106 protein-coding genes, 1 pseudogene and 2 riboswitches (1 of these 109 only partly in view) are annotated in these 115343 nt (G+C 52.1%); of the genes and pseudogenes, 42 read left to right on the top strand and 65 right to left on the bottom strand.

The features are described from left to right. Positions 1–1099 carry the 5' portion of a Gfo/Idh/MocA family protein gene (locus tag FHT67_RS12830; protein ID WP_167198674.1) on the bottom strand. The gene continues 8 nt to the left of window position 1, outside the view, so the window shows 1099 of its 1107 coding nt (coding positions 1–1099); the start codon lies at positions 1097–1099; its stop codon lies off the left edge, out of view. Between the two features lie 90 nt (positions 1100–1189). Between FHT67_RS12830 and FHT67_RS12825 the strand changes: the two genes are divergently transcribed. Then, positions 1190–2056, top strand: a complete 867-nt coding sequence (locus tag FHT67_RS12825) for a helix-turn-helix domain-containing protein (protein ID WP_132311425.1) — start codon at positions 1190–1192, stop codon at positions 2054–2056. Between the two features lie 63 nt (positions 2057–2119). On the opposite strand, the gene FHT67_RS12820 is transcribed toward FHT67_RS12825, so the two are convergent. Beyond that, entirely contained in the window at positions 2120–2884 is a 765-nt protein-coding gene (locus FHT67_RS12820) for a protein-glutamine gamma-glutamyltransferase (RefSeq protein ID WP_167198671.1), read from the bottom strand. Between the two features lie 83 nt (positions 2885–2967). After that, positions 2968–4266: an NCS2 family permease gene (locus tag FHT67_RS12815; protein WP_132311429.1), complete on the bottom strand. Its 1299-nt coding sequence runs from the start codon at positions 4264–4266 to the stop codon at positions 2968–2970. A gap of 122 nt (positions 4267–4388) precedes the next feature. Further along, positions 4389–4487, bottom strand: a riboswitch (purine riboswitch). A 294-nt stretch (positions 4488–4781) separates the two neighbouring features. Here FHT67_RS12815 and FHT67_RS12810 point away from each other — a divergent pair. Then, complete coding sequence (locus FHT67_RS12810; protein WP_167198668.1) at positions 4782–5756, top strand: MerR family transcriptional regulator; 975 nt, start codon at positions 4782–4784, stop codon at positions 5754–5756. A gap of 92 nt (positions 5757–5848) precedes the next feature. Here the strand turns inward: FHT67_RS12810 and FHT67_RS12805 are convergent, their stop codons facing one another. The 13 genes from FHT67_RS12805 to FHT67_RS12745 all read right to left on the bottom strand — a co-directional run bounded on the left by FHT67_RS12805 (position 5849) and on the right by FHT67_RS12745 (position 17251). After that, complete coding sequence (locus FHT67_RS12805) at positions 5849–6271, bottom strand: hypothetical protein (RefSeq protein ID WP_167198666.1); 423 nt, start codon at positions 6269–6271, stop codon at positions 5849–5851. A 78-nt stretch (positions 6272–6349) separates the two neighbouring features. After that, entirely contained in the window at positions 6350–7279 is a 930-nt protein-coding gene (locus tag FHT67_RS12800; protein WP_167198663.1) for an aldo/keto reductase, read from the bottom strand. 109 nt (positions 7280–7388) lie between these two features. Beyond that, positions 7389–8237 (bottom strand): SDR family oxidoreductase, encoded by an 849-nt coding sequence (locus FHT67_RS12795; RefSeq protein ID WP_132311437.1) that lies wholly within the window; start codon positions 8235–8237, stop codon positions 7389–7391. 2 nt (positions 8238–8239) lie between these two features. Beyond that, the gene (gene uxuA, locus FHT67_RS12790) at positions 8240–9313 is read right to left on the bottom strand and encodes a mannonate dehydratase (RefSeq protein WP_132311439.1); all 1074 of its coding nucleotides are present in this window, start codon (positions 9311–9313) and stop codon (positions 8240–8242) included. A 31-nt stretch (positions 9314–9344) separates the two neighbouring features. Continuing rightward, positions 9345–10046, bottom strand: coding sequence for a GntR family transcriptional regulator (locus FHT67_RS12785; RefSeq protein ID WP_167198660.1), 702 nt, complete (start codon positions 10044–10046; stop codon positions 9345–9347). Between the two features lie 423 nt (positions 10047–10469). Next, positions 10470–10730, bottom strand: coding sequence for a hypothetical protein (locus FHT67_RS12780; protein ID WP_132311442.1), 261 nt, complete (start codon positions 10728–10730; stop codon positions 10470–10472). Positions 10731–10947: 217 nt separating this feature from the next. Then, entirely contained in the window at positions 10948–11439 is a 492-nt protein-coding gene (locus FHT67_RS12775; RefSeq protein ID WP_132311444.1) for a hypothetical protein, read from the bottom strand. A gap of 228 nt (positions 11440–11667) precedes the next feature. Continuing rightward, positions 11668–12396: a polysaccharide deacetylase family protein gene (locus FHT67_RS12770; protein ID WP_132311446.1), complete on the bottom strand. Its 729-nt coding sequence runs from the start codon at positions 12394–12396 to the stop codon at positions 11668–11670. A 66-nt stretch (positions 12397–12462) separates the two neighbouring features. Next, the gene (gene rbsK / locus FHT67_RS12765) at positions 12463–13410 is read right to left on the bottom strand and encodes a ribokinase (protein WP_167198657.1); all 948 of its coding nucleotides are present in this window, start codon (positions 13408–13410) and stop codon (positions 12463–12465) included. Positions 13411–13437: 27 nt separating this feature from the next. Then, complete coding sequence (locus tag FHT67_RS12760) at positions 13438–14169, bottom strand: HAD family hydrolase (RefSeq protein ID WP_132311450.1); 732 nt, start codon at positions 14167–14169, stop codon at positions 13438–13440. A gap of 91 nt (positions 14170–14260) precedes the next feature. Next, on the bottom strand, positions 14261–16039 hold the full coding sequence (locus FHT67_RS12755; protein WP_167198654.1) for an AAA family ATPase: 1779 nt from the start codon (positions 16037–16039) through the stop codon (positions 14261–14263). Between the two features lie 112 nt (positions 16040–16151). Continuing rightward, positions 16152–16634 (bottom strand): DUF6530 family protein, encoded by a 483-nt coding sequence (locus FHT67_RS12750; RefSeq protein ID WP_132311454.1) that lies wholly within the window; start codon positions 16632–16634, stop codon positions 16152–16154. A gap of 230 nt (positions 16635–16864) precedes the next feature. Then, entirely contained in the window at positions 16865–17251 is a 387-nt protein-coding gene (locus tag FHT67_RS12745; protein ID WP_132311456.1) for a winged helix-turn-helix transcriptional regulator, read from the bottom strand. A gap of 157 nt (positions 17252–17408) precedes the next feature. On the opposite strand from FHT67_RS12745, the gene FHT67_RS12740 reads away from it, so the two are divergent. From FHT67_RS12740 to FHT67_RS12725, 4 genes are all read left to right on the top strand, one after another. Beyond that, the gene (locus tag FHT67_RS12740; RefSeq protein ID WP_132311458.1) at positions 17409–18617 is read left to right on the top strand and encodes an MFS transporter; all 1209 of its coding nucleotides are present in this window, start codon (positions 17409–17411) and stop codon (positions 18615–18617) included. A gap of 99 nt (positions 18618–18716) precedes the next feature. Then, positions 18717–19565, top strand: coding sequence for an aldo/keto reductase (locus FHT67_RS12735; protein ID WP_132311460.1), 849 nt, complete (start codon positions 18717–18719; stop codon positions 19563–19565). Between the two features lie 177 nt (positions 19566–19742). Further along, complete coding sequence (locus tag FHT67_RS12730) at positions 19743–20369, top strand: TetR/AcrR family transcriptional regulator (RefSeq protein WP_167198651.1); 627 nt, start codon at positions 19743–19745, stop codon at positions 20367–20369. 32 nt (positions 20370–20401) lie between these two features. Continuing rightward, a complete protein-coding gene (locus FHT67_RS12725) occupies positions 20402–22606 on the top strand; it encodes an MMPL family transporter (protein ID WP_167198649.1) in 2205 nt (734 codons plus the stop codon). 178 nt (positions 22607–22784) lie between these two features. Here the strand turns inward: FHT67_RS12725 and FHT67_RS12720 are convergent, their stop codons facing one another. After that, on the bottom strand, positions 22785–24611 hold the full coding sequence (locus tag FHT67_RS12720) for an amino acid permease (protein WP_167198646.1): 1827 nt from the start codon (positions 24609–24611) through the stop codon (positions 22785–22787). A 153-nt stretch (positions 24612–24764) separates the two neighbouring features. Beyond that, positions 24765–24952, bottom strand: a riboswitch (cyclic di-AMP (ydaO/yuaA leader). Positions 24953–25240: 288 nt separating this feature from the next. Between FHT67_RS12720 and FHT67_RS30670 the strand changes: the two genes are divergently transcribed. Further along, positions 25241–25546, top strand: coding sequence for a hypothetical protein (locus tag FHT67_RS30670; protein WP_481856703.1), 306 nt, complete (start codon positions 25241–25243; stop codon positions 25544–25546). 576 nt (positions 25547–26122) lie between these two features. Further along, complete coding sequence (locus tag FHT67_RS12710) at positions 26123–27238, top strand: PdaC/SigV domain-containing protein (RefSeq protein WP_167198643.1); 1116 nt, start codon at positions 26123–26125, stop codon at positions 27236–27238. Between the two features lie 93 nt (positions 27239–27331). Here the strand turns inward: FHT67_RS12710 and FHT67_RS12705 are convergent, their stop codons facing one another. From FHT67_RS12705 to FHT67_RS12690, 4 genes and pseudogenes are all read right to left on the bottom strand, one after another. Next, positions 27332–27610, bottom strand: coding sequence for a hypothetical protein (locus FHT67_RS12705; RefSeq protein WP_167198640.1), 279 nt, complete (start codon positions 27608–27610; stop codon positions 27332–27334). Positions 27611–27732: 122 nt separating this feature from the next. After that, positions 27733–28476 (bottom strand): SDR family NAD(P)-dependent oxidoreductase, encoded by a 744-nt coding sequence (locus tag FHT67_RS12700; protein ID WP_167199674.1) that lies wholly within the window; start codon positions 28474–28476, stop codon positions 27733–27735. 15 nt (positions 28477–28491) lie between these two features. Next, a pseudogene (locus tag FHT67_RS12695) lies at positions 28492–28659 on the bottom strand (SDR family oxidoreductase); the annotation flags it as partial. A 257-nt stretch (positions 28660–28916) separates the two neighbouring features. Then, a complete protein-coding gene (locus tag FHT67_RS12690) occupies positions 28917–29738 on the bottom strand; it encodes a (2Fe-2S)-binding protein (RefSeq protein ID WP_167198634.1) in 822 nt (273 codons plus the stop codon). A 149-nt stretch (positions 29739–29887) separates the two neighbouring features. Here FHT67_RS12690 and FHT67_RS12685 point away from each other — a divergent pair, with 149 nt between their 5' ends. Further along, a complete protein-coding gene (locus FHT67_RS12685; RefSeq protein WP_167198631.1) occupies positions 29888–30184 on the top strand; it encodes a hypothetical protein in 297 nt (98 codons plus the stop codon). Positions 30185–30223: 39 nt separating this feature from the next. On the opposite strand, the gene FHT67_RS12680 is transcribed toward FHT67_RS12685, so the two are convergent. From FHT67_RS12680 to FHT67_RS12670, 3 genes are all read right to left on the bottom strand, one after another. After that, a complete protein-coding gene (locus tag FHT67_RS12680) occupies positions 30224–30430 on the bottom strand; it encodes a cold-shock protein (RefSeq protein ID WP_132312856.1) in 207 nt (68 codons plus the stop codon). Between the two features lie 78 nt (positions 30431–30508). Continuing rightward, positions 30509–30709 carry a cold-shock protein gene (locus FHT67_RS12675; protein WP_012772304.1) on the bottom strand — a complete coding sequence of 67 codons (201 nt, stop codon included), beginning with the start codon at positions 30707–30709 and terminating at the stop codon, positions 30509–30511. Positions 30710–30878: 169 nt separating this feature from the next. Beyond that, positions 30879–31775 carry an ADP-ribosylglycohydrolase family protein gene (locus FHT67_RS12670; protein ID WP_132312855.1) on the bottom strand — a complete coding sequence of 299 codons (897 nt, stop codon included), beginning with the start codon at positions 31773–31775 and terminating at the stop codon, positions 30879–30881. A gap of 141 nt (positions 31776–31916) precedes the next feature. Between FHT67_RS12670 and FHT67_RS12665 the strand changes: the two genes are divergently transcribed. Continuing rightward, entirely contained in the window at positions 31917–32204 is a 288-nt protein-coding gene (locus tag FHT67_RS12665) for a hypothetical protein (protein ID WP_167198628.1), read from the top strand. 111 nt (positions 32205–32315) lie between these two features. Here FHT67_RS12665 and FHT67_RS12660 read toward each other — a convergent pair whose 3' ends face one another. The 8 genes from FHT67_RS12660 to FHT67_RS12625 all read right to left on the bottom strand — a co-directional run bounded on the left by FHT67_RS12660 (position 32316) and on the right by FHT67_RS12625 (position 43761). Continuing rightward, positions 32316–33101, bottom strand: a complete 786-nt coding sequence (locus FHT67_RS12660; RefSeq protein WP_167198625.1) for a TatD family hydrolase — start codon at positions 33099–33101, stop codon at positions 32316–32318. A 2-nt stretch (positions 33102–33103) separates the two neighbouring features. Then, a complete protein-coding gene (locus tag FHT67_RS12655) occupies positions 33104–33673 on the bottom strand; it encodes an RNA 2'-phosphotransferase (RefSeq protein WP_167199671.1) in 570 nt (189 codons plus the stop codon). Between the two features lie 142 nt (positions 33674–33815). After that, a complete protein-coding gene (locus FHT67_RS12650; RefSeq protein ID WP_167198623.1) occupies positions 33816–36521 on the bottom strand; it encodes an alpha-L-rhamnosidase in 2706 nt (901 codons plus the stop codon). A gap of 189 nt (positions 36522–36710) precedes the next feature. Next, the gene (locus FHT67_RS12645) at positions 36711–37472 is read right to left on the bottom strand and encodes an NPCBM/NEW2 domain-containing protein (protein WP_167198620.1); all 762 of its coding nucleotides are present in this window, start codon (positions 37470–37472) and stop codon (positions 36711–36713) included. Positions 37473–37681: 209 nt separating this feature from the next. Further along, positions 37682–38548 carry a phosphorothioated DNA-binding restriction endonuclease gene (locus FHT67_RS12640; RefSeq protein WP_167198617.1) on the bottom strand — a complete coding sequence of 289 codons (867 nt, stop codon included), beginning with the start codon at positions 38546–38548 and terminating at the stop codon, positions 37682–37684. Continuing rightward, a complete protein-coding gene (mutT, locus tag FHT67_RS12635; RefSeq protein ID WP_167198614.1) occupies positions 38538–38936 on the bottom strand; it encodes an 8-oxo-dGTP diphosphatase MutT in 399 nt (132 codons plus the stop codon). The genes FHT67_RS12640 and mutT overlap by 11 nt, the downstream gene beginning before the upstream one ends. A gap of 12 nt (positions 38937–38948) precedes the next feature. Beyond that, a complete protein-coding gene (locus FHT67_RS12630; protein WP_167198610.1) occupies positions 38949–42110 on the bottom strand; it encodes a DEAD/DEAH box helicase in 3162 nt (1053 codons plus the stop codon). A 235-nt stretch (positions 42111–42345) separates the two neighbouring features. Further along, on the bottom strand, positions 42346–43761 hold the full coding sequence (locus FHT67_RS12625; protein WP_167198607.1) for a TRM11 family methyltransferase: 1416 nt from the start codon (positions 43759–43761) through the stop codon (positions 42346–42348). On the opposite strand from FHT67_RS12625, the gene FHT67_RS12620 reads away from it, so the two are divergent. From FHT67_RS12620 to FHT67_RS12610, 3 genes are read left to right on the top strand one after another with little or no spacing between them, the layout of a single operon-like run. Next, positions 43760–45721, top strand: coding sequence for an AAA family ATPase (locus FHT67_RS12620; protein WP_167198604.1), 1962 nt, complete (start codon positions 43760–43762; stop codon positions 45719–45721). The genes FHT67_RS12625 and FHT67_RS12620 overlap by 2 nt on opposite strands. Beyond that, positions 45675–46352: a hypothetical protein gene (locus FHT67_RS12615; protein ID WP_167198601.1), complete on the top strand. Its 678-nt coding sequence runs from the start codon at positions 45675–45677 to the stop codon at positions 46350–46352. Before FHT67_RS12620 ends, FHT67_RS12615 begins: the two co-directional genes overlap by 47 nt. 2 nt (positions 46353–46354) lie before the next feature. Then, positions 46355–47374 (top strand): hypothetical protein, encoded by a 1020-nt coding sequence (locus FHT67_RS12610; protein WP_167198598.1) that lies wholly within the window; start codon positions 46355–46357, stop codon positions 47372–47374. A gap of 23 nt (positions 47375–47397) precedes the next feature. Here the strand turns inward: FHT67_RS12610 and FHT67_RS12605 are convergent, their stop codons facing one another. From FHT67_RS12605 to FHT67_RS12585, 5 genes are read right to left on the bottom strand one after another with little or no spacing between them, the layout of a single operon-like run. Then, positions 47398–48228 (bottom strand): MurR/RpiR family transcriptional regulator, encoded by an 831-nt coding sequence (locus FHT67_RS12605; RefSeq protein ID WP_208403274.1) that lies wholly within the window; start codon positions 48226–48228, stop codon positions 47398–47400. Positions 48229–48254: 26 nt separating this feature from the next. After that, on the bottom strand, positions 48255–49016 hold the full coding sequence (locus FHT67_RS12600) for a PHP-associated domain-containing protein (protein WP_167198596.1): 762 nt from the start codon (positions 49014–49016) through the stop codon (positions 48255–48257). Continuing rightward, complete coding sequence (locus tag FHT67_RS12595) at positions 48988–50196, bottom strand: ABC transporter ATP-binding protein (protein WP_167198593.1); 1209 nt, start codon at positions 50194–50196, stop codon at positions 48988–48990. Before FHT67_RS12595 ends, FHT67_RS12600 begins: the two co-directional genes overlap by 29 nt. Before the next feature lie 2 nt (positions 50197–50198). Further along, positions 50199–52025: an ABC transporter permease gene (locus FHT67_RS12590; RefSeq protein WP_167198590.1), complete on the bottom strand. Its 1827-nt coding sequence runs from the start codon at positions 52023–52025 to the stop codon at positions 50199–50201. 21 nt (positions 52026–52046) lie between these two features. After that, the gene (locus FHT67_RS12585) at positions 52047–53270 is read right to left on the bottom strand and encodes an extracellular solute-binding protein (RefSeq protein WP_167198587.1); all 1224 of its coding nucleotides are present in this window, start codon (positions 53268–53270) and stop codon (positions 52047–52049) included. An 825-nt stretch (positions 53271–54095) separates the two neighbouring features. Between FHT67_RS12585 and FHT67_RS12580 the strand changes: the two genes are divergently transcribed. From FHT67_RS12580 to FHT67_RS12570, 3 genes are all read left to right on the top strand, one after another. Beyond that, positions 54096–54560, top strand: coding sequence for a GNAT family N-acetyltransferase (locus FHT67_RS12580; protein WP_167198584.1), 465 nt, complete (start codon positions 54096–54098; stop codon positions 54558–54560). Positions 54561–54602: 42 nt separating this feature from the next. After that, entirely contained in the window at positions 54603–55550 is a 948-nt protein-coding gene (locus FHT67_RS12575) for a helix-turn-helix transcriptional regulator (RefSeq protein WP_167198581.1), read from the top strand. A 66-nt stretch (positions 55551–55616) separates the two neighbouring features. Continuing rightward, positions 55617–56156 (top strand): DinB family protein, encoded by a 540-nt coding sequence (locus tag FHT67_RS12570; protein WP_167198578.1) that lies wholly within the window; start codon positions 55617–55619, stop codon positions 56154–56156. A gap of 60 nt (positions 56157–56216) precedes the next feature. Here FHT67_RS12570 and FHT67_RS12565 read toward each other — a convergent pair whose 3' ends face one another. After that, complete coding sequence (locus FHT67_RS12565) at positions 56217–56720, bottom strand: Rrf2 family transcriptional regulator (RefSeq protein ID WP_132312873.1); 504 nt, start codon at positions 56718–56720, stop codon at positions 56217–56219. A 185-nt stretch (positions 56721–56905) separates the two neighbouring features. Between FHT67_RS12565 and FHT67_RS12560 the strand changes: the two genes are divergently transcribed. The 7 genes from FHT67_RS12560 to FHT67_RS12530 all read left to right on the top strand — a co-directional run bounded on the left by FHT67_RS12560 (position 56906) and on the right by FHT67_RS12530 (position 64103). Further along, positions 56906–57553: an FMN-dependent NADH-azoreductase gene (locus FHT67_RS12560; protein ID WP_167198575.1), complete on the top strand. Its 648-nt coding sequence runs from the start codon at positions 56906–56908 to the stop codon at positions 57551–57553. 73 nt (positions 57554–57626) lie between these two features. Further along, positions 57627–58265 carry an HD domain-containing protein gene (locus FHT67_RS12555; protein ID WP_132312812.1) on the top strand — a complete coding sequence of 213 codons (639 nt, stop codon included), beginning with the start codon at positions 57627–57629 and terminating at the stop codon, positions 58263–58265. Positions 58266–58875: 610 nt separating this feature from the next. Continuing rightward, positions 58876–60906: an amidase family protein gene (locus FHT67_RS12550; RefSeq protein WP_167199664.1), complete on the top strand. Its 2031-nt coding sequence runs from the start codon at positions 58876–58878 to the stop codon at positions 60904–60906. 57 nt (positions 60907–60963) lie between these two features. Then, the gene (locus tag FHT67_RS12545; protein ID WP_167198572.1) at positions 60964–62592 is read left to right on the top strand and encodes an S-layer homology domain-containing protein; all 1629 of its coding nucleotides are present in this window, start codon (positions 60964–60966) and stop codon (positions 62590–62592) included. 296 nt (positions 62593–62888) lie between these two features. Next, positions 62889–63311, top strand: a complete 423-nt coding sequence (locus FHT67_RS12540; RefSeq protein WP_167198569.1) for a DoxX family protein — start codon at positions 62889–62891, stop codon at positions 63309–63311. 40 nt (positions 63312–63351) lie between these two features. Continuing rightward, entirely contained in the window at positions 63352–63687 is a 336-nt protein-coding gene (locus FHT67_RS12535) for an ArsR/SmtB family transcription factor (protein ID WP_132312806.1), read from the top strand. Further along, the gene (locus tag FHT67_RS12530) at positions 63684–64103 is read left to right on the top strand and encodes an SRPBCC family protein (protein WP_167198567.1); all 420 of its coding nucleotides are present in this window, start codon (positions 63684–63686) and stop codon (positions 64101–64103) included. The genes FHT67_RS12535 and FHT67_RS12530 overlap by 4 nt, the downstream gene beginning before the upstream one ends. A gap of 219 nt (positions 64104–64322) precedes the next feature. Here the strand turns inward: FHT67_RS12530 and FHT67_RS12525 are convergent, their stop codons facing one another. From FHT67_RS12525 to FHT67_RS12515, 3 genes are read right to left on the bottom strand one after another with little or no spacing between them, the layout of a single operon-like run. Beyond that, complete coding sequence (locus tag FHT67_RS12525; protein WP_167198565.1) at positions 64323–66011, bottom strand: extracellular solute-binding protein; 1689 nt, start codon at positions 66009–66011, stop codon at positions 64323–64325. Positions 66012–66042: 31 nt separating this feature from the next. Further along, a complete protein-coding gene (locus FHT67_RS12520; protein WP_132312800.1) occupies positions 66043–66915 on the bottom strand; it encodes a carbohydrate ABC transporter permease in 873 nt (290 codons plus the stop codon). A 12-nt stretch (positions 66916–66927) separates the two neighbouring features. Continuing rightward, complete coding sequence (locus FHT67_RS12515; protein ID WP_167198562.1) at positions 66928–67836, bottom strand: ABC transporter permease; 909 nt, start codon at positions 67834–67836, stop codon at positions 66928–66930. Between the two features lie 133 nt (positions 67837–67969). Here FHT67_RS12515 and FHT67_RS12510 point away from each other — a divergent pair, with 133 nt between their 5' ends. Beyond that, entirely contained in the window at positions 67970–69742 is a 1773-nt protein-coding gene (locus tag FHT67_RS12510; RefSeq protein WP_167198559.1) for a sensor histidine kinase, read from the top strand. After that, positions 69739–71244: a response regulator gene (locus FHT67_RS12505; protein WP_132312794.1), complete on the top strand. Its 1506-nt coding sequence runs from the start codon at positions 69739–69741 to the stop codon at positions 71242–71244. Before FHT67_RS12510 ends, FHT67_RS12505 begins: the two co-directional genes overlap by 4 nt. 226 nt (positions 71245–71470) lie before the next feature. On the opposite strand, the gene FHT67_RS12500 is transcribed toward FHT67_RS12505, so the two are convergent. From FHT67_RS12500 to FHT67_RS12470, 7 genes are all read right to left on the bottom strand, one after another. After that, positions 71471–72436, bottom strand: coding sequence for an ABC transporter ATP-binding protein (locus tag FHT67_RS12500; protein WP_167198555.1), 966 nt, complete (start codon positions 72434–72436; stop codon positions 71471–71473). Next, positions 72429–73412 carry an ABC transporter ATP-binding protein gene (locus FHT67_RS12495; protein WP_132312790.1) on the bottom strand — a complete coding sequence of 328 codons (984 nt, stop codon included), beginning with the start codon at positions 73410–73412 and terminating at the stop codon, positions 72429–72431. Before FHT67_RS12495 ends, FHT67_RS12500 begins: the two co-directional genes overlap by 8 nt. A gap of 13 nt (positions 73413–73425) precedes the next feature. Continuing rightward, complete coding sequence (opp4C, locus tag FHT67_RS12490) at positions 73426–74358, bottom strand: oligopeptide ABC transporter permease (protein WP_167198552.1); 933 nt, start codon at positions 74356–74358, stop codon at positions 73426–73428. A gap of 17 nt (positions 74359–74375) precedes the next feature. Continuing rightward, a complete protein-coding gene (locus tag FHT67_RS12485; protein WP_132312786.1) occupies positions 74376–75329 on the bottom strand; it encodes an ABC transporter permease in 954 nt (317 codons plus the stop codon). 60 nt (positions 75330–75389) lie between these two features. Beyond that, positions 75390–77111: an ABC transporter substrate-binding protein gene (locus FHT67_RS12480; RefSeq protein ID WP_132312784.1), complete on the bottom strand. Its 1722-nt coding sequence runs from the start codon at positions 77109–77111 to the stop codon at positions 75390–75392. 203 nt (positions 77112–77314) lie between these two features. After that, entirely contained in the window at positions 77315–78223 is a 909-nt protein-coding gene (locus FHT67_RS12475; protein ID WP_132312782.1) for an ArsR/SmtB family transcription factor, read from the bottom strand. A 137-nt stretch (positions 78224–78360) separates the two neighbouring features. Continuing rightward, positions 78361–79248 (bottom strand): hypothetical protein, encoded by an 888-nt coding sequence (locus FHT67_RS12470; protein ID WP_167198550.1) that lies wholly within the window; start codon positions 79246–79248, stop codon positions 78361–78363. A gap of 416 nt (positions 79249–79664) precedes the next feature. Here FHT67_RS12470 and FHT67_RS12465 point away from each other — a divergent pair, with 416 nt between their 5' ends. From FHT67_RS12465 to FHT67_RS12435, 7 genes are all read left to right on the top strand, one after another. Beyond that, positions 79665–81281: an ABC transporter substrate-binding protein gene (locus FHT67_RS12465; protein WP_132312778.1), complete on the top strand. Its 1617-nt coding sequence runs from the start codon at positions 79665–79667 to the stop codon at positions 81279–81281. A 227-nt stretch (positions 81282–81508) separates the two neighbouring features. Next, the gene (locus FHT67_RS12460) at positions 81509–82459 is read left to right on the top strand and encodes an ABC transporter permease (RefSeq protein WP_132312776.1); all 951 of its coding nucleotides are present in this window, start codon (positions 81509–81511) and stop codon (positions 82457–82459) included. A 4-nt stretch (positions 82460–82463) separates the two neighbouring features. Beyond that, positions 82464–83309 (top strand): ABC transporter permease, encoded by an 846-nt coding sequence (locus tag FHT67_RS12455; RefSeq protein ID WP_132312774.1) that lies wholly within the window; start codon positions 82464–82466, stop codon positions 83307–83309. Between the two features lie 37 nt (positions 83310–83346). Then, positions 83347–84378, top strand: coding sequence for an ABC transporter ATP-binding protein (locus tag FHT67_RS12450; RefSeq protein WP_167198547.1), 1032 nt, complete (start codon positions 83347–83349; stop codon positions 84376–84378). Continuing rightward, positions 84365–85270, top strand: coding sequence for an ABC transporter ATP-binding protein (locus FHT67_RS12445; protein ID WP_132312770.1), 906 nt, complete (start codon positions 84365–84367; stop codon positions 85268–85270). Before FHT67_RS12450 ends, FHT67_RS12445 begins: the two co-directional genes overlap by 14 nt. A gap of 39 nt (positions 85271–85309) precedes the next feature. After that, positions 85310–85744 (top strand): hypothetical protein, encoded by a 435-nt coding sequence (locus FHT67_RS12440; protein ID WP_132312768.1) that lies wholly within the window; start codon positions 85310–85312, stop codon positions 85742–85744. A gap of 186 nt (positions 85745–85930) precedes the next feature. Then, the gene (locus tag FHT67_RS12435; protein ID WP_481856702.1) at positions 85931–86170 is read left to right on the top strand and encodes a DUF6953 family protein; all 240 of its coding nucleotides are present in this window, start codon (positions 85931–85933) and stop codon (positions 86168–86170) included. A 58-nt stretch (positions 86171–86228) separates the two neighbouring features. Here the strand turns inward: FHT67_RS12435 and FHT67_RS12430 are convergent, their stop codons facing one another. Both FHT67_RS12430 and FHT67_RS12425 read right to left on the bottom strand, forming a co-directional pair. Beyond that, positions 86229–87626 carry an MATE family efflux transporter gene (locus FHT67_RS12430; protein ID WP_167198544.1) on the bottom strand — a complete coding sequence of 466 codons (1398 nt, stop codon included), beginning with the start codon at positions 87624–87626 and terminating at the stop codon, positions 86229–86231. A 120-nt stretch (positions 87627–87746) separates the two neighbouring features. After that, positions 87747–88202: an HPP family protein gene (locus FHT67_RS12425; RefSeq protein WP_165930829.1), complete on the bottom strand. Its 456-nt coding sequence runs from the start codon at positions 88200–88202 to the stop codon at positions 87747–87749. A 203-nt stretch (positions 88203–88405) separates the two neighbouring features. On the opposite strand from FHT67_RS12425, the gene FHT67_RS12420 reads away from it, so the two are divergent. After that, complete coding sequence (locus tag FHT67_RS12420) at positions 88406–88852, top strand: DUF4395 domain-containing protein (protein ID WP_132312762.1); 447 nt, start codon at positions 88406–88408, stop codon at positions 88850–88852. A 48-nt stretch (positions 88853–88900) separates the two neighbouring features. Here FHT67_RS12420 and FHT67_RS12415 read toward each other — a convergent pair whose 3' ends face one another. Then, positions 88901–89554 (bottom strand): FusB/FusC family EF-G-binding protein, encoded by a 654-nt coding sequence (locus tag FHT67_RS12415; protein WP_132312760.1) that lies wholly within the window; start codon positions 89552–89554, stop codon positions 88901–88903. A gap of 239 nt (positions 89555–89793) precedes the next feature. After that, on the bottom strand, positions 89794–90654 hold the full coding sequence (locus FHT67_RS12410; RefSeq protein WP_167198542.1) for a patatin-like phospholipase family protein: 861 nt from the start codon (positions 90652–90654) through the stop codon (positions 89794–89796). Between the two features lie 283 nt (positions 90655–90937). Here FHT67_RS12410 and FHT67_RS12405 point away from each other — a divergent pair, with 283 nt between their 5' ends. The 3 genes from FHT67_RS12405 to FHT67_RS12395 all read left to right on the top strand — a co-directional run bounded on the left by FHT67_RS12405 (position 90938) and on the right by FHT67_RS12395 (position 94464). After that, positions 90938–91858 (top strand): aldo/keto reductase, encoded by a 921-nt coding sequence (locus FHT67_RS12405; RefSeq protein ID WP_132312756.1) that lies wholly within the window; start codon positions 90938–90940, stop codon positions 91856–91858. 137 nt (positions 91859–91995) lie between these two features. Then, positions 91996–92901 (top strand): AraC family transcriptional regulator, encoded by a 906-nt coding sequence (locus tag FHT67_RS12400; protein WP_132312754.1) that lies wholly within the window; start codon positions 91996–91998, stop codon positions 92899–92901. Between the two features lie 279 nt (positions 92902–93180). Continuing rightward, positions 93181–94464: a WD40/YVTN/BNR-like repeat-containing protein gene (locus tag FHT67_RS12395; RefSeq protein ID WP_167198536.1), complete on the top strand. Its 1284-nt coding sequence runs from the start codon at positions 93181–93183 to the stop codon at positions 94462–94464. A 66-nt stretch (positions 94465–94530) separates the two neighbouring features. Here the strand turns inward: FHT67_RS12395 and FHT67_RS12390 are convergent, their stop codons facing one another. The 11 genes from FHT67_RS12390 to FHT67_RS12340 form a co-directional block, all read right to left on the bottom strand. Beyond that, positions 94531–95130: a glycerol-3-phosphate acyltransferase gene (locus FHT67_RS12390; protein WP_167198534.1), complete on the bottom strand. Its 600-nt coding sequence runs from the start codon at positions 95128–95130 to the stop codon at positions 94531–94533. Beyond that, on the bottom strand, positions 95127–96227 hold the full coding sequence (locus FHT67_RS12385; protein ID WP_167198531.1) for a glycosyltransferase: 1101 nt from the start codon (positions 96225–96227) through the stop codon (positions 95127–95129). Before FHT67_RS12385 ends, FHT67_RS12390 begins: the two co-directional genes overlap by 4 nt. A gap of 187 nt (positions 96228–96414) precedes the next feature. Next, positions 96415–96624, bottom strand: coding sequence for a hypothetical protein (locus FHT67_RS12380; protein WP_167198528.1), 210 nt, complete (start codon positions 96622–96624; stop codon positions 96415–96417). Between the two features lie 279 nt (positions 96625–96903). Further along, on the bottom strand, positions 96904–97812 hold the full coding sequence (locus tag FHT67_RS12375; protein ID WP_132312867.1) for an ABC transporter ATP-binding protein: 909 nt from the start codon (positions 97810–97812) through the stop codon (positions 96904–96906). A gap of 26 nt (positions 97813–97838) precedes the next feature. Further along, on the bottom strand, positions 97839–100589 hold the full coding sequence (locus FHT67_RS12370) for an ABC transporter permease (RefSeq protein WP_243867135.1): 2751 nt from the start codon (positions 100587–100589) through the stop codon (positions 97839–97841). 29 nt (positions 100590–100618) lie between these two features. After that, complete coding sequence (locus tag FHT67_RS12365; RefSeq protein ID WP_243867133.1) at positions 100619–101689, bottom strand: efflux RND transporter periplasmic adaptor subunit; 1071 nt, start codon at positions 101687–101689, stop codon at positions 100619–100621. Then, the gene (locus FHT67_RS12360) at positions 101646–102350 is read right to left on the bottom strand and encodes an ABC transporter ATP-binding protein (RefSeq protein ID WP_132312742.1); all 705 of its coding nucleotides are present in this window, start codon (positions 102348–102350) and stop codon (positions 101646–101648) included. The genes FHT67_RS12365 and FHT67_RS12360 overlap by 44 nt, the downstream gene beginning before the upstream one ends. Further along, positions 102350–103852 carry an extracellular solute-binding protein gene (locus FHT67_RS12355; RefSeq protein ID WP_132312740.1) on the bottom strand — a complete coding sequence of 501 codons (1503 nt, stop codon included), beginning with the start codon at positions 103850–103852 and terminating at the stop codon, positions 102350–102352. Before FHT67_RS12355 ends, FHT67_RS12360 begins: the two co-directional genes overlap by 1 nt. 516 nt (positions 103853–104368) lie before the next feature. Continuing rightward, complete coding sequence (locus tag FHT67_RS12350; RefSeq protein WP_167198519.1) at positions 104369–105676, bottom strand: sensor histidine kinase; 1308 nt, start codon at positions 105674–105676, stop codon at positions 104369–104371. Next, entirely contained in the window at positions 105673–106353 is a 681-nt protein-coding gene (locus FHT67_RS12345) for a response regulator transcription factor (protein ID WP_167198517.1), read from the bottom strand. Before FHT67_RS12345 ends, FHT67_RS12350 begins: the two co-directional genes overlap by 4 nt. Before the next feature lie 441 nt (positions 106354–106794). Continuing rightward, positions 106795–109332 carry a beta-mannosidase gene (locus tag FHT67_RS12340; RefSeq protein ID WP_167198514.1) on the bottom strand — a complete coding sequence of 846 codons (2538 nt, stop codon included), beginning with the start codon at positions 109330–109332 and terminating at the stop codon, positions 106795–106797. 183 nt (positions 109333–109515) lie between these two features. On the opposite strand from FHT67_RS12340, the gene FHT67_RS12335 reads away from it, so the two are divergent. Genes FHT67_RS12335 through FHT67_RS12325 form a run of 3 tightly spaced genes read left to right on the top strand, consistent with a single transcriptional unit; the run spans position 109516 to position 112211 of the window. Next, the gene (locus tag FHT67_RS12335; RefSeq protein ID WP_167198511.1) at positions 109516–111018 is read left to right on the top strand and encodes a sensor histidine kinase; all 1503 of its coding nucleotides are present in this window, start codon (positions 109516–109518) and stop codon (positions 111016–111018) included. Then, entirely contained in the window at positions 111015–111713 is a 699-nt protein-coding gene (locus tag FHT67_RS12330) for a response regulator transcription factor (RefSeq protein WP_132312730.1), read from the top strand. The genes FHT67_RS12335 and FHT67_RS12330 overlap by 4 nt, the downstream gene beginning before the upstream one ends. An 18-nt stretch (positions 111714–111731) precedes the next feature. Continuing rightward, positions 111732–112211 (top strand): hypothetical protein, encoded by a 480-nt coding sequence (locus FHT67_RS12325; RefSeq protein ID WP_167198508.1) that lies wholly within the window; start codon positions 111732–111734, stop codon positions 112209–112211. 26 nt (positions 112212–112237) lie between these two features. Here FHT67_RS12325 and FHT67_RS12320 read toward each other — a convergent pair whose 3' ends face one another. After that, on the bottom strand, positions 112238–112750 hold the full coding sequence (locus FHT67_RS12320) for a GNAT family N-acetyltransferase (protein WP_167198507.1): 513 nt from the start codon (positions 112748–112750) through the stop codon (positions 112238–112240). Positions 112751–112883: 133 nt separating this feature from the next. Between FHT67_RS12320 and FHT67_RS12315 the strand changes: the two genes are divergently transcribed. Together FHT67_RS12315 and FHT67_RS12310 are read left to right on the top strand one after the other, a co-directional pair. Next, a complete protein-coding gene (locus FHT67_RS12315; protein ID WP_167198504.1) occupies positions 112884–113738 on the top strand; it encodes a LysR family transcriptional regulator in 855 nt (284 codons plus the stop codon). A gap of 74 nt (positions 113739–113812) precedes the next feature. Beyond that, positions 113813–114325 (top strand): DUF302 domain-containing protein, encoded by a 513-nt coding sequence (locus FHT67_RS12310; RefSeq protein WP_132312722.1) that lies wholly within the window; start codon positions 113813–113815, stop codon positions 114323–114325. 108 nt (positions 114326–114433) lie between these two features. On the opposite strand, the gene FHT67_RS12305 is transcribed toward FHT67_RS12310, so the two are convergent. Then, positions 114434–114787, bottom strand: a complete 354-nt coding sequence (locus FHT67_RS12305; protein WP_132312720.1) for a DoxX family protein — start codon at positions 114785–114787, stop codon at positions 114434–114436. 135 nt (positions 114788–114922) lie between these two features. On the opposite strand from FHT67_RS12305, the gene FHT67_RS12300 reads away from it, so the two are divergent. Further along, on the top strand, positions 114923–115288 hold the full coding sequence (locus FHT67_RS12300; RefSeq protein WP_132312718.1) for a winged helix-turn-helix transcriptional regulator: 366 nt from the start codon (positions 114923–114925) through the stop codon (positions 115286–115288). The last annotated feature ends 55 nt before the right edge of the window (positions 115289–115343 follow it).

The raw sequence follows: 115343 nt of genomic DNA, 5'->3' as shown, positions 1-115343 counted from the left end.
CCTCCCGCGCCGCAGCGGCTCCGGAAGCCGCCGTATCCTTATTTAAGACCACTTCGGTGCCGCGCTCCGCCGATTCATAGACGGCTTGAAGCATCCGCATCAGCTCTACGCCGTCCTCCACCGGGCTGATCGGCTCGGCTTTGCCGAAGCAGCAATCCACAAAATGAGCGACCTCCAGATCGAAGCTGTCCTGGAACTGGAACGAGAGATGATCCAGCTGCGGTTCAAAATTTACGATTTTATTGAACTGCTCCGTTACGATGACGAGCTTCGGATCAATCTCCGCTCCGCCTTTGGTGCCGTAAATTTTGCTGCTCATTTCGTTCTGCGCGGCATGCAGCGTGTAGCTGATATCGACATACAGCGAAGCGCCGTTCTCGAAGCGGATAAGCGCATTCGCCATATCTTCCACATCGTTAAGCGAAGCGTCGTAATCCGCCGCTTTATAGAAGCTTAAGCCTTCGATATGCGACCGGTTGCCCAGCTTGCTGTACGTATTCCCGCTGACCGATACAGGCTTTGGCTTGCCCATCAGATACCAGCACAAATCGATCATATGTACGCCGACATCAATCAGCGGTCCGCCGCCCGAGCGTTCGGAATCCGCAAACCATCCGCCCGGGTTGCCCAAGCGCCGGATGGCCGATGCTTTCGCGTAATAAATGTCTCCGAGCTGGCCGCTTTCCGCATACTGCTTCACAAGCTGCGCTTGGTCGGCATATCTGCGGACGAAGCCTACAAGCAGCTGCTTGCCGGAACGCTTGACCGCTTCCTGTACGGCAAGCGCCTGCTCAACCGTCTTCGCCAGAGGCTTCTCGCATAGCACATGCTTGCCGGCATCCAGAGCAGCCACCGCAATCTCGGCATGACTGTTATTCCAGGTACAGATGCTTACCGCATCAATCTCCGGATTCGCCAGCAAATCTTTATAGTTATCGTAAACATGAGGGATGCCGTAAGCTTCGGCCTTCTCCCGCGCGCGTGCCCCGTTCAAATCCGCGATTGCCGCAAGCTCCACCTCGGGGTGAACCGAATAGCCATGCAAATGCGAGCCCGATATCGACCCCGCCCCAATAACTCCAACCTTTAATTTCGTCATTGCCAGCATCTCCTCCATGTTTCCTATAATCAGTTGCAACCTGCACTATGTTCAATTTATCATGAGTATAAAAAGAGAGGAATGAACAGCATGGCTCAAATCATGGATTATATGATCAGTTCGCAGCCCCTTCGCATGATCGATTTAACGGTGGATCCCGCCAAGCTGTCCGTTCGTTCTCTTGTTATTCGAAACGTGGGCCATTTGCCTGGCCGGACTCTATTCCGTCAAGGGGCGGTTTTTCAATATTGGGCGATCGTTTATATTGCGGGAGGTTCGGGCATTTACCGCGTTGACGATGGGGAGGCGCAGCGGGTGACGGCCGGCAGTCTGTTCTTGTTCCAGCCCGGCTTTCTTTATGATTACGGTCCTGCCCCGGATGGCTATTGGGATGAATATTACTTTACCATCGAGGGGACACGGTACCGGGAGTGGCTCGAGCATTGGCCCATCCTCCCGAACACGGTCATGCATCCGGGCGAGGACGCTTCCTCGCAGAACCGGATCGACCGCATCTTTGCGCTAATGGACAGCGGTACCCCGGCCGATGCCGACCGCGCAGCTCTGACGCTCGAATCGCTCCTCTACGACTGGGTGCAAAGCTGCCAGTCCACTCCCGCCGCTCAAGGCAAGACGGCCCGCCTTGCCCAGCTGCTCGAGGCCTTGTCCGGCACTTTGCTTGAACCTTTTGACGCGGCGGCTTTTGCCGAGCGTCATCACTGGGCGTTATCGACGCTGCGCCGAACGGTCAGCGAGTATACCGGCTTCGCCCTTCATGAATACGTCCATCGGCTAAAAATGGCCGAAGCCAAAAACCGCCTGCTCAATACCGAGCAGACGGTCAAGGAAATCGCCGCGGCGTTAGGCTACGGCGACGTGTTTTATTTTTCGCGGCTGTTTAAGAAGATTACCGGGGAAGCGCCCCAGCTGTTCCGCCGCAACATGCGTTCGAAATGAAATAAGACCCGCGAGGGTCTTGTTTCACCTGCGCGCATCTGAGATGGGCCAGCTTGAATCTTCCTACAACCTTACCGCAAAGCGGGTGCCTCGAGCGGCGATCTGCTGCAGATGCTTAAAGTTCGGATGGACGACCAGATCGTCGAGATAGGCCGACTCCATGCTGAACGGCTCGCGCATTCTGTTCAACGCCGCCACAATTTGCTGCCCCGACTCGATGCCGATGCCGTGGCCGAAGAAGAGGTTATCCGACAGCTTCACGACGTTTTCCCCTTGCCATTCCGGCGTTTCCCGGTCGAAATCCGGATTTCGGAAGTACATCACGTCTCCCGGATACGATTCGTTCTTGTTATGTGTCGTAATGAACCACAAGTCGCTGTCATGGTTCCAATCCCGCAGATAAAGCGGATTAAACAGCCTGTTAAACATCTGCTCCCCGATTGTATCCAGCACCGCTTTGTACAGCAGGATGACAATCGCCGTAGCGCATTCGAACCCGTATAACTCGCCATTCTCAAAAATATCATTTATGGCATCCGACGGTCTCACGCCGGGATTCATCTGAAAGCCGCCATTCTCCGTACGAGTCCAGTATCGCGGATTGCATCTGGATTCCCGGAATACCGCGAAGTCCGCCCGGCTGTCCTGCAGCATTCTCGCCGCATTTACCGTACGGTCCCGCAGGCGCAGCTCGAACCGGAGCGCATCCATTGAATCATATTGGTAGACAACGGGACTGTTCTGCTTGCCTTGCAGCACGTCCCGCTCGACCGGCGTTAACGCAAACGGGTTAATCTCCCCGGCGTCATTGCCCGAAATTTGAAGCATTCTCCTACCCCTCCCATGATCATGCCATGGGTTATTGTACGTGTAAGAGACAGGATTTGTGCTCTTCCGCCTGGCTTAAGCCTTTAGTGGCTGAAGAAACCGATTTGAATAAAGAACAGGACGGCGAATACGTAGAAGATCGGATGAACCTCTTTGCCCTTGCCGCGAATCAGCTTCAGAATCGGATACACGATAAAGCCGATGCCGATCCCCGTTGCAATGCTGTACGTCAGCGGCATAAGAACAACGATCAGGAACGCCGGGAACGCTTCTTCAATGTCGCTCCATTCGATTTTGCGCAGGACGTTCATCATCAGGAAGCCCACGATAATAAGCGCCGGAGCCGTAATCGCCGGGATACCCGCGAGAACCGATACCGTCGGGGAGAAAAAGAGCGTCAGCGCCAGCAGAACGCTTACCGTAATCGCCGTCAGACCCGTCCGGCCGCCTACGGCTACCCCCGAGCTCGACTCGATATAGGCGGAGGTTGGGCTTGTGCCCAGCAATGCGCCGGTTGTTGTGCCGATGGCATCTGCAAGCAGAGCGCCGCGCGAGCGCGGGAATTTATTGTCCTTCAGCAGGCCAGCCTGCTCCGCAACGCCAAGCATCGTGCCGGTGGTGTCGAACAGCGTAATTAGCAGGAAAGTGAAGATTACGGCATAAAGCCCGTTTTGGAACACGCCGCCAATATCCAGCTGGAAAGCCGTCGCGCTAAGGCCCGTAGGCAACGCAGCCCATTTTTCCGGCAGATGCATCTGACCTGAAATAACCGCGATAATAGCCGTGATGATCATGCCGATGAACAGGAAGCCCTTCACCCGGTAAGCCATCAGAATAAGCGAGATAACAAGACCCGCAATCGTAAGCAGCGTCATCGGCTGCGACAGATCCCCCATCGTGATAAGGGTCGCTGGCGAAGCAACGACGATTTTTGCGTTTTGCAGACCGATAAACGTAATAAATAAGCCGATACCCGCCGTAATGGCATGCTTCAAACTTGATGGGATGGCATCAAGCAGCATGTAGCGGAATGAAGTCAGGGACAGCAGGATGAAGATGACCCCGGCGACAAAAACCGCGCCAAGCGCCGTCTGCCACGATACGCCTTCTCCCCCTACGACAGAAAACGCGAAATAAGCGTTAAGCCCCATGCCGGGCGCCAGCGCAATCGGGTAATTCGAGAAAAGCCCCATAATAAGCGTTGCCACAATACTTGCGAGGACGGTTGCGATAAAGACGCCGTGGAAGTCCATTCCCGCTTCGCTTAGCACGCCGGGATTGACGATTACGATATAGACCATCGTAAGAAAAGTCGTGATTCCCGCGAGCAGCTCCGTCGTAACCGTTGTGCCCCGCTCCTTCAGTTTAAACAGGCGATCCATTGCTTGTTCCCTCCAGGTTGTCCGTAATGTCCGGATGCGTGTTACCTATTGTCCCCTTGAATGCGCCGGATTAGCAAATCTGGAAAACAAAAAAATCCCGCGCCGCGAATGAAGGGAAGATGGTACACGTATCCCTTATTCGTAGTTAGGATTTTTGGCTCCTTGTAGAGACCCTCACGCCATATTGATGAGGATATACGAATGATAGTGATGCAAGTTGTTCAATTAACCTTCATAAGGTTACCGGACAAGCCTAGGGACTGTCAATCCTTTTTTCGCGAAAATAGGTTCTATTTACGAACTATTTTTTGTTAGGATATATTAATGTTCGCTTTTAAAAGATGAAGCTGTTGATTTGAGGACTTTGCTGAATACTGTCGAACGGTCCATTTTTTGCGAATCGAATCGGATGAACACTTCTTTTAGCGATATACCACTACCTTTGTCAGGCGGGCAGGGAGATCGTTTTCGAGGACGAATTAGTCTCGTAAGTGACAAATGAATGAGGTGATGAAATGACGTTGCTCAAAACGAAAGAGGCGGCCCATCAGCTGGCCGTCAGTGAAACAACTGTCAGGCGTTGGGTATCGACCTTCCCGGCTTCCTTCCGGAAGGATATGTTTGGACATTATATTTTTGACACCCCGGCGATGGACAAGCTCCGGAAAATCAAAGGCCAGCTGGATGCCGGAACAGCCCTGTACGATATCCGTCTTCTGTCGCTGGCCGAAGAGGAAACATTGGCGGCGGTCGCCGCGGAGGTAATGGGAACGACCGAAGCCGCTCATCCTGTGGCGGAACCCCGGGCGGACAAGTCCGAGGAGTCCGGCAGATTGGCGGTTGATGCGGCGGGGAATGTTCATGTGTCTGACGCGGCGGTTGGTGTGGCTGCAGGCATCGGCCGGGCCGGCGGCGTAGTGGATCAAGCCGGCAACCTTCATACGGTTGGCAGCGGCTCTTCTACTGGTCATGGCAGAAACAACGTGGGGGCACTTGTGGTGGATAGCGCCGGCAACGTATACGCGGCAGGCGGTGAAGCCGGAGCCCAGGCATCGGCCGAGATCACAACCGGACTTCAGCATGCTGCGGCAGCCGTTGATACGACGGTTGGGGATCGTATAAGCCAGGCAGCCCCGTCGCCGGCGGTATCTGCTCCCCCATCGCCTGAAGCTTCGCAAGTCATCGTCCCTTCTGCCTCTATCCATTCTTCATCCTCCGCAATCGACGAACCAGATCCGATGCTCGAACGTCTAAACGCCATAGAAGCTGCCCTGTCCCAGAAGGCCGATGAAGTCGTAACCGTCCAGCTGCTCCATCATCGCAAAGAGCTTGAAGAGCTCCGCAAATCGCTGACCGAGCTTGCCGCTACCATTGAGGCTCTCCGCAGTCCGCAGCAAGAGCTGCTCGCTTTCGGCGAAAGCGCCAAAGCCGCCGCCGAGAATGAAGGCAAACGCAAAAAACGCGGCCTGCGCTCGTTCTTTTTCTTCTAAACGCCATCTCGCCCGCAGGGCCTAGCTCCCTCCACTCCCGCGTCCCCCGTACCCGAGTGAGGCCGGTTAGGTCCTATTGGCGTTGATGCGTATCACCCACCCGTCCCGCCAATGGACAACCTGTCTTTGTAGTCCATCGCGGCTTGCGCGATCTGCGGGAGGTCATGTCCCTGCGCTAAAAGCCGCTGGTCATCGAACAAATAGTATACGGGATACCCTCCGTTGCCTGTTCCGAGTTCTTCCTCGGCTTTCTTTCCTTCCTCCGAATTTACATCGTAGATGACAGGCGTGAAGCGGCCTGCCATTGCGGCCGCCATATCGTTGACGGCCCGCGTTTCTTCCTCCACCTTTTCTTTCACCAGCACAACAACCCGCAGCTCCCCGGTCTGTTCCGTAAGGAACGGCGCATAATCCGGCGGCACTGCGGCCGGATCCGGCTCTTTCACCTGATTGCAGCCGGCCGCTATGATTAGCGCCATTACAACAAAACCTGCTGCTGCCCACCTTCCAAACACATCATCCGCCCCCCTTCCCATCCTTCGCAATAGAAAAGAGCCAGCCCCCTGAATGAGACCGGCCCTTTCCGTGCATTCCTATTCCTGAGAAAGCTTCACGTCCTGCGGATGCGGCTCGCTCGCAAGCTGCGCGGCACGCGCGTTCGATGCGACCTGCTCCGGATCCTTGCAGCCGGGAATAACGGCTGTTACGGCCGGGTGCTTCAGGCACCATGCCAGCGCCCAGCCGGCCATGTCCACGCCTTGCGGTACTTCCTCGCGCTGAATGCGCTCGACTTCCTTCAGCTTCTCCAGTGTGCTCTCCGCATCATGGCGATGGCGCACATCCGTGCTGCTGAACACGGCTCCCGGCTTGTACTTGCCGCTAAGGTATCCGCTCGCCAGCGGTACGCGCGCAAGCACGCCGAGATCCTGCCGCTGGCAGGACGGGAATACCTGCTCCTCCGGCACGCGGTCCAGACGGTTGTACACGACTTGGATCGCGCGGGAGCCCACTTTTGTCGAAGCTTCCGTTTGATGAATGTTGGCGTTGCTGCCGATCGAAGTGCCAAGGAAACGGATTTTGCCCGCCTGTACCTGCTTGTCCAGCGCCGTCCACAAATCATCGTTATCAAATACTTGGTCAGGTCCGGAATGGAACTGGTACAGGTCGATGTAGTCCACTTTTAACGCCTTTAAAGATGCATCCAGCTGCTGGATCACGCCCGCCGGATCAAACGAATCCGTGCGCGTGAACCGCTCATGGAAGTGATGGCCGAATTTCGTTGCGATAATCCAGTCCTCGCGATTGCGGCGGCTGATATAGTCTCCGATAAGCGATTCCGACAGATGATCGCCGTAGCATTCCGCGGTATCAATCAGATTGATGCCAAGCTCATGTCCTTTGTCGAGAATCGCATCGGCCTCGCCTTGCGTATACTCGCGGCCCCATTCTCCTCCGAACTGCCACGTTCCGATCCCAATGACCGATACGTTAAGATCCGTGCTTCCGAGTCTCCGGTATTTCACAATCGCCACTCCTTCCGATTTTCGCGAACTAGACTGCACCTTATTTTACCACATTGCGTTTGCAAGTTTCGAGTTACGGAAGACTCAGTGGTTCTTTTCCCGCCTAGTCCTACACGCCGGAGTAAGCCATAAAGCCGCCGTCGACCGGAACGGTAATGCCCGTCACAAAGCCGGATACGCTGTCATCCGCCAGCCAGACGAGAGTCCCCAGGAGATCCTCCGGTTTGCCGAAGCGGCGCATCGGCGTGTGGGTAATGATTTTGTTCGAGCGCTCGGTCAGCGAACCGTCTTCATTCGTAAGAAGCTTGCGATTCTGCTCCGTCAGGAAAAAGCCCGGCGCAATCGCGTTTACGCGAATGCCGACATCCGCCATATGAACGGCCAGCCATTGCGTGAAGTTGTTGATCGCAGCCTTGGCCGCGCTATAGGCAGGCACCTTCGTCATCGGGCTCGGAGCGCTCATTGAAGACATATTGATTACCGTTGCCCCCGGTTTATTGATCATTTGCTGCGCGAATACTTGCGTTGGGATCAGAGTGCCGAGAAGGTTCAGATCGAACACAAAGCCAAAGCCTTCTTTTTTCAGGTCAAAAAAGCTTGTTACTTCCGGGTTCGCCAGATCGTCCGGGTGAAAAGTCTCTTTCGTCGTAATGCCGTCCGGATGGTTGCCGCCGGCGCCGTTGATCAGAATATCGCAGCTGCCAAGCTGCTCCAGCACAGCCGCGCCAGCTTCCTTCACGCTCTCCGCGTCCACCACATTGCACGCGACAGCGATCGCCACGCCGCCCGCTTCGCGGATTTCGCGCGCTACGGCCTCGCCTTTTTCCGCCGTGCGGTTCAGAATCGCTACCTTTACGCCTTGACGGCCCAGCTCTCTTGCCATCTCGGCGCATAATACGCCGCTTCCCCCCGTAATAACGGCTACTTTGCCTGCTAAATTCTCGTGATTCGGTACCATCTTTAAACCTTCCCCTTTCGAATTCGCTCAAGTCCGTCCCAAACGCCCCACAGATACATGATGCCAAGCGCGCGGTCATACAGACCGTAGCCCGGACGGCATTGCTCATCCCAAATATGGCGGCCGTGGTCAGGACGCGCATATCCCGTGAACCCGCTCTCGTGGTACGCGCGGACAACCTCCGCAATATCTACCGTGCCGTCGCTCGATTTATGGGACGTCTCGATGAAATCGCCATTCTCGTACACGCGTACGTTGCGGATATGGGCAAAAGGAATCCGGTCCGCAAACTCCCGCACCATCGCCGGAATATCGTTGTCCGGGTTCGCGCCAAGCGAGCCGCTGCACAGCGTCAGTCCATTGTACGGGCTGTCTACCAGCTTCAGCAGTCTTGCCAGGTTATCGCGGCTCGTCACGATCCGCGGCAGACCAAATACCGAGTAAGGAGGGTCGTCCGGGTGGATCGCCATTTTGATGTCATGCTTCTCGCAGACCGGGATAATCTGCTCAAGGAAATACTGCAGATTATTGAACAAATCCTCTTCCGTCACGTCTTTGTACGCTTCGAACAGCGGAGCAAGACGCTTCAGACGCTCCGGCTCCCAGCCCGGCATCGAATAGGAGGAGTTGCCCGCGATGTTGGCGACCAGCTCTTCCGCGCTCATGCTTTGGATTTTGGCTTTGTCGAAGAACAGCGCGGTTGAACCGTCCTCCATCTCTTTGAACAGATCCGTCCTCATCCAGTCGAAGATCGGCATGAAGTTGTAGCAGATGACTTTTACGCCTACCGTCGCCAGCTTCTCGATCGTCCGCTTGTAGTTCTCGATGTATCGGTCGCGCGAGGGCAGGCCCAGCTTGATGTCATCGTGCACGTTTACGCTCTCGACCACTTCCAGATGGAAGCCGTGCTCGTCGGCCAGACGCTTGTAATCCATGATCTTGTCCATCGGCCATTCTTCGCCTGCCGGAACGTCATGCAGTGCCCATACGAGTCCTTCAACTCCCGGAATTTGCTTGATCTGCTTCAGACTTACCGAATCATTGCCTTCCCCGTACCAACGAAAAGTCATTCTCATGATAGTTGTCCTCTCCCAAGGAAATTTGAATTCAATCTATGAAATAATCCGGATGCGCTTCCCTCAGCTGCGGAAGCTCCTGATCCAGCTTGCGGATATGCTGCTCCAGCCGCTCCGCGACGAGCTCCTCGTTACCGTCTTGAACCGCCTCGAATAGTTGACGATGTTCCTCGATGACACGATCCATATGGCCGAACTGGTCAATGGCGAGGTAACGGGCGCGGTTAAGATGCGCTCGCATGTAATAGATCATCTGCATCAGCGTTTCGTTGCCGGCAATCTCCAGGACCGCGCGGTGAAAAGCCTCGTCGAGCTGTAGGAACAGCGCGATGTCTTTCGCTTCGGCTGCTTCGCGCTGCTGCCTCAGAAGCGCTTCGAATGCTGCGGTTTCAGCGGAGCGGTCATGCCCGCTCCACTTGGCAGCGGCCAGACGGAACGCGCCAAGCTCAAGCTGCTCACGGATAAAGCGGGCCTCGCTCACCTTGCGCGCCGAGATAAGCGCGATTCGCGTACCCCGCTGCGGAAGCACCTCCAGCAGCTGCTCGCTGACAAGCAGCCGGATGGCTTCCCTCACCGGCGTACGGCTTACTTTCATCGTCTCGGCCAGCTCATTCTCGTAAATCATCGTACCCGGCGGCAGCTTGAACGAAACGATGCTCTCGCGGATCGACTCGTAGATCTGATCGCCTAACGTCTTGCGCTGCTGCGGCTGCAGCGAAGAAATGATGGTCATCTGCATGCCTCCTTCCACGTTTGTCTCTTATCCTTACTTTACTTGTATTCTTGTATACAAGTAAAGTCCTATTTTTTATTTCGCTATTAAAGGGGATGGATGGCGTTAACGGGGCATTTGATCCCTTTTTTTCCGCCAGCTCTAACAGCGCAGAGCTTAAGGTCCCTTAGGGACCTTAAGCTGGTGAAAGTAGCAAGTAGTTAGGCGGTTAAGGTCCCTTAGGGACCCTAAGCCAGTGAAAGTAGCAATTAGTTAGGCGGTTAAGGGCCCCTAGGGGCCTTAACGTATCAAAGTGGCAGGTTGATACGGCCCCGTGCGCTCACCCTGACGCTCGCTCTAATCGTAGCGCATCCGCTTCCCGCGTATTTAAAAAAGCCTTAACGACGACAATTGCAGAGCACCGTTAAGGCTTGTCCACTTTATCTAGCTGAACTCCGTCAAAATCAGGATCAGCGTCAGCGCCGAAATGCAAATAATGCCGCCGATAGCCGAGAACAGCATGCTGGCCGTCCTTCCCCGCTTCGCGTCTTCGAAGCTTTGAATAAACAGGACAACCCCCAGCAAAACAACCACCAGGCTCGTCGATAATCGGCTTGGGATCATTCCCGTCACGCCTAGAACAATTAGTACCAGATAGGCCACAGTGGCCGCGTATTTCATGCTTCGCCATCGTTTCAGTCTCATCCCGCACTCCTTTTCGTCCGAATTCCATCGCCAGCTTGTACTAACGATTATACAGGATATGGAAGGGTTCGGCGACAAAAAAAGGGCCAGCTGCTGGCCCGACTCGAGACATTTATAAGGAGTGCCTGCCGCCGCAAACCCTCGGCTTAGGATCTCTAGGCAGGCCGCTCCTTCCGTCGTCGCCGAAGTTCCTCTGACCCTCTGACCTTGCCATGCATTAGCCGTAATAAGTAACGTTCACGGTTGAACCAATCGGCATCAATTCCTCGGCGTAGTAGCGAATTTTGCTTTTAGCCGTCTCTGTGAAGGGGGAATGGCTGTACGCGGCCAAATGGACCGTTCCGGTACGGACATCATACCGGTTGAAGGAGACAACAACGCCGGCAAATAAATTGTTCAGCACCGCAAACACGGCCGACTGGTCCAATCTGCCCCGCAGCGCCGTCTTTGCAAGTTCTTCGTCAGGCGTCACGCATGATACCTGATCCGCAGCCGCTTCATTGTACGGCTTCACCGATACGCAAATATCCGGTGACATCCATTCCATCGCATAACGGTGCAGCTTTGCCGCATCCGCTTCGGACAACTCAAGCTGGTCGTCCCATGCGTAGATCGTCGCCTTGTGATGTCCACAGCTGCGAATGGTGACATATCGAATATTCGGAAAACGTTGTCTGACTGCCTGCTCCCACCAAAGACGAGTTCCCATCGCAATACCACCTTTTCGTGTAAATTGGCCTCCCAACACGTCTGATAGCGCTTACAATATTGTATGGCTCCCCGTTCAAACTATTCCACCGCATGCGGAATGGTTCAAGCAGAACAGAATGAAAAAACCCGCCTCTATCCGCGGCCTCACAAAGCTGATCGTCCGCATCTATAGGTAAAGGGAAAGGTTCGACATCCGCCTCCCCTTTCCCTTCTGCCTGACGCTTCCTCAATATGGATTTAATACGCTGTCGCGGTTGTTGATCAGATCGGAGACCGTTACCATCTCGTAGCCTCTCCGTTGGAGCTCCGGCAGGATGATCTTTAGCGCTTCTACCGTCTGCACCGAACGCGGCACATAATCGTGAAGCAGAATAATGTCCCCGTTACGCGCATTGTTCAGCACCTTGTTCACAATCCTTTGTACGCCCGGGCTGCGCCAGTCGTTCGTATCCTGATGCCAGGACCATAAGACGGTGGTGTAGCCGTTTTTCTTGGCGATTGCAAGCATCTGATCGTTATAAAAGCCGCCCGGCGGGCGGAACAATGAGGGCTTTTTGCCGGTCACCTTCTCTAAAGCCTGCTCTGTCTTCATGATTTCGTTCTGCACCGTTTGGTAGGTCTTTTTCTGCAGGAAATAGTGGTTAAACGTATGGTTCGCTACCTCGTGGCCTTCCGCAATTTCCCGTTTGATCGTTTCCGGGAAGCTCTCTACGCGGTTGCCCACAACGAAAAAAGTCGCCTTCGCATGATATTCCTTCAACAGGTCCAGGATCGGTTCCGTTGTGTCCGGATAAGGCCCGTCATCAAACGTTAACGCGATTCTCTTGTTCTCGCCCGGCACTTCCCAGATGATCTCGCCGCGCTTTTCATAGTAGGCTCTGTCCTTGGTTGCCACCGGCGCCGAAAAACCGCATAAAAGCGCTGTGACCGTTACGCCAAATACGAATCGTTTCATACCTATGAAGTTGCTCCTCCCTGGATGGCATCATAGGTATTATTCCGCAATTGACCCGCCATATCCCTAACCGGCGAATTCCTTCCCTTGCTCCTTCGCAAACCTTGCGACTTCCTCTTCCGTAGGCATGCCGGTCTGCGCTCCGAACTTGGTAACCGCCAGCGCGGAGGCCATCGAGGCATAATCCACCGCGTCGCGAAGGTCCCGTCCGGATGCAAGCGCCACGGCCAATGCGGCATTGTAGCAATCTCCCGCTCCGGTCGTATCGACTACCGGCATTTTATAACCGTTGATCCGAACAAGCTTGCCCTCTCCATTCAAATAAGCCGAGCCGCTCGCACCCAGCGTCGTCACCACATGAGCGGCTCCAAGCTCCATCATCCTGCGTATGGCCGGTTCCAGCGATTCGCCGTCCGCGCTCCTATTCGCATAACCGCTGAGCTCCGTCCGATTCGGCGTAAAATAATCCACAAGCCCGAACAGCTCCTCAGGTAGCTGCTGCGCAGGCGCAGGGTTCAGCACAACCAGCTTGCCCAGCGCCTTTGCTTTGCGGGCGGCATACAGCACGGTCTGAACCGGAATCTCAAGCTGCAGCAGCACGAGATCCGCTTCCTTCAGCTTGTCCTCGTTGCGGTCGATATCCGCAGGTTCAACGAGACCGTTAGCCCCCGGGACTACAACGATACTGTTGTCGCCTTCCGCAACATAGATGGATGCGATTCCCGAAGCCGTTCCCTTTACACGCTTCACGCCTGCAATATCGACGCCGTCCTTCCGAAGACTCTCCAACAGCTCTTCGCCAAATGCATCGTCGCCTACCGCGCCGATCATCACCGTATCCGCGCCAAGACGCGCTCCGGCTACCGCTTGATTGGCTCCTTTGCCGCCCGGAATAAAGCGGACGCGCTGGCCGGTTATCGTCTCTCCTACCTGCGGGTACGCATTCGTCTCCACCACGATATCCATGTTCAAGCTGCCGATCACGACAAGCTTAGGCCGGTGTTTAATCGTCATTGATTGATCCCTTCCTTCATCCGTTTTCTATAACAGCAGGCGCGCTAGTTCCTCGTAGCTGGCTGCCGTATGATTCGGCGTATGCTCGCCGGATTCCGGGCTTGCCCCCCGGTGGTTGAACCAGATGACGGACCAGCCCGCCTCCAAAGCGCCTATGACGTCGTTACGCCAGGAGTCGCCGATATAAACGCTCTTCTCCGGCCTTGTCCCGGTTGCTTCGTTCACATGCTGAAATACCCGTATATCCGGCTTGTCCCAGCCAATCTTGCCGGAGACGAACTGCCTCTCCGGCGGAATGAGATGGTCAAGCTCCATCGCCCGGATTTTCTTAAGCTGATGATTCTCGGCGCCATTCGTCAGGAGACCAACGACATAACCGGCCTTAACCAGCTGTTCTATCAGCTCCCTGGCTCCTTCGAACATCGCAATGTTGAATTGGCAGCCAATATAAGCAGCCTGCATAGCCGAGGCCTGCTCCTCGCTGAGCGCGATTCCAAACTCCGCAAGGGCCAGCTCGAACCGCCGCCGGCGCATCAGCTCCGTGCTTGAGCCGCTCTCCATCGCGCCTGCCCCGCCCATTTCCAGCGACAGCATGTCGCTATGGTAACGCATCCGGTGATAGGCCTCTTCATACGGAAAGCCTTCCCGGTCGCCAACAACGGCAATCACCGCCTGGCGGAAAGGGGATAAATGATCGTACAGGGTATCGTCCACATCAAAAAAGACGCCTTTTTTCTCCACGCTTATCTGTTGTCCCATGCTAAAGAATACCGCTCCTCTCTTGCCTTGGTTATTATTGTACCACCGGAACGGCAAAAGACCCAGCCATAACGGCCGGGCCTTCTCTCTTTTAGGATTCCGGCCCCCGGCGATCGGGATCGGGTTCCTTCTCTGCTTGCTCGCCTTGCCCCGCCGCTTCCTCGATTGGTTCCGCCGCAGGAGGAGCCGGCGCCTTGGCCGGAGCAGCCGGCGTAACGGTCAGTCTAACCTCGGACGGCTCCGGGCGCGGCCTGCCGTACAAGTCCCAATAGATCCGCTCGATTTCCTCGCCGGTCAGATCTCCGTGCAGGAGCAGCTCCTCCGCAATCCTATGCACGAAGTCGGCATGATCGCGGACAAGCTTTTTGACCTGCTGCATCTGGTCCTTCAGAAGCTCGTTAATCTGCGGACGCAGAGACTTCAGGGCATCCATCCTGGAGCCGGCCGCCAGGAAGCTGTACAGCTCGTCGCCCATCCCGACCATGCCCAGATAAGCGCCCGCGCTCTCCGTGGCCTGGCGCAGGTCGGAGGTTACGCCGTTCAGCTTCTTGCCGAGGAACTCTTCCTCGACCGCGCGGGCAGCCAGGCAGACCTGGATATGAGCCAGTATCTCGCTGTCGCTCCGGTTATACCGCTCATGCGTCGGCTTCGTAGCCGCAAGCCCCAGCGAGCCGCCCCGCCGGATAATCGTCACCTTCCATACCCGTTCATGCGGCTTGAGCAGGAATTGCGCAACCGCGTGTCCCGCTTCGTGATACGCCACGTTGCGCTTCTCGTCATCCTTCATGGAACGAAGCGGCTGCTTGAGGCCCCACTCATACGTCTCCATCGCGGCGCGGAAGTCCTCGTAACCCGCTTCCTGCGCACCCCGCTGATGCGCGATAACGACGGCTTCGTTGACGATATGCTTGATTTGAGCCGGGCTGTAACCGATCGTATCCATCGCGGCCTTCTCCGGCGTAAGCGTCGAGTCGGTTTTTATCTTGCGCAGGTAATACCCGAACACGTCAACGCGTCCGTCATAATCCGGCGAGTCCACCCATAGCTGGCGGTCGAAACGGCCCGGGCGAAGCAAAGCCTGGTCCAGCACATCCGGCAGGTTGGTTGCGGCGATGGTCAGCACGGGCGGGCGTTCCGCTTTCTTCCGAAGCAGTCCCAGCTGACGAAGGAATTTCTTAAACCTCGAGCTGTCGAGGTTCGGAGGATCCATCTGCAGGAGCAGCTCGTTCAGAAGCCCGGTGCCGCCGCCCATGCCGAACAGGCCGCCTCCGCCGCCTCCGCTCTGTCTGGACATGCCAATGGCATCCACCTCGTCGATGAAAATAATGCAGGCTCCGTACATGCGCGCCAGCTTGCGGGCTTTTTTGTAGATCCGCATCACCCTCAGATTGCCGACGCCAAAAAACATGTTCTGGAAGCTTGGCGCCGAGGCATACGCAAACGGCACCTGCGCTTCGTTGGCAATGACTTGGGCCAGATAGGACTTGCCCGTACCCGGCGGTCCGCATAGCAGCAGACCCCGTATAGCCTCGCCGCCCATCTTCTTGAAATCCTTCACGCCCTTCAGCAGGCTGACGATTCGCTTGGCGTTCTCCACGATCTCCGGGTTGCCCCGGTAATCATCCCAAGTGGCGCCCGTCTCTCCCGGCAATACCCAGTACGTCCGCCCCCTGGAGAGGAACCAGAACAAGGCGGCAAACTGAATAATCATGAATAAGACGGCGAACAGCAGCTGAAACAAATAGCTGGAAACAACAAGCGCAGCATTCCAAGCCGTTGGTCCTCCTGACCAGATAAGCGAAACGATGATGACGAGGACAACTAGCCTGAGGAGGAATCTACGCCACTTGATCCACTGATAACTCCTCATGGCTTCACTTCCTTTTAAGGTATGCCTTATTCTATGAAATGGCATACCGCCCCATGACTATCATCGCTGGGAAGAAGCATAACGCCGGCTGTCAGAAGGACGAACACGAACCTTAATAGCCCAGCTCCTTCAAAATGCGGGACAACGTGCGCAGACGTTCCCCGTTGAGCTCATCGTCGTCGCTCAGCGCTTGGCTGAACAGCTTGATGTCCTGATTGATCTTCTCGTTATCCGTGCACACCTCGACTGTCATGGCATCCCCCTGCAGGCCAATGCGGTCAATGACCGGCTTCTCCGGGTCGTAAAGATTATCGTACCGGTAGGACTCCTCGCGGAAATGCTGCATCGACCGGGTGATCAGAATCGCCAGATCCAGCACGCGGTGAAGCGGCAGCTCTTCGGATTGGCGCGACCATTTCTCGCCGGTGTAACGCCATACCTTCGCCGATATTTCAACCTTGCCTCTGTCGTTCCATTGGGCAAGCCCAAGCGACAGTCCTTTCGCGTCCGTGTGCTCTGCGTAGCGCCCGTCTACCTGCTCGTAATTTTCAGAGACGATCACCGGTTTATGCTTTAAAGTTGTAGGGATTTTCATTAACAGGTACCTCCGTTTGGTCAAAGAAATGCATAGAATTAATAACTACTAAATTACTAAATTAGTGATTCGATTATACTGCACTCGTCTTGCCAGCGTCAAACCGTTGACCCTCTGGAGGCGAACGCATTCCGGGCACCGCTTCATCCAATCCGGTTACCATGCTCATCTTCGATCACGAGGAACAGCAATAAGCCCATCGGGCCAGATTTGGCCGGACGGGCTTATTTTTAGTCATGTAAATTATTAAGGATGTTATCCTCCAGAACCGCTGCTTTGCTGCCGTACTCCTTGATAATGTGCTGCTCTCCCCAATTGCATAAGGAATCCAGGATCGGGCGCAGACTATCTCCGTATGGCGTAAGCTCGTATTCCACCTTTGGAGGCACCTGGTTGTAGACAATCCGGTTCACGATTCCGTCTTCCTCCAGCTCCCTTAATTGCTGGGTCAGCATCTTTTGCGTGATAGAGGGCATAAGCCGCTTGAAGTCGCTTGTTCTTTTCTTGCCATGCGTCAGATGGCACAAAATCACGCATTTCCACTTGCCCCCGATCACTTCAAGCGTTGCCTCCACGGAGATGTTGTATTTCTTCGGCGGTGCGATTGTTGTATCCATTGCTGCTCCTCCTGTTCATAGGTACTTTTTAGTGCCTATATTACCTTTTGGTATCTATATTACAAAATAGTGCGTACTAGTCACATTGACCGATTGCCTCCATAATAGCACTTACCGGCCGAACAATACAACATTACGAAACGGAGAGTGCAACGAAATGGTTACCAAACAGAGCCGCTCGGCGCTGGCGCTGCTCGCGCTTGCCATCAGCTCTTTTGCTATCGGAACGACGGAGTTCATCAGTGTTGGACTTCTGCCTTTAATCTCGGAAGACCTGAACATATCCGTTACGACAGCGGGTTTATCCGTTACTTTATATGCGGTAGGCGTCACCGTAGGGGCTCCGCTGCTTACCGCCCTGACCTCCAGGGTACCGCGCAAAACCCTGCTGATCGCGATTATGATCATTTTTATTCTCGGCAACAGCCTCGCGGCAAGCGCGGGAAGTATCGCGGTACTGCTCATCGCCCGCGTAATCTCCTCCTTCTCGCATGGCGTGTTTATGTCGATCGGCTCTACGATTGCCGCCGATCTTGTCCCCGAAGACCGCCGGGCCAGCGCGATTGCGATGATGTTCTCGGGCCTTACGGTCGCCACCGTTACCGGGGTGCCGCTTGGCACGTTGCTTGGACAGCATATGGGATGGCGCACGGCGTTCATCGCCATTGCCGTGATTGGCGTCATTGCGCTTATAGCCAATCTGCTGCTTATTCCGAACACGCTGCGCAAGGGGAACCGGACGAAGCTGAGCGAGCCTTTCAAAGTACTGAAGAACGGACGGCTGCTGCTCGCTTTTGCCATCACCATGCTTGGATATGGCGGTACTTTTGTCGTCTTCACCTATCTGTCGCCGCTGCTTCATGATATCACCGGGTTTAAAGAGAGTACGATTGCGGGCATTCTGGTTCTGTACGGCGTCGCGATTGCGGTAGGCAATATCATCGGCGGTAAAGCGGCTAATAAAAAGCCGCTGTCGGCCCTGCTTGTGATGTTTATCCTGCAGGCGGTTATCCTGCTGGTACTGACGTTCACGGCGCCTTACGCGGCTGCCGCCTTAGTGACGATTACCCTGATGGGCCTGCTGGCCTTCATGAACGTCCCGGGTCTTCAAATGTACGTCGTTCTGCTTGCGGAACGGTATATGCCCAAATCCATTGACGTCGTATCCGCTTTGAACATCTCGGCCTTTAACGCCGGTATCGCCATTGGCGCTTACGTCGGCGGTATTATTACCGATAAGCTTGGCTTGGTTCATACCCCTTGGATTGGGGCCATTATGGTGCTTGGCGCCGTTGCTCTGACCGCATGGAGCCGCTCGATGGAAAACAAAGATGCAAAAGGCGAAGAACTGAAAGCTTCGGCTTAAATGAAGTCCATGATTACGAAGCAGGCATCATCCCTAGCTGTCTATAGGGGACCGCTAGGGTGACCATTCATTACCATTTATTTTAGGAGGAATTTCCCCATGAGAACGGCAAAACATTTAAACGATAAAGTGATTCTGCATAACGGCTTAGCCATGCCTTGGCTTGGCCTTGGCGTATTCAAAGTGGAGGACGGCAGCGTCGTTGTTCAATCCGTGAAAGACGCGATCAAGAACGGCTACCGCAGCATCGATACGGCAGCCATCTACGATAATGAAACCGGCGTTGGCCAAGCTGTCCGCGAGTCGATGGCTGAGCACGGCATTGAAAGAGAAGATTTGTTTATTACCTCGAAGGTATGGAACGCCGATCTCGGATACGAGTCGACGCTAGCGGCTTTCGAGACAAGCCTGAACAAGCTTGGCCTGGACTACCTGGATCTGTACCTGATCCATTGGCCGGTTGAAGGCAAGTACAAAGACGCATGGCGCGCCCTCGAAACGCTCTACAAGCAAGGCCGCGTGAAGGCGATTGGCGTGAGCAACTTCCACGTGCATCATCTGCAGGATTTAATGAAGGATGCCGAGGTTGTACCGATGGTCGATCAAGTGGAATACCATCCGATGCTTGCCCAGCAGGAGCTCCGCGCCTTCACTCGCGAGCACAACATTCAGCTCGAAGCATGGTCCCCGCTTATGCAAGGCCAGCTGCTTGACCATCCGGTACTGGGCGCAATCGCAGCCAAGCACGGCAAGTCCGTAGCCCAAGTCATCCTGCGCTGGGATCTGCAGAACGGCGTCGTAACGATTCCGAAGTCCATCAAGGAATCCCGCATGATCGAGAACGCCCACGTGTTCGATTTCGAGCTGTCCTCCGAGGATATGGACGCAATCGACGCTTTGAACGAAGACCGGCGGGTTGGTCCGGATCCGGACAACTTCGACTTCTAATCAATTGTGAACGGGTTTTGAACAAGACAAGCCAGATGAGCCTTTTTAGGTTCATCCGGCTTTTTTTATCTTGCCAATTAATTTATCAAGCGATAAAATAATTTTCGAATCAGTTTATTTATCATGTGATAAAATAAAAGGAGGGAACCGTATCTCAGACAAAAGGAGTATTTAACGATGGCACGCCGAAAAAAACAACCCCTTGACGAAGCAACCCGCTCGATGATTATCCATACCGCGCATGACCTGTTCATGGAGCATGGCTACCGGTCGGTTACGACCCGCCAGATCGCGGAAGCCTGCGGCCTGACACAGCCTGCCATGTACCATTATTTCGCGGATAAAGAAGCTCTCTATACCGAGGTGCTGCGAGCCGTTACGGAAGAGACGAAAATCGCCATGAACGATCTTGTCGCAAGCGAAGGCTCGGTAAGAGAACGACTCATCAAGCTCGTCGTATACATTTTGAACAACATGCCCGATGATCTCAGCCAAATGGAACGGGACATCCGCCAGGAGCTCCGCCCGGAAAATCGGCAGCTGATCAATCAATGGTGGCAGGAATGCTATTTGATACCCATTGCCGAATTGTTCGAGGAAGGACAGCGTAACGGCCATTTGAAAGGAGCGGAGCAGTTCGGACTTGACCCGATCCCTTCCGCTTTTACGCTGCTAAGCATGGTTCAACGCAAGCCGCGCGGAGGCGCAAGCACCCCCATACCGGCGGAAGCTCGGGCAACGCGAACCGTCGATATTCTGCTGTACGGGCTTGCCTCAGATCAAGGAAGAGAAGAAAAGATATAGGATTTAGGTTATCGATAGGGAGATGAGAAAAGATGAACGGATTGAAACGCATAGCGGATGCCGTCAGCGGCAAACGGGGACGATGGATCACTCTGGTGCTGTGGATTGTTGTTGTAGGTCTTGCCAACGCCCTCCTGCCCTCCTCCAGCGATCATAAGGACGATGCCGCAGCCAATCTTGTGAGCAGCGCCCCGTCCGTGCAGGCCGATGCCTTAAACGAACATAACGGCATTCCGGCTATTATCGCTTGGCATAGAATCGCGGGTCTCACCGATGAGGACCTTAGCCGGATCCAATCTTTATCCAAGAAGCTGGCGGATGAACCGCTGCCGCGGCAGACGGAGCTGCCGCCGCTTCACGAGATGCCGCTTCCGGCATTAAAAGCGATGGTATCCGAGGACGGTACGACCTTCCTGCAGACCGTTGTATTTGACAAGAACGCTTCTTCCGACGATCTGAAGATCAGTCTGGAGCAGCTGCAGGCGGATGCGAATGGCCTTTTTCCATCCAAGCCGTTTGACGCCGCCCTAAGCGGGGAAGGCCTTGTCGGCCGGATTACCGGTCCTGCCGGTATCGGCGTGGATGCCACCTCCCTGTTCAAGGACGCGGACGTGTCCCTGTTGATCGCAACAACGCTGCTTGTGCTCGTTATTCTTTTATTCATTTACCGCTCGCCTATTCTTGCACTCATCCCGCTGGTTGCGGTTGGCTTCGCTTACGGCTTGACCGGCCCGATTCTAGGCTGGATGGCGGACGAAGGCTGGATTACGTATGATTCGCAGGGTTTATCGATCATGACCGTGCTGCTCTTTGGCGCAGGAACCGATTATTGTCTATTCCTGATTGCCCGCTTCCGCAGCGTACTGACTACCGAACCGGATAAAAAGCAAGCCTTGCTCAAATCGCTGGGCGACTCCGGCGGCGCCATTACGATGAGCGGCTTGACCGTAGTGATGTCTTTGCTCGCGCTGCTGCTGGCCGAATACGGCGCGATTCACCGCTTCGCGGTGCCGTTCAGCTTGTCGATCCTCATTATGATGATTGCAAGCCTGACGCTTGTACCGGCAATGCTTGCCATTCTCGGCCGCGCTTCCTTCTATCCGTTCGTACCGCGTACGCCGGAGATGACGGCTGCCCGCGCCGCGCGCAAGAACAAGCCGCTGCCTGCGCCAAAGACCAAAACAAGCTTTGGCATCCGGCTAGGCGAAGCCATCGTGAAACGTCCGAAAACAATTGCTATCTCGACGTTAATCGTGCTTGGCATAACGGCGGCTTTTTCGACTCAAATCAAATTTACGTACGACACGCTGTCTTCTTTCCCGAAGGATATGCCTTCCCGCGAAGGCTTCGACTTAATCGGCGACCACTTCTCCAAAGGAAGTCTGGCCAAGGTACAGGTGCTCGTGAAGACCGACGGCAAAGCCTTGCCGCTTGATCGGAAGCTAGGAGAGCTGGCGAATATCAGCAGCGTTTCCGAGCCTGCAGCGAACACGAAGGATGCAAGCATCGTATCCTACAATGTTGAGCTTGCGATGAACCCGTATTCGATTGAAGCGCTCGATATGATACCGGTGATCCGCTCTGCCGCGGAACAATCGCTATCGGATGCCGGCATTACGGATGCAGCAGACAAAGTATGGATTGCTGGCGCGACCGCCGAGCAATACGATACCCGGCACGAGACAACGGGCGATGCCTATCGAATTATTCCCGTTATTATCGGGATGATCGCCTTGCTCCTGCTGCTCTACCTGCGTTCGTTTGTGGCGATGCTTTACTTGATGGGCACCGTGCTTCTCTCCTACTTCAGCGCTTTAGGCATAGGCTGGCTTGTCGTCCATTACCTGTTTGGCGCCGAAGCGATTCAAGGTCTGATTCCGCTTTACGCCTTCGTCTTCCTGGTCGCGCTGGGCGAGGACTACAACATCTTTATGGTGTCGAGCATCTGGAAAAAGAGCAAAACGATGCCGCTTAACCGCGCGATCGTAGAGGGCGTTGCACAGACCGGCGGGGTCATTACTTCCGCGGGTATCATTCTTGCAGGTACCTTCGCCGTCCTCGCGACGCTGCCGATTCAGGTACTGGTGCAGTTCGGCACGGTGACCGCCATCGGCGTTCTGCTCGATACGTTTATCGTCCGCTCCTTCCTCGTACCGGCGCTGACGGTATGGATCGGCAAAGGGGTATTCTGGCCGTCGAAACAAAGAGCCGCTTCCGTTAAGGAAGCGGAGTTGTAACCCGCCCGGGCGGGTGCCGTCTGCTTAACGATGCGCGGTATCGTTAAGCTGGCCCAAATCTGCGCTTTGCGCGCAATTTCGGCTGTTTTTCAACGCCTTAACGATGCGCGGCATCGTTAAGCTAACCCAATCTGCACCATTAAAAAAGCCTCGGTCCCGACGGGACCGAGGCTTTTCGCTATTTTTTCAAATGGTAAGGCACGGTAGTGATGATGACATCCTTGCGGTACAGCAGCTGGGCACGGAGCATCAAGCTCGTTTGGTTATGCAAAATGTTGTGCCAGCCCTTCTTCGGAATAAACTGCGGAATAATGACGGTTACCTGGTAATTGTTCTCGCTCGCCTTGCGCTGCACGGTATCGATAAACTTGAAGAGCGGATTCGAGATCGAGCGGTAAGGCGAATGCAGGGTTACAAGCCGGACATCCGGCTGGAACTTCTCCCACTTTTCTTCGAAGATGGCTTCATCCTCTTTCTCAAAAGGAACGTACACGGCAATGATCTGTTCCGCCTTCAGCGACTTGGCATACAGAATGGAATGCTCCACCACATGCGTAATCCCCGAAACCGGCAAAATCATCACGTTGCCTTCTATCGGCATCACAGGCTCGCAGGTTGCGAGGCGAAGCTGCTCGCCCACGGCTTCGTAATGCTTCTTGATCCGGTGGAAGACGAAAATAATAAGCGGCAGGAAGATCAGAATCGACCATACCTGTTCGAACTTCGTCAGGAAGAACATGATCGTTACGATAAAGCTGATCAAGGCGCCGATCGAGTTGATTGTGAACTTGCCGACCCAGCCCTTCGGCCGTTGGCGGAACCATTTGACCAGCATCCCCGTCTGCGACAGCGTAAACGGGATGAATACGCCAACCGCATACAGCGGGATGAGGTGCTCGGTCTTGCCCTGGAACGCAACGATCAGGATGATGGACAGAATCCCCAAGCTGATAATGCCGTTCGAGTAACCGAGACGGTCACCGCGTGCCGTGAACATTCTCGGGATGAATTTATCCTTCGCCAGGTTAACCGCAAGCAGCGGGAAGGCGGAATAACCGGTGTTCGCCGCCAGGATCAAGATAAGCGCCGTTGTACCCTGGATAAAATAATACATCGTATGGCGCCCGAATATCCCTTCGGCAATCTGCGATACAACCGTCACGTCTTCCTTCGGGGAGACGCCGTAGTAGTAAGCGAGGAACACGATGCCCGAGAACAGGATCGAGAGCAGGCCGCCCATCGCCAGCAACGTCTTGGCCGCATTATTCGGCGCCGGATCCTTGAAGTTCGGAATGGCGTTCGAGATAGCCTCAACCCCGGTCAGGGCCGAGCTGCCGGATGCAAACGCACGGAGCAGCAGGAACAGGCTGATGCCCGCAACCGGCGTGCCTAACGAGGTGTGAAGCGCAGGCGATACGTCGCCGGCGGCGATTTTGTACAAGCCGACAATGACCATGACAACAATCGCCAGCACAAACAAGTAAACGGGATAAGCAAGGATAGACGCGGATTCCGTCACGCCCCGCAGGTTTAATATCGTAATAAAAAGGACAAACAGGATAGAGATCAGTACCGAATGCTCATGCAGGCTTGGAAAAGCCGACGTAATCGCGTCCGTGCCCGCCGAGACGCTTACCGCTACGGTCAAAATATAATCGACCAGCAAAGCGCCGCCGGATATGAGGCCCGGGAATACCCCGAGGTTTTCCTTCGATACGACATACGCTCCTCCGCCATGCGGGTAGGCAAATATGATTTGCCGGTAAGACAGGATAAGTGCCGTTAATAAGACCAGCACCCCGACACCAATCGGAATCGAATACCAAAACGCCGCTGCGCTAACGGTCATCAAGACGAGCAAAATCTGCTCTGGCCCGTAAGCAACGGATGATAAGGCATCCGAGGACAGGATCGCAAGCGCCTTCGTCTTAATGAGCTTCTGTTCCCCTAATTCCGTGGACTTGAGGGGACGCCCGATCAGTAATCTTTTGATAAGAGTAAACACACAGGTCACCGCCAAAGTTGAAGTTAAACATCTAATACCTGGATACTTGGCTACTCAAACACTTATCAGTGCTAATGTAACCACCTTTTCATTTTTCTACGCATAGAAAAAAGACCGCAGAGTATCCTCCCGCGGCCCGTAAATAACCGAAGTTCACCCTCTCTATCAACGCTTACAAGGTTAGCTGACGGATTCGGGCGTCTAGAGTCGCCCTACGGCCTGCTGCCGCAACATTGCGGCCGGCATGCCGATTCACCCCGGCGACAAGCATAAACGTTCCTGCCTATCGCATTTGGTTCCCCTGCTTTCCGTTTCTAACGGAAACTCAGCGAATACGAACATATGAAGTTTTGCAGATTTGATCATAGACCCGTTTCCCCTTTCCTGTAAACCATGATATACAAGCGAAAAAGGGCAGATTAGTCTGTTTTCCGCTCATGAATGCGGATACATATTTAGTTCGCTCTCGGAATGTCCGAAATAAACCGCCATGCTTTCTTTTACCTTGCAATCGGCAGATAATCCCTGATATGTCAGTGGAGATTGGCTATTATCTGATAGGCATGCTCTATTAAAGTCGCTGTAAGCAAAAAAAGCGCAAACCTGCCTGTGGCTGGCCCGCGCTTTTTTTGCTTTTATTTCGTAAGACGGAACGATTTGGCTTCCGCATCGCGGCTGTTAGGGCCCACAAAGACATGGAACTCGCCCGCATCTCTCTTCAGCTGCAAATCCGCATGGTAATAACGAAGCTGCTCCTCGGTAAGCTCAAACGTTACCGTCTGCGTCTAGCCTTGCTGGATAGCCAGCTTCCGGAAGCCCTTCAGCTCCTTCAGCGGGCGGACAACCTCGCCGACAACATCGCGTACGTACAGCTGGACAACCTCTTCGCCTGCGGCAGCCCCGGTGTTGGTTACGTCAATCGGCTATTTGCTTGAATAGCGTAGTGATTGGCGGGCATTGTCGCTGCGCAAAAGACATGCTCCTTCGATCGCTGTTGTACCCTGATTTCCTTGAATATACCGCTGTGCGGTAGAAATCCGGATAAAAAGGCGAGCGCTGCGATTCTCAGCGAGCATGTCTTTCGCTACGCTCCGGCCCTGCCGCTCTTCAACCGTTTAATCTGACAAGGCTAGATTGGATTTAAATAGGTTTTTACGGGTTCATCCATCGTTTTGCTGGTTAAAGATATACAAGAGGCCTCATCGTTCTACCCCAATCTCGGGTTTGCCTACGAAGAGATCTATTTGATGCTTTTGCTTAAACGGATTCCGCCCTTCTTGCTCTCGCACGAGTTCCTGGCTAAAACAGTCAAGATTGTTAACGGCCTTAACTACTCGGGGCATTAAAGCGAATTTACCATTAAAGACGCCCGATGGATACCGATCACCTTGGGAGGAGACGTCTCCGATCGGCCGGAATATAAATTAGTTAAGCAATGAAACTTTTCGATACACTCATCCGTCTACTTGGTGATTTCAATTTCCGAACCTATATTGAGGAGGCCATCCATCATGAAAAAACCTTTCAAAATGCTTACTATTGCCGTCGCCGGCTCTTGCCTGCTTGCCTATACTCCCGCGCTTGCCCTGGCAGCGGAATCTACTGCCGCACCTGTTGCCGTTACTTACGAACCGATCACAACCGTGCCAATCAGCGCAGTGCTTCCCGATACGCAAGCCGTTAAAGTAACAACGAAAGTAATTGAGGAAACCTCCGATCTGCTTACCGTAAAAATCTCCGTTCCTGTGATCAGCGGTATGCTCGATACCGCCTATCAAGATAAATTAAACGCCACCATCGAGGAAAAAGCGACCAAAGAAATCGACAAGCTAAAGGCTATGGCGGCCGATGACAAAAAGTCCGCCGCAGAGAACGATTATCCGTTCCGTGCTTATGAGCTTAACGTAGCCTACGAGCTGAAAGCCGACGGAAGCACGGCCGCGAAAGGCATCGTCTCGTTCACCGTGTCTACTTACGAGTACATGGGCGGCGCCCATGGCGGTACTGCCGTAGAGGGCTACAATATCGTAAACAGCCAGCAGGCTGCCGAGCTGACGCTTGAGCAGGCGCTTGGCGACGGCGGCTTTGCGGCAGCCAACAGCGCGGTGCGTTACGCCATCAGCAAAAACCCGGATAACTTCTTCCCGGACGCCATGACAACGTTCAAAATCGGTGCTGATCATACTTATTTCGTTGACGGCAAAGGTATCGTCAATCTGGTGTTCCAGCAATACGAGATTGCGCCTTATGCCGGCGGAATCATCAACATTCCGGTGGATGCCACCACATCGGTCGGCCCAACCTTAACCTTGTCCACCAAGGATCTGACGGCTGGCCCGAACGGCGCCCATTACATTCCGCTTCGTAAAGCTGCGGAGGCGCTGGGCTACAAGGTAAAATGGAGCAACAAAACGCAAAGCGCGGAAATCTCCCGCGATGCGCAATGGACTTTGGTAACCGTAAGCAAAAACAGCTACACCATTAACAAAATGGCTCCGGTTCAGCTGTTTGCCGCGCCTAAATTAATGAAAGGCTCGCTCTATGTGCCGGATGAATTCTTCAGCAAAATTCTTCACCTCGATCTGAAGAACAATACAAGCGATAATTCGGTAACGATTAAAGGATAGCCGCTGTATCGCAATAACATGGGAACATAAAAAGGCCATTTGCCCCAAACGGGCAGATGGCCTTCTTCTTCGTTACGGCGTTAGGTTAACCGATTAGTCTTCATGCTCCGCAAAGCCGTTCTCGACGAGATAATCCATCTCCATATCGAGAATTTTCTCGACGGTTACTTCGTCCAGCTTCACGTCGCGCTGCTTCAACACATAATCGACCAGCTCATCGCTGTCGATATCGATCACTTGACCTTTAGCCGAGCTTTGCGCCTTATCGATAAAAGCCTGCTCGTGCTTCAGCACCAGGCTGATCGTATCAGCCGATACCTTGGTCTTCTCCGCCAGATAGTTCACCAATTCTTGTTCATTCAGTTCGCTCATGGTTATTACAGCTCCTCGAATTTCAAATTCTTGGACTATTGTACCATTCCGGGAGCCAGATTCAAAAACCCGCATAGAAAGCCCCCTAACCAAATGGATAGGGGGGTCGCCGCCATTGATCGTTATTGCGCCGTATAACCGCCGTCTACGGTCAGTGTCGTACCCGTAATGAAAGACGCGTCCTCGCTTGCGAGGAAAAGAACCGACTTCGCAATTTCCTCCGGCTTGCCGAGACGGCCCATGGGATGCAGATTAATCAGATATTGGCGCGCCTCTTCGCTGCCGCCTTGAATAAGCGGCGTATCGATATAACCCGGGCAAACGGCGTTTACGCGGATATTTTGCTGCGCGTAAGCAATCGCCGTGCTTTGCGTCAGCAGCTTCACGCCGCCTTTCGCCGCCGAATAAGCCGGAATCGTGTTGCGGGCTACATGACTATGAATCGAGCCGCAGTTCACGACTACGCCGCCAGTGCCCTGCTTCAGCATCTGGTCAATCGCGTATTTATCGCACAGGAAAACGCCTGTCAGATTGATGTCGATCATGCGCTGCCAGTCCTTCATGGACAGCTCATGGGTAACGCCTTGCGCGCCAATGCCGGCATTCGCGAACAGGATATCCAGCCTGCCGTATTTTTTCACCGTTGCGGCAACCATCGCCTTAACGCTTGCTTCTTCGGCTACGTTTGTTTTTACGAATAGGGTATCGAAGCCCTGACCGTTCAGCTCTTCGGATACCGCTGCGCCGCGGTCCGAGAAATCCGCGATGACAACCTTCGCTCCTTCGGCCGCAAATGCACGGACGGTCGCTTCCCCAATGCCGCTTGCTCCGCCGGTAACGATTGCTGCTTTGTTTTCGAAACGCATCATGAAAGCCACCTCTTATATAAGAATAAATAATTGCTTATCTAGCCATTGCGCCTCCATCGAAAACCATCTTGGAGCCCATTCAAGCATAGCCGTATTAATGTACCCCGGATGAATCGAGTTGACCCGTACGCCGTGAATGGCAAATTCCATCGCTGCATCCTTCGTCATCGCCCGGAGCGCAGCTTTTTCAACTACTTAATTACCAGAAATACCCTAACTGATCGATATTGCTACCCGCTTCCGCAAAGCTTAGTCATTCTACTTTCATTGGTGGGTACCATTACCATCAGTAATTCCTTGGTTAAGGTCAAATTCGGGGACCTGAAGAAGCTGCTCAATAGCGAGCACTCCTACCTGCGAGCGGATAACGGATAAATGAAAAAAGAGTATCTTCACCGGGATAACCGGGAAGATACTCTTTTTTGCCGAAGAAGAGATTAGTGCACTGCGGCTTCCGCGAGAATTTCGCATTTTCTCGCTTCCCGCTCCTCGCTCGTCATACGCGGGCATGTGTAGCATTTGGTTCCGTTCTCGCGGCGGTCGTACATGCAGCAGGAAGAGGGAATGAGCCATTTCTCCTCCGGCTTATACGGGTTCTCCACGTAACGCGGATTCGCAAGATAATAAGGATTGCGTCTGCGGTTGAACAAGGCAGGATCGAGGAATTCCGCAAGCAGCTTGCCGTCCGCCAGGAATTGCTCCGTGAGCTGAGGCATTTGCATGTGCTCCGCGATAAAATCCTGCGTCATCTTGAGCTGGCCGCCGAACTGCTGCCAGATCGCATCCGGCTTCAAGTCACCGGCCTCGGCAATCGCCTCAATCGCAGGCGTAACGAAATTGGTGAAATATTCCGCCCAGTGTTGAAGCAGGAAGGCTTTGCGTTCCTCGGGCTCCGTTGGCACCGGAATGGAGCGTAGCTCTTTTATTTTATAACCAAGATGGGCATGATCGTCATGCATCTCCACTTGGTAATTGATATTGTCCGGGTACATATCGAGCAGCTGATTATACATCGAAGCGAACAGCAGCTGTACGATGCTCACCTTGCACAGGGAAGTTCCGATGAACGACGCCGGCAGCGCATTCGAGATCGCCTGTACCGTCTCCCCGCTTCGCTGAAGCGCCTCTTGCAGGGTGGCCGGGTCAAAAAAGCCCGTTGCCGGTATATCGTAAATCGGATGCTCCGCCCCCTCGGGCGAAATATGATAATACATCTTTACGAGACTAAAATCGAACAACGTCTCCGACCTCCGTTTCATGATTTCCCTAGGCCTCCGGCCCGCCAGACTGCCTCTTTCATCCTATGTAAAGAATCCTCTTATATGATAACGATTCTCATAATCGCTGTCAATTTAGAACCGCATAAGAATCGCCCTTTTGCCTAAAGCTGTAGGTAGAGGTGAACCTTATGATCTTTATCATCGGAGCAGGGCTCGCCATAGCCGCGGCCATTGTCGGATGGATCAGTTACCGGAGCCAGACGGGCAAATCCGTCCTTGGCGGTCTCGCCGCCATCGCCATCTTCCTGGCCTCCACCGTTATCGCCACATCCGCCACCCGGACCATTATGGACAATACCATCTACATGACCGAGATCCACTCGGTGCTGGGATCGCCGACTTTTATCATTAGCACGGGGTACTTGATGGTGTACGGCATCGCGCGGATGGTTGCGGGGATTGGGCGCGGGGCGGCCCGGACATGAAAAAAAGCATCTCCCGGCTAAGGAGATGCTTTCGTTCTTCTATTTCTGATAGCTGTAGCTCGTATTCGCCACCACAGCCAGCATTCGTTCTTCCTTGATCATCGGGGATTGGCATAGGAAGCACACGGGAGCTTCGGATAATGAGAAGTTATCCCTCATCCATCCCTTGCATTGCTCGCTAGAGCATGACCATACCACTGTTAATTCAGTAGGCAGTTCTTCAGCCGTCTTTTTCCGAGAATACATTCATATCCCTCTTTCCTCTGATCTGTAATAATGAAAAAAGCCCCAAACCTTGAAGTCCGGGGCATTTTTTACGTAATCCTACAGTTTTACAACGTTTTCCGCTTGAGGACCACGGTTGCCTTGTACGATGTTGAACTCAACGCGTTGACCTTCGTCAAGGGATTTGAAGCCGTCGCCTTGGATAGCGCTGAAGTGTACGAATACGTCGTTGCCGCCTTCAACTTCGATGAAGCCAAATCCTTTTTCTGCGTTAAACCATTTAACTGTACCTTGTTCCATGTTCAATTACCACCTTGTATATGATTTACATGACATTCTTATTTTGTTCAAAAAATAAAAAATTCACATATCGTGCAGGATTATTTCCTTTGATAAAAATAACCCTCTACGAGATGTGAATTCAGGTCACGTTTAATAAATTCATTATAGCACATCCAAATGGAAATAGCTAATACCAATGGAATCCATTAGGAAAATAATTTCGAATACGGTACAAACGTTCTGAAATCTCATCTAATCGGTCCTTAACGAGCAGAACACTCGAGTAATTAGAGGGGATTTCTGGATAGCCGCAAGCGATACCTGCAAGACCGCCGGCAATAGCGCCGATGGTGTCCGAGTCTCCTCCTAAATTGGCTGCTTCCTGCACGACCCCGCTAAAGCTCGAGGAATGAAGAAGAAGATGAAGAACCCACCGGAAGGTATGAACCACATAACCGCTCGGCTCGCAGTTGGGTGCATTCGTCAGCATATCCTCGTATTTGGTGCCGGTAATTTCTTTTTGTATGGCATGCTTCAGCTCCTCGCCCTGCAGCAGCCGGTAAGCTATTCGATTATAGATGATGCAAGCCTCATTGCATGTTTCATCGTAATGAGTCATTTTCGACTGCTGTCTGGACACCCGCTCGATATCCGTTAGCTTCCGGTAAGCCAGAGCCACAGGCAGACATCTCATTAACGAACCGTTGCCGCCGCTTTGTCCGAGATCCAGATCCGTCAGGAAAGCCGCCTCGAACCAATTTCCCTCGTAATTGTGAAAAGCATGAAGAATCGTGTTCCCGATATCTTTGGGCTTGGATTGATGCCAGTTCAGAAAATGCCGTCCAATCGACTCCACAGGAGCTGCCGGATTATCCAGAATCCCCTCGGCCACGCATAATGTCATCATCGTATCATCCGTCACTTCGCCCGGTGCAAGCTGCCATACCCCACCGCCGATGATTTCGGTTAGGTAACCGTATTGATGCTTGATCTCGCGGGCGGTCATAAATTCCGTCGTTCCCCCAAGCGCATCTCCAACAGCAACGCCATATAACCCGCCTTTGATTTTATTGAACAGATCCATAACGAGATGTTCCTCCTTTATCTAAGAAACATTTTCCTATCCGGTGCGTTATTATAGGCAATCCGTAACAAGCTTTGAATTGAGGTGACCCATGAAGACTTTAGACGGCCTCTAGCTTCCCCCTAAGGAGGTTAGAGCGTTATGAGCAGAAGTTTCAAGAAATCGCCTGCATGGACGGAACAGCGTACACCAAATGCCGTATGGGCTAAAAGACAAGCCGCAAAGGCCGTACGCCGCTTCGTCGTCGACATTTCAAACGGAAAATGGTACCGGAAGCTGTACTGTCCATGGAATATTTGCGATTACCGCTTCTATAAAACGAAGCAACAAGCTATTCAAGAATGGGAGACATCCCGATGGCCAAGAGACCTGGCAATGACTAGAGAAGAGGTTATTGACGAGTGGGCCAAGTGGTATAAAAGAAAATGAGAAAACCTTTGACTTAGGGATCAGGCGTAAGGGGTAGGTTTCAAGTTTCAAAGACGGTAATAAGCGCGAAGCGTCGGCCATGGGAAGCCCTGCGCTTCGTTTTCCCTATGCTTAGATGCGGAAAAAGGCCTTCGCCGTCTGCGTAGTTGCCCGTGCCACTTCATCCGCCGGTTTCCCGATACACTCCGCAACCGCCTGCAATATATGCGGGAGAATAGTCGGTTCATTCCTTCCGTCCTTCGGCTTCTCCTTCAAATCCCTCGGCGTCAGGAACGGCGCATCCGTTTCGATCATGAGCCGGTCCAGCGGAATAATCCGCACCAGATCCCGGAGATGCTTGCCTCTCCGCTCATCGCAAATCCATCCCGTAATCCCGATATGGCAGCCCATCTCCAGATACGTCTTCAGCTCCTGCAGCGTACCGGTAAAGCAATGCACGACTGCATTTTGCACGCCATGCTCCTTCAACATCCCAACAAAGTCCGTCGAAGCCTCCCGTTCATGAAGGAACAACGGCATATCCAGCTCAAGCGCCAGACGAATCTGCTCCCCGAACCATTTCCGCTGCACATCCCTCGGCGAGAAATCCCGATTGTAATCCAGCCCGCACTCCCCAATCGCAACGACCTGCGGCATCGCCGCCAACTCGCGCAGCTTCGCAATCGTCCCTTCATCACAATTCTTCGCATCATGCGGATGCACACCGGCCGTGGAGTACAGCTTCCCGGCATACCTCCCGGCATATCGAGCCGCGTCCACACTATTCCTTAGACTGGTGCCGGTGATGATAAGAGGCGTCACTTGGTTCTCCGCCGCTCTGGCCACAATCTGGTCACGATCCTCATGAAATGATCGGTGCATCAGGTTTACGCCGATATCTATAATGGAATTTGTCATGGTTATCCACTCCCTTTTTCCGGTTCAAAAACCGAGCAGCAAGCTGCCGGAACATGGTCCGCCAGCCATACCTCGTTGCCTGCAAAGAAGAAGACGACACCCGCTTCTTTTGCCCGCGTAGTATCAATCTGCAGAATCACAAGCTCTCCCCTGCGGCTCCCCGCCAGCGTTGCAAAATGAGTTCCCTCCGACAAATGCACATACTGGCGGCTCATCGAATGGAGTCCCTCTCCTAATATGGAAGGCAAGGCCTTCCTGTTCGTCCCGTGATAAAGAACAGCCGGCGGTTCGCCCGCCGTATATTGCACTCGATCATGACTATGCCCGTATCTTGCCCGTATACGTCCATTCTCGATGGCAAAACGCTGCTTTTCCGAGTTGCGGACAACTTGCTCAATATCTTCAATCGTAATCCCGGTCCATTTCGGCTGAGCTTGTATCGCCTCTATTAGAACAGTTATCCCGCAGGAACCATCCTCCGGATCAAGGCTGACCCCAAACGGCTCCGGCGTATGCCGAAGAATCTTCGTCATTAATTTACTTAAGCTTTGCTCCATGGCTTGATTCAGCATGGCTTTCACTCCGCTTTCTCCATTTAACTCCCAATAATTTCATTATACCCTCTCCATGCAAGACGCGGGATGGGTGAATTGGATTTAGCCAAACGTTCCTATAAAAAGCCTGAACCCATTAGAAAATGGCTCAGGCGATATTTTACATGGGATTCACGGTCATATTAAACTCGTATCGACCTGAACCTAGGGTGACAACGATATCGTTCGGTTCCGCCCTCCATTGGATCATATCCGGTGATTGAGCTGTATCAGATGACGGCCATACGGTCCGGTTGTAACCTTTTTCGAAAATGGCTGTTATAAGGGCATTGCGGCTTTGGATAGGAAAATAAACCTCTGCCGAGCCGTTAGGCGGGATCTGAATCTCGCAAGCCCAGCTGCTGCCTTCTCTAGACCAGCGGACGGCATACTGGCCGCGCATGGTATGAACGGATGCAGAGGCGTAGGTTAAATTCGCGGCTTGGAACGGTTTCAAGACAACCTGCCCGAATGCTACGGAATCCGGATGCGGCGCTAATCCAGCAACATGCTTGTAGAACCAGGAGCTGACGCTTCCGAACATCGGATGATTATGAGAGTCATGCCCGTCCCAGGATTCCCACAGGGTGGTGGCGCCGTTTTCGATCATGTAGCCGTAGCCGGGGTAATCTTTTGCCGTGACCATCTTGAACGCCAGATCCGTCTCCCCCCGCTCACTCAGCAGATCAAATAAGAAGAACGTCCCGAATATGCCCGTATCCAAATGCCCGCTTAGATCATCCCGGTAATGCTTCAGCACCCGCTCCCATACTTGATCCTCGTAACCCTCGGGAACGCAGCCGAGTACGAGAGGGAACAGGTCTGCGCCTTGTCGACCAACGGAGTAAGTGGCGGTTTCGGGATCGAAAAACGACTCGTTAAACGCTGTGCAGATGAGATCAAACAGCTTCGCGTATTGTAGGGCGTCCTCTTCATGACCAAGCACCGCGGCAGCCTTGGACATCATTTTTACCGTGTAGGCATAGTAGAACGTGCTCACTAGCGTTGGAGGAAGCTCATTTGTTCCCGGGATACACCAATCCCCCAGGAACCAGCTGTCCGGTTCTTCGAATTCAACCAGATACCCTCCGCGGTTTCGCGTACCTAGATAACTGATCCAGCTTCTCATCCCTTCATAATGCTCAGCGAGTAGACGCCGATCCCCATACATACGGTACATCGTCCACGGCATAATAATGTAGGCGGACCCCCATGCGACTCCACCTCCGCCGCCGTTGAACGGAGCCGTATGAGGGACAAAGCCGGTCCGTTTGTTCTGCGAATCGCCGATGTCTCCAATCCACTTGGCGTAAAATGCAGCCATATCAAAGTTGTAACTCGCCGCCTCCGCCGTCAGGTGTCCGTCCCCCGTGTATCCAAGCCGCTCGCGATGCGGGCAATCGCTTGGCACGCCGCCATGCATATTCGTAAGCTGTGACCAACGATAAGCGCTCTGCACTTGATTGAGTAAAGGATCAGAGCAAGCGAATTCGCCAATGGGCTCGACCGAAGCATGAACAACAATGCCTTCAAGATCCGTTAAATCCGGTTCTCCGGGGTATCCAGTGACCTCCACATAACGAAAACCATGCCAGACGAATCGAGGTTCATATTGCTCTATACCTTCGCCTTTCATGATGTAGGTATCGGATTGAAGCTGATCGTCTCCACCACAGCTCAATGTATCCAGCCCACCATCTGGGCCGAGATTTTCCGCGAACTTCAGCGTAATCTGCTGCCCGGCATCTCCCTGCATGCGAATTCGTACCCAGCCCGAGAAATTTTGGCCGAAATCGAAGATGTAGGAATGAGGTTGGGGCTCGGCACGGGAGATTGGTTTGAGCGTGCTGATCTTTTTATCCGGAGGCGAAGTCTGAGCCGTCAGTTGGCCCTTCGGAGAACGAACTAAGCGGGCCTGTTCCCAAGACGAATCGTCGAATCCTCGGTCATTCCAACCTGACTGCTCCAGCCTCGCATCATAGATCTCCCCATAAAAAACATTATTGAACACAATGGGCCCGGAGCTGCATTTCCAACTGTCATCGCTGCGGATGTAGTCCACCGTACCGTCTTCGTAGGTTAGGGCCATCTGCAAAATTAATCGGAGAGCGCCGTAGCTCATTTTCCCTTCAATCGTTCTCTCCGTCTGATTATAGAAGCCGTTCCCGAGCATTACTCCAATCGCATTCTCACCTTGCCGGATATTGTCCTTCACAGCGTACTGAAGATAATTAACCCTCTTGGACGTCTGATCATCGAAAGGATACAGCAGCCCTTCGATCTGGCGCTCATCATAATCTGTCCAGTTCGGAACAAGAACATGGTCGCCGACTCGTTCGCCGTTCATATACAACTCGAAGTAGCCTAGTCCTGACACCGAAATGGAAGCCTGTTTAACTGCTTTATGTATGTAGAAGGATGTTCGGAATAACTGTGATGCAGTCTTCTCATCTGCACCTATCCATTGTGCGGTCCACTCATCCGGGCTGAGGATACCCATCTCGAAAAAAACAGCCTCTTCAGCCTCGTATAGCTCGTCGTCCTGATCCCAGCATCTGACCGTCCAGTAACAGCGTTGTCCGCTAGTGAGCGGGCTGCCAGCATATTCAACATGGAAGGTTTCTGCAGATTCGACTTTGCCCGAATCCCACAGCTCCCCGATCCCGGAGAGTGCCTTCTCCGAACTCTCGGATACGATAATCTGATACGTAACCTGCTTTCGGTTGCGCTTGGAAGATTCCAGCTCCCAGCTGAAGTGAGGCCGGGTTGTTTGTAGGCCAATGGGGTTATGGTTGTACTCACAGCGTAATCGAATGATTTTTTGCATGATCGTAGTCCCCTTCTATTGGATGAGTGACTATGTATTCGCTTTCAGTATTAAGTGAAGTTAGTATACAAATATATTGGATATTACAGCCATAATAACATACTAACTTGAGTGAATGAACCACAAAACTCATACAAACTAAAAAATCGCACCATTCATTAGTTGAACTGAATGGCGCGACGCATCTAGCTATTGAATTATTTTTGCCTCAACGAAATCTACTGCCGCAGAATCGTTATCATCATTCATATCAATACTAAATTCAATTTTAAGTTTCGCAACTCCTTTTAAATCAACATCTACAAGTTCCGCGTAGTCTCCCCCTACTAAGCCTTTGCTCTTATACAACTCTGTATCGTCTCCATAAATGGTCAAATAGCCTGTGCTTGCTGAGTTTTTAGAGACATCGTCAATTCCGGCAAATCCCGTTAATTTAGAGTATTTGCCGTCTAAATTATAATAGAGGGTTGCAGTTTCATCTGAGTAAACACGACCTAGGTCAGCTGCAAAACCGTGAAGATACTCTTTGCCAGCTATTCTCAAAGGTCCTTTCTTATTATTCCAAGTTTCATTCCACTGGTTAATAAAGAATTGTTGATAAAATCCAGATGTATCCATCTTGGTTGCAATACCTTCTGCACGCGCATAATCCATTTCAGATAAATATTTAAAACTTCCTACTTTTTTTCCAATCGAGATTGTTTTATTCTTGCTGTCATATTGAATATCTTTCCCGGTAGCTTCTGCTGCAAATCGCAATGGCACATATGTTGTTCCCTGGTAAAAGAACGGTTGTCCTGATGAAGACTTCTTTTGTACCCCATCTACCATAAATTTCAAATTATCGAAAGTAACTTGAATGCTCTTGGTATTAGCAGCATAAATAGTTCCCCCCGTAATCATTGTTCCGACTAACAAACCTGCGAATAGACCTTTGAATTTGTCTTTCATATTAATTCCCCCATAAATGTGTATTCAAAAATACCTATCGGCTAATTACTGGTAATTTTTTATAGGAAATTACTTTATTGATCAATAAAATGTAATTGAGAGAATTAATGTTGAGTAGCATTCACAAAAACAACAAAAGCCTGCTGATATCTATCTCAGCAGGCTTTTCAAACCCGTCGTAATACTGTTTGAGCATGTAGGTAAACTTTTTACACCTTATACCTCGCCGGGCCTCTAAACACTTCACGAAAATGCCAATGAACAAAGTTATCCTTCGGCATATAGTCCGGATTAATCGGCTCTCGTACCTTGTGACCGTGGTATCTCATGAGCCACTCATTAAAGCCATTGGTGCCATGCGCTTGTTCCGCAACAAGCAGCTCCCGCTCCTCGGTTATCGTAAATACACCGCGGTCGAACAGCTTATGGTGCAAGGAGCATAAGGCGATTCCGTTATCCTCCTTGTCAGGCCCACCGGCCTGATGCCATTGGATATGGGCAGCATCTATGGCGACCAGATTGTTACCGAGCCGTACATTAAAACCACACACCGCACAGCTGTATTCGTAAGCCTTCAGAATGCGATCTCTAAAGTTTGGATCACGCGGCCTTTTCCGCTTCATGGAGAAATCGAGTCCAATCTCGTCCAAAATATCCTGATGAATACTATCCGGAAAATGTTCCGTTAGCAGGATCTCCGCCAACTCCTGAATAAGAGAGCTATTGCTGTGAAGCAGCTCGAGCACCTCGTTGTTAAAACCACCGGATATATGCTCCGTCAGCAGCAGCTTATCTGAAAAGTTCTTTTTATCCACGAATTGACTAAGCTCCCATATTCCATCCGTAGAAAGCCTGACAAAAGGCTCCTCCGGATGATACGACTTTCTCGCCGGACCAAATTCAACAAGCAGCTTCTTCAGCTTCTCTCTCACCGTCTCATAAGGCAAAACTGTATGCTGCTGTTGGAACTGAGCTAAGCTTAACAGGATTAACAATGGCTTATGTGGAGCACGTTGCCCGTTCTTCTTCCAGATCGACAGGTTCGCGATTCTTTGTTTAAGCTCATTAGCTTCCATGCTGCTTCCCTACTTCCAACATCTCAACAAAAGGTATATCCGCCGGAGCAAACGTAAACTCCCCTAGTTCGGCAGCGTTGACCCAACGGTACTCATCATGATCCACCAGCATGATCTCACCGCTGACGAATGTCGCTTTATAAGCAATCAGCCTGATGTGGGTTGACCCATAGTGATGATCATTAACGCCAAAATAAGCATAGGGGTTAATCTCGATATGCATTTCCTCGAGCAGCTCTCTTTTCAGACATGCCTCAGCCGTTTCGCCCGCTTCAATCTTGCCGCCTGGAAACTCCCACATCCCCGCTTGAGACTTCCCTTGCTTCCTTCTCGCAATCAAAATCTGGCCTTGTCCATTCTCAATAATAGCTGCTGCAACCTCGATCATGTCATTCACGTCCTAAACAATCGCTTTATTCGCCGCTGGCACGAGGGCTGGCGGCATTTCGGTCTTGAGCCTCCACACGAAGCTCATCGGCTTATTACCTTCATGTCTGACGTACTCCGCTTCGCCCAGGAAAATAAACGGAGAGGTGTAGTTATTCTCTTCCTTGTATTCCCGAACAAACAAGGCAATACGAGTCCCGAGCTTGCGATGATGAATATATCTTTGCGCGGTTTTTGACTCTTCCGACGTACGGCTCTGCGTTTGCCAATGGAACAACCGCTCGTTAATCGCATAGTCCTCATATAGCGTAGACGGCGAAAAATCTTTATCCGACTTATTTAACGTAATGAAGAAAATATCCGTTTCTTTATCGTCGAAATATTTTACTCCCTCGCGAAAAGCCGGCGACTTCGTCTCATTCCAATACCCAAACGCGGCCAGCACCTGATCCGTCGAATAGCTGCAATGCACATCTAGCGGACAAGCATAAGGGAAGGCATTCGACTGATCGACGAAGCTAATATGAGACTCGTTATATTGCAGAATTTCCAGCAGCTCTTCACGGAACTGCGGACAAGCTACAATGGATCGAATGCCATGCTCAATGCTATCGAAACCATTCTTCTTAGGCTCAGACCGGTAAAACGTAAAATAGAAAAGATTCAGCATTAGCTGCTCTTCTTCGGTATTCGCTTGTTTTTCGCCCGAGAGATAAGCGATGAGGAATCTCAGCAATCTCCGGGAATTAAGGCTTAGCAGCGCTGGAATTCGCTTCGTTAAATAATCTCCATTTTGGAACTCGAATGGTTCAAGGAGCTCCGCCTCCACCATTAGTCCCCGGAAGGTACGATTACCCGTTCGACCTCCATAAAACTCATAAATACTCATGCCGTGATAACGCAAGAAATTCGCTATAGTAAGCTTTTCCCCCGAATCGCCTTCAAAATACTTCATCTTGTGAATGAGACTGCGACGATTATTGGTCGCTTGCTTCAGGTTCCGCAGGATGTAGTCGCGAGCGACCTTCTCCAGCTGAATAAAGCTGCCTCTAGGCAGACTCGAAAAGCCATGCTCCACATAGTGCTGGACGGAATGCTTGGTTTTGCCGAGCAACGCTCGCAGCTTGTCGTGGAAGTTATAATCCTTGTGAGCTTGTCCGATAAAATCGAGGACGGTCAGGCACTCTTTTCCCTCGGCTAAACGAAGTCCACGGCCCAATTGCTGCAGGAACACGGTCAAGCTCTCCGTTGGGCGGAGGAACAGCACCGTATTCACCTCTGGAATATCCACGCCTTCGTTGTATAGATCAACGACAAAGACCATTTTGATATCGCCGCGAGCTAGCCTACCCTTCACTTGGTCCCGATCCTCGTCGCTGGAGCCGCCATGCAGGGCAATCGAAGGAATGCCGGCTTCATTAAACACCTTAGCCATATAGAGCGCGTGCTCAACGCCAACGCAGAATCCGAGCCCTTTTACCTCATCCAGGTCGGTCACATACTTCCTCAAGCTATTGAGAATTTGCGTCGCCCGGATTTTGTTGTTCGTAAACAGATTTTCCAGCTCGGACTGGTCATATCCCCGTCTGGTCCACTTCACCTGCGAGAGATCCACATGATCACTCACGCCAAAATACTGAAAAGGACATAACAGCTTCCGATCGATCGCATCGGTCAGCCGAATCTCGGCTGCAATCGTATCATCGAAGAAGCGCAGCACATCCTTACCGTCCATCCGCTCAGGCGTAGCCGTTAAGCCTAGCAGGATCTGAGGCTGGTAATGAGCGAGCAGCTTCTGATAAGAAGGTGCCGCCGCATGGTGGAATTCGTCCACGATAATAAAATCGTAGTAATCCGGAGTTGTAACCTCCGTCAGCTTCATTGAGTTCAGACTCTGAATGCTTATAAAAAGATGCTCAAGCGACTTCGCCTGATTACCGCCGACATGCAGCTCACCAAAGTTCAGATCCTTCAGGATAAAACGTAACGTGTCCAAGCTCTGCTTCAGGATCTCTTCGCGATGAGCCACGAACAAAAGCCGCGCACGTTGTGGGTTCCGCTGAGCAAATCGTCGATAGTCAAAAGCTGAAATGACCGTTTTCCCAACGCCAGTCGCAGCCACAAGCAAGTTCTTATGCCTGCCGTATAACGTCCTCTCCGCCTCCAACTTCTCAAGAATCTCCTTCTGATAATCATAAGGCTGGATACTAAATTTGAAAAACATAGCATCTTGGGCTTGGTCTTTGGAGTGATTTTTGCCTAGAGCCTGTTTCAGTTGTTCCTCATGGGCTGGGTTGTCCACTGAGAATTCGGAAAACTCTCGATCATTCCAATAGCTCTCAAAGGTTGCTTCGATCTTCTTGAGGACGTCGTAGGAATCCTTTTCTGTTACTTTTAAATTCCACTCGAGGCCGCTCGTTAAGGCCGGATTGGAAAGATTCGAAGAACCCACATAGGCCGTCGTAAAACCGGTATCCCGCTTAAAAACATAGGCTTTTGCATGAAGCCTCGTTCGAGTGGAATCGTAGGAGATTTTGATCTCCGTATTGGGCAGCTTGCTAAGCTCCATGATTGCCTTGTGGTCTGTCGCTTCCATATATGTAGTTGTGATAACCCGCAGCTTCCCACCTCTAGCCGTAAACTGCTCGAGTTGCTCGATCATACAGCGAAGGCCACTCCACTTAATGAAGGACACCAGGAATTCGATGCGATCCGAAGTAAGAATCTCGTGCTTCAGTTCGCTTAACATGTTTGGCTCTGCATGGGAGCCTGTGAAGAGCGAACTCTGCGACAATGGAGTCGTCGGACGAAGCACCTTCTCATCCTTAACAGCACGAATAGAGTTGAGCTTCGCATATACATAGGTCAACACTTCCCCTTGTTCAGCGAGCTGCAACTCTTCAAAGTCTTGCTGGTCTAATGTGTTTTTGAGGGTGGAGATAATATCGTTGCACGCGCGGACCTGAGCTAGTACGGCTTCTTCGTCGGTGTCGGAATTTTCTCGTACAGCCTTCAAGGCCCGGCGAGTAACGGTGGCGATATAGTTTGAAAGCAGCTTGCGTGCTTCTTCTGGATCGAGGGCCTCTTTACCGATGTCAAAGGTGGAGGTGTCCAGTGAAGCTAGCTGCTGTAAGGTTACGTTGTTAATGAGTTGTTCGTAGAGACCTTGTTTCATGAAGGCACCCCGTTAAATAATATTGTTAAATAACTCTTTACTTGATCATGTCCTTTATCTAGAAAAAAAAGCACCTTAAGGGTGCTAAAAACAGCTTTTCAAATCAAATTAATCCCTACACTATGCAGATAGTCCCGTGAAGCTTTGATGCTCAAACAAAATTCATTAAAGGTATTTTTGTTAGTAATATGCCTATGGTATGATGGTAAAAGATGGAGGAAGTAGTTCGTAAGCTCTATTCATTTAATATAGATATCCTATCAAAGGTGTCCCTTTTTTTTCTTAAGTATATTATACTTTCTCGACCGTAGGGGAACTTTAATCCCCTCCTACTTAATTCTCTTGCAACAACAATTTCAACTACTTCAAAGTTTAAGTCCTTAGCAATCTCGGTAATTATTAAATCTGTAGCAACAGTTGTAAGATTATTTTTATTTGTAGAACCAAATAGTGAATTAGCTACTATGCACGCAATAGTACTGTCACTCGTTGTTAGAGAGCTAATTCTAATTAACGTTTTATACATATCGTCGATATAATCTCTTATCGTTTTATAAAAAGCTTCTTGTTTATTTGCGGCATCGAGTGAACCAATAATATCTTTAATAATTTTGGAGTTAAATACTGAATATAAATTAGTTTTGTCGAACTTGACACTAGGATGTGATCTAAATGTATTGTACCTTAATTGTCTGAATTGAGAGTAGTTAGTCACAAAATCTAACATCCATAGCTCTATTTTATATACCTCCGTATAGTCAAAATGATTTAAATATGGAGGTGAGAAAACAACAAGGTTGTACTTTTCTTTATTACTACCATTGTAGTCTCTGATGTCATGATTTTGAATTTTTATGTCAACCATTTTTAAATTTCTTTGTTCCGTAATTACATCATTTATCATATTAATTATTTTTTCTAGGAATATTGTCTTAACATCATAATCTTCAATTTCTTTTACTATTTTTAGAGCCCTACCTGATTTCCTCATACAACTTACAGTTTCAAGGATTGACGAATAAGCAAGAAGACAAAAGTTATACTCATAATCTGTTTCATGAAAATAATCCTTAATAAGGTTTTTCAAATTTTCTAATTGATTAAAGGTACTAATCGAAAATGCTTTTTCAATTGTTGTAAGATCAGGAAATTCTATCTCGTTATTAATGATTAAATCTTTACTAGAAATATAGTTTATAAATCGACTTATTTTATCCATATTAAGCTTAAAAAATTGCACTTTTGTATTTGCAACAAAATGAATGAAGGGGTTCACTTCAACTCCTAGCCCCGAGGAAATGTTTATGCCGGGAGTGTTAACCAGTGCTGATAACAAAGTAGTGCCCGATCCACAAAAGGGATCAAAAATACTTAATTTATCACTATTTATTTTTGAGTTATTTATCACATAGTTTAATAAATTAGGAGAGAATCCTTCTTTGAAATGATACCAATTATGTATCGGCGCAAGCAGCGATGAGGAAGGATGAACCAAATTTGAAACATTATTGTCATTTTTTATTTTAATAGATTGTTGTATTTCCTGATAGTATTGAAGTAATTGCACTTTTACATACCCTTTCCTGATCATAATCTTTAGCCATTGAGATTTAGAATTATCATAGCATTTTTCAAAAAGGAGAGCATCCATGATTAAGCTTCCCAAACTCACAAGAGTTCAAATTTTTTCACATCCAATCTATCAAACAAATATAGACTGGAGTATCAATACAGGATTTAATTTTGTTATTGGAGCTAACGGTTTAGGAAAAACAACCTTCCTAAATTGTATTCACTACGGGATTTCAGGCAACTCCGGCATCTATGAACAATTTAAAAAGTTGCTTAGACAAAGAAATATTAAAAATGAAATTCGAATTGTTGTTACTTTTTTAGTGGAAGATGCAGAAATACAAATCGAAAGAAAAATACCTGACTCTAGTACAAATTTACTAATTACGCAGAATAATTCCATTATACAATATAGTGACCCAATAATAGTAGACGAGCAAATATCACAGCTAGTTGGAATCGATAATATAAGTGATTTAGATTTTCTACTAGGTAACTTCTTAATTAGACAAGAGGAAGCAAAAAATGTTCTTTGGAGCTCGAGTGTACAATCAAGAGTCTTACGTATTCTTTTTCAATCCTCTGAGTTTAGAAAAGAGTACAACTCACTTAGAGACATTTACGGTCAATGCCATACTGATCACAACCAAAAAAGATATCATGCATCTAAATTAAAAAATGATATTGACAATATAACAAAAGAGGCTGAGCAACTCCAGAAGTTATTAGAAGAGAAAGGTGTTAGCTCAGAAGAACATACATTAATAGATGACCTTAATAAAGAACAAGCAAGATATGATAAAATAACAGGTTTTATTGAAGAAATACAGGATGAGGTTCTTCATTTGAACGATCAGTATGAAATCATACTGAACGAAATGGAGGAAGTTGAGAAACACAGATTAGAATTAGAAAATAAAATTGGAAATTCAGAAAACAAAATATACTCCGAGGTTTATCAACTCTCACCAGTTAATACAATGGCTTATGACGAACTAACAAGACTTGGTCATTGTGTTTACTGTGATACAACAGTGGATCAAAAAACTATAGAGGCTATCCTAAAAAAATCACAGCATAATTGTTTCTTCTGTGGAAGTGACCTACCGGACCAGGTGATTGAGAGTGAACTTTCTCTACATGAAGAAGAACTTGATAAATATAAAATTATTGAGAGCAAACGCAGACACCTCGAACTTCAAGATAAAAGAATAAGAGATGAAAAGAATAAATTAATTGAAGAACTCAGAGGTTTTAAAAGAGAATTATCTGACTCAGAGAATAAACTAGAGAAGTATAAGTTTCAGCTTGAGTTTCTTCCTCAAGAACTCAAAGAAATAAATCGGAACCTCGCAGCAGCGGAACTAAGAAAAGAAGTCCTGGAAAAACAATGGCATCTTGCTAAAGATGAGCAGCTAGAGCTGGAAAGAAAAAGAGATGAAGCTGAACAAGAATTAATTAAACTTGAAGAGGAAAACAAACTTGCCTTAGAAAAAATTGTAGATGACCTAGGCTCAGAGATTCAAAAGATATCAAAGTTTATGGGTTTAAATGTTTCTCTAACTACAGAAAAAGTACCTCATGAAACTGAAAAAAGGATTGATGTTCATATTTTTGTACCCATGGTACATGATATCTTGAGAAACTCTCCTGAGCAACTATCTAAATCACAGTCCATTTTACTAGATTATGCTTTCCGCATGGCTTTAATAAACTATTATCTCAAAGATAAACCTGAAATAAATAATGCAATGTTTTTACTTGAGACATCTGAAGGCTCTTTTGATGCAGCGTATGTTAAGTGGCTTGCTGAGGCATTAAAAGAATTTTCCACAAACAATGTATCCTTTATAGTTGTAGTCAACTTAAGTAATAAAGAATTCTTAAAATCTTTGTTTAAAAAAGTCGAGCATTTTGAAAGAAGCTCCCGAACTTTAAACGTCTTTATGCATGGTATATTACAAGAGGCACATATAAAAGGTAGGGCAGATTATGCAGAAATATGGAAAGAACTATTCGGGACAGAGTCAGTATTCTGATAGCGACCAATATAGTGTCAATGATTCTATTATGTGCTGGCTTTGGCATTCTGATAGATTGAACTGGGGCTATCAAACTAAAATTCAAATGCAAAAAGGAGTATATTTAATACAGATACTCTCTCCACTATATAATTTAGCTGAAGAGTATGTAAAATACTTTAGCTATAATTATGGTCCATTTTCAGCACAATTACAGGGCACTATCCATCATCTTTGTAGCCTTGGGTTAGTAGATCTGATTTATTATGAACCCGGAATTAACGGGAAAGCAAGGTACACTATATCGGAAAAGGGGAAATTTGCTTTTAGTAAATTAAGCTCATTACCTAAATTCAATAAAATGGTAGATTTATCAAGAATTATTTCCAACATGATTGATATTTATGGTTTGGATCATCTTGTAGATATTGTATATGAGGAACCAACCTTTAAAAAAATGAAAATTGAAGGGCAGTTTAGCAAAATTATCAAGGTACAAGGTGAACAAAACTTATCAACTAAAATAATAGAACAGTTTAACTCTATCTCTCAACAAATGTTTAAAAGGGAACAAATTACAATCGAATCGTTAATAATAGCATACTTTGATTACTTAAGAGCAAGTTATGCAAATAGCAAGGAGGTATAAACTTGATTTCATCAACAGTTCATGTTCTTCCTTTATTAAGAAGCTTTGAACACACCGTAACCGAACTGTGCGGTGATTCAGACTTTCCTGCCTCTGATTTAAGACGCTTATTTTCAAAACTGAAAAAAGTAGCAAAAGAAACTAGTACAAGTGATATTCCTATATGCATAATATGGGATTGGAAATCAAAAGAGACAGCCTCTCAATATGTTTGGGATATTGATCATCTACATAGTACAGTGCATGGATATAGTAAAGACGATCTATTTAGTATTGTTATCAATAGAAACGGTAATATTATAGAGAAAAGACGATATGAAATGGATGGGGCAAATATAAGAGATTCAGTCTTTGCCTCTCATGTCTCTATGGGCACTCAAGATTCAGTAGTCTTTTATTTTTATGGAAGTCAATTTTTTATTTACTTTAAAGGGTGTTTGGTAGAACATCTTCCTAATGTATTTAAGGAATCTGATATTCGTGGAGCAGCAAATAAATATAGCTATGAGGCTAAAGATTACTCAACCCTCATAAAAGAACACTTTGCTGATTATATAGAAAATGAACAGGTCACAAAACATTGGCAAAATCGTAAAGAACGGATACTCCGTCCAGCCCCTGAAGCAATTTTTAGAGATTCTTTATGGAAATTCCTTGAGGAGAATGTAATTGACGCAATTCTTGTTCAAAAAGAACAGGTCATAAAAGGAACTACTAGCAAAGTCGATATATCTATTCAAACTGTTAATTCAAGTTATCTTATTGAAATAAAGTGGCTAGGAAGGGCTAGTAAAAAGGATTCTTCTGGTACTAGTAATGGAGTAAAAAGAGCCCTAGCCGGCGCTAGACAAGTTATAAGGTATATTGAAATGAGTAAGGGAGATATTGTTAAAGGCATTCTCGTAATGTACGATGCTAGGGAAAGTGATGAGGAAATTCCCTGGGGAGATAAAGAGACGCACCATCTTCTTGATAGAAAGTTTAGAATGTGGCTCAGATCAGACAGTGCATCCCAAGCATAAAATGTATTATTGCAGTTATGGCCTCAAACTAACTTCGGCAACAACTTCGAATACTTCCTCCGCAACCGATGCAGTTCCTCGCTCCCCGCAAGCGCAGCTTGCTCCCGCTCTTTCCCTACCGCCACGATCAGCGCCTCGATAACGGCAATCGGAGCCACCATCGAGTGGAACTCCCAGAGCTGGCCGCGGGCGGTGAAGAGGGAGATGTCGGCTTTGGCGAGCATGGGGCTGACGGCGAGGTCGGTGATGAGCAGGGTGCGGCAGCCGCGTTCGCGGGCGAAATCGAGCAGCACGGCCATCTCCGGGGATTCGGAGACGAAGCCGAAGATGACGATCACGTCCTCCGGACGGATCGGCACCATGCTCTCGAACAGCTCGTGACCGCCGCGGTCCAACCGGCGGACGTCGGCGCCGAAGCGCGACAACCTAAAATCCATTAACGCAGTTAAGCATTCAGCAGAGCCGGGACCGTAGATGTGGACGGTACCCGCTCCCGCGAGCATCGCAACTGCCGCATCAAACGCCGTCTGATCCAGACGTTCAGCAGATTGCTCAATATACTCCGCTACACCCAGCACATTAGCGGCGGCACCGCTTTCCCCGCCAACCTTGTCGAAGGCAGACTGCAGCTTCCGAGCAGGAGAAAGCAGCGCCTCGTCCTTGACGCGCTGCTTGAATTCCTTCAGATTCTTCGAGCCGACCTCGGCCCAGAAGCGAGAGACGGTGGAGACGCTCACGCCGCATGCCGCTGCGATATCTTCCTCTATCATAAACGGTACATCGTCCATATTCTTGCTGATATAATCGGCGATCTTCTGATGACCGCGCGTCAGCTTGGCTGTCTCAAAAACCATTATGATTCTCCCCCGTCCGCACCCTGTTAGACTACAACTTCAACTTTCTTCTTGAGCAGCTTCTTCACGTAATTCGCCGCACGTACCTGCAGATCGAGGCTTGGCGAGATGACCCGCTTGTACGTTCCGGAACGTATGGCTTCCTTCAGCTCGGCTACGGTTTCGAAATCCCCCTCAAACTGGTTGTATACGCAGCCCACCTGGAACATCTGATGCGCGTCACTTCCCGCGATAACCGGTACGCCAAGCTCGGCGCCAAGCGTCAGGACCTTCGCGATATTTTCCTGGATGCCGATCTCATGCAGGTCTTTGCCGTTCAGGTCGAACGCATCGAAGCGCCTCAGCAGCTCCTTGTCGATATGGTAGAGATGATTGGATTCGCGGAAGGGATGTCCACCAATGACCATCAGGCCGCGCGGGTGGCACAGCTCGAACAGACGCTCCAATCCTATAAAACGGTCCGCTGTCAGGTGATCCTCCAGTAACGCGCGTACTTCGAGCAGCTTATCTTTTGGTCCACTGACCAGGATATGGCCACCTTCAGCTACGTCGACCTCCATGCCGGTGAACAGCTTGAAGCCGTCTACATTGTAATAATGGTTATTGCAAGGGTACATTTGATCGAGCGTGCCGTATACGTCCTCAAAACGGTGCGTGTTGAAATGCTCGGTCAGCGTAATCGCGTCAAGGCCTTGGGCCTTTGCTTCATTGATCATTCTATTAAAATGCTCAATCTCGAAGTTGGTTTTCTTCGAAAGCTTAACGTGAATATGAAAGTCGATTTTCATGAGTGGATTCCCCCGGTTCGTTGTTGTGATTCGCATATGGTAATTCCATTCGGATACCTGTTTTCTTATCGTAAGCGTTCATCTGATCCTGGCGCAGCACCGCGTACAGGGTGGTGCCCGGCTCGTATTCGGATTCGCCGATGACGCGGGCCATCAAGGACATGCCTGCGGCGTCCAGCTGGACAAGCGTCTCCGCGCCGGACGGGAATACCGCCGATACCGACATGGCGATGCTCCCTGGACGGCGTTCCTCGTACAGCCGGATATCTTCCGGCCTGACCGTAAGCACCACTTCCTGCCCATCCTGCATGGTTACGCCTTGCTCGAGTTGAGGAGGTTTGGAGTAGTTGTCTCCACCAGCAAGTGGAATCAATACCACCGGCGTCTCCAGCCAGCTCAGTCCTTCCTCATCTGTACGCACAACTCCTTCAAGACGGTTCATCTGCATCCCCGCGCTTCCGATAAACTCCGCTACTTGCAGCGTTTTTGGATGTTTATATAGCTGCCGCGGTTTATCCAGCTGGACGATCCGTCCGCCGAAAAAGACCGCCACCTGCGTAGACAACGTCATTGCTTCATGCTGGTCATGCGTGACATAGATGACCGTTGTGTTCAGCTCCTGATGGAGCCGCTTGAGCTCGGCGCGCATCTCGACGCGCAGCTTGGCATCGAGGTTCGACAGCGGCTCGTCGAGCAGGAGTATATCCGGCTCGGTGACGATGGCGCGGGCGATGGCGACGCGCTGCTGCTGGCCGCCGGACAGCTCGCTTGGGTAGCGGCCGGCGAGCTCGGCGATGCGCATTTTGCCCAGTGCAGCCTCTACTTTTTCGCGTACAACCGCCTTGGCCAGCTTCCGCACCTGAAGGCCAAAGGCGACATTTTCGTACACGGTCATATGCGGCCACAACGCGTAGCTCTGGAAGACCAGGCTCAGCCTGCGCTTCGACGGCTCCATATGGAACTGCGTCTCCCCGTTTGCGACTTCTCGTCCGCTGATGGTGATCGTTCCGGCGTCGGCCTTTTGCAGGCCGGCGATGGTGCGGAGCAGCGTGGTTTTGCCGCAGCCGGATGGCCCGAGGAACGTCATGAAGTCCCCTTGCTTGATCGTTAACTCAATATCGTGAAGAACCTGCTTCCCATCCAGAGCGACATGGATGCCCTGCAGCTCGATTGCGTTCATGGTTATTGCCCTCCAATGCCCTGCGTCAGATCGGCTTTGCCGAACTTCACCGCGAGGAAATATACCGTAATGACGATCGCGATAATGATCATCAGAATAACGTTCGTCAGCTGCTCATAGCCCTTCTCGGCATAATAGAAGGTAATGGTCGTCAGCGTCTCCGTGCGCGGAGTGATCAGCAGAATGATAAGCTCCATCTCCTTCATCGCCCCGATAAACACGAGAAGAAACGCCGACATTAAGCTTTTCTGATTAAGCGGCAGCAAAATCCTCCGGAACCGCGTAAACCACGAAGCCCCGCTGATCTGCGCCGCTTCCTCCAGCTCCTTGCCGATCTGCAGCATTGAAGCGCTGCCCGCTTTGACGGTGAACGGCAGTTCTTTGACGACGGTAATGAGAATGAGCAGCGTAATCGTCCCGTACAAAGCCGGAATGATCAAGGTTGGCTTCGCAAACATCGAGATATAGATCGCGGCAAGCGAGATGCCCGGAATGAGATACGGCAGAAAAGATACCTGATCCACCATCCGGCCGATCCACGACTGCCTCCCCCTCGCAACGACGTAGCCCAAGACCAGGCCAACAACCGCCGCAATGACGGAGGCGACTCCCGCGATGTATAAGGAATTTTTCAGCGCAAGCATAAAAATATTGTTCTGCAGGACGCCCTTCTCTCCGGTGTTAATGTCCGGATCGGAGCCGCCCCACCAGTAATGCGTAGTGAAGTTGCTGAGCGAATAGACGCCTTCCTTCAGCATGAAGGACTGGAACAGCAGCACAAGCAGCGGCACCACGGAGATCAGGATCATGACAAAAGCCGCCGTCCCCGCCGCCGGATATCTCCAGCGTCCAAGGGAGGTCAACGTTCTGGCGCTGTCCTTGCCCGTCACGGTGACGAAGCTTTTTCTCCGCCCCACTACCCGCTGGTTCAAATAAATCGTCAGCATCGAGATGATCATCAGCGTCAGGCTAAGAACATTGGCTTCGGTCGTCAGCCGTGAACGCATGCTGGAATACAGCATCGTCGAGATCATATAGAAGTTCACCGGCGTACCAAGCAGAGCCGGAACCCCGTAGGAGCTGATGGCCTTCGTGAAAATCAGGATAAAACCGGACAAAATCGACGGCAGCACCAGCGGGAACACGATTCGCCGCAGGATGGTCCATCTGGCCGCCCCCGTTACGCTTGCCGCTTCCTCCAGCTGGCTGTTCATCGAGCTAAGCGCCGCCCCAACGATCAGGAAGAAAAACACGCTGTCGTGAATCGACAGGGAGACCACGATTGGAACAAAGCCATATGACAGCCAGTCCGGCGGAGACACATGGATGAGTGCCTCCATAATCCCGGGCGTTCCGCCGATTTTGCCGTTTTTGAAGAAGGTAAGCCAAGCTTGCGAAATTATCCATGAAGGTAGCAGGTACGGGATGACGGCCAGGAAAGCGATCGTTTTTTTCCATGGAACATTCGTCCGCACGACCAGCCACGCCAGCCCGCATCCAATCAGCATCGACAGCGCCGAGACGGCGAAGCCAACGCCAAGGGAATTAAGAATCGGCTTGTAAAACAAATTCATGCTCATATCGCTCGCCAGCACGCGGGTCCAATGATAGAGCGTAAAATGCCCCGGGTTCGCCTCTCCCGTCAGACGGACATCCTGCTGCCTCCAGATGAAGGTCGTATACAGGATTTTCAGTACCGGCCAAGCGATCGTATACGCCAGAAAGACCAGGGCTGCAAGCCCGATCAGATGCACGGGACTGGTCAGCCAGCTCGTCAGCCCGTTATAGATCCGCGTGCGCCTTACGGTTAGCGCCGGTTTGTTCGCCAATTCTCTCTCCACCTTGCCGGTTTATTTTTGCTTAATCCAGAAGTCGCGTACCTTCGGCGCGGTCTTATACAAGGCATCGCCGTCGAACAGCCACAGGTTCAGCGACTCGAACGGAATATCGTTCTTCGTCTGCACGTCGGAGCGCGGTACCCATGAGCCAACTTCGTTAAACGGAGCAAGACCTTCGCCTTTACCGTCCTTCTCGCCCATCATCCAACGGATGAACAGCTTCGCGGCTGCTTCATGAGGTGCCTTGTTCGCGATGAAAAAGTACCCGGAATCCGGAACCGATGTTTTCGGCTTCATATCGTAGATCGGGGCGATGGTCCAGCCTTTCTCTTCGTTCTTCGATACGTCGCCCGATACCGCAAGGCCCAGCGCGTCGCTTTTGGCTTTGCCGATGGCGTCTAGGACGTCGTCGCTGCCTTTTAACACGATAAGGCCGTTATCGAACAGCTCTTGGATGAACTCGTAGCCTGCGTTTTCCGTGCCGTTCAGGACAATGTCCTTGCCGAATTTCTCTTTGTAAGCCGCCGCCATGTCGTCGCTGTTGATGACCATCGTCGTGAACAGGTCCATAAACGCCGGGGAACTGAGCGGGTCTGCCGTGTACACCTTGCCCTTGAACTCCGGAGTCGTCAGATCCCACCAGTTCGTAACGGGCGCCTTGTCGTATGTAGATTTGTTATAGAAAAGAGTCCGGAACTCCACGTAGTTCGCATAAGCTTCCGCCTGCGTGCGGTAAGGCTCGTCGACCATCGGCGCGATATCCTCCGGCAGGTATTTGAGGTAGCGTCCGGTCATCACCATCTCTTCCTCAACCGCGCCGCTTACTTCCTTCGTAATAATGACGTCCGGATTGAACTGCCCCGCGTCCTGCTCCTTCGTCACCTTGTCCATCATCTCGTCGGATTTCACCTTGCTCACTTCGACCTTGATGCCCGGGTATTGCTTCATGAAGGTCTCCGCCGCGTCGTTCGCGCGTCCGGAGGTGGAGTATACGATCAGCTTGCCTTCTTCCTTCGCTTTGGCGTACAATTCGTCAACCGACTCTGCTGCGGGAGAAGCGGATGGATCTGCGGATGGCGCCGATGCGTTTGCATTATTGCTTGCCGGCGCGTCCGTCGGAACGGCATTCGAGAGTGTATTCGAGCTCTTGTTGTCTTGGCCGCAGGCCGACATAATCGTCATGGCGGATGCTGCCGTAAGCAGGACTAAAGCTGTCTTTTTCTTCGAAATGAACATAAGGATAATTTCCTCCTAGTAGATGGGCTCTCCACGTCCTCATCTTTGTTTGTCTCTCGAGTTAGATGATAGAGCCCGATTGTAAGAGGCATGTTACGGCTATGTGGATTTTTAGTAAAAAACTATTATTTTTCACGTTATGAAAGTTTTTCTTCATTTTGAGGCGCGAGAAGCGAGGGGATTACATATAAAGGAAATATCTTTCTGAAGTGCGAATACTTAAAGTAGACTAAGGAGGGATTCAGCTTGACTAGGTCAGTATTCCATATCATTGCAAGCATCGTATGCATTCTATTGCCAATCATTTTCTCGCTGTATATGTATTGGGATATGCATCAGCCGAAGATAGGCCCCGTTGGCAATGGCACGCCCAATCCTTTTACATTCCCCAAATTAGTGCCTTTAATAAGCTGCTTCCTGATGGGAGTCTTGAATTTACCCGTAGGCATTATGCGTTATAGACAACAGAAAAGGGATCAGCAAAATGACAAAGATAACGAAGGCTAGTAATTCTAATGGAATAGGCATGACTTGTATTCGTGGGGTATTTCTATCATCGATAACCGGGATGTGTATGTTAGGCGTTGATTCATACTATAGCCACATAAAGACCTCAATGATAGCAAAAGAATTCGAGTCGAATCCCTTCTCTCCCATTGCTCAATACTTTCCAAAAAATCATTACGTATTATCGGATTACCTGTGGCTGGATTTAGGCATTGTTTACGCAGGATCCTTTATCCTTTATTTTCTTGTTTGGGCCATGTTAAGAAGATCCAAGTATAATAAATAGAACATGTGATGTACGCGACGAGGTGACACCTTTTGGAAATCATTCGGCTTGCCCATTTAGACGATGTCGATGCTCTCGTCCAAATGCGTTGGGAGTTCTCGGAGGATGAGCGCAGGAATGGCGCGACAAGCTATGAAGAGTTTCACAAGATTTGCAGTGCATTTCTGATAAAAGCGATAAATAGCGGCGATTGGTACATATGGGTCGCTGAGATCGACAATGAAATCGTCTCGCATATGTATTTGCAGCTTATTCATAAAGTCCCTCGGCCGGGCAAATTGCCGGATCCTCGCTTTGGCTACGTGACGAACGTCTATACCCGCCCTGCTCATAGAAACAAAGGGATTGGCACCAGGATCCATGCCGCTATGGAACAGTGGTCAAAGGATAATCAGACGGAGTTCCTTATTCTTTGGCCAAGCAGCGAAAGCGTGGCGTTCTATTCCCGCAATGGCTTTGTTCCATCTGATGAGGCCATGGAGAAGCATTGGGGATGAGTTAATGAATGGCAACTTATTGATGCACACCGGAGGTAAAAAATGAACAAAACCGACCGGCAGCTCGCCATCATGCTTGAGCTGCAGCGGAGCAAGGTCGTAAGAGCGGAGGATTTGGCCGCTCTGTACGAGATAAGCGTGAGGACCATCTATCGGGATGTTCAAGCCTTAAGCGAGATGGGCGTTCCCATCTTTGGCGCTCCCGGTCATGGCTATTCGCTGATGGAGGGCTATTTTCTGCCGCCTATCGGGTTTTCGGCCGAGGAAGCGGTCGCCCTTCTGATGGGCGCTGACTTTATCGAGCAGCGGCTGGATGGCGACTACGCGAGAGTAGCGAAGGCCGCGAGGAGCAAGATAGAAGCGATCCTCCCCGAGACCGTGCGGGAGGAGTCGACGCGCGTCCGGGAAACGATGCGGCTCCTGAATGCCGGAGAGCCAAGAACCGGCTTGAAGGAAAAAGACATTCTCGGACAAGTGCGGCGCGCCATTCTGGAGCGTCGTAAAATAAGCTTCTCCTATAAGAAAAAGACGCCGGAAGCGGACGGCAACCGGAAGAGCACCCGCGAGGTAGCTCCATACGGATTGGCTTTTGCCCAGGGCAATTGGATGCTGGTCGGGCATTGCGGCCTGCGCCAGGATATCCGCCATTTCCGGCTGTCGCGAATGACGGAGCTAACCGTGCTCGACACGCCGTTCGCCATGCCGCACGGGTTTAACTTAAACCGCTACCGTCCGCAGGATGATCGCAAGGAGCATGTATGGGTGCGGGCCAACCCCGAGATCGCCGACAAAATCGCGGAGACCGGCAGCTTTTATATCGAATCGGCCGAGGAACGCGAGAACGGTCTGTGGGTACACCTGCGCGTTCGGGCGCCGGAAGAGATTCTTCACCTTATCCTTAGCTGGGGCGGAGACGTTGAGGTGATGGAACCGGAATCTCTACGCTGCCGCGTTCGGGAAGAAGCCGAAAAAATGTTAAAACGCTACTGACATACTGTTGTCAGCAGCGTTCTTTTATATTGGGATTATCCCAAATATAGAAGGAGTGTTATTGAAATGAGAAGCACAACGGAAGCTCTGCAAGCATTCGAAAAATCGGTTGAACGGTATATAGATGAACTGAACCACTTGAGCACGGAGCAATTGCTTGCTAAGCCAAGCGAGGAGGAATGGTCCATTGGACAAATGGTTGTTCATTTGATTCGGTCCGCTCAGAACATGCATCTGCGCAATGTGGATCAATGCATCGAAGGAAGAGACGCGGTGCTGGCAGGCACAGGCGTGAAAACAGAGAACGGAGAGAAAGCCTTTGAGCTCGGAAGCTTCCCTCCCATCCGAATCCGGGTTCCGGCCTCCCCGCAGTATACGCCCGAGCAGCCGGAAAATAAGGAGCAGCTGATTGAAGGACTTCGGGACGTCGCGGAACGGATGAGACGCACCGAACCAACCCTAATCCAAGCGCCTCTAGAACATACCGTCCCCCATCCTAATTTCGGAGCATTAAATGCTACGGAGTGGTTTCTGCTAGTCGAGATGCACTACCGGCATCATTTCCTGCAGCTGGAACGGTTGAAAGCCTTTCTGGGAAGCGTATGAAAAACCAAAATAAACCGGCGTTGCCATTCCGATTGGGCAACGCCGGTTTGTTTTATTTATTTAGTCTCCGGAACGGCCCTTCGCGAAGAACTCCCGCGTCTGCTTGCGTGTCTCCGCAGGCAGCACACGATCCAGCTCCTCCTCCAGCCAAGACAATTTTTTACTTCGCAAATAATTCTGCATAGTCTCCTCAGCTTCGAGCATTACTAAATTAATCGAGCAGGAACCCGTCGATACCGTACAGTCCGAACAATCGCGGTTGCGGTAAACGTAACCTTTATCCTTGATGTTCTGGCACTGGAAAATCGGCTTCTTTCCCTCCACGGCCTCGACCACATCCCAAAAGGAAATAGCGTCCGGATCGCGCGCAAGTTTAAATCCGCCTTTAACGCCGGGAACCGACGAGACGATGCCCGCCTTCGTAAGCTTTGTGAAAATTTTGGACAAATAGGTCTCCGGAATGCCTTGAAAAAAAGCAAGCTCCTTGATCCCAATCGTTGATTCGTTTGGAATGAGGTAAACCAGACAATGCAAGGCATATTCTACTCCGACACTATACTGCATCATGACTCCTCCCAGTATTGCATGGGTAAATACTATAAATTTAATGATAACCGCGCCTATTGTCAACCTTGGGTCTGCCATAAAAATGGATTTGACTTTGCCAAGATGAAGCCGTATATTGGAGTCAAACCTAATCGGCGATTAACATTGTCGCCAATTAGAAAAAATATTCTAGGAGTGAAAGAATGGAAAAGCTGCTTGTTATCAATGCACATGCTACTGTGGACTCCCCTGCTTCCGTCAGCCTGCAAGTCGGCAATTATTTTATCGAGAACTACCGCAAGTTGAATCCAAACGAATCGATTGAGCAAATCGATCTTTATAGCGAAGAAATCCCGGAAATAAACAGCGCCGTTCTAAGCGCTTGGGGTAAGATGGCCTCCGGCGGCGAGTTGACGGACGAAGAGAAACGCGTTACCGGCAGGATGAACGAAATCTTGCAGCAATTCAAAAGCGCAAAGAAATATGTGATTATCATGCCGCTTCACAACTTCAATATCCCTTCCCGGCTGAAGGATTACATGGATAACGTCATGATCGCTCGCGAGACCTTTAAATATACGGAAAACGGCGGCGTAGGCTTATTGACTGACGGCCGAAGCTTACTCGTTATCCAAGGCAGCGGCGGCATCTACACGAATAACGACTGGTACACCGATAACGAATTCTCGCACAAGTACCTCAAATCGATGTTTAACTTCCTAGGTATCGAGGATTATCAAATTATCCGCGCGCAAGGTACAAACGTACAAGACAAAGCGGAAGTGCTGGATAAAGCGAAAAAAGAAGCCCAAGAAGCAGCTGCGCGTCTGGCAAGCAAAATAACCGTCTAACCCGTAACGTCAATTCGATAACGCAGAAAGATCAAGGAAGCGACAACATTGTCGAAGGAGAGGGATGTTGGCCATGTCGACTTTTATTGCGGATATAAAAATTCCCGACAGCAAGCTAGCCGTTGAAGCGGCCGAGCTATTGCGCGAGCACGGCGACGATCTATTGTGGAACCACTCGAACCGGGTATTTCTGTTTGCGGCGATGAAGGGTAACCTTAATCAAATCAAATACGATCCTGAATTGCTTTATATTAGCTCGCTTTTTCATGATATTGGACTTACCCCTAAATTCCGAAGCGATGACAAACGCTTTGAGGTCGACGGGGCTAACGCTGTCCGCGATTTCCTTAAAAGCCGAGGCGTTTCGGAAGAGTTTATTCGGCTGGCATGGGATGCCGTAGCTCTTCATTCCACAATAGGAATAGTCGAATATAAGGAAGCCGAAGTCGCGCTTATGAATTTTGGCGTCGGTTACGATGTCGTAGGGAAGAACTTCGATCTCATCTCGACGGAAGCGCGGGAGCAAGTCGTCAAGCATTTTCCCCGCGACAATTTCAAGCATGGGATTCTTCACGCTTTCTTGGATGGCTTCAAGCACAAGCCGGAAACGACATACGGCACGATTAACGCCGATGTGTGCGAGATGCTGCTTCCGGGATTTAAGCGGCCTAATTTCTGTCATAGCGTTCTTCATTCCCCTTGGCATGAGTAGTCGGCACGATTCTTAAAGAGGAACCGTAGATAAAAAACTTAAAAAGACGAGGATTGCAAAGTCATCTTTGCAGTCCTCGTCTTTTTTCGTAACACCCGATTCACAACTAGAGGCAGTCGAGACCTTGCGGTCTATGACTGCCTCTTTTTCCATTTCTTAAACCTTGTGTCATAAAAATTAACACTTATATTACATAATTTGCACTCTAAGGAGGTCTCTACCGAAAAAATGCGAAAATCATACAAAACATAGCATTTAAGCGGTTTCTTAAGCTTTCACCTCGTTTGATTAACCTAGCTAACAAAACTAATATTAAGCGAAAGAGAGATAGAGAGATTCAAGGGAGGTACTACCATGTAATATGAATGTCATATATAATCAGTCTCTTTTGCCGCTTTTGTGTCTACTAAGTTATTATATTTAACATCGATAGACTGGCCTTTGCCAACCCAAGGAGGACGCCATGATGAAACCGATTTATAAATTAGCCAGCCTTGTAATGCTAAGCACCTCGCTTCTTTTCACTCCGATCCTGAACACCGGTGCTTATGCCAGCGGCTCGAGCCTTCCTGCCGCCCAGGAGCAGACCCAAGCGCAGGAGCCGAAGGCGATGGTTCAGCTCTCCGGCCCTGCCCTCACCTCGGTCGGCAATTCCTTCGACGTATCCGTATCGCTAACGGGCGCTACCGGCGATGCAACTGCAGGAAAATTCATTTTCGAATATGACCCGACTCAGTTTGAGTACTTATCCGCGACTTCAGCGAATTCGGCCGTAAGCATTGCCGGCGTGAACGCCGAGTCCGGCAAGGTGACCATCGTAACGACGGATACAACCGGCAGCCTCACAACGGCCGGCTCCCTCCTCACCTTGACCTTCAAAGCCAACGCAGCTGCGGATCTAAGCGGAATCAGCGGCACGGTTGAGCTTGGAATCGACGACGGCAGCACGGTTCAAACACCGGAGGAATCGCTTGCCGTCCAGATTACAGGCGCTGCCGAGGGCGATCTGAATAATAACAGCGTTATCGATGTAGGCGATCTCTCCGTTCTGATCAAATACTTCGGTATCGCCTCGGACGATCCGAACTGGACGAAGGCTGCAAACGGCGATTTCAACAAAAACAATACAATCGATGTCCAGGATCTCGCCTCGCTAGGCAAAAAAGTGCTCTACGACAACGGTCAGCCCTTCGAGCTGATGGAAGCCGATATCATGAGCATCCAGAACGCCATGGCCGCCGGCAAATTGACTTCCGAGCAGCTCGTTCAGATGTATCTGGACCGGATCAATGAATACGACGATGATATCCATTCGCTTATTACGGTTAATCCGGACGCGCTTGCTGCTGCCAAAGCTCTCGACGAAGAGCGTAAGGAGCAGGGTCCGCGCGGTCTCATGCACGGCATTCCGATCATCGTCAAGGATAATTACGATACGCTTGGCATGCCAACGAGCGCAGGCTGTACCTGCCTGAAGGACAACCAGACGGTCAGCGACGCCTTCATGATCAAGAAGCTGAAGGATGCCGGCGCCATCATTCTGGCCAAGGCCAACCTGAGCGAATTCGCCATTAACACGGACACGCTCAGCTCGCTGGGCGGCCAAACGAAGAATCCGTACGATTTGACCAAAAATCCGGGCGGCTCCAGCGGCGGTACGGGCGCATCGCTCGCATCCAACTTTGCCGTAGCCGGTCTCGGCACCGATACGGGCGGTTCGATCCGCATCCCTTCGTCCTGGAACAGCATTGTTGGCATCCGTCCAACCATCGGACTGACAAGCCGCGACGGCATTATTCCGCTCGCGCTGTCGCAGGACGTAGGCGGGCCAATGGCCAGAACCGTATCCGACGCGGCCATTCTGCTTGACGCGGTCAGCGGCTATGATCCGAACGATATCGCCACAGCCGGAAGCGTCGGAAGAAAGCCCGTCAGCTACACGAAGTTTTTGGACAAGAACGGACTTAAAGGCGCCCGTATCGGCCTTGTCTTGGACAGCAGCGTTGTAGGCAGCAACCAGGAAGTACTGGCTCTGCTTAATCAAGCCGCCCAGGATATGCGCGATCAAGGCGCGACGGTAGTAGGCGTTAACATTCCGAATGTCGCCGATATTTTGAAATATCCGAGCCTTAGCGGTTATGAATTCAAATTCAACCTGAACGACTACTTGTCCAATTCCAGGTTTGTCGACCCTAACGTGGTCCGCTATCATTCCCTGCAGGACATTATCAACTCGGGCACCGACTTCCTGTCGGTTCTGAAGAGCACGTTGACCACGCGGAACAGCGTCGAGTCGCTTGATACGCAGGAATACAAGGATATCGTGCTGTTCCGTCCGCGCACGACGCAGCAGTCGCTGCTTCGCTTGATGGCCGACAACGATCTTGACGCGATCCTGTATCCTTCGACCTCGGGACCTGCCGGTTCCAGCTCCGGCAACGCGAACCGGCTCAGCCCGTTCTCCGGCTTCCCGGCAATCAGCGTTCCGGCCGGTTACGTATCCAGCGGCTTGCCGGTTGGCATCGAGCTGCTTGGACGCCCTTACGAGGAAGGCGAGCTGATCAAGCTTGGCTATGCCTACGAGCAAGCAACGCATCACCGTGAGGCACCGAAGTCGGTTCCGGCTTTGACCGGCAAATAAAGCACAAGGCATTCGTTTTCGCCGGCGTTTTACTATACGAGAAAGGACGAATCTGTTATGGCCCGTAAACGACTTTCCTTGCTTGCGACGATCTGCTTGGCGATAGCCATGCTCGTCCCCCAATACGCGATGGCCGCGGCTGATCCGCCCTCCTTTTCCGTCTCAACCGACAAAAGCGCCCTGAACAGCGGCGATGAGGTAACCGTGACGGTAAAAGGAAGCACGCTGCAGGATTTATATGCTTACGAATTACATGTATATTACGATTCCGACTTGCTGACGTTCAAGACAGGCAGCGAAAAGACGGCCTTGGTCGGCTTCAGCACACCGGCTAAGGTTGTCGCAGACGGAGGAGGCGAATCCCATCTCGTATTCGCCCACACGAAGTCGGGAAGCTCGCCAGGCGACAGCGGCGATCTGGATCTTGCCTCCTTCACCTTTACGGCAGCAGCTAACGGAAAAGCCGACGTTGAGGTTAGAAAGATCCGGCTCGTCGATTCGGAACTGGCCGCAAGCACGATTGACAGTCATTATGGCACCTCCGTTCAAATCGGGCCTTCAGGTGGTTCAGGGGGATCAGGCGGAACTTCGGGCAGCGTGCCTGCCGAGCCGGCAGGCACGCTAACGGTAACAGCCGATCAAGTGAAAAACGGCAAACCGATTGAGGTGCCGGCATCCGCTGCCGTGATCAAGCTGCCTTCCAATACGGACGAGCTGCTTGGGAAAGGTACGCTGAGCATCGTCACCTCCGGCAAAGCCGAGCTGGACATCCCTTCAGGCGTATTCAGTGAATTGAAGAAGACCTTAACCGCCGCGCAGCTGCAGGGCGGCTCGATCTCCTTGACCATCAAGCCGGTTGACGGAGCAGCCAAGCCAACACTCGGAGCGGATACGAAGCTAAGCGGATACAGCTACGAGCTGAAGCTGCAGTGGATCGCTGCGGACGGCAAAACGTACGATCTGCATCAATTCAATGAGCCCGTGACGCTTCGATTGCCGATTGATGCCTCGACTGATCCGAAGCTGGCGTCCATCTTCTATCTCCCGGACGGCGGAACCCCCGAGTTCGTGGGCGGGACGTACGAGAATAGCGTTTATGTCGCGCTGCTCTCGCATTTCAGTGCTTATGCGGTGCTTGAGATCAACAAGAACTTCTCTGATGTCCCTAGCGGCTACTGGGCGTCCGGCGTCATCAAGGAGCTCTTCGCGAAGCAGATCGTAACCGGCACGACGGCATCCACCTTCGAGCCGAACCGCAGCATTACCCGCGCCGAATTCACGGCGCTGCTTGTCAGGGCGCTTGGCCTGAAGGCGGAAGGAACGCCTGCCTTCACGGATATTCCCGCAGGCGCCTGGTATGCGGCCGACGTTGCCACGGCGTACAAAGCGGGCATCGTACAAGGCGTAAGCAGCACAACGTTCTCTCCGGGCGCCAACATTACCCGTCAGGAGATGGTTACGCTCGCGATGCGGGGCTACGAATTAATGAAAGGCAAACCGCCGGTTACGGCTTCCGAGCCATTCAAGGACGAGGCCTCCATCTCTGCATGGGCGCTGGATAACGTGAAGAAAGCCGCATCGCTCGGTATCGTTCAAGGACGTGCGAAGGGCGAATTCGTTCCGCTTGGCACCTCGACCCGCGCGGAAGCCGCCCAAATGCTTTACGGAATCATAAACAAGCTGTAAGCCCGGTTCGCCGGGAACATAGCCATTCGTATCTTCAGCAGAACCGGAAGGGAATCTATTTCCCTTCCGGTTTTTTCGTTTGTTTGCACTCCTTCCAAAAAATAAGCCGCAACTGTATTCCCCCGCCCTTTCTAAAACTTTTTACAAAATTTATCCAAAATGCCGTTGACACGACACCAAAAGGTGTCATATACTAGACACATAAACCGACACCAAACGGTGTCCAATAAACGCAAACGTCTATCAGCCAAGTCGCAGCTCGCATAAAACAAAACCCATTCGAGGAGGAAATGAAAATGAGTAAAACAGTTGGCGCGGTAACCGTCGCAAATGCAGGAACGAAGCTTCAAGGAAAAAAAATGGCCTATTGGTCCGTAACGTCGCTGCTTGCGGCGGCTCTTACGCTGAGCGGTCTCGGGCAGCTGATGAAAATAGGCGGCAACGTTGATCTCGTCGCAAATCTGGGCTACCCCCTGTACATCATGCAGATTCTGGGAACTTGGAAGCTGCTCGGAGTGATCGCCGTTCTCGCACCGCGTTTTCCGCGGCTGAAGGAATGGACGCATGCCGGAATCTTCTTCTTGATGACAGGCGCCGCTATGTCCCACCTGCTTGATCACGACTACGGCGCCGGCGGGTTTAACGTGATTCTTCCGCTGTTCTACGCCGCATTAAATATCGCATCGTGGGCGCTGCGTCCGGAGAGCCGCAAGCTCTAGGGTCACATCATTCGAGGTTCACTCTATTGGAGGGAGTGTTGTGGGCGAGAACGATCCGTTCAAAGATGTTTTCGAAGCCATTGCCGATCCAACCCGGCGCCGGTTAATCCGCCTGTTAGCCGAGGCTAACGACGAAATCCCGCTTCACGAGTTAACGAAACCGTTCCCCATGGGGCGTACAGCCGTATCCAAGCATCTGGCCATTCTAAAAAGCGCCGGACTTGTCCTTGACCGGAAAATCGGCAGGGAGACGCGATACCGTCTGAACGCCTCCCCCATCAAAGAAATTCAGGATTGGGTAGCCTTCTACAGCAAGTCCTGGAACACAAACTTGCAGCGTCTTAATCAACTATTAGAGGAGGAAGAAGAGAAATGAGTTTAACGTTATCCATGGATTTTCAGTATGCAACAACGATCGAGAAGCTGTGGTCGGCTTTGACCGATTCCGCCAAGCTTGGCAAGTGGGTGGCTAATATCCATACCGGCGAAGCGATGGAAAACAACTTCAAGCCCGAGGTCGGCCATCAATTCCAGTTCCGCACGCAGCCATACGAATATTGGGACGGCATTATTGACGGCGAAGTGCTTACGGTGGACGCTTACGATAAATTGTCCTATACGTGGAACAGCGGCGGGATGAAGCATACCGTCACTTGGACGCTGCAAGACGCGGGAGACGGCAAGGTTAACCTTCATCTCGAGCAAGCCGGAATCACCAATGAACAAGCGCTGCATGGCGCCAAGTACGGCTGGAGCAAATGGTGCGGCGAGCTTGAGAAGCTCGTAGCGTAAGGTTAAACGGGCCTGTCACCCGGCAGCTTTTTAGCTACATTGGATTGCATGCAGCGAAATCAGGCGTTTTTGCCCAACAACTTGGATTACGTTGGTTTGATTACAGCATAATCAGCCTCAGACGACCGATATAGCTCATGACAGCCATCGAGCGATTAGAAAACAAACAGCCCCCGAAGAGCATTAGCTCCCGGGGGCCATTCTATATTTCAAATCAAACTATTTCAAAATCTCTTCCTGCGTCGCCTTCTGATCCTTCACGATCTGGAAGATATCGTCCGGCATCAGCGCCGTATCTTTGTTGGCCGTGTACCACTCTTGATAGAACGCGTCCAGCTTTGCGCCGTTGTACTTCTTCCAGAGCGCCTGCATCTCGGTTAACGCTTTATCCGTGGTATAGCTTGCGCCGCTTACAATCGCTTTGCTCATCAGGTTGCCGATCTCGGTGTTGGCATTTTGGAAGTCTACCAGCAGGTCCTGCGGAACGGTAGGCAGATGCTCCAGGTGAGTCAGTCCAGGGAACTCGGCACCTTGATCGATCATGCTGTAGAAGATGTCCATGTTTTCCTTGAACTTATCCTTCGCAAGCTTCTCATCCGGTTTATCCGGGTTAAAGCTGCTTGCCGTGAACGAGCATTTGCCGCCGCTTACAACCGAGAAGATCATGTTGTAGTCCTGGCCCAGGTAACCAAGCTCCGTCTTGTTCTTCTCTTGGTCGATCGGATTCGGACAGCCTGTTGCTCCCGCTTGCCAATGCACGCCTTCGATACCGTTCGTCAGCGTTCTGCCGGTGTCCGGCTCGGACAGAAAGTCCACGTATTTCATGACCGCCTCAGGATTCTTCGTATTGCGGTTCACAACGGCCGTCAGCTGCACCGGATTGTTAATCCAGTTAATGAACTGGCCGCGCGGGGATTTCGGATAAGGCATGATTTCCAGCTTGGCGCCCGGCGCATTCGCTTGAAGCGTTGCATAATCCGTAATCCACAGACGGTTCCAGAAGCTGTAATTCGATTGAACAAGGAACATGCCCGTCTTGCCGTTCAGGAAGTCCTGGCGCGCCTTCGCTCCGTTATTGTCGGTAATATAGTCCTTATCGATAATGCCTTCGTCATAGAGACGTTTGGTGAAGTCGATGTATTCCTCGAAGTTATCCCAAGTACGTACCAGGGTTCCGTTCTCGTCTTTATAGGAGTTGCTGAGGTTGGTTCCGCCGAAAATATCCCCAAGCCCCGGGCCTACGTTAAGCCCGTACGTATCCTTCTTGCCATTGCCGTCCGGGTCCTGCTCGGTGAACGCCTTCGCCACCTGATACATCTCTTCCGTTGTTTTCGGCATGGCGAGGTTCAGCTTGTCCAGCCAGTCTTGGCGGATCGCGATAATGAACTGCGGAATCGCTTCGTTCAGCTTGCCGAACTCATAGATTTTGCCATCCGACTTGACGGATACCTGCTTCAGAATCGGATTGTCCTCCAGCAGCTTCTTGTAGGTCGTGCTGTACTGGTTAATCATATCGTCGAGCGGCATCAGCTGCTTCTGGTCATAGAGAGGGTTCTTGATGTTAGGATCGAACTCGAAGATCAGATCCGGCGCGCTGCCGGATGCGAACAGCGTATTCAGCTTCTGCTTGGACTCCGTCCGCGGAATAGCCGTAAATTTCACGCTTGTCGGGCTGTTCTCGTTAATCCACTGGGTCCAGCGGTTTTTCTCCATCGTGCCTTCGGACGCCGCAATTAATCCGCGGTCGTAGACGGTTGCGCTGATCGTTGGCTTTTTGCCGCTGCCGCCGTCGGCCGATTTGCCGCCGCTGTTATCTGCATTGTCGTTGCTTCCGCAGGCCGCCAGAACCCCAAGCAGGGTTAACGATGTGCCAGCCAGCAAGACATTTCTCTTCGTCATCTTTAACATATCTCTATTCCCCCATCGCCATAATGTAAAGTTAACCTTTCACAGACCCAAGCATGACGCCTTTTACGAAATATTTCTGCAAGAACGGATAGATCGCGACCATCGGTAGGATAAGGACGATAATACCAGCCGATTTGATGCCTTCAGGCACTAATTCCAGAGCAGACGTATCGTTCGCCAGCGATTCGGTAAGCAGCGACTGGCTTGCGATCATTTGCTGAATAAGAACGGTAATCGTATATTTTTCGGTCGAATTGATATAAATGAGTACGTTCATGAAGTTGTTCCAATAGCCTACGCCGTAGAACAGGATTAAGGTTGCAATCACCGGCATGGACAGAGGAAGAACGATCCGGAACAGCAGAGACATCTCCCTGCAGCCGTCAATTCGGGCCGCCTCTTCGATCTCCGGCTCGATGCCCTCGAAATAGGAACGCATAATGAGCATATTATACGTGCTGACCGCACCCGGCATCCATATCGCCCAGTACGAGTCGATCATGCCTAAGCTTTTGACTACCAGATAAGTCGGGATTAAGCCGCCGGTGAAAACCATCGTGAAGAGCAGCATCAGCGTAAAGGTTCTTCTGCCGTAGAAATAGCCCTTCGAGAGCGGGTAAGCCGCACAGATCGTAAACACCATCGAGATCAGGACGCCGCCAACTGTCATAACCACCCCGTTCCACAGTGAAGCCAGTACCCGCGTTCCTTCGAATAAAGCGGAATAGCTTTGCAGGGTGACGTCAATCGGCCAGAGCAAGACTTGCCCCGACTCGACCGCCTGCTTACCGCTGAAGGAGATGGATAGAATGTTGATGACGGGTGCCAGACACGAGATCGAAATGAGCAGCAGGAGAATCGAAATCCCTATTCTTGTTATTTTGTCTCCGTAAGATTCTCTCATCTTCGCTTCACCTCAGAACAAGTTGCTATTGAATTTCTTGGCAATCAGGTTTGCGCCCAGAATAAGAATAAAGGCCACCACCGATTCGAACAAACCAAGCGCCGTTGTCAGACTGAATTGTCCGCCTTGAATGCCAAGCGTATAGATGTACGTGCTGATCACTTCGGAGATATCCGATACCATGGCATTCCGCAGGTTGTAGATTTGATCGAAACCAACCTCTAAGACTCGTCCCATGGAGAGAATGAGCACTAGGATGATCGTGCCTCTGATGCCGGGCAGCGTTACGTGCCAGGTTTGTTTCCATTTGCTTGCCCCGTCCAGTGCCGCCGCTTCGTACAGGGCCGGCGAGATCGACGTGAGCGCAGCCAGATAAATAATCGTACTGAAGCCCATCTCCTTCCATACGCCCGATCCGACGAAGATCGTCACCCAGGAGAAGGTTTTGTACAGGAACGGGTACGGCTCGCCATACTTGTTCGCAATCCAATGGTTCAAGAAGCTGGATTCCATCGAGAACAGCGTAATGACCATGCCGCCTACGATAACCCAGGAGAAAAAGTGCGGCAGATAGACGACCGTTTGAACGAATCTTTTATACCATGAACGTCTAACGCTATTAATCATCAGCGCCAGAATAATCGGTACCGGGAAGCCAACCGCCAGGTTCAGCACGCTGAGCCATAACGTATTCCAAATAATCCGGAGCGTCTTGTCGTTGCTGAAGAGCATCTCGAAATTTTTGAACCCTACCCAAGGACTATGGAACACGCCGTTGAAGAAGTTGTAATTCTCGAAGGAGATGACAAGCCCGCCTATTGGCAAGTATCTAAAAATCAAGTAATATGCAAGTGCCGGAGCAAACATCAACATTAGAGGCACATTTTTCTTGAACAAGGCTTTCTTAGATGCTGATTTCAAGCTATTCCCTCCTTTCAAGTTACTGTTAACCTTTGACCTGTTACCAGTGTATCCGTTTGCAAAGGGTACTTCTTTAACTTTAATTGGAGGAACTTTAGCTAAAATTAGATCTTTCAAGGAGGCTTGCTTTATTATGCCGTTTCATACCCGAAGTCTTGTCGTCAAGCTGATTCTCAGCCTGTCGCTGATCGTTATCCTAACTTCCTCTATAACCGGAATCATCGTGTACCGGTCCAATCAGAACATGTTCCGCGAGGAAATCCGCAGCCAGTTCCTGCAAAACAACAAGCAGGCGCTTCAGCGGATCAACCAGAATATCCATGAGGTTGAACGGATCTCGCAGTCCATCGTCTTCCATCCGACCGTCGTGAAGATCTTGACGAATTCCTTAAATAACGAAGATAAAGTCGAGCAGCTGCAGCTCATGTACGACATGGTCTCGCAGGCGAAGCTTGACGCGCCCCATATCCGGGCCATGTTCATCTTCAATCTGCGTGGCGACAGCTACTACAACGCGAATTACGGCGCCGTCTCCATGCTGGACAAGCCTACCCGCAGCATTATTAATCAGGAGCTGGAAGGCACGAACGGCGCCTTGACCTGGTTCCGTCTCAAGCTGGTCAGCTCGGCCGACCCAAGCGGCTACCGCTATATGATTATTGCCGCCCGCCAAATGAAGAGCACCTTCCAGGAAACGTACGGCACGCTGGTGCTGGTGCTGGACGAGGGTTTTTTCTCCGAGGTCATTGACGATATCGGGCAAGATGATGGCATCGTCTATTTGCTGGATCGCAAGGACCGGCTGTTGTTTAGCCAGCGGAGCCAGGATGACGCTTCCGCCGAATCGGATTATCCGGAGACGATCCCTTTGCAGCATGATCGGGAAGAAAGGGCATCCATTGTTCAGTCTACCGATCGCGGCAATTATCTGTTCGTGAAAAACACCTCCGATTCCGGCATCTTCAAGCTGATCAGCGGATTGGGTCTAAGCGCGCTGGATAAGCGTAATGCCGATATTTTGAAAACCATCGCGATATCCGGCCTGTCCAGCATCCTATTGACCGGCCTGCTGCTGACACTCACCAGCACCAGGCTGCTGCGGCCGCTCGGCAATCTCGTGTCCGGGATGAGACGGCTCCGTTCGGGCCAGATGAACACCCGCGTCGAGGTCCGCTCCAAGGACGAATTGGCTTTTCTCGGGGAGTCGTTTAATGACATGGCCGATAACATTCAGACGCTGGTGGATGAGGTTTTGCTGAAGCAGCTGCGGGAGAAGGAAGCGGAGCTGAGGGCGATCCAGGCGCAGCTTAATCCGCATTTCTTGTACAATATATTGAACGAAATCTATTGGAAGCTGTATCTGCAGAATGCCAAGGATACGGCCGGCATCATCCAATCTCTCTCGAAAATTCTGCAGTATTCCTTAAAGCCGATCCAGCAGCCAAGCACGCTGCGCGAGGAGCTGGAGCAGCTGCGGAGCTACATTAATATTCAGATGTCCCTCTTTCACCCCGATCTGGAGCTGGATATCCGGACGGACGAGCATCTGCTCTGCATGGAAATGCAAAGACTGCTTCTTCAGCCCGCGGTGGAGAACGTCTTTGTCCATGCCTTTGCCGATAAAACCAAAGCGGATAAGAAGCTTCTGAGGATTCACGTTTATCGGGAGCAGGAGCATCTAAGGGTGGACGTAACGGATAACGGCAAAGGGATTGAGCCCGAGATGCTGCGTAAGCTGGCGGCAGGTGAACGCGATGTTCACGGCAATCATCTGGGCATTCATAACGTGGAACGAAGAATTCAGCTCGTCTATGGCACGCCATACGGGCTCCGCTTCGAGAGTTGGCCTGATGCCGGAACAACCGTCAGCTTTATTTTACCGATCAGCAAGGAGGACTCCGTATGAAGGGAACCGTCTTAATTGTAGAGGATCAGCCGAATTTCCGCGAAGGGCTGAAGTTTATGATCTCGCAGAGCAGGAACTGGACCGTCATCGGAGAAGCGGATACCGGTGAGGAAGGTTGGCAGAAGGCGCTGGAGCTGAGGCCCGACCTCATTCTGATGGACATTCACATGCCCGTTATGAATGGGATTGAGCTTGCGGAGCGCATTCATTCGCACGGGATGGATACGCTGTTCATCATCATTACCGGCTATCAGGACTTTCAATATGCGCAATCCGCCATACGGTACGGAGCGATGGACTTCCTGCTCAAACCCTGCTCGGATGACGATATTTCAGGTATTCTGGGCAGCGCCTCCAAGAAGCTGCAGGCAAAGCGCAAGGAGCAACAGACGACGCGGGAGCATCTGCTCCGCTCGATTCTGCTCAAATACCAGATGAACCAGGAGTTGACCTCGCATTTCCTCCGTATGTTCGAAGGCAGCCGGCTGTGGCTGGTGACGATAACGGATTATTTTCCGGAAGGCAAAAACTACGGATCCGACGATCTGTACGTGCTGCAATACGGAATCTACAACATCGTCCAGGAGCTGGCACTGAGCGAAGACGCGGATGCCAAGCTGCTTATTCTGAAGGAGGACCAGTTTGTCCTGTCGGTATCCTCGGAGTTGGCGACAGCCTGCTGGAGAGAGAACGCGGAGCTTGCCGTACGCGAATATCTAGGCATTGAGATCGAAAACATCCCACTTGGCCCAAGCTCCGACGTCAATCAGCTGATGTCGGCCTATGCCGCCTATAATGAACAGCGCGTGCAGCCGGCACTGGCGCCTCAGTCAGTGCATCGCACGGGCAGGCATCAAGCGATTGAAGCGGTAAAGAACAAGATCATGGCGCTTATTATCTCAGGGGATTTCCAAGCCCTGCACGACTACTTTGAGAAGGTTGGCAGGCATGCCTGCTCTCTCCAGCTGACGGACGGCAAGATTTTGGCGATCAACCACTCCCTTGCGCTGGGCCAGATTTCCGAGGTACTGGGGCTGTTCAGCCATCAGCGCAAGCCGGCCGAGGCGCTGCTGCAGACGATTGACCAGCTGCCGGGAAGCAAGGAGCTACAGAGCTGGTTCAAGGAAGCCTGCCAGGACTTTGAGACCCGACTGGACCGCTGGAAGCAGCAGGCGAACCCGTATGTGAACAGCATTCAACAGGCGATTGATTATATCGAAGAGCATTATTTGGACAGTGATCTATCGATTAAGCAAGTGGCGGAGAACATTCATTTGAATCCAAGCTACTTGAGCACTTTGTTCAAAAAAGAAACCGGCGAGACCTTCACCGGCTACGTCACCAAGCTTAAGCTGCAGAAGGCCCAGGTGCTGCTGCGCAACACGGAGATGAAAATCTCGGAAATCTGCCAGACCGTCGGCTTCGAGGACTCCACCTATTTCTCGAGCGTGTTCAAGAAGCACTTTCAGATCTCGCCAAGCGAGTTCCGGCAGAATCATTAACGGCGTGAAACGGCGTCCAAGGAATCTCTTATTCATTGGACGCTGTTTTTCTATGCACGCTCACTCAAGGCCTTTCGCTACTCCCCGCTACCTTCTCGTTCCTCGCACAAGTTTCCATTTCGTCTACATAGCAAAACATAGACCCTTCTCTACTAAATAACCAAAAAGACCCGTTCAACGGTTAACGCACAATAACCGTCGAGCGGGTTCTTTTATTTAAAGGCCATTACACCAAATGGCAAGCTACCATATGGTCGGTGCCAATGGTCCGAAGGGCCGGCACCTCTTCCTTGCAGCGCTCCGTCGCGAAAGGACAGCGGGTATGGAACTTGCAGCCGGAAGGCGGATTTGCGGGATTCGGGATATCGCCGCTCAATACAATTCGTTCCCGCTTCAGCTTCGGAATCGGTACCGGAACCGCCGACAGCAAAGCTTTCGTATACGGATGCTGCGGGCGGAGGAACAGGTCCTCCCTTGTTCCCGTCTCGACCAGGGATCCGAGATACATGACGCCGATCCGCGTGCATAGATGCTCGACGACGCTAAGATCATGGGAGATGAACAAATAGGATAGACCGTTCGTCTGCTGCAGCTTCCGGAACAGATTAATAATCTGTGCCTGGATGGATACGTCGAGAGCGGATACCGGCTCATCGGCGATGATAAGCTCGGGATTCAGCGCTAGCGCCCTTGCGATTCCGATCCGCTGACGCTGGCCGCCGGAGAATTCATGCGGAAGGCGGTCAATATGGTAATCCGACAATCCGCATAGCTCCAGTACCTCCAGCACCTTGCTCCGAATCTCCGACTTGTCAGCCAGCTGATGATCGAGCAGCGCTTCGCCAATGGCGTCGCCTACGCGTACGCGCGGATTCAAGGAGCTGTACGGATCCTGGAAAATCAGCTGCATGGAGGGCCGCATGGCGCGAAGCTCTTCCTTCGAAAGCGAGTAGATATCGGTCCCTTTAAAGAAGACGTCACCCGAGGTCTTTTCGTTTAAACGGACAATGGAACGCCCAACCGTGCTCTTCCCGCTGCCCGACTCGCCGACAAGACCAAAGGTCTCGCCTTTGCGGATCGTAAAGCTAAGGTCGTCAACGGCCTTCACATGACCAACCGTCCGATTCAGAAGACCCGATTGGATGGGGAAATATTTTTTCAGATTGCGTACTTCGAGCAAAGCTTCAGGCATACCGCTTCTCCTCCTCGTACAGCCAGCACGCCGCTTGCTGCGAATCGCCTACCGGAACCAGCGCTGGCTGCTTGGTCCGGCAGATCGCCATACACTGCTCGCACCGGTCATGGAAGTAGCACGACTCCGTCAGCTCAAGCGGATTCGGGACTTGCCCGGGAATGGAATACAGCTCATCCTGAAGCTGGTTCATAATCGGCTTCGAACGCAGCAATCCCTTCGTGTAAGGATGCTTCGGATTAGCGAAGATCGCCTCCACTTCCCCTTGCTCAACGATTTTGCCGGCATACATAACCGCTACGTAATCCGCCATCTCCGCCACTACGCCAAGATCATGGGTGATAAGCAGGATCGACATCCCGCTCTCTTCCTTCAGACTGCGAAGCAAATCCAGGATTTGCGCCTGAATGGTCACATCGAGAGCGGTGGTCGGTTCATCGGCAATAAGCAGCTTGGGACCGCAGGAGATCGCCATCGCGATCATAACGCGCTGCAGCATGCCGCCGCTTAATTCATGCGGATACGCATCGATAATCTGTTCCGCTCTGGAGATGCCCACTTGCTTAATGAGCTCGATTGCACGCTTGCGCGCAGCTTTTCTGCCAAGCTTCTGATGCTCCATCAGCGGCTCAATCACTTGCTCCCCGATCTTCAGGACCGGATTAAGCGAAGACATCGGCTCTTGGAAGATCATCGCGATTTCGTGGCCGCGTATCGTGCGGAGCTCATTGCGCGACAGCTTCAGCAGATCGCGGTCCTGGAACTGGATGCTTCCGCTTTCCACCTTGCCGCCCGCACTTTCAATGAGTCCCATGATCGACATGGCCGTAATGCTTTTGCCGCTGCCGGACTCCCCTACGATGCAGACCGTCTCGCCCGGCTTGATTTGCAGGCTGACATCGTCCACAGCCCGGACGGTCCCCGCTTCCGTCTTGAAGAAGGTCTGAAGATGATCAATGGTTAGCAATTCCTTCATGATAGAAGCCCACCTACCTTTTCTGTTTCGGATCCAGCACGTCGCGCAGGCCGTCACCAAAAATATTAATGGCAATAACCGTCGCAAATATCGAGAAGCCCGGCGGCAGCCACAGCCATGGCCGCTCTTGGAAATCGATCATATTATTAGCGGCGTCAATCATATTGCCCCAAGTCGGCGTTGGCGGCATAACGCCTAAACCGAAGAAGCTTAGTACGGATTCGCTAAGAATCGCTCCGCCTATATTTAGGGTCGCTATAACGATAATAAGCGGCACCAGATTCGGCAGCAGATGCCGGAACAGCTTCCTTCTATCGCTGAGGCCGAGCACGATCGTCGCCTGCATGAACTCCCGCTCGCGCAAGGACAACATCTGACCTCTGATCATCCGGGCCAAGCCCGGCCAGCTGACCACGCTGAGCATCAGCATAACGATATACATCCGGTAGTCCGGCGGCACTTTCCACTCGGACAGCAAAGCACCGATAATGAATAGAAGCGGAAGGCTTGGCACCGTAAGCAGCAAGTCAGCCAGCCTCATAATGAGCTGGTCGACAACGCCGCGATAGTAACCGGCAATAATGCCAAGCAGGGTACCGATAAACACGGACAATACCATCGAAGCAAGTCCAACCGTCAGCGAGATTCTACCTGCCAACAGCACACGGGTCAGCACATCCCGGCCAAGCGTATCGGTGCCAAGCCAGTGCTTGGCGCTTGGCGCGTGATTCATTAACGCCATATTGATCTTGTTATCCGTATAAGGCGAGAAGAAAGGGCCGATAAAACAAGCCAAAAACATAATGACGACAACGGCAAATCCCGTGATCGCCAATCTATTGCGTACAAGCCTCCGGAAGGATTGCCGCCACAGCGAAGATCTTGCATGCGACTGATTTTTATTGACGTTTATTCCCCGAGCCGTTTCACCGCTAGCAACCGTCATCTATAAGTCCTCCCTTCCTAAAGCTTCACCCGCGGATCCGCGAGATGATATAGAATGTCGGACAGCAGCGTTCCGATTACCGTCAGCACGGCGATAAACATCGTAAAGCCCATAAGCAGCGGATAATCGCGCAGCCCGAATGATTGCATATACAGCTGTCCGATGCCCGGCCAATTAAAGATCTTCTCTATAATAAGAGATCCGCCGAACAAAGCCGGAAGCTCGAAGCCAACCAGCGTAATGGCAGGCAGCAACGCATTGCGAAGCGCGTGGGTGAATAACACCTTGCGCTCGGTCAGCCCTTTTGCCCGGGCAGTTCTTATATAGTCCTGTTTAATGACGTCAATCATATTGCTGCGGAAGTAACGCGTCAGCGAGCCAACGCCCAGCAGCGTCATAACGATGACCGGAAGCGTCATATGATGAATAACTTCCTTCACATAGGCAAATCCTTGGGCATTGCTCCCCGTCGTAATCATTCCTCCCGGCGGCAGCCACTTTAAGTCAACGGCAAGCACCTTAATCAAGAATAATCCAATGAAGAAGGACGGGATGGACATCGCGGCGAAGATTAGCACCATCACAAGCGTATCAAACCAGGAATATTGTTTATAAGCCGCGATTACCCCAACCACAACGGCAATCAGCCAAGTAAAGAAAGTGGAAACAACCGCAAGCAGGAACGAGTTCCAGATGTATTGATTGAACAAGGTGAGCACCGGCTTCTGCTGGGCAAGAGAATAGCCGAAGTCTCCATGTATGGCATTCTTCATCCAAGTGAGATACCGCTCGATCAATGGCTTGTTAAGCCCGTAAATTTCCCGCAGCTCCGCCTTTCGTTCCGGGGTTAATTTAATATTGCCGGTGATGAAATCACCCGGCGTCATGGCGTACAAGCTGAAAATCAGAAAGGAAGCGGCGAGCAATATAATGGCCATGTAGGACAATCTCTTTACGAAATAAGTGCTCATATCGGCTCCTTAACCTCACATCCCCTGCCCGGCAACAGGTCCGGGCAGGGGACATTATTTTTACTTCAGGTTCCAATTCGGCAGGCTTGACGCCAATCCGTAGAATGGGCTGATGGACAGGTTCTCAATTCTTGCGTTATAAGCATAGACACTCTTCTTGTAGTTGGTAAAAATAACGGGAAGATCATCGTTAAGCAGCTGGAAGATTTCTTTGTAAATCTCCTTACGCTCCTCGATGTCGGTTGTAGCAAGGCCTTTCTCGTACAGCTCCTTGAACTTCGGATTATCGTATCCTTTAATCTCGCCGTCTACGAATTGCAACAAACCGTCGGAAGGATCCGTCAGAAGCGGTGTCGAGAAGGACACCATATCATAGTCTCCGCCTTCGACCTTGGAAACCAGCGAGTTGAAATCGGCGAATACTTCAGGCTCAAACTCGACGCCCAGCGCCGCAAAGTTTTCTTTGGCAACCGCGATGAAGATATCCGTGTTCTTGCTCTTTGTGCCGAGATAATGGATTTTCAGCTTCTCGCCGTCCTTCTCGCGAATGCCGCCCGCACCAACGGTCCAACCGGCTTCATCGAGAAGCGACTTCGCTTTTTCCGTGTCGAATTTGTAAGGGTTAATGTTATCTTCCGTATAGGCCCACGAGATTGGCGAAGACGGAATGTTAGCCACAACGCCTGCCCCTTGGTTGGCATCGACGTAGATGCTTTGACGGTCAAGACCGTAGGTTAAAGCTTGGCGTACCTTCTTATCATCAAGCGCCTTGTGCTCGAAATTAAGCTGCAGGTAGCTGTAGGTGCTTGGTGTATACGGAACGATATTAACGAAGCCGAGCGACTTCAGCTTGTCTATATTTTCGGTAGTAGCGCTGAAGGATGCATAATCAACCTCGCCTGTCTCCAGGTATTGCCACGTATCGCCTTCGGATGTTTTGTAAATGAAGTTTTTGGTCTTTGGCTTCTCGCCGTAATAGTTGTCATTGGCCGTGAAGCGAACCTCTTGACCAGGAAGGAATTTCTCCAGCTTGTACGGGCCGGTGCCAAGCGGCTTCGAGCTGAGCTGCTTCATATAACCCAGATCGCCTTGCTTGTAGTCCTTGCCGTAGTAAGCTTTGGACAGAACATCGGAACCAAGCAGCACAAGAGCAGCGGCATTCGGCTTTTCCAACGTGACGGAGATGGTCTGCGGATCAATTACCTTGATTCCTTCGATAGAAGTCGCGCTTCCGTCTTTGTAAGCCGCGCTTCCTTTAATGCCGAGCGTATTAACCTGCGAATCGCCGTCATACGACTTGTCATTCAGGATCGTCCACGTGAAAGCTACGTCATCGCTAGTAAGCGGAGAGCCGTCGCTGAATTTCAGGTCCTTGCGCAGGTGGAACGTATAGGTCAAGCTGTCAGGCGATACTTCCCATTTCTCGGCCAGTCCTGGCTGAGGGGCGCCTTTGTCATCCACGGTAACAAGCGGGGTATAGAGAAGCGAAGAAACATTCCCGTCATAGCCGCTTTGTTGGAAATAAGGAGTAAACGCACCGCTAGGGTCGGTAAGTCCGACGATAATCGTATCCGTCCGCTTCTTCGCTTGATCGGGCAATTTGCCGATGTCGCTGGCCTGAATCGTCTCTGCCGAATCTTGCGAAGCGGAAGTATTGCTGGCTGCCGGCGAATTCGCCGGCGCTTGGTTGCCGCTGCCCCCGTTGCCATTATTGGAGCACGCAGCCAGGAGCAAGGTCCCGGCAAGAACGACCGATGTAGTGGCTAAAGTTAACTTCTTCATAAATACCCTCCCATAATGTACAATAGAGTCTCCTCTTAATTCCGATTAAAGAACTATGAATTGGAATCGTTAGTCCCTATTATAGAAACCTGAGACAGTTCTGTAAAGAGAGAACTAAAAAATATTTCTTCCAAAAAAGAAATAAAGAAAATAACAAAAATGCCGCCTTACCCCAGTTAGGGAAAGCGGCATTATAAATTTCGCTAATTACCGGTTATATAATCCATAATCACATGCTGCAACCGATCAAGAGCACCGGCACGCAAGCTGTATAGCGTCAGGTTCTCGCCTTCGAAATGAGCATGAATCAGTCCCGCGCTGCGCAGCTTGGAGATATGATCGTGCGTGATCCCCTTGGATAGCTTTAGATAACGATGTATCTCGATGAAAGTCCGCGGTCCTTGATGCAGGTAACGCAGAATCTTCAGCCTGCTCTTCTCTCCCAGACTTCTTAATATCCGATAATCATGGGCTGACATGAAATCGTCATCGCTAAGATCCACTCTCGCGGAGTAGTAGCAAAGCGTTAGCTGATTAAAGTGCGATACGATATTGATAGGCTGAAAATGATACTGAGGAATCAGAACAAGCTTATTAAGATCCGTTATAGGTTCAAATATAAGTCCATTCGTTGTCTCGTCCACGAACTGCCAGGCCGGAGTGGTGGATTGAACCGCTCTTCTCTCCGCCGCAACTTCCTCCAGGCTCCTCAATATTTCCGGGCTGATCCCCTCGAAGTATTGGTTCTGCCATAGAGTGAACAGCTTCAGGAGCTTAGCTTTAAAAGCATTCATGTCTACGGGAAAACTGCTGCTGTAGGGTGACATCCTTTCATACAGCTCACCTGTGCTTTGTTTAGAGAGCCAATTCACAAAGCCGGGAACATCAGCCTCCGGACTCAAATAAACAAGCAGAAACGCAAATTTCCACTCCTGGTCAATAGAAAGCTCGTCCAGCCAATTAGCAAGTTCCGGCGTAAGCCTAGCACGCGTTTCCTGTGCCCAGCTTGCCGAAAGATCAAGCTTCTTATGCGATTTCCGGCAAATATAGGTATGCAAACTGCTGATCGCTTCGTTCAGCGGCTTAAAATCGATGTCTATTTGATATTCCATCCACACCCCCCCTTCACTTCCTAGGTCATTATACCTTAACTTGGGCGTATTCTACACGGAAATGAATGCGATTGCAACTTAAAAACAGCCCCCGAAGAGCGCTAAGCTCCCCGGAGGCTGTTCCTATCCTATTACCCTTATTGCGCCGCAATTGAACCCATCGAGGCAAACGCCAGCGGTCCGAAGCCTTCACTCGGCTCGCCTACCGGCATGTTCACTTTAAACAGGAAGCTTGCGCCGTCTACCGTTTTCACGATAACTTCCTTCGTCAGCTTATCGCTGCGGCCAATGACCATCAGGTCGACGCCGCCGATCATGGAATTGACTTCCTTCGGATCCATCGTCTGCACATCGCCTACGGCTTTGAGCTCTTTCTCCGCATCCGCCTTCACATCGTCCAGCTTGAATCCTTCCGGCAGCTTGCTAATCTCTACATAATAGTTGTTGTCTACATTCATGATCAGCTTGTTAGCAGCCGCGTCGAACTTGAACTGCTCAAAGATGTAGAGCGCATAGCCGTCGCCCTTGGCAAGCGTACCGGTGCGCGTCTCTTCATTGCCTTCGAGCTGGAGCTTGAAATCCTTTGTCGCAGGAAGCTCTTGCGCCGGCATGTCTTCAGCCGACTTCTCCATCTTCTCGATCTTGGTGATCGTGAGCAGCTTCGCCGTCGCGTCGCCCTCGATAGCCGCTTCCGTATACTCGAAGCTTACGTTATCGCCTTCTTTAAGGGCAGCCACCGCGCTGTCCGTTCCTTCCCCCAGCTGGTAAGCCGCCGATTCGCCGTTCACCGTGATCTCAACCGTATGAGAATCGGCCAAGCCGACAAATTCACCTTTGCCTTGTTTGGTTGCAACCTCCGGCGAAGCAGATTCCGACGGGGTTGGCGATGCCGATACCGTTGGACTTGGCGAAGAGTTCGCATTCGTATTCGAGTTATTGTTGTTGCAGGCCGATAATAGACAGGCCGCCAGCACTGTGCTGCTCAGCAGAATGGTCCATTTCGTTGTGATGCTCTTGTTTTTCATACTTTACCTCCTAAAAGGAAATTGCTCTTTTTTAATTGACTAACCCCTATCACTTGCCCAAAGCTTGCTTCGCAAGCATTGCTCGTTATTACAAACGTTGGAGCCGTTGTAAAGGTTACATTAAATTTCTGAATAACATCACCCAGCATTAGGGAAACCTTGTCATATCCAGGAATAACAGGAGGTTTCTTGCATCGACAGTTCCAGCATTTTGGAGCATAATGAGAGAAATATAATAAATCCTTTATCGAAGCTTATTCACGATGAGCGACCGCGCTTAATGGAAGGATTTATTGCCAAGCAAAATTTTTGATTTTGAAAATTTGAGTTGTGGAAATTTAAAGATTGTAATTCCGAGTAATCCGATGTATTATATAATACATTAGAACACCACAGACAAACTGGAGGATAGAAACATGCGCAAAAGCATTCCCGCTTTACTTACCCTCATTATTCTAACAGTAATCATCAGTGCTTGCAGCGGCAACAACAATGGCGGCAACACTGCAGGAAACAATTCTTCGGCATCCCCTTCGAATACGGCGGCAGCCGATCAAGCGAAGGACGGCGGCAACCTGATTCTGGGCGTACAAGCCGACCCTGTCGTTCTTAACCCGATTTACGCAGGCGACCGCGTCAGCCTGACAATCGACCAAGCTCTCTACGCTCCGCTGTTCCAAGTGAACAACGGCAAGAAAACCTTCTACCTGGCCGACAGCCTTGAGCCTTCGGCTGACAACCTGACTTATACCCTGAAGCTGAAAAGCGGCCTGACATGGCATGACGGGCAACCGCTGACGGCGGACGACGTTGTCTTCACGTTCGATACGATTCTCGACGAGAAACAAAACAGCTTCTTCCGCGAAAACCTGATCCTTAATGGTAAGCCGATCAAAGCGGTTAAGGTTGACGACACAACGGTTGAATTTAAGCTTCCGCAAGTAAACCCGGCGTTCGAGGCAACTCTCGTGCAATTAACTCCTATTCCTAAGCATATTTTCGAAGGCGAAGCGAATATCGAGAAAAGCACGAAAAACAACGCACCGGTCGGTTCCGGCGCATTCAAGTTCAAAGAGTACAAAACAGGCGAGTACGTAACGCTTGAGCGTTTCGATAACTACTTCGGCGGCAAGCCGCATCTGGATTCGATCACTTACCGTATCGCGAAGGATGCCAATGCAGCCAACCTGGCTCTGCAGAACGGCGAAATCAACGTGAAATACCTGGATCCGCAGGACGTATCCACCATCGAAAGCACCGGCAACTTCGATATTCAAGCTTACTCCGAAGGCCGTCTGGCTTACCTGCTCTTCAATGAAGACAGCGACACTGGCGCCCTGAAGAAAAAAGAAGTTCGTCAAGCGATCTCTTACGCTCTGAACCGCGATGAGCTGATCCAGACGGTATACGGCTCGAGCGAATACGCAGACCCTGCCAAATCGTTCGTAACGCCGGATGGCCTGTTCCAAACCAACGACGTTCCTTCGTACGACAACGATGTAAATAAAGCAAAAGAACTGCTGGCTTCCGCCGGCGAAAGCAACCTGAAGCTCCGCTTCATCGTATCGAGCGGCAACAAAGCGCAAGAAGCGGCTTCCTTGTACATTCAGCAAAAGCTGAAGGCCGTTGGCATCACGGTTGAACTGCAAAGCATGGACGCTTCCGCGTACGGCCAGAAGTTCACGGACCTTAAATCGAAAGACTACGAGCTGTCCTATGCCGGCTACATCATGGGTTATGATCCGGACGCTTACCGTATTCTTTACACAACAGGCTCGAACTCCAACTATGCTCGCTACTCCAACCCTGAAGTAGACAAGCTGTTCGACCAAGGCGCCGGCGAAGCTGACGCAACGAAACGCGGCGAAGCTTATCAGCAGCTGCAAAAAATTATCGCGGATGACGCCGTTATCTACCCTGTCGGTTACACCAAAACAATCGTTGCGATCGACAAACGTTTCGGCGGCCTGAATGAAGCCGTTCTGAAACCGGTCGTTATCTTCGAAGATCCGTCCAAGCTGTACATGAAATGAGAAACCTCGATCGAGGTCATTCCAAGATGAGCGACCGCGTTTAGAGGTAGGTTTTATCGCCAAATAGAATTTCAGTTTTCACTTGTCCCCAAACTTACAAATTCTATTGTGGTAAGAATTAAATATGGAATAGGCAAAAATAGCTCAGGCTACCCCAATGTCATTAAGCTAACTTAATGACATTGGGGGTATTATTTTTTGCCGTAAACAGCATAGGAGACAATCGCATGAGACAACTCATCGCTAGACGCTTACTGCAGACGATTCCGCTCTTGCTCTTCGTCTCGATCGCCTGCTTTGCCTTAATCAAGCTGGCTCCTGGAGACCCTGTTCTATCCTTCGTGACGCCAAACATGCATCCCGAGGATATTGAACGCATCCGTCATAATCTCGGGCTCGACAAGCCTGCTTACATTCAATATTTATTGTGGCTCAAAGAGCTGTTCCAAGGCAATCTGGGCTATTCGCTCGTCAATCACCAGCCGGTAATGGATCAGATTCTGGACCGTCTGCCCGCAACCGCGGGACTGATGGGCAGCGCCATCGCCTTGTCCGTCCTGATTGCTATTCCGCTTGGCCTGACTGCCGGAGCGAACCGTAATCGCTGGCAGGACAAGATTATTAACATGATCTCGTATATCGGTATCTCGGTACCCCTGTTCTACCTGGCTATTTTACTTATCTATTTATTTGCGATTGAGCTGCATTGGCTTCCGATTATGGGCATGCGGACGATTGGCGTCCATTCGGCGTGGGATGTCATCAAGCACGGCATTCTGCCATGCGTCGTTCTTGCCTTCGGCTTCCTGTCCGTCTACGTGCGGTACATTCGCTCCAGTACGATCGGCCAGCTGAAGGAAGATTACGTTCAGATTCAATACGCGTTTGGCGCTTCTCGCCGGCAAGTGCTGTTCCGCCACGTCATGAAGCATGTTCTGCTGCCGGTTATTACGCTGCTCGGCATGTCCATGGCGGATCTGGTTACCGGCGCAATCGTGACGGAAACCGTCTTTTCCTGGCCGGGTATCGGCTCGCTTGGCATGACGGCCGTCAAGGGGATGGATTATCCCGTTATTATGGGCATTACGCTGTTCTCCGCCTTGTTTCTGATCATCGGCAACTTGCTTGCGGATATTTTATACGGATTCGCCGATCCGAGAATCAAATCAACGAGGTGAGCTCATGAATCGGACCAAATGGCGAAATGCGGGCCTCGAGCTCGTTCGAAGCAAAATGGGGATCGTCGCAATCGCGATTCTCGTTATTTTCATACTGGGAGCGATCTTCGCTTTTCTCTCCCCCAAAGATCCCAATGCTCTGGATGCTTTGCAGCGCCTAAAGCCGCCTAGCTCCGCGCACTGGTTCGGAACCGACGACTACGGCCGCGATTACTTCGCCCGTGCCTTGTACGGCGGACGCGTCTCCCTGATGGTTGGCTTCTCGGCCATGGTTCTGGCAACCACGATCGGTACGATCGTCGGGGTTGTCAGCGGCTACTTCGGCGGCTGGATCGATAACCTGCTGATGCGTCTGCTCGAAGTCATTTTGTCGATTCCGACCTTCCTGGTCATGCTCCTGCTCAGCGTCTTCCTGAAGCCGAACCTGACCAGTATCGTCCTCATTATCGGACTTCTGATGTGGATGAACATGTCCCGCATCATAAGGGCCGAGACGATGACGATTCTGGAGCGCGAGTACGTGCTGTATGCGAAGGCCTCCGGTCAGAATCATTTGGGCATTATTTTCCGTCATATCTTCCCGAGCCTGGTTCCGGTCATTATCGTTGCCGCAACGAACAACGTGGCATCCGCAATTATGATGGAATCTTCGCTCAGCTTCCTCGGATTCGGGGTGCAGGCTCCAAACGCGACATGGGGAAGCATGCTGAACAATGCGCAGGGCTATATCGCGCAAGCGCCTTACCTTGCGTTATTCCCGGGTTTATTCATTCTGCTGACGGTGCTCAGCTTTAATATTCTAGGCGATATCCTGCGCGTAGGCTTCGAACCGAAGCTTGGCAAGCGGTAATCGAAGGGAGCCCCCTTCCGAAAGGAGTGAACGTTAGATGGCAGACAGGCTGCTAACCGTCAATAACCTACAAGTATCATTCCATACCCGCAGCGGAGAAAATAAAGCGGTTCGCGGCGTCAGCCTTCATATCGATCAAGGCGAGACGATCGGCATCGTTGGCGAATCCGGCAGCGGCAAGAGCGTCACCGCCAAAGCGATTATGGCGATGATTCCGCCTCCGGGACAAATCATCAGCGGCGACATTACCTTTGCCGGCGAGAAGCTGAACGGCTTGCCGGAGCGCAAATGGCGCCAAATCCGCGGCAACCGGATCGCGATGGTGTTCCAGGATCCGATGACCTCGCTTAATCCGGTCAAAAAGATTGGCGATCAGATGACGGAGGTTATCCGCCGGCATCGCGGTCTAAGCAAGGAAGCCGCGCTGAAGGAAGCCATTGAGATGCTCCGCCAGGTCGGCATCAACGAGCCAGGGCGCCGCGTCCAGCAGTATCCGCATGAATTCAGCGGCGGCATGCGTCAGCGCGTGATGATCGCGATGGCGTTATCCTGCCAGCCGGAGCTGCTTATCGCCGACGAGCCGACAACGGCTCTCGACGTAACCATTCAGGCGCAGATCCTCGATCTGCTGAAGGAATTAAAGGATAAGACGAGCGCTTCTATCGCGCTTATTACCCACGACCTTGGCGTAGTGGCGCAGGTATGCAGCCGCGTTATCGTCATGTACGGCGGCATGGTGATGGAAGAAGGCACGGTAGAGGATATTTTCTATAACTCGAAGCATCCGTACACGCAGGGACTGCTGCGTTCGGTACCGCAGCGGCAAGGCGGCTCGCGCGAGCGTCTGGTTCCGATCGAAGGCTCTCCGCCGGATCTTCTCGACCCGCCGCCGGGCTGTCCGTTTATGGATCGCTGCCCGCATGCGATGCCGAAATGCGCGGAGCTTCCGCCGCATTTCCAGATCGGCGAAGGCCATCGCGCCCTCTGCTGGCTGAACGATGCGGAGGTTCAGGCCGAACTTGAGCGCAATCCGGAGCTTGAAGGGAGCGCTGCCCATGTTAGAGGATAAAAAAGTGCTGGTGGATGTCCAGCAGCTGAAAAAGCATTTCGTGAAGAGCCGCGATGCCTGGGGCCGCACCTCGGAAGTGCTGAAGGCCGTTGACGGCGTAAGCTTCCAGATCAACAAGGGCGAAACGTTTGGCCTTGTTGGGGAATCCGGCAGCGGCAAATCCACCGTTGGCCGTTCTATTCTGCGGCTGTACGACTACACGGACGGGACGGTCAAGTTTGACGGCCAGGATATCTCGAAGCTTAACGAGAAGCAGCTGAAGCCGTTCCGCCGGCGGATTCAGTCGATTTTCCAGGATCCTTACTCTTCGCTTAACCCCGGCATGAGCGTGCTGGATTTGATCGGCGAACCGATGAATATTCACGGCCTGTACAAGGATGCGGAGGAGCGTAAGGAAGTGATCGCTTCGCTGCTCGAAAAGGTAGGACTCAAGCGCGAGCATCTGTACCGCTACCCGCATGAATTCAGCGGCGGCCAGCGCCAGCGGATCTCCATTGCCCGCGCATTGTCGGTACGCCCCGACTTCGTGGTCTGCGACGAGCCTATCTCGGCTCTCGACGTATCCGTGCAGGCGCAGGTTGTTAACATGCTTGAGGATTTACAGGCTGAATTCGGTCTGACCTATTTGTTTATCGCCCATGACCTGTCCATGGTTCGGCATATTTCCGACCGGATCGGCGTGATGTATCACGGACGGCTCGTAGAGGTTGCAGACAGCGATGAGCTGTACGACAATCCGCTTCATCCGTATACGAAGGCGCTGCTGTCCGCTATTCCGGTACCGGATCCTCGCGCTTCGGTTGAACGGGTCATCTATAAGCCGGATGCTGCCGCCGAAGAAGCTGCGGTGCTGCGCGAAGCAAGCCCGGGACATTGGGTCGCTTTACCTTAAGATCATTCATAGAGCTACGTTAAGGGAGGATGAAATCAAATGACGGATATCGTAAAGCTGTCGCAATGGGATGCATTGCTTGTGGAGTCCCTACGCAAGGGGCATGGTTGGTCGGATGACGAGATTGTTGCCAAAGTGAAGGCGGGATCCGATCTCCCTAAGGATGATAGCATCTTCCAATTCAACTATAGCGATCTGGCGGCTTTTGCCCAGAAAGAGCCGGAGACGTTTGAAGCGGCTGTCCGGGGCGGCTACCAGATCAAATACAATACCGTGCGCGGTCTCCGCAGCTGGATCTGGGTCGCCTTCGGCGACGAGCCTCAGCTCGAGCTTGAAGCCGGGCAAGAAGCCGTAACCGCACAGCTTACGCCCGAGCAGCTGGAGCGTCTGAGAACGGCGCTGTCCTTCGGCTGGTCCATCGAGCCGGTTGCGGGCGCCGCGGGCACTTACCGGATCGAGCCGATCCAGCGTTAAGATTTGCGTGATTAAATATTAAGGGGCTTTCCCATCGTCATGATCATGACTTTCGGGACAGCCCCTTATTTTTCGCGGTACGTTGAATTTCCATGGTTGCTTTGCAACTACAATTTGCATTTGTTTGAGCTCTAACCCAGTCATGTTATAATAACGCCAATCAGGTATTGGGGGTCGCATAAGAAATTGGAAACAACAACCGAGCAGCAAATCGCGGAGTGGATGGTTAATGAGATTAAGTTTAGGGGAATGCTGCGCCAGGAAGAAGCGATCGAGCATGTAAAGCGGCATTTTGGCGAGCAGTACATCTTCGTGAACGAGAACGGGAACGTTTCCTTGGAAAAAGAAGTGAAGAAGGCTTTCCGCAAGCTTCACAAGGGACGGATCGCCTGGGATCGGGACGGTTTCTTCTGGGCCTGGACTTAGCCTCTTCAGCTTGAGGGGCTGTCCCAGCTTATGGGACAGCCCCTTTCATCTATAATAGCTAGTCAATCAACCGGTGCCGGTACCACTTCTTGCCGCGGAAGCGCCAGAGGAAGATCGCTCCCCTTACGCCCCACTCGAGGTTCATCGCAAACCAGACTCCCAGGATGCCGAAGTCGAATACGATCGCAAGCAGATAACCAAGCACAATCCGGAACAGCCACATCGACAGCAGCGATACGACCGAAGTGAACTTCGAGTCGCCCGCCGCCCGAAGGGCCGACGGCATAATAAAGCTGATGGACCAGAATATAACCTGCATCAGAGCATTAATGATCGTAATAATGAAGATATCGTCCACAATCTCAGCCGGAGGATGGAACAGCCCGACCAGCGGGTAGAAGAGCGGGAGCATCAGACAAGCCATCACGAACAGGCAAGCCGTGGACAACCATAGGAAGGATCGGGTGAACTTCCTCGCATCCTCTATGTTCCGCTGCCCCATGCATTGGCCAATAACCGTAATGGCGGTAATCGCCAGCGCATTGGAGGGAATCTGCAGGACGTTAGCGAGCGAGCCGCTAATGGCGTTGGTTGCGATAGCAAACGTACCCAGGCTTACGACAAACGTTTGGGTAACGATCTTCCCGCCGTTGAAGAACATCTGCTCCGCCGCAAACGGCAGCCCGACGAACAGGATTTTCCGCAGCATCGAAAAATTGACCGACAGCATATCCCGAAGGCGAAGCCGCAGGTTCGTATCGATCTTGACGAGGTAGACAATAGCCAGAATGGCTGCCGCGTACCGCGAAATATTGACGGAGACGGCTAAGCCCAGCACGCCCATATGCATGAGGTTGATAAAGACGATGTTCAGCAGTACGTAAGACAGGTTCATGACAAGCGAGAGCATCAGCGACGCCCGGCTTCTTCCGATGCCGCGAAGCGCCCCGCATACCGCCTCCATCATGGCGATGCCGACGTAAGACAAGCCGCTGCCGATCAGGTACGTCCGGCCCTCTTGAAACACCTCCGGCGAAGCCGCGCCAAACAGCAGATTAAGCATCTGGTTATGAAATACCACGACAATCAGGCTGATCGCAAAAGCGACAAGCGTAACCGACGAGACGGAGCTCGCCGCGGACTTCGATACCATCTGATGATTGCCGCTGCCTTTGTATTGCGCAACAACAACCGTTCCCCCGGTCGATACGGCGATAAAGACGCTGATCAGGAAGATGTTCAGCGAGTCGACCATGTTGACGGCACTGACCGCATCCACGCCCGACGAGCTGACCATTGCCGTGTTCACGAGGTTGAGACCAACGATAAACGCCTGGTCAATCAAAATCGGAATAAACAAGGCAATAATCTGCCGGTAATCAATCGACACTCCCGTGAAGTGCCGTTCCAGGAAAGCCTCATGCTTTCCTCTCAGTCTGGGTCGTCCTATACCCATATCATCATCTCATTCTTCTCGTTGGATTGGTAAAGCTTTAAACTACCTACTAAGCTACTACTATCGCCATCATTTGTCCATGACGGATTTCCGGCTAACGGCACAAAAAATCCACCTGCCTTAAGCGGCCGTGGATTCGGAGGATTCATAAGTCTGCGCTCTTCTGCTCTCAAGCTGCTGGGCAAGGTAAAGCACCGGCATGAGACCAAGCAGCGCCACGCCTACGGAGAGCGGAATCGCCCAGTGATGGGTGGAGTGCGAGAAGAACGGGATCAGCGCCACAGCCACAATCGGCGGGGCATTCCATTTGAATTTGTTGATTAACCAGATGGTGATAATGACGTTAACAAACAGCGAAATCGGGCTTGGATAAACGTAGTACAATACCGTCCCGATGACAGAGGATACAACCGCGCCAAAGGTGACTTTGCCCACTTCGGATATCGTCGAAGAACGGGATAAGAACAGAAAGCTAAACGCGCCAAGCGTTGGAAAAAATAAGGTGTCCAGGAAAGAAAAGTGCAGGGAAAGCCAATAAATAAGCATTACATACAGGCAAATTGCTATGGTTTTCAAGTTCATAAGCTTCTTGTTATACCTCCAGTCAGCTGCCGTACAAAATTGCGCTCGTTCCATTTTAATGAGTTTTGGAAAGAGCGTCAATCTCAAAATATTCTCAGCAAAATTAATTTCCTAAATACCTACAAGAAAACTAAGAATTATTATATACTGAGGATAATTAGGACGTAAAACCATTTCGCGTGAATGGAGGATTAATGATGTCTCAACCTACGATTAATTTCAGTTACGAATGTGTCGAGGAAGTGCCGCTGCATCGCGTCCGCGGCAATCAGCTTGGCATTCTCTTAAGCGTGATTGCAACGGTTATCACCCAGCAATGGTGGATTCTGATTCTGCCGCTGGCCGTTCAGCTCGTCAGCCGTACGTACGGTGTCAAATATAATCTGTTTGTCCGCCTGTTCGCCCCCATGCTCCCGAAGAGCCGGCGAACCGAAGCCCGCGAGCTTCTGCGCTTCAATAATCTGCTCGCGATTCTGTTCCTTGTTGTCACCCTTGCCGGGCATTATTGGGGGCTGACGGTTCTGTCTTACATCGCCCTTGGCATGCTGGCCGCCGCCGTTATAGCCGCCTTAAGCGGCTTCTGCCTCGGCTGCTTCATGTACTTCCAATACAAGCAGTTCCGCCTGCGCCATCGGAGATCCTAACAACAAACAAAAGCCCGCCGGTCTCCGGCGGGCTTTCTCTCTATTCGATTAAAGAACAATGTCGGAAATGAAGCGCTCCAACACCGTCACATCGGTAATATTGTTGTTGCAGCTCCCGCTGTTCACGCACATATAATTTCCGATGGCTTTGTAGTAATCCGGCGAAGCATTAGCCGGCCTCGACTTCGTTACGGCCGAGAACAATGCCACATCCTCATGCCGGTTGCACAGGAAGCATACGCTCTTCTTCTGCACGGGCGTAAATCTGCCTTCCACGCCTACAAGCCGTCCGTTCAGATGATACGCGAGATACATTTTATTCGTTGCGATATCCGTCCAGCCGAGATAAGTCACGTAACGCAGATCGATTGCCGCGAGATCGGGAACCTTCAGCTTTTTCGCCTTCGGGAACAGCTTCTTCAGCTGCTTCTCCTCGACGGCATCAAACGGCTTCACGTATTCCTCAAGCGACCTCAGATAACCTTGAAACTCCAGCGGGGTATTCAACGACGCGAAGCTTTCGAGCAGCTTCTGCTCAGCCTCCGTTGCCCCCGGGAATGCTTCCATCACTTTAAAAGGCGTGTTGGAACGTACCGACGCAATAACCTTCGGATCGGATACCGTACTGCAAGCCTTCTGCAGCTCTCCTACTTGCTTCTTAATCAAATTCAGTTGATGGTTTCTAATAAATGGTGTACACATTGCTTTGTCAGCCCCTTATTTTATTTGATCGACTTACTGTCAAATAAGGTGCAAAGCCCATTATTAGAAACGATAGCCGGGCGACCATCCTTCAAGTACGCCCCATGCAAAGTATCGCCCCTAATTCAGGCTCTGCATGAAGCTGATTCGTAATCCGGCAAATTGATTTGCCATTGTTACCGCCTCCCTTTACTACTCGATTATAAAATAAATCCGGCTCCGCCCGCAATCCTCGCGGCTTAGCCTTCCATCCATTCCCGCAGCCGCGGCATCAACCGCTTCGCATCCTCGTAGCCCTGCTTGTACAAGGCATCCAGCTTCGCCGGATCCCGTTCCATCCGTCCCACTGCAAGCGTCTCTTGCGGACGAATCACGAAAACGGCGCCTCTCTTCTCCTGCCCGGCGATATAATCCAGCGTCTCGTTGTAAAGCTTATACCGTCCAAGCATCCTCTCTACGAGCTTCGGGTAGCTGCGGTAGGCACGCTGCGCGATCCAGCCGAACTTGCCAGCCGATTTCCGGTAATCCTCGTTGCGCGTCAGGATCAGAACATTACGTGTATAGCCGTCGCTTTCGGCCTTCCGCAGAGGAATAGGATCCGTGATTCCGCCGTCGAGCAGCTTCCGCCCGCCATATTCCACAATCGGCGCGATAAAAGGAAGCGAGCTGGATGCCCGGAGCAGCTGCAGCAGGTCAAATTCCGGTTCGCTTTTCCGATAATAGACGGTCTCTCCCGTCTCGCAGTCGGTCGTGCCAATGACGAACTCCTCCGGGCTCCGCTCGAAAGCCGCGTAATCGAACGGCACATGCTTATTCGGAATCTCGTCGAAGATAAAGTCCATGCCGAAGAGCTGCCCCTTCTTCCACAGGTTTTTCCAAGAAATATACCGCGGATCGCTTACCCATTCCACATTGACGGTCCGGTTGCGCCCAAGCTGCCTCGACAGATAGCTCGCCCCCATGCAAGCGCCCGCCGACACGCCGATCATATAGGGAAAATACACGTTATGCTCCGAAAAATACTCCAGCACCCCGGCCGTATACACGCCCCGCATGCCTCCGCCTTCCAGTACCAGCCCGATATTATGCGCCGTACTCATGCTTTCCGCCCCCCGCCAAGTCGTTTGCTTGTCTCTTATCGCTCCTTACATTGTAACGTAAACGCTAAAGAAACTTAACAAACTTTCCTAAGTCCATGCCTTGAAACCAGCCATCAACTGTGTCACAATCGAGAAGGATACGCGGGACAGTTGTCTGTATCCCGTCAGTTTGCAACCGATTACATAGTTGGCGGCAATCCAGTCCGATTCAGCACGAAGATTGATCACGAATAGCGCGATTCGCGCTAATTGTGTAAACATCCATTTTAGGAGGGACTTATCAATGAGAACCATCAAACTCGGAAGCACGGCGCTTGAAGTACCGGTAGTTGCGGTTGGCTGCATGCGTATCAATTCCTTGGATAAAGCAGGGGCAGAGCGTTTTGTCCAAACGGCACTGGAGCAAGGCGCGAACTTCTTCGACCATGCGGACATTTACGGAGCCGGCACATGCGAGGAAATCTTCGCGGAAGCGATTCATATGAACGACAGCGTTCGTGAAAATATTATTTTGCAATCCAAATGCGGCATTAAGCCTGGCGTTATGTTCGACTTCTCGAAGGAGCATATCCTTGCTTCGACGGATGCGATCCTGAAGCGTCTCAAAACCGACTATCTCGACATTCTGCTCCTGCACCGTCCGGATGCGCTGGTTGAGCCGGATGAAGTGGCGGAAGCGTTCGACCGTCTGGAAAGCTCCGGCAAAGTACGCCACTTCGGCGTATCGAACCAGAACCCGATGCAAATCGAGCTGCTCAAAAAATCGGTGAAGCAGCCGATCGTGGCGAACCAGCTTCAGCTCAGCATCACAAACGCGAACATGATCTCGAACGGCATTAACGTCAATATGGAGAACAGCTCCGCGATCAACCGCGACGGCAGCATCCTGGACTACTGCCGCCTGCACGACATTACGATTCAGCCTTGGTCGCCATTCCAATACGGCTTCTTCGAAGGCGTATTCCTCGATAACGACAAGTTCCCTGAGCTGAACAAAGCGATCGACGCGGTTGCCGGCAAATACGACGTGAGCAACACAACGATCGCGATTGCGTGGCTGCTCCGCCACCCTGCCAAAATGCAGCCGGTTATCGGTTCGATGAACATCGAGCGTCTGAAGGACTGCGTGAAAGCAGCCGACATTACGCTTACCCGCGAAGAGTGGTACGAAATCTACCGCGCGGCAGGCAACATCCTGCCATAAGAAGCTTTCATAAGCTTAAAGCAGCCTCTGGTTCAACGCCGGAGGCTGTTTCTTTTTCTATAGCAAGAATCATCAAGAACATGGGTTTCCATTCGTATACAATGAGGTCACCCGGAGAACGAGGAGGCAGCATTCGAGTGAAGCAGGACTATCTGGTGCAGATTCAGCAGACGATTGATTACATTGAAGCCCATATAGGCGAGGAGCTTTCTTTATCGCGGCTGGCGCAGGTCGCGAGGCTCTCGGACTTTCATTTCCACCGGGTCTTTCAATCCATGGCAGGAGAGACCGTGATGGAATACGTGCGTAAGCGGCGTCTCGCTATATCCGCTTACCAGGTGGCTTATTCGGATGCAAAGCTGCTTGATATCGCTCTCGATGCCGGGTTTCAGAATCATGAGACCTTTACCCGCGCCTTCAAGCGCATGTTCGAAATGACGCCGGCCGAGTACCGCAAGCGGGCGATCAAGCCTCCTGCCTACTCCAGGCTGAACGTGCTGCAGCGCAAGTACAATCCCTATTTAGGAGGAATACGAATGGAATACAAGATCATAACCAAGCCTGCCTTCAAGGTCATCGGCTACGAGATCCGCACAAGAGCAAACGGAGATAATCATAAAGAGATTCCGGCCTTCTGGCAGGAGTATATTCGGAAAGAGCTGTACAAAAACATCCCGAACCGCGTGCACAAGGAATCTCCGGTCGAGCTTGGCATCTGTTACAACTTCGATATGGGTTCGGACGGCTTCTCTTACCTGATAGGAATGGAAGCGGAAACCTTTGACGGCGTAGAAGGCGAAGGTCTTGTGTGCCGCGAGTTCGACGGGGCCGAATACGCCGTGTTCACCACGCCAAAGGTGCCGCGCGAGCAGTTCTCCTCCTCGATTCAGAATACGTGGATGACGGTCTTTAGCGAGTGGTTCCCTCATTCGGGCTATGAGCATGCCGGAACGCCGGAGTTCGAGCTGTACGACGAGCGCAGCAGTCCTGAGCTGCCGGAGATTCAGATGGACATCTATATCCCGATCAAGAAAAAGGCTTGATGAAGCGAAAAGAAGGCTATCCCCAGCCGAGGGGATAGCCTTCTTTTCATGGCCTTGTTGCTTTGGAATTAATAAGTCCGGCCGCAACCAGCACGCGCTTCATCATAACGGCCGATTCCGCGCGGGTAATCGGCTGATAACGAATACTTTACCGTCGAATTTCCCCTACCGAATGACCAAAATACTTTATCACTAAAATTTCCTGCAACACTAAAGAAATTTGGTTCGTCTATGGGGGAGAAGGTTAAGCTATTAATAAAAAATTAGGCGGTGAACATCATGAAAAAAATCAGCACCCTTGTTCTGCTTGTAACGCTAAGTCTCACCCTGCTTCTGGCAGGCTGTTCGAAGGCTGATAACTCGGCCAATACACCACCCGCAAACAACGCCACCAACCAGACGTCAAACTCTGACAATAATGACACAGGTTCGGCCACTCCAAGCACGAATGCGCCTAGCACGGAACCGGATAACGCTGCTTCGCAGCAGCCAAGCAATGACGGAGGCAGTACTTCCGGGAATCCGACTCCAATTAGCACCAATGAGCAAACCGCTCAGATTGGCAATGTTACGGCTCTGCGTCTTGCCGATTCGAAGACGGGCTGGGTAGCAGGCAACGGCCAAATCGCAAGAACCGATGACGGCGGAGCTCACTGGAAACTGCAATATTCCGGCAGCAAGACGATTAACCAGATTTTTGCCCTTAGCAGCAATAAAGTATGGGCGACAATCGGCGACAGCAATGCCAAAAGCCTGATTCTCATCCAATCGACTAATGGCGGAAAATCCTGGACGAAGGCGGGCACCGTGCCTAATCACGGGTTCCTTCATTTCACGAACGACAAAACGGCCTTCAGCGGCAACGCGATGACCAAGGACGGCGGCAAAACGTGGACGGAGCTGCAGACGCCGGGCAAAGAGATCGGTGAAGCCTACTTCCATGACCTGAACAACGGCTGGGCTGTGCAAGTGGTGAACGGTCGTCTTCTTTTCATGCATACCGGGAATGGCGGCAAGACTTGGAGCACCGTGATGACACGCAAGACCGAAGCAGCGCCTAACGGCGTGATTATCCGTTCCACGGCGGCAACCGATGCCTGGATAGAGCTCATCGGAGACTCCGGCATGTCGCAAACCTCGTACTCGCTGTTCCACACAACGGACGGCGGCAAAACCTGGCTCCCGGCGATCGTGAGGAACGGCGCGGGCTCCGGTCCGGCACCGGGCTTTACAATGAACGATGCTTCGGTTCCGAAAGGCATGACCAGCGCAGCCCCTGGCGCCCTGTATGTCGTAAATCCGCAAACCGCGATTATGGGCGGACAATGCTCGGCCTGCGACAAACCTAACACCATTATGAAAACAACGGACGGCGGGAAGCATTGGACGATCAGCAAGTCTGAATTTACGGGCTACGGCACGCAATTTATCGGCGCGTCGGATGCGAACCATATCTGGTTCATCACGACGGACGGAACCAATGCAGCCGTACTGAACACATCCTCCGACGGAGGCAAAACCTGGCACAAGGCCTTTACCTTCAAAAAGCCTCAGCAAAAATAAAAGACGGCACAAGCCCTTCTGCGATATCGCAGAAGGGCTTTGTTTATATTCGCTTCTTGAATTGAATTAGCTCGTTTCCTTAACGCCTATCAGCTCTTTCCGATGCGAATAAGCCAGCAGAAGAAAATTAATCAGAGCGAAAAGCACATAGGGCCAGGAATAATGGTCGAGCACCAGATAGATGGATAAGAGCAGCATCCCCAGCACCACGTGAAAGGCGTCGGTCTCTTGGGAGGTAGGCCTGCCCTTGCTCAGCCGTCGGGATGCCAACAGCAGCACCGCCAATATTATCGCATAGGCAAGAGAAGCAGCGAAGCCGGTAAGCCCGCTCCAGACCCCGAAGGTTACGGCAATCGCCTTGCCGCCCTTCCAGTCGGTAAACGGCGAGAACATATGGCCAAGGATAGCTGCCGCAGCGGGAAATATTATAGCGAAGCCGGTAACCGAGTCGCCGTGATGCATCAAGGCCATCGGCAGGTAACCCTTCGCAAAGTCCAGCGCAATGCCGGCGAAGCCGTAGCCGTAGCCCGCTGCCTTCCACAAGTTAATCGCACCCGGATTGCCGTCTCCGTAGGTTTTCAGATTAATCTTCTTTATCCTGCCGATCCAATACGAGAACATCAAGGACCCCGCCAGAAACGCTAGTGCCGTCCATCCGATAATCATGGATTGCCACGCCCCCCCACCTCAATGCTTCTGCCCTTCCAGGCCACCTTCCGCAGAAAAACCACCTGATACAGCGAATAAAGCATAATGTACAAGAAGAAAACTGTGCTTAACAGATGAACAGCGGGAAGCCAGATACCGAAGCGCCCCGTATAACCGACAAAATAATAAATTTGCAAGGTGTAGAGCACATAACCGATGGCTAAAGGCAGCAACGCGGACGTTCCAATGACAAAAGGAGCCGCTTCCGCCGCAATCAGCCCGAGCAGCCAGCCGGCGACGAGCAATGTAGTCCGGATCTGCAGCTTGCTTGTGCTGAGCACGGCCCCTTTGCTGAAGCCTTGAATCTCGCTTTTGATCCCGCCGGGATACATGCGGAAGGATACCATTCCCCGGCCGATATAATTCGTTACTTTCACCCCGGCCTGGATAAACCTGGCTCCCAGATTCAGGTCGTCAAGCACCTCGCCTTTGACGCTCTCATGCCCTTTCGCCCGCTCGTAATCCTCCCTTGCGGCGAGAATACAGGAGCCGTATAAGCCTTTATCCGGGTTTGTCCGCTCCATGGGAGACGTAAAAGCGAACAAGCCCAGCAGGTTCGGGATAAGCGCCAGCCGCTCATAGAATTTTTCCGCCACGTGAAAAGGTACAACCGAGAGGACTCCGCCCTCCTTCTCTCTGACGGCCAGCAAGGAGCGTACCGCGTCGGGCGCAAGACGGACATCCGCATCCAGAAACAGGATCATATCGCCTCCGGCCTGCAGATAACCGTTCCATACCGCCCAGTTCTTGCCTGTCCATCCTGATGGGAGATCCGGGTTCGAGATGACGGTGATGCCGTAGCTTTCCGCGATCTCCCGCGTCCGGTCCCCGGAATGATCATCCACCACGATAATCTCATACGGTTTATAGGACTGAGCCTTCAAGGAACCCAGCAAAAAAGGCAAATTGCTCTCTTCGTTACGGGCCGGAATAATAACCGACAGCTTTCTTTCCTGAAAGGGACCATCGCCGCTCTCAGGCACCGTATTCCTTCGAAATAACACAAACCCCATGCCTGAGGTGCATACGAGTAAGGCTGTGATCAATACCCCCATGTCTCACACCCCCCAATAAGCTTATATAGCAAATATATGGCTTTGACGGTCGTTCTAAGAACGTTTATCTGCCGGGATGGGAGGCTTGATCCATTAATATTTTATAAAAGCGCTGGAGATGGACCGCGCAACGGGATGGGACGACAAAAAAACAAGACCCTTCGCAGGGTCTTGCAGGGTCTTGTTTTTAGGCGAGCTTAAGATTAACCAGTTCTTCCTTAAGCGCCGAGCGCGACGGGTAATCCCGGAGCAGCTGCTCGACAATCTGCTTAGCTGGAGTAATTCCGCCTGCTTTTGCAAGATGCTTGATTGTTCCGCATACTTTCTTATATTGCTTTCGATTTGAGGCGCGGGCAGCTGATATTTTAATCCAGTCGACGAATAAGGAGTAAAACATTCAAGATTTGATGCTTAATAGCCATCTCTCGGAATATCGCGAAGTTTAAATGTTGTTCTAAGTACAGATTCGCTTCCCGCTCTCCGTCAAATCTTTGAATAACATGATAACGAAGCTCAGCAGCATGCTCTGTAAAAAATGATCCACTGTCTTCCTGCTCCATATCCGCAAGCTGCTTTTCCCATATTCCTCTCTCTGACGAGTTGCTAACCAATAGCATCGCGCTGTCCATAAGCGATAATTATTTAATCTCATATTAACAGGAGTAGATCCTCAACTCTATGAGGAATCGCTATTTTCCTCGACAATTTCAGGCGGCCCAATCGTCACCCGCTTCCCGTCGAACGAAAGCACGGCCTTGCCCTCCACCTTCATCTGCTCCAAATAATCCTTCGGGATTTGCAGCCGCCCGACTTGATCGAGGACGACAAACCGTTCGTGGCGGGAGCCAAACCGGGCATCCTGCTCAGGTCGCGCCGACATCTCGGACTCATTCCCTAGTCCGTCCCCCTCCCGCTTGATCCACTCCGTGCTGGTCAAACCGTCGCGGATTGCCACGACGCGGTCGACCCGATCCGCAACCGACAGATCATGGGTAACAATAACGATCGTCACCCCCATCTCCCGGTTTAAGCGGCGAAAAATTTCAAGGATCCGTTCGCCCGTTGCATGATCCACCGAGCCCGTCGGCTCGTCGGCCAGCACCAGCTGCGGCCGGTTCGCCAAGGAAATGGCAAGCGCGACGCGCTGCTGCTCGCCGCCGCTCAGCTGGGTAAGACGGCTGCCCATCCGGTGCTCCAGCCCGACTGCCGCAAGCAGCTGCTTCGCGTAAGCCCGATCGAGCTTGCCATGGATAAGCATGGGCAGCTCGACATTTTGCAGGGCGGTCAGGTAAGGAACCAGATTGCGCCCGTTGTTTTGCCAGATGAACCCGACAGTCTCCCTTTTATAGGTTATCAGCTGCTCCTTGGTCATCTTCAGCAGATTCCACCTGCCGACATGCGCCTGACCCGCCGAAGGGCGGTCAAGCCCGCCCAATATGTTGAGCAGGGTCGATTTGCCGCTGCCGCTGTTGCCGATAATCGCCATCATCTCGCCCTGCTCTACCGTCAGATTCAGCCCGTGGAGGGCAACGACTTCTACCTCGTCCGTTTTATAGATTTTGACCAGGCCTTCGCAATAAATCATTGGCGTCGTTCCGACTGCTGCTTCCATTAACGTTCCTCCCCAAGCTTAACGGCCTGCGTAATGCGCAGGCTTCTTAGCTGCCAGAGCAGGAGACAGGCGCCTGCCGCCAGCATAAAGCCGATTGCCGCATAGAGCTTCAGCATATCCCCCGCTTCGAACACGATCCTAAACGGCGGAACCTGCCTGGCATTCTCCAGGCCTTTATCCTGCAGGAACGGCAGGAACAACCGGCTGGCGAGCTGACCCAGACCGATGCCTGCGGCAACGGACAGTCCCATGGTGAAGAGCTGCTCCAGGAGCAGCATGCTTGTCAGCTGCAGACGGGACAGCCCCATCGCACGCAGGATGCCAAGCTGAACCGCCCGGCGCGACAACGCGAAGAACCAGAAGATGAGATAACCAAGCAAGGACACCAGCAGCGAGATCAGAAAGCCGAGACTTAGGATCCCGAACAAGCCGCCTTGGGCGGGATGATTGCGACGGTCGATCAGCTCAGCCCGCGCGTCCCGTACCGAGCTTACTTCGATTCCTCGGTCAGCAAGCGAATCGAGCACATTCGCCAGCTTCGCGCCGTCCTTCATGTTCAGCCACACCTCGTATGGCGTCTTCTCCACCTGCTGATAAATATAATCCAGATTCCCGATAAAAAAAGGCGCTTCATCCTCGTACAAGCTTGGCCAATACGGGACAACACCCACCACGACGAACTCCACCGGGGTATTGTCGTAGCCGATCTGAATGGTAAGCGGATCGCCTTCCTTCAGGCTATGCTTCTTCGCAAACGCCTCGGATACAAGCACAGCCTGTTCAGCCGTGCCTAACGCGTTCAAATAATAATAAGGATGCACCTTGTACAAATCGTTGCGGAACCAGGCAGTCCCGGCAAAAGCCGCATTGTCGATTCCGACGACCTGCCCGCTTCCCGCCGACTTGCCGCTTACCTCAACCTTGCCGGTTGCCTTCCATACTCTTGCGGCGGCCTCTACGCCCTGCAGGTTCCGGAATGCCCCAAACGACGGCTCCGTATAATAAATTTTGTTCTGGTCATTCTCGTCCTGAACCCCTTCCCAGGCCGTCTCGAGCACGACGTCGGCACCATATTCATACTTCGTGCGGTCCGAGGCATTCAGATCCATGGTCCGGGCGGCCGCAGAGTTGTACACGCCAAGCCCAATCGTCAGAATGAGCAGAATCATCAGCGGGTAAAAGCTTGCCGCCGAACGGGACAGCTGCGTCAGCGTGACGTACAGGGTAACCGGCATGCGGCTTTGCATGAGCTTGTTCCAATACCGCAGCAACAGCGGGAACAGCCTTAAACAGAGCAGACCGGCGGCGAAGATCATTAACGCGGGCAGGACGAAAATAACGGTCTGCAGCGCGGTGTCTCCCCCGCTTCCCGCAGGCACGAGGCTGCCGCTTTGCAGCAAGTACCAACCGGCCGCAGACAGAAGGGCCAAGGCCGCGTCCATATACAGCCGCTGCCATAACGGCTTGTCTGCCGATCTGGCCCGCTTCCGGGCATGCTCAACCACGGAAGCTTCGGCATATTTCCGGATTGGAGCGGTAGACGCCACTACCGCCAGCAGCGTCGCCGCACCCCCAAAGAGCAGGGACATTCCGGTCAGGCCGACCGGTATCGATTTTCGCCCGACAAAGGACAAGAAGCCGCTCGACGATCCGATAGCCTTCGCCATAAACCAGGCCAGCGCCAGGCCAAGCAGGAGTGCCGTGATTCCCAGCAAAACCGACTCCAGCGCATATAAAGCGGTAATCTGACGGGGACTTGCCCCGCGGCTGTGCAGCACGGCAATATCGCTGCGCTGCCTCTCCAGCGCTTGCTGCGCGTTCAGCGTAATGAAATACAGCACCATTGCCAGCACCGGTGCGGCTAGCGCGAACAGCATGGCAAGCAGCAGCATGCTTTGCTTTTGGAACTCATGAAGCATGGCCGCGAATGAGAGATTTATCTTCGTGCCTGCCAGCATGCCGTGCAGCGTAATGTCCAGCCTTCCGAGCTCGCCGATAAGAGGGGCCAGGTCGCGAATCCGGATATTTTGCAGATCAAACGCATAGTACCAGCCGCCTTCGCCCGGCATAAGCTTATTGCCGCCAAGCAAGGTGCCGAACATCGTCTTCGGGCTGACCCACAGCGTATCCGCCAGCTTGTCCTTGCCTTCAATCGCCCAGCCGAAGTCCGTCTCGTTCTTCAGCGTATAGGAACCGGTGATGCGAAGGGTCAGCCGCTTTGTTTTTCCGTCTGCGTTTTTGGCATCGTACGTGAACGTATCGCCAATCCTCCAGTCGTACCGTTCCATCGCGTCGCTTAGAACCAGCACCTCGATTGCACCGTCCTGGATGCCGTCTCTTGGCAGCTTCCCTTCCGTCAGCTTCACCGCATCCGGCACGCCGCTTTGCGTGGCGAGCTCCATGCGGACCAAACGTCCGGCTTGCGCGGAGCCGCTGCTCCGAATCGTGGAGGATGGAAGGCTAATTCGGCTGGAGTAGGCTTCGACCGGGAACCCGATACGATCCGGCAAAGCCTCCTTGATCCACTCGTCCAGTCCGTTAAGACCCGACCAATCCGCGTCAGTGCTGCCGTCCGACTGGTATTTCATGTACAAGGAAGCGGCGGGGAGACCTTCCGTCTCCTCCTGCAGCGACTTTGCGACAACACGCTTCAGCGTGCCGTCCGCATACATCGGAATACTCATGGCGAAGGAAGCCGCGACGGTTAAGCCCAGCAGCGTGCTGAGCGTAAACCAGCGGTTTTGCCACATTTTCAGAAATAGAAACTGGAGAATGCGCATTATTTGCCCACAACCTTCTGGCCTTCCTCCAGCCCTTTAATAATCTCAACATCCGTTGAGGTCTGGATGCCGGTCTCGACGTCCACCTCGCCCTTGCTGCCGTCTTTGCCCGCGACAAGCACGTAATGCCGGCTGTTTTGCGTCCGGAGCGCGGCTATGGGAATCGTAAGTACGTTCTCCTTGCGCTGAACAATGACGGAGGCCGACAAAGGCGTTCCGCGGCCAAGGCCGTCAGGCGGCTTATCGAGTTCAATTAGGGCATAGGCATCAAGCGACTCCTCGCCGCCGTTATCGCCTGACTGCCCGTCATCGACCGGAAGCCTTTTGACCTTGCCTTTAAATTCGCCCACGGCGTTAATGTCCACGAGCGTCTCCATGCCGGGAGCAATGCTGTCCATATCGCTCGTGTTGAACTGTACGGCAACGACCAGCGAATCCATATCGGCAATGCGGCCAATCGCCTCGTATGCCCGGGCCAGATCCCCTTTTTCCGCCGTAAAGCTGACGATTGTTCCCGAATAAGGGGCCACCAGCTTCAGGCTGTTCAGCTCCTCCCTCAGCTCGGCAAGCTCTTCCTTCATCAGCTCGTAATCCAGCTGCTGCTTGCGCAGGATTACGCTGTCCGCGGCTTCGGAGTCGCCCCGCATCGCTTCCTTCAAATCCAGCTCGGTCTTCTCGATATCGATCTCCTTGCGCCGGATCTGGCTATTCAAGTCCCCCGGATCCAGCTCTGCCAGCACCTGTCCCTTCTTCACCTTATCCCCGGCCTGAACATGAACGTCCGTAATCCTCCGGTTATCCGTCTCGAAAAACAAGTTCTCCTCCCGCACGGACAACAGCTTGCCCGAGCCGGTCGCTTTCAGCTCAAGCGTCTTCCGCTGAACCGGATATTCCGGCTTCTGCGAAATCTTCGGCACCTTGATTTGCGGCAGCGCCTCCGTCTCTTCCTCCTGCGGCATCAGCGAGCAGCCTGCAAGCAGAGTAAAGCCGACCACCGCAAGCAGCAGGCCTGCCGCGCGTCCTTTCTTATTCCGGCTCTTGCAGCCGGCCGTCCGCCATCTGATAGACAACATCCGCCGCCTCCCATAACGTAGAATCATGTGTCGTCATGCAGATGGCGATTCCCTCCGCTTCGATGATGTCGCGAAATATGGCAATGATTTTTGCCGCCATCTGCGAGTCCAGCTCCGCCGTTGGCTCATCGGCGAGCAGCAGCGCCGGTTTATGGGCAATGGCCTTGGCAATCGCAATCCGCTGCTGCTCGCCGCCCGACAGCTCGGAAGGACGATGATTGGCCCGCTTCGTCAGCCCAACCAGCTCCAGGCATCTGGCCGTCCTTGGCTTCCATTCCGAGCGGCGTGCTCCGGCCATTCTGAGCGACAGCTCGACATTCTCCCAGGCGGAGAAGAGCGGCAGCAGGGCAAAGGATTGAAAAACAAAGCCAATCTGCCTGCGCCGAAGCATCGTCAGCTGCTTATCGCTTTGGTTCCGGAACGACCGCCCCCTGAAGAGAACCTCTCCCTCGGAGGGCTGGTCCAATCCGCCGAGCAGATTAAGAAGCGTTGTTTTTCCCGAGCCGGAACGCCCCCGAAGCATGGTCAGCTTACCGGATTCGATGGCGAGGTCGATTCCCTTCAGCACCTGAAGGGGGCTGCCGCCGCTAATGAAGCTTTTGTAAACGCCGTGCACCTCAAGCAACGGACCCCCAGGCTGTATAAGCTGAACGGCCATTATTCCGCCGCCTCGTCCGCCAGCGCCTTCGTCAGCAGATCCTGCCCTTGCGACTGGATGGCCTTAAGCGCATCGTCAACGGACTGCGTACCTTGAACCGCCTGATTAATTTGACCGGCGGCCATCTCCTCGAAGGAAGCCGCAAAGCCATCCGGCAGCGATTCCTCTTGCAGCAATGCCTGCTCATTGATCTTCTCGTTGTAGAAAGCGTCAATGTTCTTGCCGTCCGCTTCGTTCTTGTAGGCCGTTCTTGCCGACAGAGCCGGCGAGGACTTGGAGCTTGTCTTTGCGAGCTGCTCGCCGTTTGCGTACTTCAGGAATTCCCATGCAGCGGGCAGGTTCTCGGAAGAAGCATTAATCGCAAAAATCGTATCGAGGCTCATGCTGCCGGTAACCCCTTGCTGCGAAGGGTCGGTTGGGATCGTGACGAGATCCCAGTTCACGTCCTGACCCGGTGCTTTAACGGAACCGCCTTCGCCGCTTCCCGCCGCTTTGGTTGCCGTGGCCATCTTTACGCCCTTGATGCCCATCATGTTCATCAGCATGGGACCATCCACCGTCATAGCCGCTTGTCCGGACATAAACCGCATGGTAGCCGGACCAAACGAAAAGGTCGTCTTCCCGCCGCCCATTCCGCGGATCATCAATCCTCCCTGACCGCCTCCTCCTTGCGATGCAACCGTGGAAATGCTGCCCGATTTGTATCCGTCCACCACCGACTGGACAACGGCCTTCCATTCCGGCGTGTCAAAGGATACCGTCTTGGCCTCGCTGTCCGCATACAGAAGTCCTTTGGCCTCGCCAATCTCCCGGATCAGCTCGAACGAGTCCTGCGTCTGCATAGGAAGCGATAACCCGTACAATGCGTCATCCGCTCCTACCTTGTCCATGGATACGTTATCGCTGCCCTTTTTCGCCGGGAACCTTGCCGCCAGCTGCATCACTTCCTCCCAGCTCATGCCGTCCGTCGGATACGGAACGCCGTATTTATCGAACAGGTCTTTGTTGTAGTAAAGCGCCTGGCTCGAGAAGGTTGGGCTAAGCCCGTACAGCTTGCCGCCGCCGCGCGCCTTCAGCAGATCGATAACGGATGGCAGGAACGAATCGAGGTCGAAGCTGTCCTGCTTGACCGCGGCATCCAAATCGTACAGCTTGCCGTCCTTTGCGAGCTCCGCGTATTGATCCTCCGTCAGCAGAACAGCGTCCGGCTGCTGCTCCTCGATAAAGCTCTCCATCGCCGCTACCGGATCATCCGCCGACATCGCCTCCTCCGTCGACACGACCTCCAGCTCCACATTCGGGAACATCGCCTGAAAGGCGTTGCCGTACTGCATGTAGAAGGCTTCCTCGTTGAAATAGCCGACCTTCAGCGTTCCTTTATCCTCTCTGTCCAGGCTGCCGAACGCGGCGCTGCCTTCTTTGCCGCCCCCCGAAGTGCAGGCCGTTAAGGTTAGGGACAAGGCCAACAAACTTGTGGCAAGCCCTCTTCTATTTCGTCTCACTGCCGATCACCCTTCTTTCGTTTAATAGGTTCAACGGTAAGTATGATTCGCGTTTCTTAGAAAACCGTTAGAGAAGCTGAAAGCAAGCTTAAAGGACGATTAAAGGGAGGTAAAAAAGTGGCGGGGATTACCGCAAGGCGGCATTTCGCTGCTGCATGCTCCAAGCGCAGAGGCGGCACCCCTTGCAAGCGCAGGCTCTATTTTGCATGGCTTCTGCCGCAGTTTTCCCGTTGGGAGGCGCTCTCATCTTACACGTTGCATGTATTGCAGGATAATGAGCCGCTTGGGGTCGCTTGGGGAACATATAGTGCAGCAAATGCAGGATAACACGCCGGTGGGAGCTTATTTGTGCTGTTTTCCTTCGATATCCTGTAATCCATGCAGCGTATTTGACGTTACAGAGCTGAACGAGCTATTACGCTGCATTTCGTGCAACGTATGCGCAACTATTAATTCCATCACAAAAACGCCCTTAACCGTCAGCTTGGACAGTAAGGGCGTTCTCTTGTTCGTAAATTATCCCACGGGTAAAGTGACCAGTACACGCGTGCCTACAGCGGTCTTGCTCTCGATGCGGATTTTGCCGCCGTGGCGTTCGACAATCCATTTGGCGATGGCCAGTCCAAGGCCCGTTCCGCCTTCCTGCCTTGTCCGCGCCTTATCCCCGCGATAGAACCGGTCGAAAATATGCGGAAGATGCTCCGGCGGGATGCCGATTCCCGTATCCTCGACCTCGAGGTACACGGTATGCGCCAGCTTGCGGCAGGCTACCCGGATGACTCCGCCCTCCGGCGTATATTTAATGGCATTATCCATTAACGCCATAAGGAGCTGATGCAGCCGTTCCTCATCGGCTTGCAGCTGAATAGGCGACTCTACTTCGCCGCGCAAAATAATATCCTTAACCTCCGCCAGCATCGTCATCTTGCTGATGCCGTCCTGCACGATCCGCTCCATCGAGATAAGCTTCTTATCCAGCTCTAATTGATTCGAATCGGAGCGCGCCAGCGTCAGCAGCCCGCTGACCAGCTTGCCGAGCCGCCTCGTCTCCTGCAGCACCATGGAAATATGCTTGCTGTCCTGCTCAATCGTATGCTCCGGATGACGGAGCAGCATCTCCGCATGAGCTTGAATGACGGATAACGGCGTGCGCAGCTCATGCGAGGCGTCCGAGACGAACTGCTGCTGCTTCTCCATCGAGTTGCGGATCGGGATAAGCGCACGGTTAGCCAAATAATAACCCGCCGCAACGGCGACCAGCAGCCCGATAAACCCGCCGAGGAGCAGAATCATACGCAGCCGGTTCAGCATGCTCACCTCTGCCGAAATATTCGTCAGCAGCTGCTGCTTCACGCCAACCTGCACCTCCCCGCTAATGCTGCTGTAGAGCACCGGTGATGCCGAATCCTTACTGCCGTTGAACACGCGGTAATACTGGTCGCCAAGTTTGACCGTCTCGGGACGGTCTCCGAAGTTATCCGGGCGGAGGTGATTCAGATCTTTTTCCCCGAACATGGATGCCGCGGGCAGCTGGATCGGCTGATTGTCCTTCGTCCAGTACAGCTGAAACACGGGACGGTTCATCTGGCCTACCTGATAAATAACGGTTGGTTTCATCTGCAGCGACGGCAAGGCTTGCATGGTTATCTTCGAGCTCACGCCCGCCACCGTCAACTGATTGCTTACTCCCGTCAGGGACTTGTCGATCTGCGAGAACAGCATATCCTTCATCACGAAGTACACAAGCGCGTTCAGCGATATAAGTATGATGGATAAAACAGCGGCGTTGCGGATCGTCAGCTGCATTCGGGTGCGCTTGATCATGACGTCTTCTCCTTCAGCATATAACCAACACCGCGGATGGTATGGATATAACGGTCGCAGCCCGAGGGCGTAAGCTTTTTGCGCAAATAATGGACGTATACATCCACCACGCCGGGGCTAGCATCCGAATCGATTCCCCAGACGCGGTCAAGCAGCTGCTCCTTGGTCAGAATCTGCTCCCGGTTCAGCAGCAGAAACTCCATCAGCTCGAATTCCTTTGCCGTCAGCTTCAGAGGTTCTCCGCTCGCATAGCCCTCCATCGCGTGGCATTTTACCGAAAGACTGCCGTAGTTCAGCTCCCCGTCCTTCGCTCCCCGCAGCTGGCGGCGCATAAGCACGCGAAGACGGGCCAAGAGCTCCCGCATCGCAAAAGGCTTAATCATATAATCATCGGCGCCCGCATCCAGCCCTAGTACCCGGTCCTCTACTCCATCCCTTGCGGTGAGCAGCAGAATTGGCGTGGTCAGGCCTTTTCCGCGGAGCTCCCGAAGAACGGATACCCCGTCTATGCCAGGCAGCATAATATCCAGAATGATCAGATCATGAATGCGTTGATCGGCCAAATACAGACCTTCCAGTCCGTTGTCTGCTTCATCGACCTGATAAGCTTCTTCCTTCAGAACCGTCGCAACGGCGTCGCGAAGCGGTTTTTCGTCTTCCACAATGAGTATCCGCAAGGCTCTCTGCCCCTTCTTCTAACATAATGACTTGCCCCATTGTACAGGATGAACCTTAAAGAAGAGTTAGAAGACTTAACTTTCATGCCTACACCCGCTTCGGCGCTCGAGACCGCCACTCCAGTGACGTTAAGGTCCCTCAGGGATCTTAACCAACTATCTAGCTACTCCTTTCGCTTGCTTAAGGTCCCTTAGGGACCTTAACTTTCATGACTACGCCCGCTTCGGCGCCTCGGGACCGCCACTTCAGCAACCAATAAGACCCCTGCGAGGGTCTTATCGGTTGCCTTTCTGCCGTCCATGCATGGTTTGCGCTCCATCGGTTCCCGTGCCGCATAAGGCCTTGCCAGGGTCTTATGCGCGTCCTCCTCCTGTGCCTACAAAAAAAGATGCCCCATCGCCAACGAAAGCGATGGAGCATCGTATCTTATCGTTCATCCTTTATTTCGCGTAGTTAAACATCGACTGCACCGTTACCTGTCCCGGCGCCGCAGGGACGAACAACGCTTGGTCCGCCGCTTTTTTCTTGAACTGAACCGTTACGGGGATACCCGGAATCAGATCGAAGAAGTTATCCGTAAAGATGCCTTCCTCCTCCGCTTGCACCCAGACTTGCTTGGCCAGTCGCTTGGCCGTTAATACGAAGGCCGTCCCCTCGCTGCCGGCTGCTTCTTCCACCGCGATCTCGGGATCCGTAAGCGCCAGCTCCTTCGCGTAGACAAAATAATGCTTGGAGCTTGCCAGCTCCCGGCCCGCTTGAATCAAACGGCCGGCCAATACCGCGCAGCCCGGATTAAACTCGCCCAGCTGCTCGGCGGACAAAGAGAGAACCGGCTTAGCCGAACGGGCGCCAATGGCAACCGTCTCGGAACCGGACTTCAGCAGCGTGCCGTCCAGCTCATGCAGGCTCCACTCCAGCACCGCGTCAATGGAATGCCCAAGGTCGGACACCACATGGAGGTTCGTCACGTCTTCCTTCTGATCGAAGGACAAAAGAACATCGGCAAAGCTGTTCTTGATCAGGTATTGAGCGGCCTTCCATCTGCCGTAGTAATCCATGCTCGACCAGGACGCAACCGGCCAGCAGTCATTGATCTGCCAATATAACGAACCCATGCAATAGTCCATGCTCCGGCGATGCGCTTCAATCGCCTGCTTCATCGCTTCGGCCTGCAGCACCTGGCTGATATAGAGGAAGGAAGGGAAATCCTTCGGCTGCTTCATATAACGGTCCGCATAATCCTTGATCAGGAAATTGCCCCGTCCATTCTTCTGGTGATGCAGCATTACCTCGGAATCCAGCGCCATATCCTTCTCTTCCGCGTAAGCCCGTACGGTCTTATATTCGGGGAAGGACTGGAAGCCGTACTCGCTCATGAAGCGTCCGATATTCTCGTTGTACTGCTCGAACGGCTCCTGCGCATGCCATACCGCCCAATAATGGATATCGCCGTGCGAAGAGTTGTTTGTCGCATGCTGCTCGCTATTGCCCGTCAGACGCTGCATCGGCGATGATGGCCAGTATGCAACATCCGGCGCCATCGCCGCCACAACCTCCGGCAGCACCCGATGAAAGACAGCCTCGTAATCCGCCCAGATTCGTTCCCGCTGCTCGGCGGTAAACAGCTGCTTCCAGCCCCAGCCCTTATCCTCCTCAAATTGCGACCAAGCCGCATCAATCTCATTGTTGCCGCACCACAATGCGATGCTTGGATGGTTGCGCAGACGGCGCACATTGTCCTCCGCTTCCGCGCGAACGCTGCTCAGGAACGCTTCATCGCCCGGGTACATGCTGCAGGCGAACATAAAGTCCTGCCAGACCAGGAGACCGTTTTCGTCGCATAGCCGATAGAAAATATCCTGTTCGTAGAAGCCCCCGCCCCATACGCGGAGCATATTAAAGTTCGATTCCACCGCGCTTGCAATCTCGTGGCGGTAGCGTTCCTCGGTCACCTCGGCGAAAAAGCTGTCGTTTGGAATATGGTTAGCGCCCTTCGCGAAGACCGGAATGCCGTTCACCTCGAAGTAGAACGACGATCCATGCTCGTCCGGCTTGCGAATAAGCTTAACGCAGCGAAGTCCGGTCACTGCGGAGGCTTGAGCCAGCTCCTTCTGCCCTTGCGAGAGCACTGCCGTAAACGTATACAAATGAGGCTCTCCAAGACCGCGGGACCACCACAGCTTCGGCTGCTCAATCGTAAGCGGCCAGGCAACGGTCTGCGCACCGCTCTCAAGAACGACCTTGCGCGTCCATTCCCGTCCGTTATCGGTATGCAGCTTAAGCTCAAACTCGCCGCCGTTCTCCGATTCCACCGCGAGCTGAACCGTTAACTTCGCCTCGGCAGCCGTCACTTCGTCCTGCCCCACGTACAGATCCGTGATTCGCGCGCCGCTCCAGCCCCGCAAATAAACCGGCCGGCCAAGCCCGCTCGTTACAAAGCGCGGACCCCAGTCCCAGCCGTAATGATACGGCGCTTTGCGCGAGAATACGCTTACTTTTTTGCCTTCAAGGCCTCCGGTAACGGAGTCGTCATTGGGTGCCGGCAATCCGGGACCGTAAGACTCCAGCTTAGCCAACCCCTCTTCAACCGGGGAACGGAAGCGGATGTACAAGCGGTTGCCCTTTTCCCGGACATGGGGCTTCGCGTCAACTGTCCAAGTGCGGAACATATTGTCCGCCGACAGGATTAAAGCATCGTTCAAGTACACGTCCGCGTACGTGTCCAGCATCTCGAATACCAGCTCGAGCTTGGCATGCGCAAGCAGTTCGCCCGGGGCGTCGAATACGGCTTCGTATTCCCATGTCTTTTTATCAATCCACTGCAAGTCCCTCTCGTTGGTCTGGGCAAAAGGCTCGGAAATAAGGCCGTTCTTCAGCAGGTCCGTGTGCACGCAGCCCGGTACGAAAGCCGGCTTCCACTCCTGCTCTTCGCTATTCTTAAACGTCCAGTTCGAAATCCGCCACTTCAACTCGCTCATGAGAATCCTCCTAAATATAAGGCCATTGCCAATGGTATTTGCGTAAATGGATGCATTCGACTGTAGTATAACGGAGGTGCGAAACAAATGTATACCTCACTAATTTATACTTTTTTCAGGTTTATTTTATAGAAAATTTGAACGGGCAGGCTACAATGATAGAGAAATGAGGTGCATGGAGTTATGTCCATCCGAAAAAAACTGATACTCTCCTATGCGGCCATGATCGCCGTTCCGATCCTTTTGTTCGGGCTGACCATCGCGCTGCTGGGGAATCTGCTTATAAAAGACGCCCTTCCCGGTGCCGGGGGAGGCGGTAAATCCGGGCATTCGTTCCCGCTCAGCTCTATACGCGATCTGTTCGCGGAACGGAGTGAGCTGGCCTCCGGCCTGAAGTTCATCGCCGAGCATGACCCCAAGCTGCTGGCCGATCCGGCATTTCTGACCGACATGGGAGCAAGGCTCCGGGAGGTGGAGTCCGGGATGATCGTCATCCGAGATGACGAAGCAGCGTATGTCTCGCCCGGGCTGTCCGCCGATCAAATTCCAACCGACTTGGCCAATGGTCGTATGAAAGCGGAGAATCCCGGTCCGCCAAGCGGCACCCAATGGAATACGATCGCCTTCTCAAGCCCCGACGGCAGCAGAGGCAAGCTGGTCATCGTCTCCGACATGAAGCCGGTAGCGGACTTCTTCAAGCGGCTGGTTCCGCTGGTGCTGCTCACCCTGCTCGGGGCGCTTATCGTCACCAACGGTCTGCTTACTTATCTCGTCTCGCGAAGCATCGTCAAGCCTCTTTACGCCTTGAAGGAAGCAGCCGGCCATATCCGGGAAGGCGATCTGGAGCATCCCATTCGGCTGCGAAGGCAGGATGAGATCGGACAGCTTGGGGCTGCTTTCGAAGAAATGCGCGTTCGCCTGCAGGCCTCCCTGGGAGCCCAGCTTGAGCTGGAGCATGGCCGCAAGGAGCTGCTGGCGAACATCTCCCATGATCTGAAGACGCCAATCACCGCCATTCAAGGCTGCACGGATTGCCTCAGCGACGGCATTGCCGATACGGAAGAGAAGCGGCAGAAGTACGTGCAAATGATTGCCGGCAAAACAACCGAGATGAACCGGATGATCGAGGAGCTGCAGCTGTATTCGACGCTGGATACGGGCAAGCTGCCTTTTCAGTGGGAGACGGTTGATTTAACGGCCTATATGATTCAGTACGTTAACGAGTTGCAGCTTGATCCCCGCTTCAGCGGGACGGAGGTTACCTTTACGCCAAGCGCCGGCATGGAGCAGGTCCTTATACAAGCAGACCGGCAAAAGCTTCACCGCGCGCTTATGAATCTGGCCGACAACAGCCTTCAATATATGAAGGGCGAGACGAAAAAGCTGCAATTCTCGCTTGATCAGGAGCCCGGCGGCATCTATCTCCTGCAAATACGGGATAACGGCGAAGGTATTCCCGCCGATGCTCTGCCCCGCGTATTTGACCGGTTCTTCCGGGCGCAGTCCTCGCGAAGCCCCGGCAAAGGCAACAGCGGACTTGGGCTCGCCATTGTGAAGCAAATTATAGAAGCGCATGGCGGAACCGCATCGGCTGCCAGCAAGACAGGTGAAGGAACAACGATACAGCTTCGGTTCCCTGCATGGAAACGGGACGGAACGAAGCCGGGGAATGGAGGCGCAAGATGAAGCGGATTTTGATAATTGAGGACGATCCGGTTATTGCCGAGGTGCAGAAGGATTATTTGGTTGCCCACGGCTTTGAGGTCGATATGGCCGAGCGCGGCGATTCGGGCCTGGAACTTTCGCTTCAGGGCGAATATGACCTCATCCTGCTGGACCTGATGCTGCCATCCATGGACGGTTACGAGGTATGCCGCCGGATTCGCGAAGCAAGCAATGTTCCGATTCTTATCGTGTCGGCGAAGAAGGAAGAGATCGATAAAATTCGCGGCTTTGGACTTGGAGCGGATGATTACATTCTCAAGCCGTTTGGCCTTGGCGAGCTGGTAGCCCGGGTAAAAGCCCATCTGTCGCGCTATGAGCGGCTGGTCGGACAAGGTCAAAACAAGCAGCGCAGGGATGAGCTGCGGCTGAACGGGATCCGGATCGAGAAGCCGTCCCGCCGGGTGTTCGTGAACGAGCGCGAGGTGCCTTTTACCGCCAAGGAATACGATCTGCTCCTCTATCTCGTCACCCATCCGAACCGTGTCTTCCGAAAAGAGGATCTGTTCGAACAGATTTGGGGAATGGACGCAATCGGAAGCGACCATGCAACGGTCACCGTTCACATCAGCAAGCTGCGTGAGAAGATCGAGCGCGACCCGTCGAAGCCTCAATATGTCGAGACGATCTGGGGAGTCGGGTACCGGTTCAATATTTAAGAGGGAGGAATGGAGCGCTTGAAAAAAATTACGTTGCAGCAGCGGCGAATCTTACTCCTGCTTCATATTCTTTTTGCGGCAATTATGCTTGGCGTGCAGGTTGTGTTTATTATCCTGGCCTTAACCGCATCCGTTACGGATGATCCCGACACGCTAAGGTCTTGCTACCGCATTATGCATCTGTTGGCCGATTCAAGCGTACGCGCCTCCACGATTGGCACCACGGTAACCGGCATTGCGCTGTCGGTGCTAACCTCCTGGGGATTGTTCCGTTATTATTGGGTGATCGCCAAAGAGGCCCTTACCCTGCTTGCGATCGGTATCGGGTTCATCGGCTTATACGAATGGACCTTGCGGGGGCTCGACGACAATGGAAGCCTGACCGTCCATCATACTTGGCTTATGATCGGCATCGCCTTGCAGACGGTATCCCTTATCGTTATGTATGTGCTGTCCGTGTGGAAGCCGGGCGGCAAACGAAAAGCCCCGGCCTTATAAGGTCCGGGGTTTCGATTTTTCCTCCGTCAGCGGCCGATATTCTTGTAATAAATCATCGTCGCGTCCAGGCTTCCGTCAGCCGATCTCGCGAAACCCGGAATACGGCCCGCCAGCTGATAACCCAAAGACGCGTACAGCAGATTCGACGGATCTCCTTCCCTGGTATCCAGTACAAGCAGCGACCGATTCTCCTCAAGCGCCGCCTCCTCGGCCGCAAGCATCAGCTTCCGGGCAATCCCCCTGCGGCGGCACTGCGGATGAGTCATTAGCTTCGCAATCTCCACGCGATGCGAGCCGTTCGATTTGCCGCAAAGCTGAAGCTGCACGGCAGCAGCGATTCGCCCGTCAAGCCTGGCCACAAACAACAGGACCTCCGGATCCGGTACGCTCCTCCAGTATCGTATCGCTTCCTCTTGGCTGAGCGGCGGCAGGAACCCGACGGATGCACCGTCCTCCACGACTTGAACCAGCACGCTTGCCAGTTCCTCTATCGAGGTCTCTAGCGAAGTTAAACGTTCGATAACGATATTATTGCTCATGCTGCTTTCCCTCCATCCTTCTTCAAAGCTTGCCTATACCCCCATCATAATGGCATGATTATCATTTGTATAACGAATAATATAGGTTATTATGATTTATATTTTCGATCATGAAAGGACGTAGCTCATTCGCATGGATTTCTCGCAGCTTGAAGCGTTTATCGCAATCGCTCATCTCCTTAACTTTACGAAGGCGGCCGAGCATCTTCATATCTCGCAATCGGCCATAACCGCAAGAATCAAGGCGCTTGAGGCCGCTGTCGGCAAAGAGCTGTTTCAGCGGGATAACCGGAACGTAAGCCTAACTCAGGGGGGCATCGCCTTTTACCCTTATGCCGAAAGAATGCTGCGGTTATTCGAGGAAAGCAAGCTGACGCTGTCGGATACGTTCGAGCATTCGGTTGTGATGAGCGGTCCCGGCTCGGTCTGGCATTACCGATATTTGTCCCGGATTCTCGCCTTCAAAAACGATAATCCGCAGGTCGCCGTGAAATTCTACAGTCATATTGACCCCAGCTATATGGTCCGGGACCTGCTCCTGGATGGTATGGTGCATCTCTCCATCCGATTTGATCCGCCCGAGCATCCGAAGGTGACAAGGCAGCTGCTGTTCGAGGATGAGCTCCTTCTCGTGTCCAAGCAGCCTAAACTCGGCGTTATACAGCAAGAGGATTTCCGCTCGGCGGGTTATTGCCACCTTGCTTGGGGCACCCCTTTTCCGGAGTGGTTCGCGCAATTCGCGGGTACGGGTTATGTTCCCTCTCTGGAGATCGATCATTCCTCCATCATGCTGACGATTCTGCTGCAAGGGGATTTCTTTGGCTTCCTGCCCCGGTCCATCGCGCAGCCTTATCTCGATTCGCAGGCTTTGTTCGAGCTGCCTTGCGCCGTCAAGTCTCCGTCCATCCGGGCATACGCCACCTACTTGACCGACCAGCAGCAGCATGGCAGCGTCAAGCTTGCCCTGCGGATGCTTGGACTTTCGTAATTTGCTGTCATATGCTTCCGCTTCCTCTCATACAATTTGCTGACTGCTTATCCCGGCAAAAAGGAGGATCGCGGATGAGACACGGAGAGCCAATAACAGCTGGTTATGCGGTGATCGTAAGAGAAGACATTCCGACAGGGCTTTCTTATGAAGCGCTTGTCGCCGCATTTGAACGGCAAATGGGAAGATGGGAGCCTGAGCTCGGGGATCAGCTCGCTCTGCAGCAAGCTTCTTGGGAACATGTAGAGGCTGCTGTGAAGCAGCTGGAAGGCCCGCATGGACTGATGATCTTGTCGGAAGTGAATCAGGGCGCGCTCCTGTCGCTTCATAACGGCATCAAGCAAAGCCGCCTCTATCTGGTTGGCAATCCGCTCATCGCGGAGCCCATTATTGCTATCGACAGAAGGGCCAGCCTTTACGTTCCTTTCCGCGTCACTTTATACGATAACGGCGGCCCGCGCGGGGCGATCATATCGTTTGACCGGCCGTCCTCGTTTCTCGGCGCGCTCCACCAGCCGGCACTTGCGCCATACGGCAAGCTGCTTGATGCGAAGATTTACAGCGTTGTGCGTTCCATTATGATGTAGCGACAAGCGTAAACGGCCGCGCAAACTTATACTTTCTTATATTTAAAAAAAGGGAAGGAGGGTACTGCATGAGGCAGTACCCTCCTTCTCTTTCATTCGGCACGGCGTTTAGAAACGGCCGATTGCCACGAACAAAGCCACGGCCAGCATCAGGATATTCATGCCGATGCTGCTGTATTCCGCGCGTCTGGCATGGAATACGGCGGCAAGCAGCATAATGACCGCGATGCCGATTGCCGCGATTGGCGTCAGCACCGGCGCGATACCGGTTGCCCACGGGAGAATCAACCCCAAACCGCCAAGCAGCTCGGACAGGCCGATAAAAGCAACATAGCCTGTAGAAGCGTCCTTTGCCCACGGCATCGTGCTTTTTACTTTATGGGGCTGAAAGGTTTTCATGAAACCTGCCGGAATAAACATTAATGCTAACAATGCTTGCGCGATCCACAATGCAATATTCATAAGATACGCCCTCCTTGATTACGTGTTGTTTATAGCGATATAATAAACCCAAGGGTCACAAGGCGGAAGTAGGCACATCAAATAAACCTAGTATCCAAAAAGAAACCTTAAGCCCCGCATGGGATTGGAGGAATTATGACAGACGAAAACTGCAGCCGGGTGGAAACCGCATTAGAAATTCTAGTCGGCAAATGGAAGCCTGTTATTCTATATCAGCTTTTCACTAACGGTACGATGCGGTTCAGCGAGCTCCAACGGGCGCTGCCGGACATTACGAAGAAAATGCTGACCTCTCAGCTCAGAGAATTGGAATACCACGACATTGTGCACCGGAAAATCTATATGCAGATCCCTCCGAAGGTCGAATACTCCATTACGGAATACGGGATGAAAATGACGCCTCTCCTGGAAGAGATCAATAAGTGGGGCACCATGCATATTCAGCATTTAAGCGAGCTGTACGGCGAAGGCCGCAAGCTGGAGGAAGCCGAAACGAAATAAAAACGGACTAGCGCTCGCATCACGCTAGTCCGTTTCCGTTTGTATCGGGCCCGTT

This window comes from Paenibacillus sp. BK720 (assembly GCF_011761545.1).
GTDB lineage: Bacteria > Bacillota > Bacilli > Paenibacillales > Paenibacillaceae > Pristimantibacillus.
The sequence above is the reverse complement of the archived record's forward strand: the minus strand, read 5'-3'. Positions and strand labels throughout refer to the sequence as shown.

What these genes read in the sequence shown, in the direction of transcription:
- FHT67_RS12675 (WP_012772304.1), bottom strand. Translation starts at nt 30,709, where the DNA reads ATGGAACAAGGTACAGTTAAATGGTTTAACGCAGAAAAAGGATTTGGC.
- FHT67_RS12745 (WP_132311456.1), bottom strand. Translation starts at nt 17,251, where the DNA reads ATGGATACAACAATCGCACCGCCGAAGAAATACAACATCTCCGTGGAG.
- FHT67_RS12405 (WP_132312756.1), top strand. Translation starts at nt 90,938, where the DNA reads ATGAGAACCATCAAACTCGGAAGCACGGCGCTTGAAGTACCGGTAGTT.
- FHT67_RS12640 (WP_167198617.1), bottom strand. Translation starts at nt 38,548, where the DNA reads ATGGAAGCTAATGAGCTTAAACAAAGAATCGCGAACCTGTCGATCTGG.
- FHT67_RS12350 (WP_167198519.1), bottom strand. Translation starts at nt 105,676, where the DNA reads ATGATCAAGCGCACCCGAATGCAGCTGACGATCCGCAACGCCGCTGTT.
- FHT67_RS12650 (WP_167198623.1), bottom strand. Translation starts at nt 36,521, where the DNA reads ATGCAAAAAATCATTCGATTACGCTGTGAGTACAACCATAACCCCATT.
- FHT67_RS12495 (WP_132312790.1), bottom strand. Translation starts at nt 73,412, where the DNA reads ATGAAGGAATTGCTAACCATTGATCATCTTCAGACCTTCTTCAAGACG.
- FHT67_RS12690 (WP_167198634.1), bottom strand. Translation starts at nt 29,738, where the DNA reads ATGAAACGGAGGTCGGAGACGTTGTTCGATTTTAGTCTCGTAAAGATG.
- uxuA (WP_132311439.1), bottom strand. Translation starts at nt 9,313, where the DNA reads ATGAGAATGACTTTTCGTTGGTACGGGGAAGGCAATGATTCGGTAAGT.
- FHT67_RS12385 (WP_167198531.1), bottom strand. Translation starts at nt 96,227, where the DNA reads ATGGGGGTATTGATCACAGCCTTACTCGTATGCACCTCAGGCATGGGG.
- FHT67_RS12390 (WP_167198534.1), bottom strand. Translation starts at nt 95,130, where the DNA reads ATGATTATCGGATGGACGGCACTAGCGTTTCTGGCGGGGTCCTTGATG.
- mutT (WP_167198614.1), bottom strand. Translation starts at nt 38,936, where the DNA reads ATGATCGAGGTTGCAGCAGCTATTATTGAGAATGGACAAGGCCAGATT.
- FHT67_RS12450 (WP_167198547.1), top strand. Translation starts at nt 83,347, where the DNA reads ATGGCAGACAGGCTGCTAACCGTCAATAACCTACAAGTATCATTCCAT.
- FHT67_RS12520 (WP_132312800.1), bottom strand. Translation starts at nt 66,915, where the DNA reads ATGAGAGAATCTTACGGAGACAAAATAACAAGAATAGGGATTTCGATT.
- FHT67_RS12700 (WP_167199674.1), bottom strand. Translation starts at nt 28,476, where the DNA reads ATGCGTTTCGAAAACAAAGCAGCAATCGTTACCGGCGGAGCAAGCGGC.
- FHT67_RS12750 (WP_132311454.1), bottom strand. Translation starts at nt 16,634, where the DNA reads ATGAAAATCCCTACAACTTTAAAGCATAAACCGGTGATCGTCTCTGAA.
- FHT67_RS12550 (WP_167199664.1), top strand. Translation starts at nt 58,876, where the DNA reads ATGGTTCAGCTCTCCGGCCCTGCCCTCACCTCGGTCGGCAATTCCTTC.
- FHT67_RS12375 (WP_132312867.1), bottom strand. Translation starts at nt 97,812, where the DNA reads ATGATTTATTGCGAAGGCCTGGTCAAAATCTATAAAACGGACGAGGTA.
- FHT67_RS12825 (WP_132311425.1), top strand. Translation starts at nt 1,190, where the DNA reads ATGGCTCAAATCATGGATTATATGATCAGTTCGCAGCCCCTTCGCATG.
- FHT67_RS12785 (WP_167198660.1), bottom strand. Translation starts at nt 10,046, where the DNA reads ATGACCATCATTTCTTCGCTGCAGCCGCAGCAGCGCAAGACGTTAGGC.
- FHT67_RS12430 (WP_167198544.1), bottom strand. Translation starts at nt 87,626, where the DNA reads ATGGGTATAGGACGACCCAGACTGAGAGGAAAGCATGAGGCTTTCCTG.
- FHT67_RS12530 (WP_167198567.1), top strand. Translation starts at nt 63,684, where the DNA reads ATGAGTTTAACGTTATCCATGGATTTTCAGTATGCAACAACGATCGAG.
- FHT67_RS12585 (WP_167198587.1), bottom strand. Translation starts at nt 53,270, where the DNA reads ATGTTCATTTCGAAGAAAAAGACAGCTTTAGTCCTGCTTACGGCAGCA.
- FHT67_RS12645 (WP_167198620.1), bottom strand. Translation starts at nt 37,472, where the DNA reads ATGAAAGACAAATTCAAAGGTCTATTCGCAGGTTTGTTAGTCGGAACA.
- FHT67_RS12730 (WP_167198651.1), top strand. Translation starts at nt 19,743, where the DNA reads ATGGCACGCCGAAAAAAACAACCCCTTGACGAAGCAACCCGCTCGATG.
- FHT67_RS12760 (WP_132311450.1), bottom strand. Translation starts at nt 14,169, where the DNA reads ATGGGACAACAGATAAGCGTGGAGAAAAAAGGCGTCTTTTTTGATGTG.
- FHT67_RS12725 (WP_167198649.1), top strand. Translation starts at nt 20,402, where the DNA reads ATGAACGGATTGAAACGCATAGCGGATGCCGTCAGCGGCAAACGGGGA.
- FHT67_RS12780 (WP_132311442.1), bottom strand. Translation starts at nt 10,730, where the DNA reads ATGAGACTGAAACGATGGCGAAGCATGAAATACGCGGCCACTGTGGCC.
- FHT67_RS12680 (WP_132312856.1), bottom strand. Translation starts at nt 30,430, where the DNA reads ATGTATTCTCGGAAAAAGACGGCTGAAGAACTGCCTACTGAATTAACA.
- FHT67_RS12470 (WP_167198550.1), bottom strand. Translation starts at nt 79,248, where the DNA reads ATGAAAAACAAGAGCATCACAACGAAATGGACCATTCTGCTGAGCAGC.
- FHT67_RS12310 (WP_132312722.1), top strand. Translation starts at nt 113,813, where the DNA reads ATGAGACACGGAGAGCCAATAACAGCTGGTTATGCGGTGATCGTAAGA.
- FHT67_RS12505 (WP_132312794.1), top strand. Translation starts at nt 69,739, where the DNA reads ATGAAGGGAACCGTCTTAATTGTAGAGGATCAGCCGAATTTCCGCGAA.
- FHT67_RS12685 (WP_167198631.1), top strand. Translation starts at nt 29,888, where the DNA reads ATGATCTTTATCATCGGAGCAGGGCTCGCCATAGCCGCGGCCATTGTC.
- FHT67_RS12300 (WP_132312718.1), top strand. Translation starts at nt 114,923, where the DNA reads ATGACAGACGAAAACTGCAGCCGGGTGGAAACCGCATTAGAAATTCTA.
- FHT67_RS12820 (WP_167198671.1), bottom strand. Translation starts at nt 2,884, where the DNA reads ATGCTTCAAATTTCGGGCAATGACGCCGGGGAGATTAACCCGTTTGCG.
- FHT67_RS12440 (WP_132312768.1), top strand. Translation starts at nt 85,310, where the DNA reads ATGACGGATATCGTAAAGCTGTCGCAATGGGATGCATTGCTTGTGGAG.
- FHT67_RS12555 (WP_132312812.1), top strand. Translation starts at nt 57,627, where the DNA reads ATGTCGACTTTTATTGCGGATATAAAAATTCCCGACAGCAAGCTAGCC.
- FHT67_RS12740 (WP_132311458.1), top strand. Translation starts at nt 17,409, where the DNA reads ATGGTTACCAAACAGAGCCGCTCGGCGCTGGCGCTGCTCGCGCTTGCC.
- FHT67_RS12335 (WP_167198511.1), top strand. Translation starts at nt 109,516, where the DNA reads ATGTCCATCCGAAAAAAACTGATACTCTCCTATGCGGCCATGATCGCC.
- FHT67_RS12575 (WP_167198581.1), top strand. Translation starts at nt 54,603, where the DNA reads ATGAACAAAACCGACCGGCAGCTCGCCATCATGCTTGAGCTGCAGCGG.
- FHT67_RS12415 (WP_132312760.1), bottom strand. Translation starts at nt 89,554, where the DNA reads ATGTGTACACCATTTATTAGAAACCATCAACTGAATTTGATTAAGAAG.
- FHT67_RS12665 (WP_167198628.1), top strand. Translation starts at nt 31,917, where the DNA reads ATGAGCAGAAGTTTCAAGAAATCGCCTGCATGGACGGAACAGCGTACA.
- FHT67_RS12600 (WP_167198596.1), bottom strand. Translation starts at nt 49,016, where the DNA reads ATGAAAATCGACTTTCATATTCACGTTAAGCTTTCGAAGAAAACCAAC.
- FHT67_RS12525 (WP_167198565.1), bottom strand. Translation starts at nt 66,011, where the DNA reads ATGTTAAAGATGACGAAGAGAAATGTCTTGCTGGCTGGCACATCGTTA.
- FHT67_RS12395 (WP_167198536.1), top strand. Translation starts at nt 93,181, where the DNA reads ATGAAAAAAATCAGCACCCTTGTTCTGCTTGTAACGCTAAGTCTCACC.
- FHT67_RS12315 (WP_167198504.1), top strand. Translation starts at nt 112,884, where the DNA reads ATGGATTTCTCGCAGCTTGAAGCGTTTATCGCAATCGCTCATCTCCTT.
- FHT67_RS12670 (WP_132312855.1), bottom strand. Translation starts at nt 31,775, where the DNA reads ATGGATCTGTTCAATAAAATCAAAGGCGGGTTATATGGCGTTGCTGTT.
- FHT67_RS12320 (WP_167198507.1), bottom strand. Translation starts at nt 112,750, where the DNA reads ATGAGCAATAATATCGTTATCGAACGTTTAACTTCGCTAGAGACCTCG.
- FHT67_RS12560 (WP_167198575.1), top strand. Translation starts at nt 56,906, where the DNA reads ATGGAAAAGCTGCTTGTTATCAATGCACATGCTACTGTGGACTCCCCT.
- FHT67_RS12595 (WP_167198593.1), bottom strand. Translation starts at nt 50,196, where the DNA reads ATGAACGCAATCGAGCTGCAGGGCATCCATGTCGCTCTGGATGGGAAG.
- FHT67_RS12455 (WP_132312774.1), top strand. Translation starts at nt 82,464, where the DNA reads ATGAATCGGACCAAATGGCGAAATGCGGGCCTCGAGCTCGTTCGAAGC.
- FHT67_RS12570 (WP_167198578.1), top strand. Translation starts at nt 55,617, where the DNA reads ATGAGAAGCACAACGGAAGCTCTGCAAGCATTCGAAAAATCGGTTGAA.
- FHT67_RS12420 (WP_132312762.1), top strand. Translation starts at nt 88,406, where the DNA reads ATGTCTCAACCTACGATTAATTTCAGTTACGAATGTGTCGAGGAAGTG.
- FHT67_RS12705 (WP_167198640.1), bottom strand. Translation starts at nt 27,610, where the DNA reads ATGAGCGAACTGAATGAACAAGAATTGGTGAACTATCTGGCGGAGAAG.
- FHT67_RS12510 (WP_167198559.1), top strand. Translation starts at nt 67,970, where the DNA reads ATGCCGTTTCATACCCGAAGTCTTGTCGTCAAGCTGATTCTCAGCCTG.
- FHT67_RS12660 (WP_167198625.1), bottom strand. Translation starts at nt 33,101, where the DNA reads ATGACAAATTCCATTATAGATATCGGCGTAAACCTGATGCACCGATCA.
- opp4C (WP_167198552.1), bottom strand. Translation starts at nt 74,358, where the DNA reads ATGACGGTTGCTAGCGGTGAAACGGCTCGGGGAATAAACGTCAATAAA.
- FHT67_RS12625 (WP_167198607.1), bottom strand. Translation starts at nt 43,761, where the DNA reads ATGGATGCTCTCCTTTTTGAAAAATGCTATGATAATTCTAAATCTCAA.
- FHT67_RS12545 (WP_167198572.1), top strand. Translation starts at nt 60,964, where the DNA reads ATGGCCCGTAAACGACTTTCCTTGCTTGCGACGATCTGCTTGGCGATA.
- FHT67_RS12340 (WP_167198514.1), bottom strand. Translation starts at nt 109,332, where the DNA reads ATGAGCGAGTTGAAGTGGCGGATTTCGAACTGGACGTTTAAGAATAGC.
- FHT67_RS12460 (WP_132312776.1), top strand. Translation starts at nt 81,509, where the DNA reads ATGAGACAACTCATCGCTAGACGCTTACTGCAGACGATTCCGCTCTTG.
- FHT67_RS12630 (WP_167198610.1), bottom strand. Translation starts at nt 42,110, where the DNA reads ATGAAACAAGGTCTCTACGAACAACTCATTAACAACGTAACCTTACAG.
- FHT67_RS12605 (WP_208403274.1), bottom strand. Translation starts at nt 48,228, where the DNA reads ATGGTTTTTGAGACAGCCAAGCTGACGCGCGGTCATCAGAAGATCGCC.
- FHT67_RS12445 (WP_132312770.1), top strand. Translation starts at nt 84,365, where the DNA reads ATGTTAGAGGATAAAAAAGTGCTGGTGGATGTCCAGCAGCTGAAAAAG.
- FHT67_RS12815 (WP_132311429.1), bottom strand. Translation starts at nt 4,266, where the DNA reads ATGGATCGCCTGTTTAAACTGAAGGAGCGGGGCACAACGGTTACGACG.
- FHT67_RS12370 (WP_243867135.1), bottom strand. Translation starts at nt 100,589, where the DNA reads ATGTGGCAAAACCGCTGGTTTACGCTCAGCACGCTGCTGGGCTTAACC.
- FHT67_RS12500 (WP_167198555.1), bottom strand. Translation starts at nt 72,436, where the DNA reads ATGCCTGAAGCTTTGCTCGAAGTACGCAATCTGAAAAAATATTTCCCC.
- FHT67_RS12480 (WP_132312784.1), bottom strand. Translation starts at nt 77,111, where the DNA reads ATGAAGAAGTTAACTTTAGCCACTACATCGGTCGTTCTTGCCGGGACC.
- FHT67_RS12465 (WP_132312778.1), top strand. Translation starts at nt 79,665, where the DNA reads ATGCGCAAAAGCATTCCCGCTTTACTTACCCTCATTATTCTAACAGTA.
- FHT67_RS12735 (WP_132311460.1), top strand. Translation starts at nt 18,717, where the DNA reads ATGAGAACGGCAAAACATTTAAACGATAAAGTGATTCTGCATAACGGC.
- FHT67_RS12475 (WP_132312782.1), bottom strand. Translation starts at nt 78,223, where the DNA reads ATGGAATATCAAATAGACATCGATTTTAAGCCGCTGAACGAAGCGATC.
- FHT67_RS12655 (WP_167199671.1), bottom strand. Translation starts at nt 33,673, where the DNA reads ATGCTGAATCAAGCCATGGAGCAAAGCTTAAGTAAATTAATGACGAAG.
- FHT67_RS12620 (WP_167198604.1), top strand. Translation starts at nt 43,760, where the DNA reads ATGATTAAGCTTCCCAAACTCACAAGAGTTCAAATTTTTTCACATCCA.
- FHT67_RS12330 (WP_132312730.1), top strand. Translation starts at nt 111,015, where the DNA reads ATGAAGCGGATTTTGATAATTGAGGACGATCCGGTTATTGCCGAGGTG.
- FHT67_RS12485 (WP_132312786.1), bottom strand. Translation starts at nt 75,329, where the DNA reads ATGAGCACTTATTTCGTAAAGAGATTGTCCTACATGGCCATTATATTG.
- FHT67_RS12795 (WP_132311437.1), bottom strand. Translation starts at nt 8,237, where the DNA reads ATGGTACCGAATCACGAGAATTTAGCAGGCAAAGTAGCCGTTATTACG.
- FHT67_RS12710 (WP_167198643.1), top strand. Translation starts at nt 26,123, where the DNA reads ATGAAAAAACCTTTCAAAATGCTTACTATTGCCGTCGCCGGCTCTTGC.
- FHT67_RS12360 (WP_132312742.1), bottom strand. Translation starts at nt 102,350, where the DNA reads ATGGCCGTTCAGCTTATACAGCCTGGGGGTCCGTTGCTTGAGGTGCAC.
- FHT67_RS12305 (WP_132312720.1), bottom strand. Translation starts at nt 114,787, where the DNA reads ATGAATATTGCATTGTGGATCGCGCAAGCATTGTTAGCATTAATGTTT.
- FHT67_RS12380 (WP_167198528.1), bottom strand. Translation starts at nt 96,624, where the DNA reads ATGTTTTACTCCTTATTCGTCGACTGGATTAAAATATCAGCTGCCCGC.
- FHT67_RS12755 (WP_167198654.1), bottom strand. Translation starts at nt 16,039, where the DNA reads ATGAGGAGTTATCAGTGGATCAAGTGGCGTAGATTCCTCCTCAGGCTA.
- FHT67_RS12615 (WP_167198601.1), top strand. Translation starts at nt 45,675, where the DNA reads ATGCAGAAATATGGAAAGAACTATTCGGGACAGAGTCAGTATTCTGAT.
- FHT67_RS12770 (WP_132311446.1), bottom strand. Translation starts at nt 12,396, where the DNA reads ATGAAACGATTCGTATTTGGCGTAACGGTCACAGCGCTTTTATGCGGT.
- FHT67_RS12540 (WP_167198569.1), top strand. Translation starts at nt 62,889, where the DNA reads ATGAGTAAAACAGTTGGCGCGGTAACCGTCGCAAATGCAGGAACGAAG.
- FHT67_RS12565 (WP_132312873.1), bottom strand. Translation starts at nt 56,720, where the DNA reads ATGCAGTATAGTGTCGGAGTAGAATATGCCTTGCATTGTCTGGTTTAC.
- FHT67_RS12410 (WP_167198542.1), bottom strand. Translation starts at nt 90,654, where the DNA reads ATGAGTACGGCGCATAATATCGGGCTGGTACTGGAAGGCGGAGGCATG.
- FHT67_RS12810 (WP_167198668.1), top strand. Translation starts at nt 4,782, where the DNA reads ATGACGTTGCTCAAAACGAAAGAGGCGGCCCATCAGCTGGCCGTCAGT.
- FHT67_RS12775 (WP_132311444.1), bottom strand. Translation starts at nt 11,439, where the DNA reads ATGGGAACTCGTCTTTGGTGGGAGCAGGCAGTCAGACAACGTTTTCCG.
- rbsK (WP_167198657.1), bottom strand. Translation starts at nt 13,410, where the DNA reads ATGACGATTAAACACCGGCCTAAGCTTGTCGTGATCGGCAGCTTGAAC.